The sequence below is a fragment of the Limnohabitans sp. genome, from assembly GCF_023910625.1.
Taxonomy (GTDB): Bacteria; Pseudomonadota; Gammaproteobacteria; order Burkholderiales; family Burkholderiaceae_C; genus Limnohabitans_A.
The window spans coordinates 335,879-446,475 of the sequence record NZ_JAAVVW010000003.1 but is presented as its reverse complement, the minus strand read 5'-3'; the positions used below and the strand labels follow the sequence as shown (position 1 = coordinate 446,475).

Below are 110,597 nucleotides of genomic sequence, written 5' to 3'. Positions count from 1 at the left end.
CAAATTCTCTCGCAATTGCAGGCCATGATGGCGCAAATGACGCAAAACAGCGAGCAATGGCAGCAAAGCCTGTTGGCCAACCAGGCGCGTTTTCACACCGATGTACAAGCGGCCTACACTGGCTTGGCACAATCGGTGGACCAGTCACTGCGCACCAGCTTGAGCCAAAGTTTGCAGTTGGCCAGCGAGGGCATTCGCCCTGTCGTGCAGGACACCCTGGCACAAATGGCCGCACAAGCGAAAAACATCAACGCGCAGCTGCTGGACCATACCCAGGCACACCTGGGCGAGCTGAACAGCCAAATGGCCACCGTCGCCGCTGCAGTGGCACAAACGAGCGCGGACAGCCTCGCCCACCACGAACAAACCAACACCCGCATGACCGATCAAGTGGGCCAAACTTTGCACAACTTCAGCCAAAACGCTGAGCGCAGTGCACAAGCCTTGATAGCGCAGTTGCAAGCCGCGCAAACAGAGCACCAAGCCCAGCAAGACAGCGCCGAACAAGCGCGCCAACAAGCCTGGCAGGCCGCACTTTCAAGACTGGCCAATGAACTGCACAGCCAGTGGCAAAGCGTGGGCGACAAGACCCTGGCGCAGCAACAGTCCATTTGCGATACGCTGACCCAAACGGCACACCAGATCACCACCCACAGCCAGACCCAGGCCACCCAAACGCTGGCCGAAGTCACCCGCCTGATGGCCAGCAGTGAGGCGCTGGTGCAAGCGCGCATGGCCTCAGAAGTCGAATGGACCCGCCTGCACAGCCAACGCGCCAACGAACTGGCGCAAGTGCTACAAACAGAACTGTCTGCCCTGCGCGAAACCGAGGAGACACGTGGCCAAGCCGCCGTGGCACGCTTGGATCAATTGCAGGCGCAGGTCAGCAAGCACCTGAGCTCACTGGGCCAGGCGCTCGAAGAGCCCATCACCCGACTGATCGAAACCGCCAGCAAAGCGCCCAAAGCCGCTGCCGAAGTCATCGGACAAATGCGCGAGGAAATCTCTCAAAGCGCAGCGCGTGACAACGCCTTGCTCGATGAGCGCACCCGCATTCTGGAGACTTTGAGGACTTTGCTTGACACCATCCACCACGCCTCCACCGAACAACGTGGCGTGATCGACGCCCTGCTGGTGACGAGTCAAAACTCGCTGGCAAACACCAGCGAACAGTTCCAGGCGCATGTGTCAGCCGAGACGGGCAAGCTGGGCGATATCGCCGCCCAGGTCACGGCCAGCGCCGTTGACGTGGCCAGCCTGGGCCAAGCCATGGGCTTTGCCGTGCGCAGTTTCAGCGAGACCAACGACAAACTCATGTCTCAGTTGCAACACATCGAGCAAGCCATCGACAAATCGATGACCCGCAGCGACGAGCAACTGGCCTATTACGTGGCACAAGCCCGGGAGATCATCGACCTGAGCATCACCTCGCAACAAGATGTGCTGCAAGCACTGCATCACCCATCTGCCACAACCACCAAGGAGGCCGTTTGATGCGCGATCACGACGCAGACATCGACTCCATGTCGACCACCTGGATCTCGTTTGCCGACCTCATGACCGGCCTGCTGGGTGCGTTTGTTCTGCTTTTGGTGGCCGTGATGGCGGCACAACTGGACATGGCCTCACAACTCGAAAACGAGGTCGAAAAACGGCAGGTGGCAGAGCAAAAACGACTGTCGCTCGAGCAAGCCCTGGCGGCTCCTCTGGCCAGCGGTCGCATCACCTTGAACAATGGCCGCATCGGCATCAGCGGCAAACTGCTGTTTCGTTTTAACTCTGACCAACTCGAACCCGAAGGCCGTCAATTGCTCAAAAGTCTGGTGCCGCCGCTGCGCAGCTACCTCCAAACGCGCGAGGAAATGTTGATGGTCAGCGGCTTCACCGACGACAAGGCGGTCAGCAGCAGCAACCGCGAGTTTGCCGACAATTGGGAACTTTCAGCCCAGCGCGCCCTCTCAGTCACCCGCACCCTCATCGAAGAGGGCATGCCCTCGTCCTTCTTGTTCGCTGCCGCATTTGGCCAAGAGCAACCCCTGGTGGCCAACACCAGTGAACAAGCACGCGCCCAAAACCGTCGCGTCGAAATGGCGCCTGTGCCCAAAGCAAAAAACGCTCCTGATGCGTCACCAGGCGGCCGCACTCCATGACCCCCAAGGTGTTGGCTGTGCTGGACTCGATGCGTGCAATGGGTGCAGATCGCTTTGACCCGGTCGCCTGGCACCACATCGAAACACTGGCCCTGCGCACCATCGCACAAACACCTGCGGTGCAGTCTCTGCTGGAGCAAACGCTGCAGCAAGCCCTTGACCAACTTCTCTCGCGCATGTCCACCCGCCAAGCACAGAGCGATGCCACCGACGAACAAGCCCCAACAAAGCCCTCTGCCCTGGCCGCATTGCTGCAAGCCATGTCCAGCCGTGACTGCGGCGAGCGCTTGTCCCTGGTCAATGCCCCCGGCTCCGAAAACCCCCGCGTGCGCAAGTTTCGGCAACAACTGGGCAAAATCAGCACGCAAAAACAAGTCAGCCAGGCCATCGCCCAAGCCCCACAAAATGCCGGCCCCATCAACTCGCACATGCTGGTGCTTCGTTCCCTGGGCCTGATGCGCGATATTTCCCCGGACTACCTGAGCCGCTTCATGGTGTACGTAGACACCTTGCTCAGCCTGGAAGATGCCGGCAAAGCCAGAAACGCCACAGACCGGAGGTCAGACAGCAAGTGGTTGAAACCTGCCCCTGCGGCAACCCCCTCAAAGCGCTGAACGCCTGGGCCAACCGCAGTTCACCACCCACTGGCCGTCCAAGGGTCGGAGCGGATACGGATGCCGTGGTTGAACACGGCTTCAATGGCGTGGCGTGTGGCTGGGTCGGCGCATTGGAAGCCCTGCACAAAACTCACTGAGCTCAGCAGTCCAGCACCTGATGTCCTCCTTGGGCTGGTGCGTCTATCGGCCATTGGCCCACATCGGCAATTGTGATGCGCCCATAGGTTGCCAGAAAGTTGGCTGCGCGAATCACACCAGCATGTGTCACCCACACCGCCTCAGCCACCCGTTGATGCCTGAGTTCGTCGATCGCGTTAGCCACACGATCGATCACCCCCTGCGAGCTTTCGGAACCGCCAAAGCGGTGATGGGCGAAGTCGGCCATCCAGTCGTCAAAGGCAGAGCAAGGGATGGCATCCCAGCGTTGCAGTTCCCAGCAGCCGAAATCCATTTCGTTCAGGCGTGGATCGACGACCGGCGGCTGCAGATCGGGGCGCAATTGGTACAGCTCGCTTGCCAGCTGCTGCGCCCGGCCCATGCCCGACACCCACACCGGTAAACCCAGCGGCAGGAGCGTGGCAGCGGATTTAGCCGCTTGCCGGGTCAGGCCCACATCGGCCGGCACGTCGCTTGCGCCATAACACAGACCCGCATCGAGCGAGACACGCGCGTGGCGCAAAAGCCAAAGTTTCATGAGCGCCTCCTCAAAGGGCCAGTGCCAGGCCTAGGTAGAACAGCAGTTCGCTGAGCTGCTGAGTGGCACCCAAGCCGTCGCCGGTGAAGCCTTGCAGACGCCGCTGCAACAAACGCCACATCCAGGCCAGGCCGACCAAGGCACCCATCACCGCGGGCAGCCAAGGCATGCCCGGCGCCATCCAGCCTGCCAGTGCCATCGCGGCAGCCCACCAAGCCAGGCCAGCCAACAGCCCAGCGGTCGAGATGCTCTCGGCCAGCGGCTTGCTCTTGGACCGAGCAGTGTCGCCCACATGCGGCAGGGTGCGGATCACAAAAAGCGGCATCAGCCGCGAGCTGACATGCGCTGCGAACAGCGCCCAGGCCACCTGCTGCGCCCCACTAGCCTGCACCAGCAGGCCCAGCAGCAGCACTTTGGCGATCAGGGCCAACACCAGTGCGATGGCGCCATAGCTGCCAATGCGCGAGTCCTTCATGATGTCCAGCGCACGTTCCCGACTGACTGCACCACCCAGGCCGTCGGCCGTGTCGGCCAGACCATCCTCGTGAAAAGCACCTGTCAACCAAACGCTGAAAGCGGTGCTCAACACGGCCGCCACCCAAGATGCCGCAGGCTGAACAGGCAGCACATGAACCAGACCCCAGAACACCAGCGCCGTCAACCCACCAACCACCCAGCCCACACCGGGAAAGTGCGCTGCGCTGTCGCGCAGCATGGCCGGCGAAAAGCCAACCCAGTCTGCCAGCCGCCCATCGATTGGGATGCGGGTGAAGAACTGGATGGCAATCAAAAAGTGACGAATAAAGGACATGATCTCAACGTGCTGCGGCAGGGGCTTCGTTCTGCCGAGACACCCCGGCGGACTCGAAGCTGACCATTTCTCGCAGGATAGCGCAGGCACTCAAGAGCAGTGGCCATGCCAAAGCCGCACCCGAGCCCTCCCCCAAGCGCAGCCCCAGGTCCAGCAAGGGCTCGGCCTTGAGGTGGGACAGCAACAGTGCATGACCGCGTTCGCCTGAGCGGTGGGCGAACACGCAGCGCTGCAGCACGTTCGGCTTCAGCTTGCTGGCCACCAGCACGGCCGAACTGGTGATGAAGCCGTCCACCACGATCACTCGTCGCTCGGCCGCGGCTTGCAGCACCGCGCCAACCATGGTCGCGATCTCATAACCGCCGAAAGCTGCCAAGGCTGTTAGCGGTTCCGCCGCGTGCGGATGGCGTGCCAGCACCTGACCCAGAACACCGATCTTGCGCTGCACAGCCTCAGCATCCAACCCAGTGCCGGCCCCTGTGCAGTCCACAATGTCCAAACCCGTGAGACGACTCATCAGCAACGAGGCAGCCGAGGTGTTGCCAATGCCCATCTCTCCCAGCAGCAGCGCGTTGCCCTTCAGAACCCTCACCAGCTCAACACCGTTGGCCATAGCCTGGTCGCATTGCTCAGGCGTCATCGCCTGGCCCTCCAGCGCATCGGCTGTGCCGTGCGCCACTTTGGCGATCAACAGTCCAGCGCGGGGCGCGAAGTCGTGACGCACGCCGCAATCCACCACCTTGAGGCCAAGGCCGTGTTGCCGCGCCAGCACACTGACGGCCGCCCCGCCTGCCAAGAAGTTCTCGACCATCTGCCAGGTCACGTCGCTCGGGTAGGCCGAAATTCCGCGTGCGGCCAGGCCATGGTCTCCGGCGAACACCACCAGTTGCGGATGCGTCAGCGTGGGCGTCTCGCTGCCCAGTACCAGGCCGATGCGCTGCGCGAGCCGCTCGATCTGCCCGAGCGAGCCGACCGGCTTGGTCTTGTTGTCCAACAGGTTTTGCAGGCGCGCGGCGAGCGCGGGCTGGGTAATGTCGTCAATGGTGGGAATGGCGAAGATCATGGTTCAGTCCTTTTTGATCAGGGCGTCGAGCACACCGGGCTCGACATGTTGTTCAAGAAAATCGGCGAGCCCGTCAAACACAGTCTCCAGCGTAGGCACCGCCGCACCAAACAGGGCGCGCAACACCGCGGGTTCTTCAAACAGGCCGTGCAGGTAGCAGCCGAGCACGTTGCCAGCGGCGTTTTGCCAGGCCAGGCCGGGCATCACTTCGCGCGCCACATCGCCCCCTGCGGCCATGGCCGGGTGCTGCGCGGTCTGCCCGTGGTGAATTTCATAGCCGGACGCGGTGGTGCCCGAGAGCGCGGCCCAAGGGCCGGTGAGCCCGTCAAAGGTCGCCGTGGTGCGGCGCACGGTTTTATCGGCGTCGAAAGCGGTTACCAGCGGCAGCAGGCCCAAGCCAGGCGCATTGCCCAACGCCATGGGCTCGATGCCGTGGGTGTCGATCAGCGCCTCGCCGAGCATTTGCAACCCGCCGCAGATGCCCAGCACCGCCCCGCCGTGCGCGGCATGGTCGGCCACGGCACGGTCCAGGCCTTGCACACGCAACCAAGCCAGATCGGCGGCAGTGGCCTTGGAGCCGGGCAGGACGATCCAGTCGGCCCTGGCGCAGTCGGCCGGGGTACGCGCCCACACCAGGTGCACACCCGGCACGTTCTTGAGCGGCTGAAACTCGTCGAGGTTGCTGATGCGCGGGTAGGCAATAACAGCCACGCTCTTGGTCACCGCACCCGCTGCGCGGGTCTTGTCATCAAAAACACCGTCTTCTTCGGGTAAACCATGCTGCCACCACATCGGCAGGGTGGCGATCACCGGCACACCGGTCAGGTCTTGCAGCATCTGCGGGCCGGGCGCCAGCAGCGCAGCGTCACCGCGAAACTTGTTGAGCACAAAACCGTGGATCAGCGCGCGCTCGTCCGGTGGCAGCAGCGCCCAGGTGCCGTACAGGTGGGCAAACGCGCCGCCCCGGTCGATGTCGGTCACCAGCAGGCAGCGCGCCTGCGCGTGGCGTGCCACGCGCATGTTCACGATGTCGCTCGCGTGCAGGTTGATCTCGGCCGGCGAACCGGCACCCTCGATCACCACCACATCGTTTTCAGCCCGCAGGCCGTCCAGCGCGGCGGTGATGTGCGGCCAGACCTTTTCACTGCGTCCGCGCCACGGCATATCGCTGAGCTCGGGGCTGACTTCGCCCATCAGCACCACCTGGCTGCGCGTGTCGGCCTCGGGTTTGAGCAACACCGGGTTCATACGCACATTCGGTTCGGCCCTGGCTGCGAGGGACTGGAAGTACTGCGCGCTTCCGATTTCACCCTGTTCACCCGATACTCCGGCCACCACTCGCGCGTTGTTGCTCATGTTTTGCGCTTTGAACGGTGCCACCTTCAGGCCCTGGCGGGCGTAGTGGCGGCACAGCGAAGTGGTGAGCCAGCTTTTGCCAGCGCCGCTGGTGGTGCCGAGCACCATGACGCAAACGGCCGTCATGCGGTGGTCACCTGTTGACTGTGAAGGGCTTGCGCCAGAGCAGCCTGCGCAGCAGGCGGCTGCACGCTAAGGCGCCAGTGGCCCGGAAGGCCCATGGAAGTGGTGTCGCGCAGCTTGATGCCCTGCGCGCGCAAAACGGACACGTTCAACGGCCCGGGTGCCTGCACGCACAAATAGTTGGAATCGCTGGGCAGGCAAACCCAGCCCAAGCTTCGCAACAGAGCCAGTTGCTGCGTTTTCCAGCCGCGCAATTGCGCCCGGCTCTGCGCCAGCCAAGCCTGCGTTTCGGGCTGCATCCAGGCGCTGAGCATGGCTGCGGCGTGGGCACCCAGCGGCCAGGAAGGTGCCAAGCTTTCCAGTGTTGCTTGCAGTGCGCTGGCTCCCAGCGGCGCAATGGCATACGCCCCGCGCACGCCGGTGAGGGCCAGCGCTTTGTTGGGAGACCAGAGTTGCCAAACGGTATTCAGGGCGGCAGCGTCCAGACTACAACGGCCTGCCAGGCGCAGAGGCTCGTAAGCACGGTCCAGCACCACCACGCCGCCCTGATTGGCCACGGCCTGCGCCCGGTGTTCGACCGCGCCTTGCGGGCTCGATGGCTCACACAGCCACAGCAAATCGGCTGCGGCCGGATCTGCCACACCCTGCAAGCCCCAGGCTGCTGCGGCCCGCGCATAGTCACCATAAGCCTGCGCGGGTTGCCACACGGTTTTCCCACCCGCGCGCACCACCGCTGCGGTGATGCGGGCAATGAACTCGCTGGCGCTTCCAGCCATCACAATTCGTTCAACGGCCACCCCATGAAAATCGGCGAGCACTGCACTCAAGTGGGTGTAAGCTGGGTCGGGGTAATGCTGCGCGTCGGCCAGCGCCAGCGCGGCCAGCGCCATGGGGCACGGACCGCACGCGTTGGCGTTGGTGGAGAAGTCCCATGGCGGGACGCCTTGGGCATCTGGCCCGCCGTGCAATGGCTGCGTTGCCGTGTTCATACGACTGGCCCCAACAGTCCTGCCACCCATACGATAAGCGCCAGCCCCGCCAGCGCGCCCACCACACGACCCGCCAGCTTCAGTGCCTGTGCGGTGTCTGCCGCTTGCGGGCTGCGCCCTGCGGGATGCAGCGTGTACACGCCAGGCTTGGCCAAGTGCACGTCCAAAGCCAGCGCCATGGCGGCCATGGGCCAACCGCTATTGGGTGACGGTGTTGATCGCGCGTGAGAACTCAAATGCCGCAAAAGCCCCAACTTACCCTGCCCCAAGATCAGCACCGACGAGATGCGCGCGGGCACCCAGGACAACACATCGTCAGCCCGCGCCGCCCACTTGCCTGCCCAAGTCCAGTCACGGCCATGCCGTTCCCCAAGGTAGCCCCACATGGCATCAGCCGTGTTGGCAAAGCGATACAACGCAGCGCCCGGCAAGCCGGCCACGGCAAACCAGAACAGCGGGGCCACCACCGAGTCGTTGAGGTTTTCGGCCAGAGTTTCAATGGCGCTTTCGCGCACCTGGGCAGCGTCCAAGGTGGTCACATCGCGGCTCACCAGCCAGGCCAAGCGTGCGCGTCCGTCAGCCAGTGACGCATCCAACGCCGTTTCGACAGCTTGCACCTCATCGCGCAACATGCGCCAGGCCAGCAAGGGTTTGAGCAGCAAGCCCAGCAAAAAAATTTGAATCCAAAGTAAAGGTATTTGCACTGCAACCCAATTCAAAAAAAAGGCGCAAGTGGTCACCAATATGGCACCTAAACTCCAAGCCAGCAGGCCAGACAATAACTCGCGTGTCGGCCAAAGCTGAGTACCGGACAAAGGTGCGATAAGTGCACCGACAATGCCCAAATAATGACCCATCCACACGACTGGGTGCCAACGCTCACGTGGCTCGCCCAGCCACCAATCTAGCCCTAAAGCGATAACCGTAGCACCTGCCAAAACCGACCAAGAAGGCTGCGTCAGCAGGGTCTGAGCGATGAGTTGCAAGGTCATAACGAATGGCTACAACGCTGGGGGCAAACGGGCAAGCATGCCGCCAACCAAGGCCGAGGGACGACTTTCTCGCGGCAAGGCACCATCTGGTGCTAGTTGATGCAGGGCTGCGCAGTCGAGCAATTGCTGCGCCACATCATCTGTAGCGGCCAAATCACCAAAAAGATAGCTGTGCTTGCCTTGGGCCTGAAAAGCGGCGGTACAAGAACGCGAACAGCCACCGAGGCAGGCCATGGCACGCACGGTGACCATCGCCCATTTCGGCTGTTCTCCAAAAGCCTGTGCAGCCTGCACAGCCTCCAGCAAGATGTCTCCCGCTGCACGGTGCTCTCTTGGTGTGTCGGTGGTGCGACAAGTGGTGCAAATAATGAGTTCAGTCATTCGCTTGTGTATGCATGTTGTGCGGTCGGGGTTTATAAAGTAAGTGGAATAGGGCTGGCATGATCGTCAGTCTTCAATGCCGCGCTGTGCCGGAATACCCGCTTTGAAGGCATGTTTGACCACCTTAATTTCTGACACGGTATCGGCCAACTCAATGATCTCTTCGGGGCAGCGTCGACCCGTGATCACAACATGGGTATGTTTTGGCCGATCACGCAAGGTTTGCAAAACACCCTCCAGGGGCAACCAGCCGTAGATCAGCGGGTAGGTAAGCTCATCAAGGGTCACCATGAAGTAGTCGCCGCTCATGATGGCTGCACGGGCTTTTTCCCAACCGTCACGCGCCAACTGGGCGGAATGCTCCAAGTCTTGGCTTTTCCAACTGAACCCATCGCCCAGGCCTTCAATCGGAATACCGAGCTGCTCGAACATGCGGTGCTCGCCGAAGCGCGCTGAGGGCACCTTCATGAACTGAAAAATTTTCACCAGCTTGCCGTGCACGTGTGTGCGGCCAAATGCGCGCAAGGCCAGGCCAAAGGCAGCCGTGCTTTTGCCCTTACCGTCGCCCGTGTTCACGATCAATAAACCACGACGTTCGCCTTCGGGCTTCTCATAGCGCTTTTCAGTGGGTGCGGATTCAATTTCCATGGTTTGATGTCCAATCAAAGTTACAAACGAATTCAATTGGGCAAAGCCACCCAGCGCTGACCCAAGGCGTGTATGGAGATCCGGTGTTCAAACACTGCCTCTAAAGCCCGATGCGCCGCTTTTTCGTGGGTAGAACCGGCGTGGACAATGCAGCCCTGCTGCATTACCACCACCTCGTCGGCCATGAGCGCCAGCGTGATTTCGTGCAGCACGCTGACCACGGTTTTGCCCTGCGCCACCAGGCTGCGCACCCGCGCGATCCAGTCGGCCTGGTGCGGCGGATCTAGGTTGGCCAGCGGTTCATCCATCAGCAATACGTCGGCTTCCACCGCCAGCAGCCGCGCCAGCAGCACGCGCTGGCGCTCGCCGCCTGACAGCGCGCCCAAAGGGCGGCACTGCCAGTCCCAGGCCTGGGTCTGGCGCAACGCGCGCTCCACCGCAGCGTGGTCGGCTGGGCCGGGTGGGGCCAGCCAAGCTTGATGCGGCAGGCGCCCGAGTAAGGCCACGTCGTACACCGTGAGGTCGTCGGCACTGGCTTCACCGGCTCCGCTTTGCGCCAGCCAGGCCAGAGCCCGGGCACGTTCGCGCGGTGCCATGCTCGCCATGGGCTGGCCGTGCAACAACACATCGCCCTGGCAAGGCAACACCCCCGCCAGCGCACGCAGCAAGGTGGACTTGCCAGCGCCATTGGGACCGACGATGCTGGTCCAGCGGGCAGCGCTCAGGGCCAAGTTCACACCCTGCAGAACATGGCGCTCGTTGTAGCCGACACCCAGCGTGGCATGCAGGTTCACCGCTTGCAATGCGGCAACGGGTTGTGGCTGTGCGGTGATGGCTGTGTTCAGCATGGCATCACCCCACCCGTTTGCGCATGAGCCACAGCAAATAACCCCCGCCCAGCACCGCCGTGAGCACGCCCACAGGCAGCTCTTGGGGGGCCAGCAGGCCACGTGCCAGGGTGTCGGCCAGCATCAGCAGCACGCCGCCCATCAAGCTTGCCAGCAGCACCAACCAGCCGTGGGTGGTTTTCACCACCGCGCGCACCAGGTGCGGCGCGGCCAGGCCCACAAAGGCAATCAGCCCAGTTTGCGCCACGGCGGTGCCGGTGGCCAGGGCCAGCACACCCACCAACGCCGCGCGCAGCGGACCCAGCGGCAGACCCAGGCTGAGCGCGGTGGACTCGCCCAGCGCCAGCCCGTCGAGTACGCGCGACAAGCCCCAGGACAACAACAGGCACACGAAACCAATGCCAGCCATCAACGCGCAAGACGCCCAGCCCACAAACCCGGTAGAGCCCAACATGAAAGCCTGCATGGCCTGCAAAATATCGGGCGTGGTGAGCGTGACCAGCGAGGTGAGCGCACCCAGCACCACCCCCACCACCACTCCGGCCAGCAGCAGCCGCAGCGTGTGCTGCACCCCACGCGCAAGCGCCAGCGTGAGCAGCACCGCCATCACCGCCCCCACAAAAGCCGCGCCGGTGAGCCCCATGCGCACCACCCAACCGGTGGCAAAAGGCGACACGCCCAGCCCCGCCAGGGCCAGCGCCACACCCAGCGAGGCACCCGAGGCACTGCCCAGCAAAAACGGATCGGCCAAGGGGTTGCGAAACAAGCCCTGAGCGACCGCGCCCGCCAGCCCCAGCAAGGCGCCGGCGGCAAACGCGCCCACGGTTCGTGGCGCGCGAATCTCCCACACAATCTGCGCCGCCACCGGGTCGGCCAGCATGTTCCACACGGACTCCAGCCCCGTGCTGCCCACGCCCAGGCCCAGCACCGCCAGCACGCCGCCGCACAACACCAGGCCCACAGCCAGCCACAGCGGGCGCGCAGAAGTTGCCCGAGCATCTGTCAATGGCGGGTGCAAGGTGGCGGTGTTCACGGCGCTTTTTCCTGCAGACAGCGTGCCATCAGGCGGGCGGCCTCGGCCATGCGCGGGCCGGGGCGCACCAACACGTCGGATTCGTCGTTGGCAAACACGCACAGCCGCTCTTCCCGCACGGCACGGATGCTGCGCCAACCTGGGCGTTGCGTCATGCCCTCAAAGTTGCGGTCGCCCACCATGATCACGTCGGGGTTGGCGCGCACCACAAACTCCGGGTTGAGCTTGGGAAACGGCCCCAGGCTGGCGGGCACGATGTTTTGCACACCCAGCCGGGTCAGCGTCTCGCCAATGAAAGACGATGTGCCCGCGCCATAGGGTGCCCGGTTCACCTCAAAGTACACGCGGGTGTTTTTCACGCGCGCCGGCAGCGACTGCGCAGCCGCCGACACCGCCGCGTCAATGTTCCGCCAGATGCGCTGGGTGGCCTGCGCGTCCACGCCCACCACTTGCGCCACCTTGCCCAGCACGCGCTGCACATCGGCATGGCTCTTGGGCTCCAGGGCCACCACCTTGAGCCCCAGCGACTCCAACCGCTGTACCACCCGCGAGGACTGCGCCAGCAACACCACGTCGGGCCGCAATGCCACGATGGCTTCCACGTTCGGGTCCATCCCGCCACCCACACGCGGCAGCGCGGCGATGGCCGCTGGCCAGTTCGAGTAACGGTCCACCCCCACAAGGCGGTGGCACTGGCCCAGCTCACACACCGTCTCGGTCAGCGAGGGCAACAGCGAAACAATGCGCTGTGGTGGCGCGTCCCAGCGCACGGTCACACCCCGGTCGTCCGTCACCTGCAGCCCAGCCGCGTGCACGCTGTCCAACAACAATGCCCAGCCCGCCAAGAACACCCACAGCACACTCCAACACTTGCTTGTGTTCATGCTGCACCTTTCAGTACCAGCGGCAGGCCCGCCACCATCAGCGTGACCCGGTCGCATGCAGCGGCCACCGCCTGGTTCAGCTGACCCAAAGCGTCTACAAAGGCCCGCACATCGCGCCCCATCGGAATCACGCCTAGCCCAATTTCGTTACCCACGAGCACCACAGGGCCGCGTGCCGCAGCAACGGCACCGCACAGGGCGTGGCAGGCCGTCTGCCAGCCGTCCGCGCTGGCCGACTGGATGGGGTCGGCTGGCATGAGCTGGTTGGTCAGCCACAGCGTGAGGCAGTCCACCACCACCATCGTGTGCGGTGCGCTGTGCTGGCGCAAAGCCGCACCCAGCGCCAAGGGTTCCTCCACAGTGGCCATGCCCGGCACGCGCCGCGCTCGGTCCAGTTGGTGGCGCACGATGCGTTCACGCATTTCATCGTCCCAGGGCTGCGCCGTGGCGATCAGCACCGCCCGATGGCTGGGTGCAGCGCTTAGCCAGTCGCTGGTCAGCATTTCAGCGCGGCGCGACTTGCCGCTTTTCTGGCCGCCCAACACGAATTCGCTGTGTGTAATGTTCATCGCGCCATCCAGTTCTTCACGATGCGGTGCATCTGCGCCACACCGTCGGTAAGCGCCGCCGGGCCGGGCTGCAAAATATCGGCTGACTTGATCTCGAACAACTGCCCGGTCTGTACCGCCGCCACGTCTTGCCAGCCCGCACGGGCCGCCACCTTTTCTGGCCGAAACTTCTTGCCGCACCACGAACCGATGATGATGTCCGGGTTGCGGCGCACGATATCGGCACCGTCGGCAATGATGCGGTTTTTACCCAACGACTCGCAGGCCAGCTCGGGAAACACATCGTCGCCACCTGCCACACCGAGCAGCTCAGACACCCAACGAATAGCGCTGATGTGCGGCTCGTCCCACTCTTCAAAAAACACCTTCGGGCGGCGCTTGCCTGTGGCTTCCAGCGCGGCCACTTCAGCACGGATCACCTCCAGTCGCTGGCGCATCACCACGATACGCGCCAGCCCGTCGTCAGCACAGCCCACCGTCGCCGCCACCTGGTAGAGCATGGAAAAAATCTCGTCCACGCTGCGCTGGTTGAACACCGTGACCTGCACGCCTGCGCGTATCAGCGACGCCGCAATGTCGGCTTGCAGGTCAGAAAATCCAAACACACAGTCGGGCTGCAGGGCCAAGATTTTGTCCACCTTGGCGGTCAGAAACGCGCTCACTTTGGGCTTTTCTTCACGCGCTCGGCGCGGGCGCACGGTGTAACCGCTGATGCCCACAATGCGGTGCTCTTGCCCCAGCAGGTAAAGCCACTCGGTGGTTTCTTCAGTCAGGCAGACGATGCGTTGTGGGCCGAGGTTCACGACAAATCCTCCAGTAAAAACAAGGCGGCTGCAGCCGCCGGGCTGGAGGCCATCCAGGCGTGGAAGTAGCTGGCGCGAAGGGCACCGCGCTGGTACACCGCCTCGCCCAGACCCACCGCGCCACCGCTCGCTGATGCCGTGTGCAGCACAGGCTCCAGCACCGTTTCGCAGCGCGAATAATGAAAAGTGTGGCCGCGCAGTTCGCCCGAACCCAAGCTGAGCTTTTGCGGACCCAGCGCAGCCAACCGGGGCTGCATGCGCACCACGCCGGGCAGCAAACCCCACACCGCGTGGCTTTGGCCCTGCTGGTCCACGATGGCGTCAAACAACACCATCATGCCGCCACATTCGGCCCACACCGGGCGCCCTGCGCCCACATGGGCTACCAGGCTGTCGCGGCTGGTGTGCGCTGTCGACAAGGTGTTGGCGTGCAGCTCAGGGTAGCCACCGGGCAACCACACCGCGTCGCAAAAGGGCACGGGCTCGTTGCCCAGCGGCGAAAAAAACACCACCAGCGCACCCAGCGCGCGCAAGGTGTCAAGGTTGGCGGCATAGATGAAGCAAAAAGCTGCGTCACGCGCCACGGCCACCGTTTTGCCGGCCAGCAACGGCGCCACGGGCGGTCCCTCTCGCGGCGGTTCAAATTCGACCGCCCAGCGCCCGAGCGCCGCCCGATCCATCTGGCCCAGCGGCGTGCCCAGCAAAGCGTCGGCTGCGGCATCCAGCCGGGCCAGCGCATCGGGCAGCTCGCTGGCCATCGTCAGGCCCAAGTGGCGCTCAGGCAGCTTGAAGGCCGGGTCACGCATCACGGCGCCCAGCCAGGTGGACGGTGCATGCGCGTCGCCGACGGGCAATGCCGCCTGCAGCATCTGCGCATGCCGCTCGCTGGCCACGCGGTTGGCCAACACACCGGCCCAGGGCAAGCCTGGGCGGTAGTGCTGCAAGCCAAACGCCAGTGCGCCAAACGTGCCCGCCATGGCAGACGCATCGATTACCGCCAACACGGGCAACCCAAACCGCCCCGCCAGATCCGCCGCACTGGGCTCGCCATCGAACAGACCCATGACCCCTTCTACGATGATCAGGTCTGCATCTCGCGCAGCTTCATGAAGGCGAGTCCGCACATCGTCTTCACCTGTCATCCACAAATCTATGTTGTGCACCGGCTGGCCCGTGGCCAGCTCAAGCCACATCGGATCCAAAAAATCCGGCCCACACTTAAAAGCCCGCACCCGCATGCCGGCGCGCGCATGCAGACGCGCCAATGCAGCGGTGATCGTGGACTTACCCTGGCCGGAGGCAGGTGCGGCAACGAGGACAGCGGGCGTTTGCATTTTTGAAGTCAATCGGTCCATTGCAGTGAGACAAACAAATTTCGTCCTGGCGTCGTGAAGCCGTTAGCCAGTGAATAAGTTTTGTCACCTAAATTGTTTAAACGCCCAACGATCCGCCAATTTTTATCCCACCGGTAACTGGAGCCCAGGTTAAAGACGCCATACCCAGGTAAAGTCAAGTTGCTCGCTGAGTCAAAACGATCACCAGAAAGTCTTAATTCTGCAAAAGGTGTCCAAGGGCCAACGCGATGATTCACTTGGGCTCGAACCATGTTGCGCGCTACCCTGGATACCCGTGCATTGGTCGGTTTTAAACGCGGATCGGCGTAGTCGTAAGAGGTTGACAGGCGGGTGTCCGACCACGACCGTTCCCAGTTGAACGTTGCACCTTCCAAGACTGCCAGGCTAGATTGAACATTGGTCGCAGTGTTGATGAAACCTTGGACGTCGTTCTGGTAAATAACCATGCCGGCTCGTTGAGATCCAGCGCTGTATCGAATTCCGATTTCATGAGACTTGCCTTCCTGCGGTTTAAGCGCAGTGTTACCAAATCCGGGGAAATACAACTGGTTGAATGAAGGCGCCTGAAACGTAGTGCCGACATTGCCGACCAACCGCCAATCGCTGTTGAGCTTGTATCCGCCGGAAACTGACCAAGTATTGAAATTACCGAATTGTGAGTTTTGGTCATGGCGTGCTGTTAGCAATGCGTCCCATCCATCGGCACGTTTGGAGTAGGACGCTACAAAACCACGCATCGTACGTTCACGAACTGTGTAGGCGGTAGAGCTGTCCACTTCGTCAAGGCGATGTTCAGCTATCAGAGAAAGACTGTCATTGCCGATCCGTAAGTTGTTTTGCCATGAGAACTGCTGTCGGTGGGTGTTGAAACGGCTTTCCCCAGCTAAAGTGTTATCGGATTCCAGCAAATAACGGCTGGGTGAAAGATCTTTGGATTGACCTATTTTCAGGATGGATGACCAGGATGGTGTCCATTTTGCGGCCCAATCCAAGGATAACTGGCGCATGGAAGGGACATTTACAGCCCGGAGATTGCCTGCATTGGTGCCAACAGGCGTGGGGGATGGTGCCCCGTCAAAGTCGTACTCGCCTTGACTGTGCAATAGGTTTAAATTTAGCTCGTGCAATTCGCTGAGTTTCCACTGAAGGCTACCGTCCACACTGGTAAAGACGTAACCATCTTTGTCTTTGTTGAATCCTGAAGCGTTTTGTGTTTTCACATTGATGCCGTCAGCACGTTCACGCGATGCACCCAGACTGTAGCCCCAGGCTCCGCTGCGACCTGAAAGGCTGACGCCAAGCTGGCCTTGCCCGTCGCTACCCAAACCAGCCGTTACGGACCTTTGTAATCCGTCTACAGGTTCACGAGTAAAAATTTGAATGACTCCGCCAACGGCATCAGGTCCGTACAGAGCGGCTGCAGCCCCACGCAGCACTTCCACTCGCTCGATGCGCCCTAGTGGCAAGTTTTCAAGTGAAAATGAACCCAAGGTGGCCGAACCCACCCGGACACCGTTGACCAACAAAATGGCTTGCGAAGCAGAGGCACCTCTAAGCGACACACTGGTAGAAGAACGATAACTACCATTGGTTACGAGTTGAACCCCAGACAAACTTGCCAACACGTCACCTAAAGATTGAAGTCCAGCGTTTTGTAGTGTCTCGCGGTCGATGATCGAGACATCCGCCAGAACGTCGGACAAGGATTGGGGCATTCGACTGGCAGTGATCACCACAGGATTTACATCGGAAACTTGTGCGTTTGCGGAGGACGCCAAAATGACATGAAGGACAGATAAAAAAGTCACGGCAACGGCCGCTCGAATGGAACGATTTTTCATTTGAAACTAACAAGTCAAACGCCCTCACCGCCTTCCCCGACAGTGCATGGGCTTTACAACCTGTCTTGCGACAGGTCACCTTGTTGGCCGGTATCCGGGCTGGCAGAGCGACCTTCATCACCTTCCCAGCCGCCTGTTTCAGGGCGACCAGTGGTTTGAGATGAAAGCGGGGTTTTCAAATGATTGAAAACCCGTCTGCTTACCGTTGCGGGGGCAGCGCAGGTTAGGTGGGCCATGATGGCTTGTCCCTCCTGCTTCCCGTTTAACTGCGGGCCGTGAACCGGCATCGCGAGCACCAACAAACAGTGATTCTAGTTGCAAAGCTGTCATCCAACCTACAAATTCCTTGAGCGGCAAGGCGCACGTTCTACAATGAGGGCCTTACCTTCAGAGTCTGCCATGGCCCACTCCAACACCATCGATCAAATTGCCGAACGCGTGGATCACCTGTTGCTGCGTCACGAAGAGCTTCAGAGAACCAATGCTTTGTTGACTCAGCAAGTGCAGTCCCTGACTTCAGAGCGCGATCAACTCAAATCCCGCTTGTCGGCGGCCAGGGCCCGGGTCGACGCCCTGATCGAACGCCTGCCTGCCTCTGCCACCACCTCGCCACAGGCCTCCACATGAGCAACAAACAATTGGATGTCCAGATCATGGGCCAAAGCTACATCCTGGGTTGCCCCGTGGGGGGCGAGGAAGGGTTGCTGTCTGCGGTACGCAAAGTCGATGCGGCGATGTGCAAAATTCGTGATGCCGGAAAAATCAAGGCGCGCGATCGCATTGCGGTTCTGGCTGCCCTGAACCTGGCTTTCGAACAACTGGATACCCCCCCTGACACTGCAGGCAGTGCCAGCTCTGCTCCTGCTCCCGGCAATGATCTCTCGCCGGACTCGCAGGCACGTTTGCAAGGACTGCTTGAGCGCCTGGACCGGGTCATCAAGCAGGATGGCCAACTGCTTTGAGCGATGCGCCCTGGCCAGGCGGACCATCTGCCTGTCAACCCCTGGCTCAAAGTCCTACAATGGGGTCGTCTGCAGTGCATGCCGGGCTTTATATTTCCTTGAACCAATGCTCCTAGAGCCCGGGCTTGGTACATTGGCTGGTGAGCGTGATCATCTCGCGTCAGATGAACCCAACGCCAGTCTGCCCTCGCCCACCTGAACCCCGGTTCAGGATGCCGGTCCGGTGGCACTTGCAGACACCTTTTCCAGATACCCCCTCTTTTCTGATTTCCCATGAACTTTGAACCCCTGTTGCTGGTCGAGTTGGCTGTTCTGGGCCTTTTCACAGGCTTTTTGGCGGGCCTGCTGGGCATTGGGGGGGGCATGATCATGGTGCCATTTCTCACGTACTTTTTGGGCGCACGCGGTGTCAGTGCTGATCTGGCGGTAAAAATGGCCATTGCCACCTCCATGGCCACCATCATCTTTACCTCGGTGTCCAGCGTGCGTGCCCATCACCAGAAAAAGGCTGTGCGATGGGATTTGGTCAAAGGTTTGGCACCGGGCATCGTCATCGGCAGTTTGCTGGGCAGTTTGACGATTTTTTCCTTTGTCAAAGGCAGCTACCTTGCCTTGTTCTTCGCTTTGTTTGTGGGGTTTTCGGCGACACAAATGTTTCTCGACAAAAAACCTGCCCCTTCACGTCAGGTGCCAGGCTTGCAAGGCCTGATGGGAGCTGGTGGCCTGATTGGTCTGCTTTCGGGCTTGGTCGGTGCTGGTGGGGGCTTCATCAGTGTGCCCTTCATGACTTGGTGCAACGTGGCCATTCATCATGCGGTGGCCACGAGTGCGGCCTTGGGCTTTCCGATTGCCCTGGCCAACGTCGTCGGTTACATCTTCAGTGGTCAGGGCGTGCAAAACCTGCCCGCTGACAGCTTTGGCTACTTGTGGCTTCCTGCTTTGGTGGTGATTGCCATTTGCAGTGTTTTGATGGCTCCGGTCGGCGCCGCAACTGCACACAAACTGCCGGTCAAACAACTCAAGCGCATTTTCGCCAGTGTGCTCTACTTGTTGGCTGCTTATATGTTTTACAAAGGCTTTTCCGCTTGAGTCATCCAGCCACTGCAGGTGCCAGCGCCACCTGAATGGGCAGTCAGACCACAGAATTTGACAGGGGCGTGATGCACCATGGGGCCTGATCATGCACCAGACCCCTCCACAAAGCCCAGCCCGATACGGCCGCCAGGGCCAGGCCTGCGACACGCATGCCCCAGGAGCCATCGCCCACCGACTGTAAGCGCAAAAACAACCACGGACCCGCCCACAAACTGAGGCTGCTGCCCAGCGCAAATAAGGCCATGGTGCCTGCACCTGCCAAGGGCTGACTGGTCAATGCCGCCACCATCAAAGCAGAATACAACAGACCACAAGGCATCAAGGCCCACAAACCGCCCACCATCCAGGGAGCCGCGCGGCCCCAACGGGTATTGAAACGGCGCACACGGGTCCACAGGCTGCGTGCCCCCTCGTCTAGCCAAAGCGGCTGACGAGCCTGCACCATCAGCAACAAGCCCAGCACCAGGGCAGCCACATGCAACAGTGTCCAGACGGGTCGAATGGCCGCTGACTGCGTCGTCAACCAACCCAAACCCTGGACGCTGGCGGCAGTTAAAGCACCCAACAACGAGTAGCCGCCCAAGCGTCCCAGGTGGAAGGCCAGCAACGCCTGACCCCGGCGCTCACCGGCCACCTGGCCCAGGCCCGCACAGGCTGCTCCACACATGGCCACGCAGTGTGGGCCGCCCAGCAGCCCCATCATCAAGGCCGTGATGGCCAAAGAGCTTTGCATCGCGTATCTGCTTCCAGGTCCTACAGCCTCATTGACTGCGAAGCAGAAGAGGCAGGCAAACCGCTTTGGTTCTTGCAGCAAAAGTGGCCACGGTCGGCCTGGGGACTTCGGTCAGTGTCAGGGCAAGAAGTGTCATGAGGTCATGGCACGTCGACATGCACCCACCATTCAGGTTTGAAGAAGGACATGTATCAACCTTGGATAAAAAAAATGTTCCAAACAATGACACCACTTTGACCGATTGTTTTTTTCCATGCATTGACTGAGGTCAAAATTTTTACCTGTTTTTGATGAATTCGAGCATCAAAAGGGTATCGCCGCCACTCCATTGGAATTTTGGGTTTAAGCTCAAGGCTTGATCTAAGGCAAATCCATCGCCCAACCATGAGATAAACCATGAATCCCCAAGCCATCAAAGTCGCCTGCTCCAATTGCAACTTGCGGGAGTTGTGCATGCCCATGGGCTTGAACGACCAGGACCTGAACCGCCTGGACGACCTGGTGGCCGTGCGTCGCAAAGTCAAGCGGGGCACTGCATTGTTCACCAACGGCGAAAAGTTCACCTCTCTGTATGCCATCCGTACCGGCTTTTTCAAGACTTGCCTGGCGACCGAAGACGGGCGCGACCAGGTCACAGGCTTTCAGATGGCAGGCGAGATCATTGGCCTGGACGGCATCGTGAACGACCAACACAGCTGCGATGCGGTGGCCCTGGAAGATGCCGAAGTGTGTGTCATGCCTTTTGACCGAATTGAGGAAATCTCACGCGAAGTCACTGCTTTACAACACCACGTGCACAAAATCATGAGCCGCGAGATCGTGCGCGAGCACGGCGTGATGCTGCTGCTGGGCAGCATGCGGGCCGAAGAGCGTCTGGCCGCCTTTTTGCTGAACCTGGTGCAGCGCCTGCATGCGCGCGGGTTTTCGCAGTCCGAGCTGGTCTTGCGCATGACGCGCGAGGAGATCGGCAGTTACCTGGGCCTCAAGCTCGAAACCGTCAGCCGAACCTTTTCCAAATTCGTGGAAGAGGGCACCGTGGAAGTCAAACAGCGGCATGTTCGCATCCTGGATGCCGAGGCCTTGCAGCGTATGGTGAACAACAACCAATGCCATTGATGCCACGCCGGGCATCTGAGGCCATCCGCCCTGTCAACGTCCTGACTTCTCCGAACACACCTCACCCAGCCCATTCACCTGCGCACAATCGACCGGCCGACCACTGCCCGTGATGGGGTGCATCTGGGTTGCGCCGGGCAACTCGCCGGTAGCGGCATGGTTTCGCCCCTGCATGGCTGGCGCATGGGTGATGCCCTGTCTCTCTTGCACGGCGGTGCGCGGCGTCACTTGCAGCACAGGGTCAGGGTTGGCCAAGGCAATGTAGAACGTGATGAAACCCGCCACCACCACTACAGCAGGACCGGCCAGCACCATCCACACCAAACCAAAGCGCCACCAGGCTTGTTCTGTCGAAGCAGGTTTCATGGCTTTGTTCATGGAAATCTTTCTGCAAGGAGATGCCTCAACGGGGCATCAGGAATATGGTTTTTTCTGTCAACTGCCCCAAGGACCGACCCGAAGGATCGGCAGCATCGATTTTGAAATCGATCGGGTGCGAGCCTGCGGTGACAGCATCGTACGGCACCTGCAACTGCACGGATACCCAACGCGACTCGGTGGCAGCCACCTGCACCTCGGACTCTCCCGCCAGTCGCAGGCCGGGTAAGCCATGTGCCTGCAACTTGAATGTCAAAACTTGTTCAGCTGCGTTCATGATTTGCAGTCGGTACACGTTTTCAATCTGGCCACCCGCCACGATGCGGGCCAAAGTGGCTCGGTCACGCTCAATGTCCACCTTGAAAGGCGTGCGCAGCCACAAAGAGACACCGACACCCAAAATGATGGTCGACAGCACTGCGGTGTAGATCAGCACACGGGGTCGGAAAATTCGTCGCAAGGTTTGAGCCCTTGTCCAGCCATTGTCTAAGGCATTTTGCGTTGAGAACTTGACCAGCCCCCGCGCATAACCGACCTTGTCCATCACCGTATCGCACACATCGGCGCAGGCCCCGCAACCAATGCACTCGTATTGCAGGCCCCGGCGGATGTCGATGCCCGTGGGGCAGACCTGTACGCACAAGGTGCAGTCCACGCAAGCCCCAAGACCCAAGGCTTGGGGGTCAGCTTTTTTGGAGCGGGCACCTCTGGGCTCTCCTCGCGCCTCGTCGTAGGTGACGATCAGCGTGTCCTTGTCGAACATGGCGCTTTGAAAGCGCGCATAGGGACACATGTATTTGCACACCTGCTCGCGCATGAAACCCGCGTTGCCATAAGTAGCCAAGCTGTAGAACAGGATCCAGAACACCTCCCACGGGCCAAAACCGAGTGACAGGATCGACGCCGTCAGCTCGCGGATGGGGGTGAAGTAGCCCACAAAGCTGAAACCCGTCCACAGAGAAAGCACGATCCAGGCCAATTGCTTGCCGGTTTTGCGTGCGAACTTGTTCAGGCTCGGGGGGGCGGCATCCAGCCGCAAACGGGACGATCGGTCACCCTCAAATTGGCGCTCGATCCAGATGAAAATTTCACTGTAAACCGTTTGAGGGCAAGCAAAACCACACCACAACCGCCCCGCCACCGCCGTGAACAAAAAAAGGGATAAGGCCGAGATGACCAGCAAACCCGTCAGGTAAATGAAGTCTTGCGGGTACAGCACCAGACCGAAAATATAAAAACGCCGCGCACCCAAATCAAACAACACCGCCTGGCGCTGCCCCCATTCGACCCATGGCAGGCCATAAAAGACCAGTTGCGTGATGGCTACCATGAACCAACGCCATTGGGCAAACACGCCCTGCACACTGCGTGGATAGACTTTCTGGTGCGCTTGGTAAAGTGACACCATCTCCCCTTCGCCCTCGGCGGGCACAGGGGTGATCGGAATCACTGGATGGGGGGGCTGCTGTTGCGGAGTCGACATCACTTGGCTGCGCTGACCACTGCCCTGTTGGACAGACCCCAGACATAGGAAGCGAGCACGTGGATTTGCGCTGCAGTCAGCTTGTCGCCTTGCGCGGGCATCTGGTTAACCTTGCCATTGTTGATGATGCTGACAATGGCACTCTCCCCCCAGCCGTGCAACCAAATGTCGTCGGTCAGGTTGGGGGCACCCATCGCATGGTTGCCCTTGGCATCCATGCCGTGACAGGCAGCGCAGGTGCCGTACTTCGATTTACCAAGGGCAGCACGCACAGAGTCGTGCGGGCTCTTGGACAAGCTCAACACATAGTGCGCTAAGTTGCGCACATCTTCAGGCGTGCCAACCGCTGCAGCCATGGGGGGCATATTGCCCGCACGCCCTTGCACCAAACTGGTTTTGATCGCGTCGGGTGTGCCGCCATAGAGCCAATCGGCGTCGGCCAGGTTGGGAAAACCTTTGCTGCCGCGCGCGTCAGAGCCATGGCACTGTGCACAGTTGTTCATGAACAAGCGATCACCAATGACCAAAGCCTGAGGATCTTTGGACACGTCTTCCGGCGGCATACCCTGAAACTTGGCATACAAAGGGGCCACTTCGGCGTTGCCTTTGGCCACTTCGGTTTCGTACTGACTCGCCGAGGACCAGCCAAACTTTCCTGCCAGGCTGCCGGCACCCGGGTACATCGCCAGGTAAATCAAGCCAAAAAGGATGGTGATGACGAACAATCCTACCCACCAGCGGGGCAGCGGGTTGTTCATTTCCCGCAGATCACCGTCCCAGACATGGCCGGTGGTGTGGTCGTTGGCGGTCATAGCCCTGGCCTTGCCGCTGAACCAGAGCAAAAGCAGGCAGGCGATGATGCTGACCAGCGTCAGGCCTGCCACGTACCAGTGCCAGAAATTGCTGATGAAGTCACTCATGGGGGTTCCTTGGTATCTCTTTCGGTTGCACAGGACAGCTCAATCGTCCTGACTGAAGGGCAAGTTCGCCGCTTCGTCGAAGCTGGCCTGATTTCGCCGAGACCAGGCCCACACCACGATGCCGATGAAGGCGGCAAAGGCGAGCAAGGTCACGATGGAGCGCAATGTGTTGATGTCCATGACCGTTCCTTATTTGCGATGGGTGCCCAGCACCTGGAGGTAGGCGACTACAGCATCCAGCTCGGTCTTGTCTTTCAGCTCGCCAGGTGCCCTGGCGATTTCTTCATTGCTGTAAGGAGCGCCCAAAGTGCGCAAGCCTTTCATGTGCGCTTGGATGGAGGCCGCGTTGGCGGGTGTTTTTTCCAGCCAGGGGTAAGCGGGCATGTTGGACTCGGGCACCAAATCACGCGGGTTGATCAGGTGGATGCGGTGCCACTCGTCGCTGTAGCGGCCACCCACGCGGGCCAAATCGGGGCCGGTGCGCTTGGAGCCCCACTGGAAAGGGCGGTCATAGACAAACTCACCAGCCAGTGAATAGGAACCGTAACGCAGGGTTTCGGCACGAAACGGTCGGATCATTTGCGAGTGACAGTTGTAGCACCCCTCACGCAGATACACATCCCGCCCTGCCACTTGCAGTGCGGTGTAGGGCTTGAGGCCAGGCACCGGCTCGGTGGTGGACTTCTGAAAGAACAAAGGCAGGATTTCGACCATGCCGCCGACCAGAAGCACCACCAGGATCAATACGATCATCAGGAAGTTGTTGGTCTCGACCTTTTCGTGTGACAAACCGCCTGTTTTTGGGTTTTCAGCCATTTTTTCTCCTCAGGCGTGGGCTGCTGCAAGTGTGGGGATTCGGACTTCAACCGAACGGCCTTGGGTCACGGTCTTGATGGTGTTCCAAAGCATGATGAGCATGCCCCCGAAGTACAGCAAACCACCCAGCAAACGCAGCACATAGAACGGGTAAGTGGCTTTGACCGATTCCACAAAGGTGTAGGTCAAGGTGCCGTCGGCGTTGATGGCGCGCCACATCAACCCCTGCATCACCCCGGCAATCCACATGGCGGCGATGTAGATCACGATGCCGATGGTGGCGATCCAGAAGTGAACCTCAATGGCTTTGACGCTGTACATCTGCTTTTGGCCAAACAGGCGGGGAATCAGGTAGTACATGGAACCCATGGTCACCAGCCCCACCCAGCCCAAAGCACCCGAGTGCACATGGCCCACGGTCCAGTCGGTGTAGTGGCTCAGAGCGTTGACAGTCTTGATGGACATCATCGGCCCCTCAAAAGTCGACATGCCGTAAAAGGAAAGTGACACGATCAAAAAGCGCAGGATCGGGTCGTCGCGCAATTTGTGCCAAGCGCCCGACAAGGTCATGATGCCGTTGATCATGCCGCCCCAACTTGGCGCCAACAAGATCAAGGAAAAGACCATGCCAATCGACTGGGTCCAGTCTGGCAAGGCGGTGTAGTGCAGGTGGTGAGGACCGGCCCACATGTAGGTGAAGATCAGCGCCCAAAAGTGCACGATCGACAGGCGGTACGAATACACAGGGCGCTCGGCCTGTTTGGGGATGAAGTAATACATCATGCCCAGAAAACCTGCCGTCAAAAAGAAACCCACCGCGTTGTGGCCATACCACCACTGCACCATGGCGTCCTGCACTCCGGCATAGGCAGAATAGGACTTCATCAGTCCAACGGGCAAGGCTGCGCTGTTGACGACATGCAGCAAGGCCACAGCAATGATGAAGGCGCCAAAAAACCAGTTGGCCACATAAATGTGACGGACCTTGCGGGTGCCTACGGTGCCAAAAAACACCACGGCAAATGCCACCCAGACCAAGGTGATCAGGATGTCTATCGGCCACTCGAGTTCGGCGTACTCCTTGCCGCTGGTGTAACCCAAAGGCAAGGAGATGGCCGCCAGCAAGATGACCAACTGCCAACCCCAAAAGGTGAAAGCAGCCAATTTGTCGTTGAACAAACGCACGTTGCAGGTGCGCTGCACGACGTAATAAGCGGCAGCGAACAAACCGCAACCCCCGAACGCAAAAATCACCGTGTTGGTGTGCAAGGGCCGCAAGCGGCCATAGCTGAGCCAGGAAACGCCGAAGTTCAACGCTGGCCATGCCAACTGGGCAGCAATGATCACCCCCACCAGCATGCCCACCACACCCCAAACCACCGTCATGATGGCGAACTGTCTGACAACCTTGTCGTTGTAGGACGTCGCCTGCAAATTGGCAAACTTCATTCTCACCTCTGTTTTCTTAAATATCCACTTTTGAAGTGTGCAACGGCGCACACCCGCAAGACTTGATCAAAATCAATCGTCACGCAGAATTCGCTCACCCTCGGCCTCAATATCTTCAAATTGCCCTCTGTAGATCGCCCACCACAGCCCCCCCAAGATGCAAAACACCAAAATGACCGACAAGGGAATCAACAGGAAAAGGATGTCCATGGGAGACCTCAAACAGCTTGCACGCTCGTCGCGCGACCACCTTGCATGGGTGCCAGGGGCTGCGCCAGGCGCAGGGCATTGAGCACCACCAGCAAGGAGCTGAGCGCCATGCCCAAGCCTGCCGCCCAAGCGGGCAAGTAGCCGAGCAGCGCCAAGGGCACGCAAGAGGCGTTGTAAAGCGCGGCCCAGACCAGGTTTTGCCGGACGATCTGCAGGGTCTGGCGACTGCGCTCCAGCGTGCTGACCAGCGTCTGCAGTTGTCCGCTCATGAGCACAAAATCGGCTTTGGACTGGGCCAGCGGTACCGCCTGGCCCAAGGCAAAAGACACATCGGCCCCGGCCAGCACCGGACCATCGTTCAGGCCATCGCCCACCATGGCCACGCGGTGGCCTTGGGCCTGCAAGGCCTTGAGTACCCGCCATTTTTCTTGGGGACCGCAAACACCTTGCGCATCGGTCACGCCCAGGTTCTGCGCCACCAGGGCCACGGCAGCCTGGCCGTCGCCCGACAAGATTTTCAACTGCAGGCCCATCTGCTGAAGTTGGGCCACCACGCCTGCCGCCTCCGGGCGAACTTCTTCGGCCAGCTCAAAGGTGGCTAGCCAGCCCACCTCGTCGGCCAGACTCACCTGCAAATGTTGCCCCGCAAATACGGGGGCCTGGCAAAACCGGGCCGAGCCAAGGCGCACAGCCCGCATCTGACCGCCCTGTGTGGGCAAAAGGCCTTGCACACCCTCCCCGGCGTGTTCGGCCACTTCAAGGGCGCTCTGGGCTTCCAGGGCAGGCAGCGCCTGCGCGGCTTCGGCTTGTCGGCGGGCTTCGGACCAGAGCGCTCGTGAGACCGGGTGCAAGGAGTGCCGCGCCAGACTGCCCGCCCAGGACAATACGAGGTCAGCGGCCACGCCTTCGCGCGTATGGATGCGAACCACCTCCAGCGCATCGCGGGTCAGCGTACCGGTTTTGTCAAAAATGACTGTGTCAACGATGGCCAGGTTTTGTAAAGCCGACAATCGCCGCACCAACACACCGCTGCGCGCCAAGGCCCCGGCCGTGGCCAACATGGCGGCGGGTGTGGCCAAAGACAAGGCGCAAGGGCAGGTCACGATCAGAACCGCCACGGCCACCATCACGGCATGCGCCGGATCGGTGGGCCACCAGTAAAGGGCCGAGGCCAGCGAAGCCAGCAACACCGCGAGCAAAAATGGCTTGGCCCAACGGTCCACCAACAGCGCCATGGCAGGCTTGGACACCGATGCGCTTTCCATCAAGGCCACGATCTGGGCATAGCGCGTGGCCGCGCCCACTTGCTCGATTTGCACTTGCAGCGTCCCGCTCAGGTTGTGACTGCCTGCAATCACCCGGTCTCCGACCTGGCGCTTGAGCGGCAGCGACTCGCCGGTCAACAAGGCCTCGTCCACCTGAGTCTGGCCCAGCACAATGCGGCCATCACCAGCAAAAGCCTCTCCCGGCAAGACCTCGATCACATCGCCCACGGCCAAACGGCGAATCGACTGGCGTGTCCAACTGCCATCGGCTTGTCGTTTGCTCACGCTGTCGGGCAAGCGGTTGAGCACGGCCTCCAGAGCGCCGGCCGTGCGGTCACGCAGACGCAACTCCAGCCAGCGACCGGTCAGCAAAAAGAAGACGAACATGGTGAAAGAGTCAAAAAAGACTTCTGCACCAAAGACGCCATCCGGCTCGAATGTGCCCAGCGTGCTGACCACAAAGGTCACCACCATGCCCAAGGCCACCGGAAAATCCATGCTGATCTGACGCTCACGCAGATCACGCCAGGCATTGATCAAAAATGGCGTACAAGAGAAAAACATCACCGGCAAAGACAAAACCCAGCAAGCCCAGCGCAGCAGGTACAGGGATTGGGCAGAAATATCACCCGGCTCGCTCAGGTACGTCGGCGTGGCGTACATCATGACCTGCATCATGCAAAGGGCCGCCACGGACCAGCGCCAGACCATGCGGCGTGCCTCGTCCCGGCGACGCTGGTGGGCATGGGCATCGTTGGCAGGCAGGGCCTTGTAACCATGACGCTCAACAGATCGCATCCACTCAGAGGGCCGCGTTTGCTCGGGCGACCAGACAATTTGCCCCCGATGGCTGGCCCCACTGATTTGCACCGAAGTCACACCCGGCATGCTGCGCAAGGCGTGTTCCAGGGTGATGGCGCAAGCTGCACAGTGCATGCCTTCAAACACCACACTGGAGCGCCACTGGCCCGGAGCATCTTTTTCGGGCTGGCTGAAGGCTGCCCACTCCTCGGGCTCGTCGAGCAATCGCAAGCCCTGGGCGTCCAGGCCTGGACGAGCCCGGGTCTTTAGCACATCAGACGGCTGCGATAGGGCTGGCAAAACATTGACTTGGGTCATGTTCTGAAGATACGCGTGACGAACCACCGAAAGCTTGACCTGCATCAATTGATGGCGTTAACAGGCCTTTTATGCTGGGTTTTTATCACTTCAAACCGGAGCGCAACATGTACCAACGCATTCTCGTGGCCACCGATGGTTCCACCCTCTCCAAAAAAGCCGTGAACAGTGCCATTGCACTGGCGGCCACTTGCACCGCTGAACTCATTGCCCTGAAGGTGGTGCCGCGCTACCCTCAAGCTTATTTTGAGGGCAGCATTCCACTGTCGGCCCAAGAGATCGCACGGGTCGAAAAGCAATGGACCGAATCGGCCCAGGCCCAGTTGGCTTCGGTCGTCAAGCAGGCCAAGGCCAAATCGGTCAGAACTCAGGCCATCACCGTCAAATCCGATGTGGTCTCAGACGCCATCATGGCCACGGCCAAAAAACACAAAGCCGACCTGATCGTCATGGCTTCGCATGGCCGCAAAGGCATCAAGCGCCTGCTTTTGGGCAGCGAAACCCAGCAAGTGCTGACGCATTCGCATATACCCGTGCTGGTATTGCGATAAAAACCGATATCTCGCCACCCTGGCCCCAAGCCAGGCTTCAGACTGAAAAAAGACCCTTGTATTGCTCGCGCAACAGGTTTTTTTGGACTTTCCCCATGGTGTTGCGCGGCAGCTCAGGCACCACAAAGCAGCGCTTGGGGATCTTGAAATTGGCGAGCTTGGCCTTGAGCTCAGCCAGGATGTCGTCAGGCCTGAGCTGGGATGCGGGGCAGGCAACCACGACTGCCACCCCCACTTCACCAAAGTCCGGATGAGCAACCCCCACCACTGCACTTTCGGCGACCCCCGGCATCTCGTTGATCTCACCCTCAATCTCGGCGGGATAGACGTTGTACCCGCCACTGATGATCAGGTCTTTGCTGCGACCCACGATGGTCACGTAACCGCGCTCATCGATCTTGCCCACGTCGCCAGTCTTGAAAAAACCATCGACCGTGAACTCTTCTGCGGTTTTTTCGGGCATGCGCCAGTAACCCTTGAACACATTCGGGCCACGGACCTGAATGCCACCGACCTCGCCCACTGGCAAGTCTTGCCCATCGTCACCACGAACACGCAAGGAGACTCCGGGCAAGGGAAAACCAACCGTACCACCGCGCCGCTCGGTCTGGTGTGCAAAACGCGGGTCAGCAGCATAGGGGTTGGAGGTCAGCATGGCGGTTTCACTCATGCCATAACGCTCCAAAATCGTGTGCCCCGTGCGCTCTTGCCATTGGCCAAAGGTTTCAATCAACAAGGGGGCAGAGCCCGCGATGAACAAGCGCATGTTTCGAACAGCGGCTTTGTCCAAACCGGGTTCGCTCAACATTCGCACATACAGAGTGGGCACGCCCATGAACACGGTGGCCTGCTTCATGCAGGCGATGGCCCGCTTAGGTTCGAACTTGGCCATCCAGATCATCTTGCTGCCATTGATCAAGGCACCGTGGATGGCAACAAACAGTCCGTGCACATGGAAAATTGGCAAAGCGTGGATGAGCACATCCCCCTTTTTCCAGCCCCAATAGTCCTTGAGTGTCCGTGCGTTGCTGAGCATGTTGCCGTGAGTCAGCATCGCACCCTTGCTGCGACCGGTGGTTCCACTGGTGTACAAAATAGCCGCCAGGTCATCTGAACGGCGCTTGACAATGGCGTGCTGGTCGCTGTGATGTCTCGCGCGGTCGAGCAAACTGCCAGTGCGATCGTCATTGAGGGTCAACACATGCGTCGTACCTGCCTTGAAAGCAATCTTGCTCACCCAGCCAAAATGGACGCCACTGCAAACCACCACAGCGGGCTCTGCATTGCGAATGAAATACTCGACCTCAGCGCTTTGGTATGCGGTGTTCAAGGGCAAAAAAACATGGCCGGCACGCAAAGTGGCCAAGTACAACATCAAGGCCTCAACGGATTTTTCGACCTGTACCGCCACCCGACTGCCCTCAGGCAAATCGAGTGAAGCCAGTAAATTGGCCATCATGGCCGTGGCGCGGTCTAGGTCTTGCCAGCTGTACTCCTGGCCCTCATCGGTTTGAACCGCCACCGAATTCAAGTCGGCAGGGAAAGCAGCCCGGAGGGCCGAAAACAGGTTGTCCTGGGTCATGATGCGAATCAAAAATGAAGAAAGGGCCTGCTGGCGGGTACCGATCAATCGAGCTTGGCTCCGGAAACCCTGACCACCTGCGACCACTTGGCCAGTTCTTTCTTGATGAAAGCTTCAAACTGGGTGGTGGTGAGGTTGGGGAATTCAGCACCCTGATTGGCCCAGACGGCTTTGGCATCGTCGGTCTGGCAAGCTCGGCGAATCTCTTCGATGGCTCGGGCCTGGGCGTCGGCAGGTGTCCCTTTGGGAGCCCAAACGCCATACCAGGTTGAGACGGTGTAATCGGACAAACCAAGCTCGGCAGAACACGGCACATCAGGAAAAGCCGCATTTCGTCTGGCACCTGAAACCATCAGGGCCTTGATACGCCCCCCTTTGATGTGCGCTGCCGAGGAACCCAGACCATCGAACATCATGTCCACGTTGCCGGCAATCAGGTCTTGCAGGGCCGGGCCAGCACCCCGGTAGGGGATGTGGGTGATGAAGGTTTGGGTCTGCAGCTTGAACAACTCTCCAGCCAAGTGATGTGAAGTGCCCCCGCCCGCAGAGCCGTAATTCAGGCGTCCGGGGTTTTTCTTGAGCATTTGCAAGAAAGCCTTGAAGTCGGCCGACTGGACTTTCCGGGGGTTGACCACCAGTACCTGGGGCACATTGGCCACCAGGATCAAGGGCACCAAGTCGCGTTCAAGGTCATAGTCGAGGCGGGGGTACATGCTGGGCGCAATCGTGTGGTGAACCGCCCCCATGAACAGGTTGTAGCCATCGGGCGTCGACTTGGCGGCCACGGCAGCACCTAAAGTGCCGCCCGCGCCGCCCCGGTTGTCAATGATAAGTTGCTTACCAGTCAGCTTGGCAAACTGGGCCGAGATGGGCCGGGCAAAGGCATCGGTGCCACCGCCGGCCGGAAAAGGAACGACCATGGTCACCGGTTTGGAGGGCCATGGGCTTTGAGCCTGGGACCAATATGGAACCGGACTGGCCGCTGCACAGAGGACCTTCAGGAAGTTGCGGCGTTGACCCCATTGAATGCGCTCATACATGTTTCGTCTCCTCATTTGGGATGGGTCACCGCATCATAAAGTCTTTGCATGCCAAACATCCGGGGCCGGACGATCTAAAGACAGGGGTTTCGCCAGGCCCGGCACCGACCCCGCTCTCGTGCGTGACAGCTGCAACAGCCAGAACCACCACCGCTGACGCCGGATCAAAGAGACATCAGCAATCGCATGGCCTCGGAAAAACCCGCACCTGGACGGCAGACATCGAGCTGCACGACCTGCAAGCCACACCTGCGGGCGCCATCCACATTGCGCTTTTGGTCATCCACAAATACCGCCAGCTCAGGCCGTACGCCCAAAGCCTGCAAGCAATCGTCGTAAGCGCGAGGGTCCGGTTTTAGGATCGCGGTGTAGGTGGCGTCCACGATCACATCAAACTGCTGGAGCAAGGGCAAACGCTCGCGAAAATCCGCGCCATAAAAAAGATCAAGTTCGTTCGACAAAATGCCCAGCTTGTAGCCCAGCGCCTTGGCCTGCTGGATGGCCGCCACCGCCTCAGGCCGGATCACAGCCTGCACATCAGCCCCTCGCGCACGCTGCACAAAGGTTTGCATCTCGGTCCAGTCTTCACCCAGCAAACGCCCGACCTCGCGGGTGCGCTGCATCCAGTAATCGCGTTCACTGATCTGATCGGCCTGCATGGCTTGCCACAACGCATCGGTTTCGGGGGCAAACGGGCCTTGCCAGGTGAGCGTGCCGGCAGCCAGGCCCAAAGCGGTTTCGCTCAGGGCATGGGTTTCAAACAATGTGCGGCTGATGACGCCACCAAAGTCCAAAATCAAGGCCTTGTCTTCGGGTTTCACGGCATCAGACATGGGCCGCTTTCTTGCCCACAGCGGGCAACACCAAACCTCGCGCCAGCCAATCGTCAAACACCACCAGCACCTGCTGCACAAACGCCGCATCGTTGATGTGGGCGTCGATGCGCGAGACCTGTGCCAAGCCCCAATCGCATTGCGCCATTTCGTCCATCATCGCCGCCAGACCTTCTGGATCGTGCAGTGGTGCACCGGCCCGGTCCCACTCTTGAATGCCTTGCAGGGGCAGCACCAGGTGCACCGGGCCTTGGGCCTGACGCACGCGATGGGCCAATTCGCGGGCAAATTCACGGCGCATCTCGGCGTCAACGCCCACCGAGGCGATCAATCGGTTGTGGTCGTGTGAGGGACGCCCTGCAAAGCGCGCGGGCATCTGCCCCCAAGCCGGGTAGTCCACCAGATCGGTGGCTCCGGGGGCCACAATCATCGGCACACCCTGGCGACCCGCCCCCATCAGGCGGTCCGGGCCAGCACTGACCACTGAGCCGCCCATCTGGTTGACCATTTCCTGCAGACTGAAGTCCATCACGCAGGCGAACTGGCCTTGCGCGGCCAGCGATTCAAACGCCCTGCCCCCCATGCCTGTGGTGTGGAACACCGCCAGGTCAAACCCCCGCTTGTCCAGCTCGGGCTTGAGTTGAACCATGTACTTCAGGCAGCTCGACCCCAGCGAGGTCATGCCCACCACGGGCCGCGTAAAACGCGGCGCTCGCGCCACAAGGCAAGCCCCCACCACCGCACCAGCGGCTTGCGCCAATGCCGACTGGCACAGGCTATTGAGGCCATACAGGCCCCCGGCCCACAGCACCATCATCAAATCAGGCGGCATGCGCTCGGGTGGCAACAAGGGCGAAAACGCCACCGTGGACAGCACCACCTTGGGCACGCCCAGCGGCAAGCTGCTGGCCACGTCAAGCGCCAGATCGGTGCCCATGGTGCCGCCCAGCACCAGCAGGCCGTTGATGCGGCCCTCGCGCTGCAGTTGAACTGCCAGGGCTGATGCGCCTTGGGCCATCAGGGCCATGGCGCTGTTTTCGTCGCCGCTGTCCATGACTTGCTGCAGCGTCACGCCCGCCGCCTGCGCGACCTCGGTGTTGGCAAAATGCGGGACCACCTGCCCTTTGGCCAGCACGCCCACGTCCATGATCAGGGCCTGCCCGCCAGCGGCCTGCACCTGCTCGCGCATGAAGCCGATCTCGTCGCTCTTGGTGTCGACCGTGCCGACGATCAGGATGACGGGGCTCTTCATGCGCGACCCTCCTGCACAGCGGCAAATGCGCCTTCGAGCACGTCGCACATCAAGTCCACCTGCTCGCGGGTGATGATCAGCGGGGGCGACAAAATCAGGTTGGGGCCCGAAATGCGCACCATCAGACCCGCCTTGTAAGCGGCTTTGGCCACCCGCGCCGGAATGTCGCTGGTGCGGGGCATGGGAATGCGTTTGGCTTTGTCGCTCACCATCTCGATGCCCAACATCAGGCCCACGCCACGCACATCACCCACAAAGCTGCAGGTGTCCACCAGCTTGCGCAAGCGCGTCTGCAGGTGCGCGCCCAAGCGCGCAGCATTGCCCGGAATGTCCAGCGCCGCGATCTGGTCGAGCGTGGCCAGCGCCGCCGCAGCCGCGATCGGGTGGGCACTGTAGGTGTAGCCATGCGAGACCGAAGCGGTACCCGTGGTGTCGGCGTCAAACACGTCTGCGATGCGGTGGTTGATGGCGGTGGCCCCCAGCGGGATGTAACCCGAGGAAATGCCCTTGGCCAGGCACCACATGTCGGCATTCACGCCCCACAGGCGCGTGCCAAACATTTCACCACTGCGGCCAAAGCCGGTCACCACTTCGTCGGCGATCAAGAGGACACCGTACTTGTCACAAATCTGGCGCACCAGCGGCCAGTAGTTGGGCGGCGGCACGATCACGCCACCCGCGCCCTGTACCGGCTCCGCAATGAAGGCCGCCACCGTATCCGGCCCCTGGAACACGATTTCGCGCTCGAGCATTTCGGCACAAATTTCGCCCAAACGGATCGGGTCATCGGTGTAGGGGTTGTGATAAAGCCAGGGCGTGTCGACGTGGAAGCATCCAGGCAGCAGTGGCTCGTAAGCGCGGCGGAAGTTGGTGTTGCCGTTCACGCTCATGCCGCCAAAGTGCACGCCGTGGTAGCCCTGGCGCAGGCTGATGAACTTGTAGCGGTCGGCCTGGCCCTTGAGCTTCCAGTACTGACGCGCCACTTTGAGCGCGCCCTCGACCGCGTCCGAGCCGCCGGTAGAAAACATCACCGTGGCCACACCCTCGGGCTGCATCAATTGGACCAGCCGTTTGGACAACTCGATCGCCCGCACATGGGTGGTGCCGCGAAACACGTTGTAAAACGGCAGCTCGTCCATCTGCGCCACGATTGCGTCGCGCACCGGCTTGTTGCTGTGGCCCAGGTTGCAGGCCCATAGGCCTCCCACGCCGTCCAGCATCTTGTGGCCGTCCACGTCCCAGATCCAACAGCCCTCGCCTTTGGCAATGATGTCGGGCGTGGATTTTTTCATCGCCCCCGGGTGGGCCATGGGGTGCCACAGGTATTGGGCGTTGTCGGCCTTGAGTTGGTCGGTGTTCATCGTTTTCCTTGTGTGATTTTTAAAGCTGTATCCAAGCGGTTTTGAGGTCCAGGTATTTGTCCAGCGCGTGCATCGATTTGTCGTGCCCGTTGCCCGACTGCCGCACTCCGCCCAGCGGCACGGTGATGTCCGGGCCGCCATAGGTGTTGACATGCACCAACCCGGCCTTGATGGCGCGCACCATGCGGTGGGCGCGCGAGAGGCTGCCGGTCCACACCCCTGCCGCCAAGCCATATTCGGTGCCGTTGGCCAAGCGCACAGCATGGGACTCATCGTCAAAAGGCATGACGGCCAGCACCGGGCCAAAGACTTCCTGACGGGCAATCTCCATCTCGGGCTGAACGCCATCGAGCACGGCGGGGCTCATGTATTGGCCACCGGGCACGGGCGCGATCACCTGACCGCCGGTGCGCAGACGCGCGCCCTGCGCCAGCGCACGCGCCAGCATGCTCTGGTTGCGGGCCAACTGGCGGGCGCTGCTGACCGCGCCGACGTCGGTCGTCACATCCAGCGGGTCCCCCACGCGCAAACTGGCGGCGATGTTTTGCAGGCGCTCCACAAACTCGTCGTGCACCGAGCGCTGCACCAAAAGGCGCGAGCCCGCCACACACACCTGCCCACTGTTGCGGAAGATGCCCATGGCCGACACCTTGGCAGCCTGCGCCAGATCGACTGCATCGTCAAAAACAATGTTGGGGGACTTGCCGCCCAGCTCCAAATACACCCGCTTGAGGTTGGACTCTGCCGAAGCTTTGAGCAGCAAGCGCCCCACTGGGCCGGAGCCCGTGAAAGTCAGGATGTCCACATCCATGTGCCGCGCCAGCGCCTCGCCCGCCTCTGCGCCTGTGCCGGTGACCACGTTGAGCACGCCCGGGGGCAAGCCTGCGTCCAGACACAGCTGCGCCAAGCGCAGCAAAGAGAGCGACGCATCTTCGGAAGGTTTGAGCACCACCGAGTTGCCTGCGGCCAGCGCGGGCGCGATCTTCCAGGCACCGATCATGAGTGGAAAGTTCCACGGCACGATGGCCGCAACCACGCCGACCGCCTCCTTGTGGATCAGCCCCAAGGTGCCCTCGGGCGTGGGCGCGATCTCGCCGTTGATCTTGTCCACACACTCGGCGTAGTAGCGGAAGGTGCCCGCCGCGCTGCCCGGCTCGGCCTTCCAGGCCATGGCAATTTCGGTGCCGTTGTCGCGCACACCCAGCACCGCCAGCTCGGCGTGGTGGGCTTCGATGCAGTCGGCAATGCGGTGCAAAATTTTCTTACGCTCGGCTGGCGCCATGCGCGACCACACCCCCTGCTCAAACGTGCGGCGCGCCGCCTGCACGGCGCGGTCGACATCCTGAGCCCCAGCGGCAGCAATGCTGCACAAGGTCTGCCCGTCGATGGGCGAGACCACCGGCATCGTCTGCCCCGATGCCGCAGCAGCCCACTGGCCGTCGATCAACAAGCCCTGATCAGCAATAGTTTGGTGTCGCAGCGCGTCGATTTTTTCTTTTTGCATGGATGACCTTGATGCTTCAGGAAAGGATGTCTTTGAGCAATTGATTGCTGCCCAATGGCTGCAAATGCGCCATGGCCCAGCCCACAACCCCGACCATAGCGGGCAACAAGGCCAGCAGCCAGCCCAGGGGGCTCAGACCCCATGCTGTGGCGGCAGGGTCCACCCCTGCCATCACCAAGCCGGTCAGCAAGCCAAAACGCGACAACAGCAAATACAAACCCAGACTCAACAGCACGGCCGATGCCAAAGGTGCAATGGTGCTGGACCAGGCCCCCACCTTTTCAAGCGAGCGCCTGAAATAGGCCCACACGCCCACCGAAACCAAGACCTCGATCATCAAAATGGCGACCACCGCCACACCACTGCACCAAGCGAACAGCTGAACAATGGGATCCAAATCAGACACTGCAAAGGCCGCCATGACCAAAGCCGTGAGCACGCTGACCCAAGCCGACGCATGGACCGGCGCACCTTGGCGATTGACCCTGGCCAGCGCAGCAGGCAATGCACCGCCGCGAGACAATGCAAACAGGTAGCGCGCCGCCGAATTTTGAAAAGCCAGCAATCCTGCAAACAAGCTGGAGATCACCAAAATCGCCATGGCACTGGCCATCCCAGGGCCGACGAATTCACGGGCCAAGGAAAACAACACTGCAGCAGGGTCGGCCAAAGCCTGACCGTCCACCGTGGAGCGTTTGACCACCTCATCCACCACATGGGATGCACCCAGGCCGGTGACGATGGCAAACGAGGTCAGCGCGAAAAACACGGTGATCAAGGCAACCGCCCAGTAAGTCGCGCGAGGCACCGTGGTTTTGGGGTCAATCGATTCCTCGCCATAAATCGCCGTGGCTTCAAACCCAATGAACGAAGCCAGGGCAAAAGCCAGAGACACCCCCGCGGAGCCCGACAAGCCCCCCACCAATACATTTTCAGGCGCAAAAGCCGCGCCCCAAGACAAGCCCTCAGGGCCACCGTGCAGCAAGATGGCCACAGCGGTGACGAGCAGACAGACCATCTCTAACAGCAGCAAGACGCCCAACAAGCGGGCGCCCACCTCAACTTGGCGCATGGACAAAACCGTCACCAAGCCCCAGGCCAAACCAGACCAACCCCACCAAGGCAGCAAGCCCCATTGCAAAGCCAAGAGCCCCCCAAAAAATCCGTAAATGGCCAATTGAATGCTCACATAGGCCAAGACCGACACGAGGGCCGCCCCCAAGCCGACCGGCAGACCCAAGCCGCTGCCAATGTAGGCAAAAAATGCCCCCGAATTGGTCACGCGCCGACTCATCGCGCAGTACCCCACGCTGAACAACACCAAGGTCAACCCCACCAGCAAATACGCCCCGGGCACACCGGCCCCAGTGCCCAACACAATGGCCATGGGCGCAGCACCGGTCATCCCCAAAAGCGGGGCTGCAGCTGCGACCACAAAAAAAACAATGGAAGCTACACCGAGTTGGTTGCGTTTGAGTTGTTGATCAGACATGACTGAGCTCATTGAGGAACATGGAGCACGATGCCATCGAGGACGGTCGATGCGCTCAATTGGCAGCTCAAGCGGCTGCCACTTTGGCGCGGGGAGCTGACGATGTCCAGCATGGCGTTTTCCACCTCGCCCATGGGGGGGCACAGGGCCAGCCAAGCGTCATCCACCACCACATGGCAAGTGGCACAAGACAAGCAACCGCCGCATTCGCCATCGATGCCGGCAATGCCGTTCATCTGGGCCGCATCCATCAGGTTGCTGTTTTCGTTGACATCGTCGCTGACGCGTTCACCATTGGGCAAAATCCAGTGCACTTTAGGCATGGTGTGCTCTCTTTCAAAGTTTAAAAACATGGGGCTTGCTTGAGCCCATAAGAAAAAATGGCTTGTAGCGCTCAATCACCATCATGACGCTACACCGCTGAGTGCTTGAGGCACCCAGTCCTTTAAGTTGTGGTCCTGATTGGCCAACCATTCGGAAGGAGGATATTGGCCGGTTTCCAGCCATTTCTTGCCCAAGACATAGGCCCCAGGGGCTTGCCACGCATCGACCGCAACCAACCGAGGCCCTTGGTATGACCAAATGCTGCGCCCCTGCGCACCCTCTTGGCGCTCCACCCAACGGTCAGCGGGTTGCCACAAGCCGGCAATTTGCAAACGCCCACCGTATTGGTCGGACCAGAACCAGGGCACTAAAGGCAGTGGTTCAGGTCGGGCCATCAATGCCGCAGCCACCAAGGCAGCCTGGTGATTGGCGTTGCCCACCGACTCGATGCGGATCGATTGGTCCCGGTGTCTGGCCACATCCCCCAAGGCCCAAATCGCAGGATCCTCGGTTTGGCCGTGGGCATTGACCACAATGCCATTGCCCACCTCCAAGCCGCAGGCTTTGGCCAAAGCGTCACGGGGCACCGCGCCAATACCGGCCAACAGCAAGTCGGCCTGAAGTTCGCGCAGAGGGCCCTCGGCGGTTTGGATGCGTACGCTGCTGATTCTTTTCCCTTCGCGCTGCAATACCACGACCTGGGCACCTTCGAAAATCTGCACGCCATGCGATTGGTGCAACTGACGCAGCAAGCGGGCGGTGGCCTCAGGCGCTACGCGCTGCAAAATGCGCGGCGCCAGCTCCACAATGCACACCTCACAGCCCAAGGCCCTGGCCGTGGCTGCCACCTCCAGACCGATGTAGCCGCCACCGACGATGACCAGATGGCCACACGCCAGCAAGGCAGCGCGCAAGGCTACCGCGTCGTCGAAATCGCGCAGCACATGAACGCCATCGGCCAGGCCTAAAGCGTCGCCGCCTGTGACCGGATCGGTCCATGCTCGAGGCGCAGAGCCGGTGGCCAATATGAGTGCGTCATAGGTCATGGACTCGGGGGCTGATGCCGATTGCAAGTGCACACGACGGGCCGCGCGGTCAATGCCGGTGACCGTGGCACAGACATGGCGGGTCACCCGGTGGGTCACGTACCAGGACTCGGGCCGCAGGCTCATCGATGCCATGTCTGCCCCCTCCAGCAAGGCCTTTTTAGACAAGGGCGGCCGATGATAAGGCAAGCCATTTTCGGCAGAAATGAGCACCAGCTCCCCAGCAAAGCCTTGACTGCGCAACTGCGCCACCACAGCCGCACCGGCATGCCCTCCCCCGACCACCACCACTTCGGCGTCTGGACCCAAGGCCTGCCTGGACCCTGCGCTTGATGCGGTCGTTGCGTTCATCGCCAGCTACCCCTTGCCCATAGGCGGAGCAGACACCATGGCTGCGAACGGTCGCCAGGTGAGCCAAGATCGCCCACGTTCGGTATGCCAAAGAGCGTTGACTCTGCGCCTTGTCCAATGCCGACCCAAACTTGCACGTGCTGTCCTTCAGATGAACCGGATGTAGTGGTCGCGCAGGGCATCGCCCTCCAGGCGTGCCGTGCGTTCGATCTCGTGGCGCTTGTTGCCCACATGGTTGGCCACCAGGCCTTCGCCCAGCGCCTGGGTGAGGGCCGAGTCGGCTTCCAGTGCATCCAAGGCACCGGCCAAGGTTTCTGCCACGCTCTGGGTAGCATCCTTGTTTTCGAGGCAATCACCCGTTTCGATGGGTTGCAGTGGGTAAGCATGGGCCACACCCAGGCGCGCTGCTTGCAGCACCGCAGCCGTGTGGATGTAGGGATTGGCCGACGCATCGCCCATGCGGTGCTCGATCCGGGCACCCGGACCTGATTCGGCCGACAGGCGCACCGTCACACCCCGGTGGTCGACCGCCCAGTTTTGCCAAAAGCCCGAGAGGCTGGCCGGTTGCAGACGTTGGTAGGAATTGGTGCTGGGGGCCAGCAAACCGGCCAGCGCCTGGTGGTGGTGCATCAGCCCGGCGGTGCAGCCCAGTGTGAGGGCGTTGAACTGGCTGGCATCGTGTCCGCCCGAAATCGCGTTATGGCCTTGGCCATCACGCAGGCTGAAGTTGATGTGCACGCCGCTGCCACCCACCGTGAGGATGGGTTTGGGCATGAAGGTCAGCACGATACCGTGCTGGAAAGCGACTTCACGGGCGAGCAAGCGGAACAAGAAAATGTCATCCACCGCCTTGACGGCGCGGTCGTAGGTGAGCGTGAACTCGAACTGGGGCGCGTCGTATTCGGTGTTCATGCTGTCGATGCGAAAGCCCGCCGCCGTGGCTTTTTCCCACAGGGTGTCGGTGAAGCCCCTCGGATCGGAAAAGGGGCCTGTGGAATACACATGGGCCGCAGGTGTGTCATAGGGCTTGAGCGAACCATCGGGCTCGATCTGGAAAGCAAAAGCTTCGAGCTCGATGCCCACCATCGGGTCGAAGCCCATGGCCTGCCAGTCGGCCACGGCGCGCTTCAATGCACTGCGCCCGCACATGGGCAGCGGCGTGCCGTCGTTGGCTTTCAGATCACCAATCGCCACATGGGTAAAAGGCTGCCAGCCGGGGCGGATGTCCTCGGGGGTGTAGACAGCCTCCATGTCAGGCAGGCCCTCCATGACCATCGCGCCGGGCACGGGGTTGAGCGCTTTTTCGTAGCTCACGCCAAAGGTGCCCCGGCAAAAACGGGCACCACCGCCCTGGCCGGGCTTGAGCGTGACGTATTTGCCTCGCGCAATCGCCAGGTGATCGCAATACAGCACCCGCAGGCGTTCTTGAACATTTGACATGGTGGTTCCTTTCAGATCAGGTGCATGCGCACGGGCAAACGTTTGATGCCCGAGACAAAGTTGGACCGCAAAAACGCGTGCTCACCCGTTTGCTCGATGCGGTCGACCCGCTTAATCAGCTCCTGCAGGAGCACGCGCAATTCCAGCCGGGCCAGCCACATGCCCAAACAGGCATGCGCACCGCCCTGCCCGAACGCCAGATGGCGGTTCACGCCCCGGCTCAGGTCGACGGTGAATGGCCGGTCAAAGGCCCGCTCGTCGCGGTTACCGGAGATGAACCAAAGCAGCACCTTGTCGCCCGCCTTGACCTGTTTGCCGTGGTATTCAAAGTCCTCGGTCGCGGTGCGGCGAAAGTGCGTGGCGGGCGAGGCCCAGCGGATGAACTCGTCAGACACCCCCTCCCAAGCGACTTCGCCTTGCACCGCCTTGAGCTGCGCCATCAGTCCGGGCTGGTGGGCCAGCGCGTGCAAAGCGGCAGCGATCGAATAGCGTGTGGTGTCGTTGCCCGCAGCCACCAGCAGGCAAAAAAAGTTGCGAAATTCGGTGTCGCTGATCACATTGCCCTGCGCGTCGGGTTGGGTGATCAGGTGCAGCACGCCACTGGTGTCGCCCGCTGCGCGCTTGCGTTCCATCATCTGGGCCGCGTAGTCGAACAGGTCAGCCCCGGCGGGCGAGCGAAACGGCATGAAGCGGTAGGCCTCGGTGTCCATCTTGTCGACCACATGGCTGGTGAAATCACTGTCGGTGTTGGCCATGAGCGCGTCGCCCTTGTCCACCAACCAATCCAGGTCTTCTTCGGGCAGGCCCGCAATGCGCCCGAGCATGCGCATCGGCAGCTGACGGGCAATCTGGTGTGTGGCGTCAAACTCGCCCAGCGCCAGTGCCTGGTCAAGGATGCCCACACACAGTTCGCGAATCTGCTCTTCGTACAACGCCATCATGGGCTTGGAAAAGGCCTTGGCCACCAACATGCGGGTGCGGGTGTGCTCGGGCGGGTCGGTCTCCTGAAAGGTCCGCCGCGCCATGTACTCCTCGTGCGACTGGTCTTCCATGCGGATGCCCTGCGCCGAAGACAAGCGCTGGTGGTTGCGGTTGAGCTCCAAAATATCGGCATGCCGCGTGACCGACCAGAAGCCCTTGCCATCGGCCCAGTTGCACCAGGCCATCGGGTCTTCGTCGCGCAGGCGCTTGAAGGTGTTGTGCGGTGTGCCGTTCACATAGCTGTCGTGGTCCGACAGGTCGGCGTGGCCATCGTCGGTGGGGTTCCAAACCGTCATTGCGCTCTTTCAAAACAATCATCAAAAAACTGCACCATCCATTGCCCAAACAGCGGCACATCGGCGGCGTTGGCCAGACTGGCGTGGGCACGGGCCATGGTGTCGGCATCGAGCTTGTCGGCCAGGTAGCCCAGCAAAGCCTGCATGAACACCAGTGGCATCTCGGGGTGGAACTGGGTGGTCCAGATGTGCTGGCCGATCTGCATCGAGCCGATGGGACAAAAGTCACTGCCGCCCAAACACACTGCGCCTTCGGGCATGCGGGTGACCTGCTCGTTGTGCGCGGCCATCAAGGTGGTGGTGGTCTTGAGCGGTGACATCCAGGGCCGCGTTGCATGCCAGTGCGTGGGCGCAGTGCCAAGGCCCCAGCCAGCCGCGTTGCGCGCCACCTGCCCGCCCAGCGCCCGGGCCACCGCTTGGTGGCCAAAACACAAGCCGATCAGGGGCTGCCGTGTCGCATGAACGGCCCCAATGAAAGCCAGTAATTGCCCCACCCAGGGCAGACTCTCGTCGTTGACCGAAGCCGGGCTGCCGGTGATGACGTAACCGTCATAGTCCTCGGGGCTGGCGGGCAGTACCCCATCCTTGACAGGCACCACCTCAAACTGCCAGTGGGGGCGCAAGGGTTGTAACAGCTGCACCACTTTTTGCCCATCGTTCGGAAATTTCGCGGCAAATGCCGACGTATCGTCATTGGTCAGTAAAACAGCAATTCGCAGGTTCATCGGGTCTCTTTCAGGCTGGTGCCCATGCTATGCACAAGGCGAACAAGGCGCTATCAAGTTTGGGCACCGTGCACTCCGGGTTTTCACCCGGCTGCACCGTCCGCACTCAACCAAGCGATGCACCCTGATTCAACCCGTCACCACATTCAGCAAACCCGAATGGGCCTGCACGCGCTCGCTGACGCTGCATGGATCATTTTTGCGCATCCACCGTGTCGGGTTAAACTGAAATGGCGGGTTTGAAGCTGCCGTGCAGAATCTAAAATTGACCTTCTTTTGAAACCCTTCTCGCTTTGTCATCCCCACATCAAGCTGCCACCCCCGATTCGCCTTGGGTCCAGGTACTGGACACCCAGGACATGGACCAACACGCCCTGGCTCAGCACGGCTGGGCGCTGCAGTATGAGCAGCTCTCGCCCGGCCAATTCAAGGGGCGCATCCACCAGGTGCAACTGCCCGAAGTGACGCTGTTGCACGAATACACCAACATCGCCTTGCGCCAGCGGGGGCGGCTGCATGAGAGCGTGTACGGCTTTGCCATGGCGCTGCAGGACTCGCCGGACCTGTTTTTCAACGCCCAGCGGGTACCGGCCCACGCCATCATGTGCGGCAAGGGCGATGAGGTGGACCTGACCACCCCGCCCCACTTCACCTTGATTGCAGTGGTCGTCAACCGCAGCCTGCTCAACCCGCTGTGGGAGCGCATGTACCAAAAGCCCCTGGCCCATTGGCTCGAAAAGCAGTTGGTGCTGCCCACCACCGACATCAAGGCACAAAACCTGCGCGACCTGCAGCTCACCGTGCTGGACCAGGCCAGCGCCCTGGCGCAGCGCCAGCAAGACCCACAGGCCCTGCGCCAGTTGCGCGACGAGATCCTGATGGAATGGCTGGAAGCTTTGCCTGCGAAGGTCGACACCTCCGAGCTGCCCAACTTGGAGCGGCGCAAAAAACTGGTGAACCGTGCTTGTGAGCTGATGATGGGCCACGCCGACGAGCCACTGTCCATCCTCGAGGTCTGCAGCCGCCTGGGCACGAGCCGGCGCAAGCTCAATTACTGCTTTCAGGACGTGCTGGGCACCACGCCCATCAAGTACCTGCGCTCACTGCGCCTGAACAGCGTGCGCCGCGCCCTGCGTCAGGCTGCGCCCGGTGACACCATCCAGGACATCGCCTCGCACTGGGGCTTTTGGCACCTGAGCCAGTTCGCCCAGGACTACCGTCACCTGTTTGGCGAGCTGCCCTCGGACACGCTGCACAAGCGATGAGCACCGCCCGCCAAACCCAGTTGGCTGCCATCTTGACCATGGTCGCGGCCATGGCCTGCCTGTCGACACAAGACACCCTGAGCAAAAAACTGATGCTCAGCGTGGCGCCCGTCATCATCATCTGGACGCGTTACACCCTGCAAACCGCGCTGGTCAGCGCCACGATCTGGCGCAGGCAATCGCCCGAACTCTGGCGCACACGGCAGTGGCGGCTGCAACTGCTGCGCGGCGCGCTGGTCGTGGGCGGCAGCGTGTTTGGCTTTGGCGCTTTGCAGCGCATGCCCGTGGCCGAGTTCACCGCCATTTATTGCCTGGTGCCCCTGGCAGTGACCGTGGTGGCCCGGTTTGTGATGAAAGAAAGCGTGTCATTGCTAGGCTGGCTGTGTGTGGCAGGTGGCATGACCGGTGCCTTGTTGGTGGTGCGCCCAGGCGGTGATGTGGACCCGGTGGGCGCCGGCCTGGCGCTGATGGGGGTGGTCTGTTACACCGGCTTTCAGACCCTCACGGGCTACCTGGCGCGGCAGGACTCACCGCTCACCATCCAACTGTGCACCAGCGCGCTGGGCTTTGCGCTCATGTCGGCGGCAGTGCCTTTCTTCTGGCCAGACCAGATGTCCTGGCCTGACCTGGCCCTGCTGGGGTTGGTGGCGCTGGCGGGCTCTTACGGTCAGTATTTCACGGTGCTGGCGTTTTCCAAAGCGCCCGCCTCGGTCTTGTCGCCTTACTTGTACACGGCCATTGGTTTTTCTGCCCTGGGCGGCTGGTGGATGTTTGACCACCTGCCCGACGCCCTGGCCCTGTGCGGCATGGGGATGATCGCGGGGTTTGGCTTGGCCGCTGGCTGGCTGAACCAACGCATGGCCAAAGCATGAACACGCCACTTTTCAGCCCCAGCTACCGGGAGGCCCGAGCACGATTTATCCAGGCCAGCCAAGCCTGTGGCGCACGGTTGCACAGAGACACCTTGCCCTTGCTCGGCACGAAAGGCGAAGAACTGGCCATGGACGTGGCCGTTCACGGCCCGGCCGATGCCGCCCAAGTGCTGATGACCACCAGCGCGGTGCATGGCATCGAGGGGTTTTGCGGCTCGGCCATCCAGACGGGCTTGCTGCAAAGCCTGTCGCTGCCGCCCGGTGTGGCCGTGGTGCATGTGCACGCGGTCAACCCGCATGGCTTTTCGCATGCGCGGCGGGTCAACGAAGACAATGTGGACCTCAACCGCAACTTCATCGACTTTGCCCAGCCCCTGCCGGTCAATGCCGACTACGCCCATGTCCACGAGTTGCTGCTGCCCCAACACTGGCCACCCGACCCCAAAGCCGTGGCAACCTTGCACGCGCTGACCAATGTTTGGGGCGAGCGCCGCATGCAGCGGGCCATCACCAGCGGGCAATACCAGTTTCCACAAGGCGTCTGGTTTGGGGGCCTGGCCCCCACCTGGAGCCACCGCACTTTCAGGCAGGTGCTGCAAAACCACCTCAGACAAGCGCGCCAGATCGCCTGGATCGACCTGCACACAGGCCTGGGGCCGCACGGGCACGGCGAGCGCATCTTTGCCTGCACCGACAACGGCGAAACACTTCAACGCGCCCGCCAATGGTGGGGGCCTCAAATCACCTCTGTGGACACCGGTACTTCCCAAAGCGTGCCGCTGTCAGGGCCGATCCAGATGGCCATTTACGAAGAGTGCCCTGCGGCTCAATACACGGGCATTTGCCTGGAATTTGGCACTTTGCCGCTGGCGCAGATGGTCCTGGCCATGCGGGCCGATCACTGGGTGGCCCTGCACCCCGAGGCCCCGCCCGAGCAGCAAAGCACCATCCGCGCCGACATGTTGCAGGCATTCAACCCACCGTCGCCCGCATGGCAAGAACAGGTCTGGCAGCAAGGACTGCAAGCGGCCAACCAGGCTTTGCAAGGCTTGGCCACCTCCGGCTGAGCCGAACTTTTCCCGGGAAAACCCGGCACTGATTTTGCGATTTTCCGATACCTTAAAAACCGTTGCTTCGTCAAACTGCGATTTTCACCGGGAGGGTCATGCTCCCCTTCAACAGATCCAACAAGGAAAACCCCATGATTTCATGCCGTACGATATCTCGCCTGCTCACGGGCCTGCTGGGCAGCCTGATGGTGCTCAGCGCCTCTGCACAGGGCTTCCCCAACAAGATGGTCACCGTGATGGTGCCCTACCCTGCGGGCGGCCCTTCGGATGCCGTGGCCCGCCTGGTGCAGGTCGAGTACGAAAAGCAATTGGGCCAAAAAATGATGGTCGAAAACCTGGGCGGTGTGAGCGGCGCTTTGGGCATCCAGAAAGTGCTGGCAGCACCGGCCGATGGCTACTACCAGTTGCTTGGCACCCCCATGGAACTGGTGATGGCGCCGCTGGCCCTGTCTGCCGTCAAATTCAAACCCGAAGAAGTCCGCCTGGCCAGTTTGTTGGGCCGGACCTCGATCGGCCTGGCCGTGCGCAAGGACCTGCCCGTCAACAACCTGCCGGAATTTCTGGCCTGGGCCAAAGGCAAAAAGGTCAGCTACGCGAGCATAGGTCAGGGCTCGCTGTACCACATCATGGGTGAGCGCTTCAAGACGCTGACGGGCCTGGACCTGCTGCACGTGCCCTACAAAGCAGCCGTGCAGATCTACACCGATCTGGGCGGCAACAACGTGGACATGGCCTTCGTGCCGGTCGCAGGCCCCATCATCGGCATGGTCAAGGACAACCGCTTCAAGATCATCGGCATCACTTCCACCGCGCCCCACCCACAACTGCCGGAAGCCGCTCCGATCAGCGCGCAGCGTGGCATGTCCGACTTTGTCTTTGACATCTGGATCGGTCTGCAGGTATCGAAAAACACACCCGACGCCGTGGTCCAGAAACTCAACCAGTCCATGAACGAAGCCATCAAGTCCGAGACCTTCGTCAAAGGCATGAACACCACCGGCAGCCAGGTGCCCGCGGGCATGAGCCTGGCCGATCTGGACAAGTTCTACACCCAAGAAGTCGTGCGCTACCGCGCGCTGTTCAAGGCCGCCAACGTCGAGCCACAGTGAAACCCTGAATTCGCTGCGCTGACGCTCGCGCCACCCGGGACATGCTCACTACCCGTGACATGCCCGGGTTTTTTTATTCCAGACCCCTTTGTCCCGCATGACCGATTTCACGTACAACACCGCCACCCAACTGATGGCCCGCCTGCGCGCAGGTGAAGTGACCAGCACCCAATTGCTGGCGCAGCACATCGCCCGTGTGGCGCAGCATGATGGCCCCATCAACGCGGTGGTGGTGCGCAACTTTGAAGCCGCGCGCGAACGCGCTGCCCAAGCCGACGCGGCGCGTGCCCGTGGCGAAGACTGGGGGCCGCTGCACGGTCTGCCCATGACCATCAAGGAATCGTTTGATTTGCCGGGCACGCCCACCTGCTGGGGCTTTCCTCAGTACAAGGACAACATAGCGCAGCAGCCTGCCGTAGCGGTCCAGCGCCTGCTGGACGCCGGGGCCGTGGTGTTTGGCAAAACCAATGTGCCAGTGGCTTTGGGCGACTGGCAGTCGTTCAACCCGGTCTATGGCACCACCCACAACCCCTGGGATCTGAGCCGCACGCCGGGCGGATCGTCCGGCGGGGCCAGCGCAGCGCTGGCTGCGGGCATGACACCGCTGGAGCTGGGCAGCGACATTGGCGCATCCATCCGCAACCCGGCGCATTACTGCGGGGTCTACGGGCACAAGCCCAGCTGGGGGGTTGTGCCCATGCAAGGCCACCAGCTGCCGGGTGTGCGCTGCATCGACAGCCTGGACATTGCCGTGGCCGGGCCACTGGCGCGCAGCGCTCAAGACCTGCAACTGGCCATGCAGGTGCTGACCACGCCGCTGCAGCAGTTTGGCCCACTGGGCTGGACGCCAGCGCAGTGGCGCCACAACGACAAGCCGTTGCGGGAATGCCGTGTGGCCATCGTCTACGACGACCCCGAAGCGCGGGTGGACCAGAGCATCCAGGACCGACTGCACGCGCTGGCCGACTTTTTGCGCGCCCAGGGCGTGACCGTGCTGGACAACCACCGTCCGGTGGACAGCGCGCAGTCGCACCGCGTGTACTCATACCTGTTGCGCGCGGCCACAGGGGCCTGGCTCGACGACGCAACATTTGCCCGCTTTCAGGATCTGGCCCAGCAAAGCGCCCCGGCGCTGGACACCATGCGCGAACGGGTCTGGCGCGGCAGTACCCTGACACACCGCGACTGGGTTGAGTTTGACCAGCAACGCGCCGTATTGCGAACGCAATGGCAAAGCTATTTCGAAGCGGTGGACTTGCTCATCACCCCGGTGGCCACATCGCCCGCCTTTTTGCACAACCAGCAAGGCGAGCGCTGGGAGCGCATGCTCCAGGTCAACGGCCAGAACCAGCCGCACACCGACAGCCTGTTCTGGGCGGGTTACCCCGGCGTGGTGGGCTTGCCTGCCACCGCTGTCCCCATTGGGCAAAGCCCTGGTGGCTTGCCGGTCGGGGCGCAAATCATCGGCAACAGTTTTGCCGACCCGCTGTGCCTGAACATGGCCCGCTGGCTTGAAACCGAGTGGTGCGGCTTTGTGCCGCCACCGCACCTGGCTTGAACCTCTGAAATCCCCCCATGTCCGACCTCACTGACATTACCGACTTCAACGCCAGCGAGCTGTCCGAGCGCATCCACCAAAGGCAAGTGTCCTGCACCGAAGTGATGTTGGCATACCTCGCGCGCATCGAACGGATGAACCCGCGCTTCAATGCCATCGTCAACCTGGCCCCAACCGACATGCTGCTGGCGCAAGCACGCCAGTGCGACGCCGAGCTGGCAAGTGGACAATCCCGTGGTTGGCTGCACGGCATCCCGCAAGCCATCAAGGACACCGGGCACGCAGTGGGCTTTCCGACCACTTTGGGCAGCACCCTGCTGAAAGCGGCCATGCCCACCAAAGACAGCATCATGACCGAACGCATGAAGGCTGCGGGCGCCCTCGTGATCGGCAAGACCAACATGCCCGAGCTGGGCCTGGGCTCGCACACCTTCAACACCCTGTTTGGGGCTACGGCCAACGCCTGGGACACAGCGGTGAGTGCAGGCGGCAGCAGCGGCGGTGCGGCGGTGGCGCTGGCCCAGCGCCTGTTGCCCGTGGCCGACGGATCGGATTTCATGGGCAGCCTGCGCAACCCGGCGGGCTGGAACCATATTTTCGGCATGCGCCCCTCGCAAGGCCGGGTGCCCTTTGGGCCCGGGGCCGATGTGTGGGTGGACCAACTGGGCACCGAAGGCCCCATGGCCCGCAGCGTGCGCGACCTGGCGCGCCTGCTGGCCACGCAGTCAGGGCACGACGCACGCCAGCCTTTGTCGATCAAGGGCTGCGTCGATGTGTCCGGCTTGCAGTACAGCCACCATGCACTGCGCGGTCTGCGCGTGGGCTGGCTGGGCGATTTGAATGGCCACCTGGCCATGGAAGATGGCATCCTGCCCGTGTGCGAAGAAGCGCTGCGGCAAATGCAAGGCGCTGGTGCCGTGGTCGAGCCCCGCGCTCTAGGCTTTGACGCGCAAGCCCTTTGGGACTGCTGGCTGGTCTGGCGTCGGGCGCTGGTGGGCCCCAAGGTTGCAGCCTTGCTGCACATGCCTGACGCCCAAGCGCAACTCAAACCTGAGGCCCTGTGGGAGCACGAGAACTCGGTCAAGCTGTCCTACATGGACTTCATGCAGGCCAGCCAGATGCGCAGCGCTTTTTATCAGCACCTGTTGGACGTATTCAAAGAGGTGGACGTGCTGGCCCTGCCGGTGGCGCAAACCTGGCCGTTTGCGCTGCAAGAGCGCTGGCCACAACACATTGGCGCACGCACCATGGACACGTACCACCGCTGGATGGAATGCACCCTCTACGCCACGTTGGCTGGCCTGCCTGCGATCAGTCTGCCAGCGGGCTTTCACCCGACACATGGCTGGCCCATGGGCTTGCAACTGATCGGCAAGCCGCAAGGCGATGTGGCTTTGCTGCAGGTGGCGGCGGCCTATGAGGCCGTGCGCGGCGACTGGCTGCAAAAGCGGCCAGCACAAGCCTGAGCGCTTCTCAGACCGCCGCCAGCCGACCCGGCCGGCTTGTAGTCACCCGTGCGCCATAGCGGCCCATGTCGAAACCTTCGGCGCGGATGGCAGGCGGCTGACCCGAAATCACATCGGCCAACAACTGGGCACTGCCGCAGGCCATGGTCCAGCCCAGTGTGCCGTGCCCGGTGTTGAGGTAAAGCCCAGTCAACGGCGTCGCACCCACCAGTGGAGTGCCGTCAGGCGTCATGGGGCGCAAGCCAGTCCAGAACTGCGCCTTCGACAAGTCACCCCCGGGAAAGAGTTCGCATGTCACTTTTTCGAGCGTGGCGCGGCGACGTGGGTTCAAGCGCAAATCAAAACCGGCCAACTCGGCCATGCCACCCACGCGCAGGCGGTCGCCCAGGCGGGTCAGTGCGACCTTGTAAGTCTCATCCAGCACGGTCGACTGGGGGGCCAGCGAGGCATCACTCAGCGGCATGGTGAGCGAATAGCCTTTGACCGGGTAAACCGGGATGTCAAGCCCCAGCGGCAACAACAAGTCACGCGAGTAGCTGCCTGCAGCGAGCACCACAACATCAGCTTGCAAGCGCTCGCCCGCAAGTCCGGCCACATCGCTCAATTGCAGCCCAGTGACGCGATGACCATCGCGCATCAACGATTGCACTGTACAAGACAGTCGCAGCTTCATGCCCAAAGCGCAGGCGCGCTGCGCCAACTGGCGGGTGAACAGATGGCAGTCTCCGGTTTCGTCGTTGGGCAGTCGTAAACCGCCACTGATCGGAACACGGACCTTGCCCAATGCAGGCTCTGCACGACTGACCCCGGCAGCATCCAGCAGCTCAAAAGGCACGCCGCAGTCCTGCAGCACGGCCACATCGCGCGCGGCAGCATCCAGCTGGGCTTGGCTGCGAAACAGCTGCAAAGTGCCCTGGCTGCGCGCGTCATAGGCCACGCCGGTCTCTGCACGCCAGACGCGCAAGCAGTCACGGCTGTACTCGGAAAGGCGCATCATTCGCTCTTTGTTGACGGCATAGCGGTCGGCTGAGCAGTTGGCCAGCATGGCCGCCATCCAGCGCCACTGAAACAGACTGCCGTCCAGGCGAATTGCCAACGGCGCATGGGCCTGAAACGCCCATTTCAGGGCTTTGAGCGGTATTCCAGGGGCCGCCCAGGGCGTCGAATAACCCGGCGAGACCTGACCTGCATTGGCAAAACTGGTTTCCAGCGCCACATCAGGCTGCCTGTCCACCAAAGTCACATCGGCACCTTGGCGCAAGAGCGCCCAGGCTGTGCTGACCCCGATCACCCCACCACCCAGCACCACCACTTTCATGTCAGACTCACTTTTGACTAGAGATTGAGCGATGTTATGGATTTATTGCAGAATATTTTTTTGAATTGATGTCTAATAACAGCAAATTCAACTGAACCCAGGGCCATTTTTCGGCCTTGGCCGCAAAATGTCCGATCCTGACCGCATTGACCTGAAGATTCTCGATCTGCTGCAGCGCAATGGCCGCATGTCGGTCACCGAGGTGGGTGAACAAGTGGGCCTGTCCACCTCGCCGTGTTCAGAGCGCATCAAAAGGCTCGAACGCCAGGGCCTGATCACCGGCTACCACGCCCGAGTCGATGCCACAGCTTTGGGCAAACCCCTGTTGGTCTTCATCGAAATCACACTGTCCCAGAAATCGCCTCAGGTGTTCGAGACCGTGCGGCTCGAAGTGGGCTTGATGCCCGACGTCCTGGAATGTCACCTGGTTTCCGGCAGCTTTGATTACCTGGTCAAGGCCCGCTTACGCGCCATGAGCGACTACCGAGAACTGCTCGGCGCCATCCTCGACAAGATCCCGGTGTCCGCACAATCCAACAGCTATGTGGTCATGGAAGAAATCAAGGAAAGCACGGTCCTGACCTTGAACCACTGATCTCCCAATGACACTCAGGCCCTAACGGCTCGGCGAGCACTCCACACCCATAGCACGGAGCCGCCCAACATCATCGGCACACACAACCACTGGCCCATGCTCATCCCCAGACTCAAAAGGCCCAAATGGGCATCAGGTTCGCGGAAAAATTCGGCCACAAAGCGGAAGAAGCCATAGCCCAGCAAAAATGCGCCTGAGACTTGGCCCGTGGGGCGGCCATTGCGGGCAAACCACCAGAGCAACACAAACAGCAGCAAACCTTCCAGCGCAATTTGGTAAAGCTGCGACGGATGGCGCGGCAAATCGCCCGCCCCCCGGAACACCATGCCCCAGGGCAATGCAGGATCAGCCACGCGGCCCCACAGTTCGCCATTCAGGAAATTGCCCACCCGCCCTGCCGCCAGACCCGTGGGCACACAGGGCGCCACAAAGTCCATGACCTGCAAAAACGGCCGCTGACGGGTGCGGGCAAACCAGACCATGGCCAGCATCACACCCAACAATCCGCCATGAAAACTCATCCCCCCTTGCCAGATGGCCAAAATTTCGAACGGGTTAGACAGGTAATAAGCCGGTTTGTAAAACAGGCAATAACCCACGCGCCCGCCCAAAATGACGCCGAGCACGCCCAAAAACAGGATGTCTTCCACATCGCGTTTTTGCCATTGCGGCAAGTGTTTGAAGGGCGCATGGCCCAGACGCCGCACGCCCAGCCAAAAAAACAGGCCAAAAGCAGCCAAATAGGTCAGGCCATACCAGTGGATGGCCAAGGGGCCCAACTGCAGGGCGACTGGGTCAATTTGAGGATGGATCAGCATGCCCTGATTGTGCACCGGAGATGCCTCGCACTGGACACTATGGCCTGACGAGCGCCCGTTAGAATGAGGCGACCTTCTTTTGGGCTTCTACTGAGACACGACCATGAGCGACAAAATCATCCCGATCACCCCCATCAACAGCCGCAGCGCCAACATCACCGAGGGCAAATCGCGCGCGCCCAACCGGTCGATGTACTACGCCATGGGCTATGAACAGAGCGATTTCGTCAAACCGATGGTGGGCGTGGCCAACGGGCACAGCACCATCACCCCCTGCAACAGCGGTCTGCAGAAGTTGGCCGACGCGGCCATCGAGGGCATCGAAGAAGCCGGTGGCAACGCCCAAGTCTTTGGCACGCCCACCATCTCGGACGGCATGGCCATGGGCACCGAGGGCATGAAGTACTCGCTGGTCTCCCGCGAGGTGATTGCCGACTGCGTGGAAACCTGCGTGCAAGGACAGTGGATGGACGGCGTGCTGGTGGTGGGCGGCTGCGACAAGAACATGCCCGGCGGCCTGATGGGCATGCTGCGCGCCAACGTTCCGGCCATTTACGTTTATGGCGGCACCATTTTGCCGGGCCGCTACCAAGGCAAAGACCTGAACATCGTGAGCGTGTTTGAAGCCGTGGGCGAAAATGCAGCAGGCAAGTTGAGCGACGAAGACCTGCTCGAAATCGAAAAGCGCGCCATCCCCGGCACCGGTTCGTGCGGTGGCATGTACACCGCCAACACCATGTCGTCTGCTTTCGAGGCCCTGGGCATTTCCTTGCCCTACTCCTCCACCATGGCCAACGTGCACGACGAAAAAGTCGAATCGGCCAAAGAGTCGGCCCGTGTTTTGGTGGAAGCCATCCGCAAAGGCATCAAGCCGCGCGACATCGTGACCCGCAAGTCCATTGAAAACGCGGTTGCCGTGATCATGGCCACCGGTGGTTCCACCAATGCGGTGCTGCACTTTTTGGCCATTGCGCATTGCGCAGGCGTGGAGTGGACCATCGACGACTTCGAACGCATCCGCCAACGCACCCCCGTTTTGTGCGACCTCAAGCCCAGCGGCAAAGCTTTGGCCGTTGACCTGCATGTGGCCGGCGGGATTCCGCAAGTCATGAAGATTTTGCTCAACGCCGGTTTGCTGCACGGCGATTGCATCACCATCACCGGCCAGACCATTGCCGAGGTGCTCAAGGATGTGCCCGACGCGCCGCCCGAGCAAAGCGTGATCCACACCATCGACAACGCCATGTACAAGCAAGGCCACCTGGCCATCCTCAAGGGCAACTTGTCACCCGAAGGCGCTGTGGCCAAGATCACCGGTCTGAAAAACCCGGTCATCACCGGCCCAGCCCGTGTGTTCGACGACGAGCAATCGGCGCTCGAAGCCATTTTGGCGGGCAAGATCAAAGCCGGTGACGTGATGGTTTTGCGCTACCTCGGCCCCAAAGGCGGCCCCGGCATGCCCGAAATGCTGGCACCCACGGGCGCGCTGATCGGTGCTGGCTTGGGCGAAAGCGTGGGCCTGATCACCGACGGCCGTTTCTCCGGTGGCACTTGGGGCATGGTGGTGGGCCACGTCGCCCCCGAAGCGGCAGCCGGCGGCAACATCGCGTTTGTGCATGAAGGCGACAGCATCACCATCGATGCGCACAAATTGGTGCTTGAGCTGAACGTGCCCGAAGCCGAACTGGCTAAACGCCGCGAAGGCTGGACCGCACCTGCGCCGCGCTACACCCGCGGCGTGCAAGCCAAGTTTGCTTTCAATGCGTCCAGTGCCAGCAAGGGCGCCGTTTTGGACATGTTCTGACCCATCACCCCCACCATCGGCACAGGGCCTGAGTTTGTCCACCACCTGTGACATGCTGCGCCCACCCGAGTGGCGTGTGAGTTGCCGGATGCGAGCCTTGAAGTTGTCCAGTGCCTTGTGTCACAGAACGCACCTCTGCAAGGAAGGTATGTCGTCAGCCATTCAATTCCCCGACAACCTCAACTAAAACCGCGCTCCAATGCCACGTTGAAGCGCTCTCAGAACGCCGCTAACATTACTTGTGGACGGTGTTGATCGCGCGCATTGACGAGGTTTTTGGCGAAACCCCAAGTCCGCCGCTGCTGTGCCCGCTGTGAGATGGGCAAATGCGCCTGATCGCATTTGTCACCGAGGGCACGCAGATCAGAAAGATCCTTGATCACATCGGGGTGGACTGCGTGCCCCCGCACATTGCCCCGGCGCGCGGTCCACCGTTTTAGGATAACTGCGATGCGCATGTCGGTGAGGATGGTGCGCTCGAAGTCGAGCCGGAGTGGGATCTGGCAGCGCAACCGGCCCCGACTTTGAGGTCGATCAGCGCGTTAGCTGGTGAGTTGAGTTGGTCAGGGACGGCAACAGCGGTTTTGCCAACGCTGCGGGGAATGGCTGTGCCTGGCACTGCCCAAAACGGGTCATGGCGACAAATCTCGGAAAACCTCGGGCAACTGGCCCAGAGCAAGCACCCAAACGGCCCCCCATATTCAGGCTTGTGATGCCCCAACCCGATGCCATACTTGTGCTCATGCGGTTGGATTTCCTAGCCGCCGCGAAAGTGACAAGACCATGGGCTTCAACGCATCAACCGATGTGTATGAAAAACACGTGGCCTCGGGCGTTATCGGCCCACCCAAAGTCGTTCGTACTGCATTGCAAGATGCGGCATCGGTTGCTGGTCTGTTGATCACCACTGAAGCATCTATCTCCGACGCACCAGAAGATAAGGCCAGTGGCGCTGGCGGCATGCCAGGCGGCATGGGCGGTATGAACTTCTAATCGTCCAACGCTTTTTAATGCACACAAAAAGGGCCGGAGGGGAAACCTTCCGGCCTTTTTTTTATGCCGCAACCCAATTGCCGTGAAAGCCGGGCGGGATGCGGTGCGGGATGTGGATGATGGCTTGAGGAGCGGCTTCGAAATTGGCTGCGTTCAGGATCACCAGATCGGTCGTCTGCGCCGCAATGTTCACAACATAGCCCATCAGCCAACCATCATCCTCCGCCTTCGCCGCTTGCTTTGGCACGAAAACAAACTCGCCGGGGATATGGCCCGAACCGAAATCATGGACTTGGCGTACGCCAGCCTCAAGGTCATGCTTGAACAGCTTTGACTCGTTCGGCGAGGCCACGCCATCGGGCAGCGACACCGTATAGGCAAACCGATACGGCTTACCGATGCGTGTCTCATTGGGGCGAGGAAATTCTTGGGAATCTGGGTCAATTACCATGCGCGCGGTGCTGCGCGCGGCTGGATCTATCGTCCAGCGTTCAAACGGCACGCGCGCTGAATCCGGGCCGATTTTGCTTTCGGCAAACATCGTATCGTGCGCGCAGACATCCATGATGACTGTGCCGTCTTCGGCCTCAAAAGCGTTGCAAGGGTGGAACACATAACACGACGCGACGTCGCACCAGATGACATCGTCGCTGCGGCCCTCCTTTGGAAGCAGACCGATGCGCGCCTTGTGAGCGGGGTTCCATGTATAAGGAAAAGGGTGGCCTGCGAGAAATGTCTTCATCGAGAAGGTCACAGGTAAATCAAGGATGATCACATAGTTTTTGGTGATCATACAACCGTGGATCGACGGGCCATCCTGTACGCGGATGGGTTCCTCGCGGCGGACCTTGCCTTTGGCATCGACGACTACATGCCAGATCGTGTCGGCGATATCGGCGTTATAGGTAATCGCATGCATTTCCCCGCTGTCATGGTCGAGATTCGGATGTGCAGAGAAAGCATTTTTGAGCGTCCCGCCAAAGGGATCAGAGGCGATGGTTTCGAGTTCCTCGTTAATCCGCACAGGATAGCCACCTGCCTCGACAATCGCCCATGTCTCGCCAGCATGGCCCAGGACATTGGTGTTGACTGTATCAATCGCGCCGTTGCGTGGCCCCGGCGCATCGGGAAGGCCGAGCGCCTCAGTGACTTTCCGGCTCTTGATCCAGCGGTTGCGGTACCACAACGCTTTGCCGCCATGCAGCCGCACGCCATGCACCATGCCGTCGCCGAGGAACCAGTGATAGGCGGCGGGATTTTCGGGAGCCACCTGATTGGGGCCGTTGCGAATATAGCGGCCGTCCAGTTCGCTCGGAATGCTGCCGGTTACTTTCAAACTATCGAGCGTCAGTTCCGCATCCATTGGCGCGTGAATACCGGTCAGATAGGGATTGGGTTTAACCGCTTTCATCCGGCCACGATTAAAAACGGAAATCTTGGCCACAGCTTTGCTAACAACGCCGCGGATCAATGTTTCGACTGCACTTGCCATATCAACTCCTTTGCTTGAACTTTGACTCATTAAAATTTATCTTGCGATCTTCATCATGCGTCCCATGTCACACCTCGGCCAAACGATTGGCGGCGTCTTTCACAGCGCCACGAATACGAGGATAGGTGCCACAGCGGTACAGGTTGCCGGACATGGCCTCGTCAATCTCGGCATCGGTGGGGTTCGGGTTGGCAATCAACAAGGCGGCGGTTTGCATGATCTGGCCTGACTGGCAATAACCGCATTGCGCTGCCTGCGCATCGAACCATGCCCCCTGTACTGCGTGCATCGCGTCTGGCGTACCCAGGCCCTCGATGGTTGTGACGGCCTGTCCGGCGATATCAGCCAAGGGGTTCTGGCAGGACCGGATCGCCTGACCATCGAAAAGGACAGTGCACGCCCCACAGGCGGCATCCCCGCAGCCATATTTCGTGCCGGTCATATCGAGCACATCGCGGAGCACCCACAAAAGCGGTATGTCCGCTGACAAGTCGACGGCTCGAGTGGTGCCGTTCAGGTTAAAGGAAATGGACATAGAACACCTATTCTGTTTACTTTGACAAATTGGTGGCAAATCGTCAGCCCCTGCCATACTTGTGATCATGCGGTTGGATTTCCTATCCGTTCTTCTGAGGCCAGTTGGCGGTGGTGGGTGAAATCCTTGAACACCTGGATGACGGTGGACAGTGCAAGGATCAGCGCGGCTGCGGGCTGGTAGTGGTGGATCGCCAATTAAATCGTGGCGGCCAGGCGGGTGCCCTGGTTGATGGCGCGCTTGGCGTCCAGCTCGGCGGCCACATCAGCGCCGCCAATCAGGTGGACCGAGCAGCCCTCGGCTTGAAGCGCGCCATACAGCTCGCGCTGCGGCTCCTGCCCGGCGCACAGGATGATGTTGTCGACGGCGACAACCTGCTCCGTGTCACCCACACGAATGTGCAGGCCCGCATCGTCAATCTTCTGGTACTGCACGCCAGGCGTCATAACCACATGCTTGGCCTTCAGCGAGGTGCGGTGGATCCAGCCCGTGGTCTTGCCCAATTGGTCGCCCACTTTGCTTTCTTTGCGCTGCAGCAGGTGCACCTTGCGTGGCGAGATTTCGGCATGGGCTGGCTTGATGCCGCCAGCATGGGCATAGCCCGTATCGATGCCCCACTCGGCATAAAACTTGGGCGCATCCACACTGGGGCTGGTGCCCGAGTGGGTCAGGTACTCGGACACATCAAAACCAATGCCGCCCGCCCCAATGACAGCCACGTTCTTGCCCACGGCCTTGCCGTCGCGCAGCACGTCCAGATAACCCATGACCTTGGGGTGGTCCACGCCTTGGATGGCGGGCGTGCGCGGCGTCACGCCGGTGGCCAGCACCACCTCGTCAAAACCACCGGCCTTCAAGGCATCTGCCGTCACGCGGGTGTTCAAAGACACCTTGACACCGCGCAGTTTCAACTGCCGGTCAAAGTAGCGCAGCGTCTCGTAAAACTCTTCCTTGCCCGGTACCTTCTTGGCGATGTTGAACTGGCCACCAATCTCGGTGGCAGCGTCAAACAGCTCAACGCTGTGGCCACGCTCTGCTGCGGTAACGGCAAAGCTCAGGCCCGCAGGGCCAGCGCCCACCACTGCAATGCGCTTGGTCTGGGTTGCAGGTGTTATCACCAGCTCAGTCTCGTGGCAGGCACGCGGGTTGACCAGGCAAGACGTGATCTTGCCGCCAAAGGTATGGTCCAGACAGGCCTGGTTGCAGCCTATGCAGGTATTGATCTCGTCCGCTCGGCCCTCTGCGGCTTTGCGCACAAATTCCGGGTCGGCCAGGAAAGGCCGGGCCATGGATACCATGTCGCAGAACCCATCGGCCAGCAGTTGATCGGCCACCTCGGGCGTGTTGATTCGGTTGGTGGCCACCAGCGGTATGCCCACAAGGCCCTTGAGCCGCTGGGTCACCCAGGCAAAGGCGGCGCGCGGCACCTTGGTGGCGATGGTGGGAATGCGTGCCTCGTGCCAGCCAATGCCGGTGTTGATGATGGTGGCGCCCGCTGCTTCAATCGCTTTCGCCAGCTGGATAACTTCATCCAGCGTGGAGCCACCCTCCACCAGGTCCAGCGCCGACAGGCGGTAAATGATGATGAAGTTGGTCCCCACGCGCTCGCGCACGCGGCGCACGATCTCGACCGGAAAACGTATGCGGTTCTCGTAACTACCGCCCCATTCGTCGTCGCGGTGGTTGGTGCGGGCAGCGATGAATTCGTTGATCAGATAACCCTCAGAGCCCATGATCTCCACGCCGTCGTAACCGGCGTGTTGTGCCAGTGCGGCGCAGCGCACAAAGTCTTCCACGGTTTGCTCCACCTCGTCGGTGCTTAGCCCGTGCGGAGTGTACGGGTTGATGGGTGCTTGCAAAGCGCTGGGAGCCACCAGGTCTTTCTGGTACGAGTAGCGGCCAAAGTGCAGTATCTGCATTGCGACTTTGCCGCCTTCTTTGTGTACGGCATCTGTCACCACGCGGTGGTGTTCGGCTTCTGCCTCGGTGGTCAGCATGGCGCCGCCCTTCATGGGGCGGCCGCGTTCGTTGGGGGCAATGCCGCCGGTCACGATCAGGCCAACGCCACCGCGGGCGCGTTCTGCATAAAAGACAGCCATGCGCTCGAACCCGTTGGGCACCTCTTCCAGGCCCACGTGCATGGAGCCCATCAGGACACGGTTTTTCAGGGTGGTAAAGCCCAGATCGAGCGGCTTCAACATATGGGGATAAGCGGCCATGGCGGTCCTTTATGCAACTGGTTGCACAATTCTAAATAGAATCCCGCCAACCTTGCAACTGGTTGCATAAAATAGAGTTTTCGCCCAAAACGCACGCCCATGTCCCTGCCGCACGCCTTACTCACCGCCCTGATGGAGCAACCCAGCTCCGGGTCCGACTTGGCGGGTCGGTTTGACCGCTCAATTGGTTACTTTTGGCAGGCCACGCACCAGCAGATTTACCGGGAGCTGGGTCGCCTGAAAGTAGCGGGCTGGGTGGAATCCCTGGCGCCCGAGGCGGGTCGGGGTCGCAAAAAGGTCTACCAGGTCTTGCCCGCAGGCCGTGCCGAACTGGAGCGCTGGGTCGCCGAAGACCAAGACCCCAAACCCTTGCGCGACGAGTTCATGGTGCGCCTGCGGGCCGAGGCAGTGGTGGGTCCCACCGGCCTGGCAAACGACATACGCCGCCGACTGGAACTGCACCGGCAAAAGCTGGCTGTTTACCGCGCCATCGAAGAACGAGACTTTGCCCGTGAAGACCTCTTACGCAAGGCGCAGTTACAGCACCTGGTGTTGGGTGCGGGCATCTTGCAGGAAACCATGTGGATCGAGTTTTCTGAAAGGGCGCTGGCACTACTGGACCATTCAAACCAATAAATGCTATGGTTTTGGTGGCACCCTATTGAATACTCTCTTGGGCTAGCACCCGTTTTTGCCAAAAAACCCCATTCAAGACGGTAACTGCAGATAGTGCAGGGCCAGTGTCTCAAAAGCAGACACCTCCGGGCCCAGCCCGGTTTCCTGTTGCAGAATCGCGCCCACTTTGTGGACCGGCGTACTGGCCAAATGGGCATCCAAAAGCAGCAGGCGCGAGCGTCGGGCCAGCATGTCCTCAATACTGCCGGGTTTCTACATGGAGTGAGGACTCCACCAGGGGGAGATACCTGGCCTCATGCGGTTGAAATTCCTGTCCGTTACTGCGGTTGCAAACCAATGTCTTTGGCGACTTTTTGCCAGCGCTCGGTCTCAGAGCGCATGAAGGACCGCAGTTCATCTCGCGTCGAACCCTTGAGTTCCACCCCCAATGTGGAGAGACGCTCTCGTACAGCTGGATGGGATAGCGCGGCAGTGGCTTCAGTGCGAAGTCGCTCAATGACCTCGATTGGCGTTGTGGCTGGCGCAACCAAGGCCCACCATTGGTTGATTTCCATGCCTTTGATACCAGCTTCAGCCAAGGTGGGCGTGTCCTTCAAGGCCGGCAAAGTCAATCGCTGGCTGCTGGTTACTGCCAACGGACGGATTTTGTTCGCCGACAACAGGCTGGCGCCGCTGGCCAGCGTGGCAATGTGCCCCGAAACGATGCCAGCCGCCACGTCGGTCAAGGCCGGCGCCGAGCCTCGGTAAGGCACCAGATTAAATTTGATCTTGCTTTGAATGGACAACATTTCGGCTGCAAGGTGGCTGACCGAACCCGACCCACTGTGTGCGATGGCAGGAGGCGCACTCTTGCTTGAAGAGGTTTTCATATACGTTTTGAAGTCCTTGCTGTCAGCGTCCATTCCTGCAAAGAGAATCAAAGGAGAAGTGCCGATCATCGTGACAGGCGAAAAGTCGCGCAGCAAGTCATAGGGCACCTTGGCTACAACTGCTGGGGCAATGGCGTGCGGCAGTTCAATGACCGTGATGGTATAGCCATCTGGCGCTGATTTGGCAGCCGCATCGGTGCCGATCTGGCCTGCAGCACCCGGGCGATTGTCTACCAAAACAGGCACTCCCAGAGTTTCACTCATGCGCTGAGCCATGGCGCGGGCGATGGCATCCGTGCTTCCGCCTGGTGCCCATGGCACGATCAGCTTGATCGGTTTGTCGGGGTAAGCGGCTTGGGATGGGGTGGGTACCCAAACCAGAGTCAGCGCGACGGCGAAGGCCGATGCGAGCGTAGAAAATCGAGACATAAACACACTCCTTTTTTCAAGAACTTGACCATGTGGGATCGCGCGATGCATTGGCGGTGAGCATGACCACCACATGGTCCTGCGCCGCAATTTGCTCTGATTGCCGCAAAGGCAAGACGGCACCCAGTGCAGCGGCGGCACACAATTCAGCATACGACCCGAGCAGGTGACGAGCTGCATAAGCCGCGCTATCGTTCACCACAACGGCTCCGCCTTGTGTGCCCCGGGTGGCCTGCCACTGAAGATAGGTGAGCGTGGCGCCGGCTACTGAGAATTGATCGGTCTGGCCCGGATAGCTCAGGCCAAGGTCCTGCTCGGTTTGTGCCTGGCTGAGTCTTGCAAAAGGCTCGACGACCCATATGCGCGGGAGACGGTCAATTTGCCGAGCCTGCAAAAAAAGCTCCAGGAAGCCAGCGTAAATACCCCAGGCCAAGTCGCCGCGCGCAGTGGGGACCACCACATGGTCGGGCAGGCCGCCTTGTTCCAAACACTCTTGAGCAATGGGCTTGTAGCCTTCAACCGCCAGGGGCGCGCTGCCCAAGGCGTGCAAGTGAAAGTTGGTCAGTGCCAGATAGCCGGGTTTATTGGCTTGCTCGGCGACAAAATTCCAGCGCCCCGAGTTGTCATCAAAGCTGTGCCGATGCGCTCCAAACGCGTCTAGTGCCTGAGCGTATACCTGCGGCATGTCATTGTAGGTGGCCACTTCACATCGAAGACCCGCCGCCTGCGCGTAACAGGCCGCTGAAATAGCGGCATTCCCCGAGGATGCCAGCACCAGTGTGTGAACGCCAAAGCACAGCCGCTCAGCAGTTGCTGCAACTCAGTGGCGTGGGCGAGACCACTACCTGACCTGCTTGCAGTATCAAAGCAGCTTAAGTCCGGAGTTTCGCCGCATGCTCAGCAAGGTATGCGACTCTTGGCGGCAACATAGCTTGCTGGCGCGAACAGGCGAACCAGCCATGCAAGTTGATCCCAGCAACGAAAAGGCGCGACATTGGCATGCCGCACCCAACACAGTTCAATGATCTATTTTTTAGCCAAAGGCGGGAAAGATTCCGTGGACTTGAAAACCGGATGACCGTTAAAGAAGGGCATTTTCTCTGCCTCATGACAAGCCATGCAGACAGTTCGCGCCGTTTGAAACGCTTCTCTCGCTTTCACAGGGTCTTTGGTTTTCAGGCCATCGTCCACCACTTGCCACGTTGCATCTAATAGAAACGCTTCCATGTTGGCAGTGCGATTGGGGCGCTTCATGAGTGCGCTGGTGGCGCGTTGCTTGATTTTGTCCCAGTTAAAGCGAGCGTAATCATAATTTTCGATCACCAGCGCGTCATACATATTTTGATAGCGGAAAGTGATTTCCCACATGGCCATTTCGGTGCCAGCGAGCAAGATTTCTAAGCGGCGAAAGCGCTCTGTGTCCGTATCCGCATCGCGTAACCATTGTTGCGAGGGTGGCTTGCCTTTTTGGCCATCCGCCAAACCCGGAATGCCCTTGGGAAACCGCACTGAATTCACAGTCTGCACCACCGAATTCGGGTTGGCGGCCGACGAATTGGGCATCGGAGCGTTTTGTGCGCTGAGGTTCTGAGTAAAGGCAAGCCCAAGCACAGCCAAGCAAGCAGATAAATTTATCTTCATAAAAAACTCCACATTTTTAAAAGAAACCAAAATTTATTAGTCGTACATCGAGAGAATTTCATTTCTGAACAAAAATTCAGAAATTCAGCGCTCGCCGGCGATTGAGTGCAAGCCCATAATGGAGCGATGAATTGCCCGATCTTGCTCGTTGAAGACGAACCGCTGATTGCCAGCAGCTTGGTCAGCGCCATGCAAGCCGACGGCTACAGCGTGACGTATGCGGCGAATTGCGCGAGTGCGTTGCGTCAGCTAGTTCACACCCAGCCACAGTTGCTCGTCTTGGACTGGATGCTTCCCGATGGTGATGGTTTGCAGGTGCTGGAGCGGGCACGCTCCAAAGACGCGGATGTGCGAGCAATCATCTTGACTGCTCGCTCTGACATCTCGGAACGCGTACACGCGCTGCGCTGCGGAGCCGATGATTATTTGGTCAAGCCGTTTGCGTACGCCGAGTTGAGCGCGCGCATCGCTGCTTTATTACGCCGAGGTGCTGTGGCATCCGACAATTTGAGCTATGCGAGCCTGCGTTTGCACTTGGTCGCACGGCATGCTTATCTCAGTGATCAGATGATGGATTTAACGCAACGCGAGTTTGATCTTCTGGCCTACCTCGTGCGCCACGCGCAGCGCAGCGTTTCACGCAGCATGCTCGCACGCGATGTTTGGAAGCAAACCCAACGCGCCACTGCGCTGGACAACGTGATAGATGTGCATATCGCCCGGCTACGTCGTAAGCTCGAATCGATTCACCCCAACCGCTTGATCCATACGCAGCGCGGTATTGGCTTTTGTTTGAGCGTGGACGAGCCTCTATGACTTCACCCCACTTGGATGCCCCACACAAGCAGCCTGTGCATTGGTGGGCCAAGCAATCACTGCATCAGCAACTGTCCTGGATTCATGGCTTTCTGATTTTTTTGCTGTTGATGATTTTCTCCCTCGTGCTTTATCTCACAGCACGAAATTTGCTGTATTCCGACCTTGACCATGAACTGCACCGGGATGCAGAGGCAGCGCAGCAGGCTTTGAGCTTGACGGGGCGAGGCTGGCAAGAACGTCTGGTGAGTCATCCGCACGGCGATCCGTTCGATACTGATCCGTTTTTTGAAGTGTGGAGCCCAGAGGGTGTTTTGGAATTCACGAGTAAGACGCAAACCGCTCTCGCCCGCAAAGTGCAGAGTTTGCGGCTTGGTAGGCCGGGCACGCAGCGGGAGTACTTCAGCATGCAAGCGCTTGACCCGCCCAGCGCATCGGCTTTGCGCATTGGCGTGGAGCCGATGCGAGTGGCGCAGCGTGATATGGTGCTGCGCGTGTACCGCTCAGAGCGCACTTTGAAGTTGCAATTGAGTCGTTTGGCCCAGGGCTTGGTTGTGGCTTTGGTGGTGATTGCGACTCTTACGGCCTGGTTGTCTTGGTTTTTTACGCGGCGCGCACTGATGCCGCTGCGAGCCTTGGTGCAGTCTTTGGAGCAAACCCAATCGCCCGCGCATTGGCTGGCCTTCGACATGCGTCAGCGCCCCAGCAGCAGCGAGGTACAAGCCTTGCTTCGCAGCATTGAGGGCTTGGGCGAACGCCTCAAAGAATCCTATTCTCAGCTCGATGGCTTTGCAGCGCAATGTGCACATGAGTTGCGCACGCCACTTTCCGTCCTGCAAACGCGCTGCGAATGGCTGCTCCGCTCAGGTCAGCCGCCCAAGCACGATGAACTGGGCGCTTTACTGGAGCAAATTGATCGCATGGCTTTGCTGGTGGACAGGCTCCTTAGCCTTGCCCACACCCCCGCTCAAATTGCCGCTGAGCGAATGAGCCGCGTGGATCTGGCGCAGCTTGCTGAGCGCGTGGTGGCCAACATGTGCCCAGTGATGGAAGAGCGCGATCAGACATTAACGCTGATAAGTGTTCCCGCTTGGACTCACACCGACGAGATATTGGTCGAGCAAATGTTGATGGATTTGCTCCACAACACAAGCCTTTATGCACCCGCTAGCTCTGTGGTGACATTAAGAGTGGCTGCTAATAAGGGAAATTCAGAGCTGGCCAGCACTGGTGAGCTGCTTTCAAATTCATCTACAAGCATTTCCATCAGTGACGCAGGATCAGGCCCTGACCGCATGTGGCTTGAACGGGCGGGAGTTAAGTGGCAAGGCCAAGCGCCAGTCAACCTACTGGCAGAGTCTCAAGTGGCACACGGCACTGGGCTGGGTCTACGCTTCGTTGCCCGTTCGATGCAACTGCTGGGTGGCAGTATTCACGCTGAATACCTGAATAACGAGAAGGTAAATCAAGGCTTTTCTATCATTTTGAAATGGAGTGTCGAGGTTGAGCCTGATTGAGACGAGGCGGCCCAAGTGGCACCGCACTTCGATGCCGATCAGCGCGTCAGTTGGTAAGAGGAAGGCAACAGCGGTTTTGCCAACGCTGCGGGGCAGGGCTGCGTCTGTCACTGCCAAAAAATGCGCATACCGAAAAATCTCGAGCGACTGGCCCTTTACAAGCGTTCAGGCAGCCCCAGCCTGAAGGCCTGTGATGCCCAAAACCTGAGCCATAGTCGTCCTCATGCGGTTGGATTTCCTATCCGTCCATAAAAAACTACCTCAATTGGTGGCCCCGCTCCCCCAAACCGCTGACCTGTAGCAGGCGCAAAAAAAGACTGATGCCCTTTTTCACGATCATGTGCAGCAGCCACCGAGTGTTGTAACCGTCTGCGCACAGCACCGCGTGCAAACTGTCGCCCGTGACCACTTCAGGTGGCACCGGTTCATTCGGTGATCTGCCTTCAAGTGGCCGATGATCGGCTCGATGGCTTGTCGGCGCTTGAGATCTTTTTTGTCTTCATCCGTCAGACTCTTGAATTTGCCACGGTGCTTGATGTCGATGTCGGGGTTGGCCTTGTCCACCCCCCGGTAGCCCAGGTCAACGATGGCCTTGTGCGGTTTGGTGTCCATGGCTTGCATGAGGACGCTGGCTTGTTCCGCTTGCTCACTGAGCGTGTGCCCCTCGACAAGGGAATGGAGGCCTTTTTCAATAGGGAACAAAGACCGGCATCCAGGTGGTGTATGCGGCTAGGCTGGCGAGGCAATTGGCGCAGTTGAACCGGGCTCAGGCGCCACGGGACATGAATTTGCCAGGCTGGCGGCTTCATCCGCTGTCTGGAGGGCTTGCTGGGCGCTGGGCGGTAATGGTCAGCGGCAATTGGCGCTTGACGTTCCGGATTGAGGATGGCGATGCGATCCTGGTCGATTACCAGGATTACCACTGAGGTACACGAGATGAGCAGGATGCACAACCTACCCTACCCCACCCCACCCCACCCCACCCAAGGTTAACGCTGCGAGATGATATTTTGCCCGCCGTGGGAATGAAATGCGGTTCTTGTTCATCGGCTCGCGATTTATGCTCCACGCTTCCTTCCCGCGCTCGCTCACCCTCACGCAGTTGCGCTTCACTTTGCTCAATATGACCAGCTCGCAGCAGGACTTGCACCCGCAGGTGTGCGCCCATGCTGGGCGCACCATGAAAAAAACCCGCCAAGGCGGGTTTTTCATTCGCGGCCTTGACCAACAGGTCAGGGCTTCAAGAGACAGATCACAAGCCAACGGCCGCAATACCCGCTTTGGCGATTTGTGCGTCTTCGGTCGACTTGACGCCGCTGACACCCACTGCGCCCAAGCAAAAGCCGTCCTTCATGATTGGCACGCCGCCTTCGAGCATGCCCTGAATGCTCGGGGCCGACAGGAAGGACATGCGGCCACCGTTGATGACGTCTTCGTAGACTTTGGATTCACGGCGACCCAGGGCGGCCGTGTGGGCTTTGGCGGGTGCGATATGGGATGAAATCGGGGGCGCGCCGTCCAGACGGGCGAAATGCAGCAAATGGCCGCCGCCATCGACGATGGCGATGCTCACTGCCCAGTTGTTTTTCAGGGCTTCGGCTTCGGCCGCAGCGGCGATGGCTTTCACATCGGACAGTTCCAAAGTGGCTTGTGTTTTCATGTTGATTTACAGGACTTGGGTTAAAAACATCAAGCATACACGGGCGCTGACCCGTCTATTGCACACCCCAAGGCAAAACTGAATCACCCGGATAACCCCATGGCCTGACGGAAATCCCGAAAACCATCGACCTTGCAGAGCGGGGCCTTTAAAATGACGTTCAGCCTTGATCCAAGGCGTGTTAAGGAGATACACCATGAGCGACTTACGCACCCTCAATTCTGCCGACTGGGGCCACGTGGACCTGGCGGCCCGCAACCGCGTTCTGCGCAACACCTATTGGTTGCTCGCCCTGAGCATGCTGCCCACCGTGCTGGGCGCATGGGTCGGCGTGAGCACAGGCATCACCCAATCCCTGACAGGCTTTATGGGCCTGATCGTTTTCCTGGGTGGCGCATTCGGTTTCATGTACGCCATCGAGAAAACCAAAAACTCGGCTGCTGGCGTGCCTGTTTTGTTGGCCTTCACCTTCTTCATGGGCTTGATGCTCTCGCGCATGATCGCCATGGTGCTGGGCTTCAAGAACGGCTCAGAATTGGTGATGACCGCTTTTGCGGGCACCGCCGGCGTGTTCTTTGTCATGGCCAGCCTGGCCAGCGTCATCAAGCGTGATCTGTCGGGCATGGGCAAATGGCTGTTCGTTGGGGCCATGGTCCTGATGGTGGGCGGCATCATCAACGTGTTTGTGGGCTCCACAGCCGGCATGATGGTGATTTCAACCTTGGCCATCGGCATCTTCAGCGCCTTCTTGCTGTATGACATCAAGCGCATCCTGGACGGTGGCGAGACCAACTACATCAGCGCCACCTTGGCCCTGTACCTGAGCGTGTTCAACATCTTCCAAAGCCTGTTGGCCTTGCTGGGCATCATGGGCGGCGAACGCGACTGATCTGCGTTGCACACACCTCAAAAAGGCTCCCTCGGGAGCCTTTTTTGTGCGTGCGGGGCCAATGGCCCGCTTCCAATTGAGTATCTTCAGGCCAACTCGAACACCGCCATGCTCTCCACATGCGCCGTGTGCGCAAACATGTTGATGACCCCTGCGGCCACACAGCGGTAACCCGCACGGTGAACCAAAATGCCGGCATCCCGGGCCAGCGTGGCGGGGTTGCAGCTCACATAGACAATGCGCTGCGGGGGTTTCCATCCTTGACGCAAATCCTGGTTTTCGTGCAGTTCGGCCAGTGCCTTGCTCAGGGCAAATGCACCCTCGCGGGGTGGGTCCACCAGCCATTTGTCGGCGGTGCCATCGGCCACCAGCATCTCGGGCGTCATCTCGAACAAATTGCGCGCCACAAATTGCGTGGGGGCCAAGGTCTGGCCCTCGGGCCGAGCGGCCTGGTTGCGTGCGTAGTTGTCGCGTGAACGCGCGACCAGTGTCTCTGCCCCTTCGATGCCCAGCACCTCGGCCGCTTGCGTTGCGATGGGCAAGGTGAAGTTGCCCAAACCGCAAAACCAGTCGATCACCCGCTCGGTCTTTTGCGCTTGCAACAAGCGCAGCGCACGGGCCACCAGCACGCGGTTGATGAAGGGGTTGACCTGGGTGAAGTCGGTGGGCCTGAAGGGCATGGTGATGCCAAAGTCGGGCAGGCCATAACTCAGCTGAGCCCCGCCTTCGTCCAGCAAATGCACTGTGTCGGGCCCCTTGGGTTGCAGCCACCACTGCACCTGGTGCTCGGCCGCAAAGGCGCGCAGCAAGGCTTTATCGCCTTCGCTCAGGGGTTCCATGTGCCGCAGCACCAAGGCCGTGACTTCGTCGCCACAGGCCAGCTCCAGCTGGGGCAAAGTCTCACGGGCGTCCATCTGGCCAATCAGCGCACGCAAAGGCAGCAGCATGCGACTGACATGGGGCGGCAAGACCGGACAAACTTTCATGTCGGCGACGTAACGGCTTTTGCGCTCGTGAAAACCAATGAGCACTTGTCCCTTTTTGATCACATAGCGCACCGACAGCCGGGCGCGGTAGCGGTAACCCCAGGTCGGCCCCTCGATGGGGCGCAGCATGGTTTCGGCTTTGACTTTGCACAAGTGCCAGAGGTTGTCCTCCAGCACCCTTTGCTTGATGGCCACTTGGGCGGAAGCCTCCAGGTGCTGCATCTTGCACCCGCCGCAGGCGCCGGCATGCAGGCCAAAATTTGGGCAGCCTGGCCGCACGCGTTGCGACGACTCGTGGTGAATTTGGGTGACAGTGCCCTGCTCCCAGTTGTTCTTTTTGCGGTGCACGTTGACCGACACCAGCTCGAAAGGCAAAGCGCCTTCGATGAACACAACTTTGCCGTCAGGTCGGCGGGCGATGCCTTGTGCATCCATGTCCAAAGACCCCACAAGCAAAAAGCCTGCGGGCAGGTTTTCACTGAAGTGACTGATCTCCTCGGCGTGGGCTTGGGCTAGGGATAGGGAAATGTCTGGTTCGCTCATCCCCCGATTGTCTCAGGATGAACGACAGAAAAATCGTGGGGCTCAGTCGCAGACAAATGGATTTTTATAAACCCACCCAAAACCAGTTCTGCTGTGACGGATCAAGTTCAACGGACTGGCAAAAACTTGGCTGGATCAACCGGCTTACCTTGACGACGAATCTCAAAGTGCAACTTGACCCGCTCGGCATCGGTTTTCCCCATCTCGGCTATCTTTTGCCCTCTTCGCACTTGCTGGTCTTCCTTGACCAGCAAGCTCTGATTGTGGGCATATGCGGTCAAAAACGTGTTGTTGTGTTTGAGAATGATCAAGTTTCCATAACCGCGCAAACCTGCACCCGCATAGACAACTTGGCCATCTGCGGCCGCCAGGACAGGATCACCAGCTTGCCCGGCAATGTCCAGCCCTTTGTTTTTGACTTCGTCAAATGCACCAATCACAGCTCCGGTAGCTGGCCAGGCAAAAGCCAGACCTGGATCATTAACGGCGGGAACAGAAGGCGTCGCTGCAGGGGGTGATGTAGGGCTTGCTGCAGATGTGACTTTGGGCTCTGAGGCAGCGCTGGGGCTGATCGGCTGCACCACCACGCCGCTGGTCTGAAGCGTTGCACCTGGGGGCGACACTCGCAAAACCTGCCCCACTTCGATCAAGTGGGCATTGGATAAATTGTTCCAAGAGGCCAAATCACGCCAGGACTGCCCATGGTCAAGCGCGATGCGCGTCAGGGTATCGCCACGCTGCACAGTATAAAAACCGGGCTTTCCCGCATTCTCGGAACCCGGCATCACCCTGGATGATGGGCTGGCCGCAGACAGGTCAGGGGCAGGGGCTGTGACGGGAGTTCGACCCATCACACTGCGCGTTTCAACCGGCGCAGGAGAACGGGGTGGGGAATTGCAGCCCGCCAATAGGACCAGAGCAATACCAACCAAGCCAAAACGGGAAACATGACAAGCCATCATCCGGGTTCTATCCTTTAAGCAATCCCAGATTTTAGAGGTACAAAATGAACTGGCTCCAGAACCTGCCGATCAAACCCTTGGCCGGTTTTGTGAATCACCACCAAGGCTTGATGTCCAGCCGATGTGACCGTGGGCGCGACCAAGCGCCCCCCCTCAGCCAATTGATCCAGCCAAGCCTCAGGAACCTCGGCGCCACCGGCCGCTGAAATGATGCCGGCATAGGGTGCCCCTTTGACAAAACCCAGCATGCCATCCCCAAAAATCAGATGGACGTTGGGCAAGCGAAATGGCAACAGATTTTTTTTGGCCTTCTCATGCAGAGCACGCAAGCGCTCAATGCTGTACACCTCGGTCGCGACATGGCTGAGCACCGCTGCCTGGTAACCGCTGCCCGTCCCAATTTCGAGAATTCGACCCAACTTGCCCTGAACGCCTTGACGCAGCAACTCGATGATCCGCGCCACCACATTCGGTTTGGAAATGGTTTGCGCAAAACCAATCGGCAAACTCGTGTCTTCATAAGCTTGTCCAACCAAGGCGGATTCGACAAAACAATGCCGTTGAACCAGCCCCATCGCCTTCAGCACCAGCTCATCCTGAACCCCTTGAGCAGCCAGTTTGGCCACCATTTTTGCTCTGACAGCGCTCGAATCCAGACCCAGTCCAATTGGGCCAGGCAAGCCCAGCGTCTGATGAGCCTTGAGCTCGTCCGCTCGCGATGCTGGCTGAGGTTTTACCGCATGAACCGGGCGACCCGCGGCCACCTCTGTCACGCTCAATCTGACTGGAAAACTTGGCCTTGACTTCATGGCACGTCCTGGTGCCAAAGGCGGGCACAGGTCTGACCCCAAGCCTCCAGGTGATCATGTTCGGTCAAATCAACTTTCAAGGGTGTCACCACCACATGACTCAGATCAGCCGCATGGAAATCGGTGCCCGAACTGTCATCCATGGCGGCCCCCGCTTTGCCAATCCAGTACATGGTTTGGCCTCTTGGATCGATCTGGGTGATCACAGGCTCGGCGGCATGACGACGCCCCAATCGACAAACCTTGGGGTGCTTGATCTGCTCCAAGGGCAAGTTGGGAATGTTCACATTCAACAACCAAGGGCTCACGCCCACCAGTTGTTGGGTGATCATTTGCTGAACCATCTGTTTGACGGTCTGGGCCGCAGCATCCAGATGCGCCCAACCCTTGTCAATTTGTGAAACTGCAATGGCCGGAATCCCAAATAAATAGCCTTCCATTGCAGCCCCTACGGTGCCCGAATACAAAGTGTCATCTCCCATATTGGCGCCGTTGTTGATGCCCGAAATCACCAAATCGGGTCGGTAACCCAACAAGCCTGTCAAGGCAATGTGGACGCAATCTGCCGGGGTGCCATTGACATAGCGAAAACCATTGTCGGCCCGATTCACATACAACGGCGTGTGCAGAGTCAAAGCGTTGGATTTGGCACTGTTGTTGTGTTCTGGCGCCACCACCTCAACCTCGGCTATGGCCTGCAGCGCGTCATACAAGGCAACGATCCCTTCGGCACGAAAGCCATCGTCATTACAAATCAGTATTTTCATAGCTTTTTTTATCATTGACGAATTGTAAAGCGCTGCCCAGCGTAACGCGCAACCGGGATCACACAACACATCCAACCAGCACTTGGTCGCTAGCGAGACATGGTGAGTGAAGGAGCTCTGTCTAAGATGAACCATCCACTAGATTGCATTTACTTGGAGAAACAGCATGCAAGCTTGGCTTTGCGAGAACCCCACGGGCGTCGAAGCCCTCTCATGGCGAGAAGTCTCCACACCCAAACCAGGTCCCGGCGAGGTTCTGATCGAGATTCAAGCGGCCAGTTTGAATTTTCCAGATCTGTTGATCGTGCAAAACAAATACCAGATGAAACCTCCATTGCCCTTTGTTCCAGGCTCAGAGTATGCAGGCACGGTTCAATGCGTTGGGGATGGCGTGACACACTTGAAAATCGGGCAAAAAGTCGCCTGCCTCTCGGGAACAGGTGGTTTTGGCACCCACACCTTGGCACCAGCTAAATTGTGCCTGCCATTGCCTGAACATTTCCCGGCCACTGATGCAGCGGCCTTCATCATGACTTACGCCACTTCATATCACGCACTGCTTGACCGGGCCGCCTTGAAAGCGGGAGAAACAGTCTTGGTTTTGGGCGCTGCTGGCGGGGTGGGTACAGCAGCCATACAAATTGCCAAAGCCACGGGTGCCAAAGTGATTGCAGCAACCTCCACAGACGAGAAATGTGCGCTGTGCAAATCATTAGGGGCCGATGAGGTCATCAATTACAGCAAGTTGAATTTGCGAGAAACACTGAAAACACAGACTGCAGGCCAAGGGCCAGATGTGATCTACGACCCCGTTGGCGGCGACATCGCTGAACCTGCATTTCGCTCCATCGCTTGGCGCGGTCGTTATTTGGTCGTCGGTTTTGCAGGTGGGCCGATCCCTTGCCTGCCCTTAAACCTGCCATTGCTCAAAGGTGCATCCTTGGTTGGTGTGTTTTGGGGGGAGTTTGCCAAACGTGAACCTCAAGCCAACACAAGCATGATGGAGACGCTGGCCAAGTGGTATGCCTTAGGAAAGATCAAACCCGTGATCGACAGGACCCTGCCGATGAGCGAACTCAAAACAGCCTACGCCTTGATGGGTACACGCAGCGTCAAGGGCAAATTGGTCATGGTGAACTGATCCGCCTGCAGTCTTTACATACCCGCTGGATAGATCACTGACCAGGGCAAAAAAAGGAAGCGTATGCTTCTTTTTTGTCGAAAAGTCGTTGGCACTGCTTTTCGGATTTGGAGCGGGAAACGAGGCTCGAACTCGCGACCTCAACCTTGGCAAGGTTGCGCTCTACCAACTGAGCTATTCCCGCAAACTGGTTGAAATTATACATTGAAAAGCAAGCTGAAAGCCTTGGAACAGGCTTCAAATCACTTGTCAAAAAAACAACCCCCAATCAAAAAAATGGGTTTTGTTGAAGACATTTGGGGTGGCTGATGGGGCTCGAACCCACGACAACAGGAATCACAAGGTGGCTACATGGTGGCTACATGGTGGCTACATGGTGGCTACATGGTGGCTACATGGTGGCTACATGGTGGCTACATGAAAGGTTTCGAGCATGGCACGACCGAGCAAATCCGCACCGCTGGACCTGACCCAAGCGCATGACCTGACCCAAGCGCATGACCTGACCGCTGGCGTAATTGACCGCCTGAGCTGCCCAACTGACAAAGCGCAAATATTTTTGCGCGATGGCAAAGCGCCTGGCCTGCGGGTACGCGTAACCGCTGCTGGTGCCAAGTCGTTTGTTTTCGAGGCAAAGCTGCACCGCCAGACCGTGCGCCGCACCATTGGGGATGTGCGAAGCTGGAGCATTGAACAAGCCCGCACCGAAGCCCGCCGCATGGCCGTTATCCTGGACAACGGACAAGACCCCCGAGAAATCGAGCGCCAGCGCCAGCAAAAACAGGCCCAAGCCCAAAGCGCCGCTGCTGCGCAAACCCTGACACTGGCCGAGGTATGGGCCGATTACATCGAACAGCGCCGCCCGTTTTGGGGTGCCCTGCACTACCGCGACCATGTGGACAAGGCCAAGGCCGGGGGCTTGCCAAGTGGCCGCCGTGGTGGAGGCAAAGAACCCACCCAGCCGGGGCCGCTGGCCAGCCTGATGGCCTGCCGAATGGTGGACCTGACACCTGAGCGCATCGAAGCATGGGCCGCGCTGGAGGGGCAAACCCGCGCATCCTCTGCCCGGCTGGCATGGCGACTGCTGACCGTCTTTTTAACGTGGTGCAGTCAACAGCCCGCCTATGCAGGACTGGTGCCCGACAAAAACCCCGCCAAGACACAAAAAGCCCGCGAAGCATTGGGCAAAGCTGGCGTGAAAAAAGACGTGTTGCAACGTGGCCAGCTACCCGCATGGTTTGCCGCCGTGCAGCAACTGCAAAACCCCACCATTGCCGCCTGCCTGCAAGTGATGCTGCTGACAGGGGCAAGGCCGGGCGAGGTGCTGGCGCTGCGCTGGGAGGACGTGAACACGCAATGGAAGGGAATCCATATCCGCGACAAGGTGGAGGGAGCCCGAGAAATTCCACTGACCCCCTACATTGAACACCTGCTAACCGCCCTGCCCCGCCGTAATGAATGGGTTTTCTCAAGCCCCACCAGCGCCAGCGGGTGCCTGACCGAACCCAACACGCCGCACACCCGCGCCTGCAAAGCCGCTGGGCTGGAGGGACTGACCCTGCACGGCCTGCGCCGTTCATTCAAAAGCCTGACCTAGTGGCTGGAGGTGCCCGTGGGCGTGGTGGCGCAAATCCAAGGCCACAAACCCAGCGCCACCGCTGAAAAGCACTACACCGTGCGCCCGCTGGAGCTGCTGGCGCTGCAGCACGGCCGCATTGAGGCGTGGATATTGGAACAAGCCGGGATTGTGTTTAATGCCCAAGCCGTGCCGGGCAAGCTGCGCGTGGTGGTTTGATAGATTGCAAAGCGTAACGCCACACGATACAATCGACCATGATTAAGTCATTCGCCCATAAAGGGCTGCAAGCCTTTTTTGAGCGAGGCATAAAAGCGGGTATCCGGCCAGACCATGCTGCAAAGCTGGGCCGTTTGCTGGCGCGGTTAGACGTGGCCACCTGCGACCGCGATATGAACGTGCCCGGCTGGGGCTTGCACGCGCTGAGTGGCCACTTAAAAGACCATTGGGCAGTTTCGGTCAACGGCAACTGGCGAATGACTTTCACCTTTGAAGGCACAGACGCTGTGCTGGTTGATTACATGGACTACCACTAGGAGCAAAGCAATGACCCGCATGAATAACCCACCCCACCCCGGCCTGACGCTGCGCGATGACGTGCTGCCCACATTGGGGCTGGGCGTAACCCAAGCCGCCGAACAGTTGGGCGTGTCGCGTGTCGCGTTATCGCGTGTGTTGAATGGCCGCGCCGCCATATCGCCCGACATGGCCCTTCGCATCGAGGCATGGCTGGGCGTGGCGCGTGGAGGCGATGCCCGCGTGTGGCTAGCCGAACAATGCGCCTATGACGTGTGGCAGGCGCAACAGCGCTTCAAGACCGCCCCCATGCGCGTTAAGCCAGCGCCAGCGATGACCGCCTGAACAGTTTTTGCCCCAGCCGTGTCGGACTAATTACCCGGCATGAAAGCCAGTACCCCGCTGGCCTGCTGGTGGAATTTTTTCAACGGGGAGAGGGGGATTTATGGACTACGAACAATGGCTTGAATTTCAAAGCTTTGCCCGAGCGGTGATGGAGCCAAGGCATAAAGTGCTATTGGAAGAGCTGGATAAACAAATTTGCGCGCCATTCTCTAGCACGATAGCTGACCCACTAAGCGCATTTTCAGCAGCCGGGAGATGGGCAGAAAAATACATGTTTCATCACCATACGAATACCGGCGAAAAATTGGCACTGGAGATGCTGCACAACGTAAGTTTCTTTGCATTGTGTACCGCCAACAATGAAGCCAACATTGAAGGCTTCAAATTGAACGATGAGCTTAAAGGGGATATGTGGCAAGAAACACGCCGTATTTGCGCCCAGCTTGCACCTTACCTGCCCGACCCCGACCGCGACGCCCTGCTGGCGATGCTGCCCCCCGTTGAAGATGCTGCGCCCGTGGTGGTGACACCGCAAAAAGAAACAATAGAACAGCGACAAGACCACCGTTTGCAGGCTTGCATTGATGCTGGCCTAAACATGAACATCACTGCCGTCGGACGCATGCCTGATGGCGTGGGCGAAGTCGCAAAGAGGCTAGGCATAACAAGGCAGTCACTTACTAGCGATGTGAAGCCCGCATTAACGCGCCGTGCAAGCGCACAAAGGGAAGGCACGACAGTTCACCGCGCCTAATGCAACGCCTGCATTTGACTGCATTTGACTGCATTTGACTGCATTTGAAGATGGGTTTTCATTGGTGAAATGAAGTTGCAGGCAAGTTGCAGTTTGCCTGCATGAATATGCAAGGTAAGTAATCCATATCGCTGCAACTTTGCAGTGATATTGGAATACCAACATGCAAACCACTGGACTACTGAGCAACCAAGCGAAGCGCGAGGCAAGAGCCCTGCAACAATGCCCCCCGCTGCCGCATGAGACCCGAAGCCATATCCCCACCGCTGACGCTGCACATCATTTAATTCGCCGCCCGCAAACCCTGCGAGCATGGGCCTGCCTAGAGAACGGCCCACTGCGCCCAATCCGCATCAATGGCCGCTTGGCATGGCCCGTGGCTGAAATCAAAGCACTGATGGGGGTGGCGTAATGAAGGCCCGCATCGATGCAATTGCGTGGGGCATTGCCCGTGCTGTGCCTTATGCCTATGCCTTTGTGCTTGGCATGATTGTTCAGCAGGTTATCGGGGGTGGCAAATGAAAACGCCCGACCCCACAAAAGCAGAATCGAGCGCCGCGAACAGCGTGAAGTTTACAGGCACCGACAACCCGCGCCAACTGCGAGCCATTGCCGTGCTGCTGAATCGACCTGTACCGCGTGAATCACTAGACCGCGTATCTGGTGCCAGCAACAGCCCTGAACTGGTGGCAGACCTTCGCCGCCGTGGCCTTGAGGTGCCCTGCGAGCGCATCCAGTTTACTGACCGCGATGGCTACCCCTGCCGCCCTGGTGTTTACTCGCTGACCCTTGCTGACCGCCGCAAGATTTACGCATGGATGGCGAAGCGCCAACAAGGGGGCAAGCATGGATAAGAGTGCAGACCTGCACCCAACCGCTGAGCAGATACGCGCTGCTACCGGCATATCGCGCCGCATGTTCTTTAACGCCGTGAAGGTTCGCCGTAATGGGTGCCCTGAACTGGTGGCACTTGTTGCCTCTGGTGGTGCCAGCATGAACCTAGCCTTGGCAGTCGCACGCTTTGACATCCAAAGCCAGCGCCTGATTTTGGAGGCATTCAAAGACATGAAGCCGAGAGCCCGCTTAGGCTTTGTTGAGCTACTGGCCGCAGCCCATACGGGGGGTGACCATGGGGCGTGACCGCAAACGCAAAGGGCACGACACCAGCCGCGACAGTGGCCCATTTGTGGCCATGCCGTATGTGGTGCTGGACAGCGCCGCATATTTGAATCTGAGCCACCCAGCCAAGGCCCTGCTGATGGAAATTGCACGGCAGTGCAACAGTGACAACAACGGTCGCTTACTGGCCAGCCGGGCTTATTTGTCCAAGCGTGGCTGGAATTCTGCCGACACCATTACCCGCGCCCTCAAAGAATTGATAGCCGCTAAGCTGGTACACCAGACAGTGCAAGGGCACCGGCCAAACAAGGCCAGTTGGTATGCCTTGACATGGCGAACACTGGACCGCCTGCCCGGTTATGACGCTGGCGCTGCTGAATGCTTCGACCGTGGCAGTTATGCAAAACGCCCACTAAAAAACGCAAGTCTTAAACCGCCAGACGGACTAGAGAGGTCAAAAATAGGACCGCCAGACGGACCAGAGAGGGTGTTGCCTAGTCCGCCAGACGGACCTATAAAGGCCATTTTGAGCACTTCGCCTAGTCCGCCAGACGGACACCATCTAGATAAACCATCTCCTGGCACTGGGTTAAGGGTGTTCACTGAACCCGGCAACTACAAACGACTGTCTCAGCCCAACGATGGCCGGGGCTGGTTACCTGCCGGGTTGTTTGAACGTGAAGCAGCGCCCGCGAGTTTGACGCGCAAAGCCACCAAGCAACTGGGCAAAGTGGCCCGGGGTGTAAACGATGTTCACGCCATTCAAGCCGGGCGAGCCGCTGGCCTGACCTTGGAGCAATTAACAGGGTGGGCTGAACCCGAAAAAGTCGCCCAAGCGTTAGCCGCTGGCCGTCGCCCGTGGCTGGACCTTTGGACCTTACCGACTACCCCCCAGCGCCAGCAACTTGATAAAGCAAGGATTTAACAACATGGCAACCGAAAAGAAACGACCGCCCGGGCGATGGAAACCCGGACAAAGTGGCAACCCCGCTGGCCGACCACAGGGTAAGGGGGATGTGGCCAAACTTCGCGCCGATATTGCCGACAGGGTGCCCCAACTGCTAGGCCAATTGTTCACGCAAGCCATGGCGGGTGATGTGGGAGCCGCACGCCTGCTGCTGGAGCGTTCTATAGCCCCGCTAAAGGCCATAGAGGCACCCCAAGCCCTGCACCTGCCCGATGGCACGCTAACAGAGCAAGGTCGCGCCGTGCTGGGTGCCGTGGCCGCTGGCGAACTTGCACCCGGCCAAGGTGCCGCGCTGCTGGGTGCCATTGGTACGCTGGCACGTGTGACCGAGGTGGACGAGCTAACCCGCCGCATTGAAAAATTGGAGGCCGAACATGGCAACACTTGAAAATCGATTGATGGCGCTGGAAGCCGCACGGTCCACCATGCCCTGGGCTGTTATGGATGTTGACGGCAAACCCACCCCCAACCAACAGACAGAGATAGACCACTGCACCCGAACAGGCCGCATGCTGGTGGTTTTTTATGAGCCGGGAAACACCGCATGGGTGCCCGGCCTTGGCAAGCCTGCACCATGGGAGTGTGAACATGGCCAGCCTTGAATCACGCCTGCAAACTTTGGAGCAAAAGCCCGACACCCAAGCGCTGCTGCCCACCATCGTGGCCGATGACACCACCGATGCTGAATTGGAAGCGATGCGAGCGCGTGGAATCGATGCCCACCGCATGCGCGATGCTGTGGAGTTCTTTGTGTGAGTAGCCCAATAAATTCAAGACACCCAGCCACTGCGCTGGGTTTTTTGATGCGCAAGACTCAAAAGAGAACAAACCCAGCCGCATCACCAACGACGCCAACGACTGGGCCATCGAGACCATGGGCAACCCGCGCAACCCGCGCAACCCGCTAGACTTGCTATTGCGCGTCATTACCGTGAGTGTGGAGACTTTGAAAGTGGTCAAGGGCTTGCCTGCGCTGGTGGTGTAAGCTCAATAAACATTCCCGAAACATTCTTAACACCGAAAGAGGAAATCCAAAATGACCGAAGAAAACCTTGGCGAATACAAAGACGCACATGGGAACATTTACATTGTGCTGAAGCGAACAGCGACCAACCTATTCACGCCAGTGAGTGGCACTCCTATTAAGAGACCGGGAAAAATTGAGTTACTCACAGAATGCGGGCAAGCATTGAACTGGACCGATAAAAGCCCGCAAGAATTCGAGCTGCTCAACAGAGCTCCAATCTACAAAGCAAGTTGAACACAACCCAGCCATCGCGCTGGGTTTTTTGTTTGGCGCGAAAGTGCGCGGGAAATTTGCCCTGCACCTGCGAAGTTTTGCGAGGGTATCTACCCAATGGAAACCCCTAGGGTCACCCAAAGGAATAATTCGGCACCCGGTGCCCAACTAAAACCACCAGTAAGCACGCGTAACCAAGGCGCAAACCCGAGGGCTGCATGGGGAGGTTACGGCAAGGGTCCAAGCAGCCCGCATGGTGCAAAACCCCGGGAAAGTGGCTACATGGTGGCTACATGAACTCGGAAAAGAAAAAGGACTTAGAGCATTTCTGCGCTAAGTCCTTGATTTTATTGGGGTGGCTGATGGGGCTCGAACCCACGACAACAGGAATCACAATCCTGGACTCTACCAACTGAGCTACAGCCACCGCAAGGCTGCAATTATATCCTGAAGGAGCCGATCATTTTCTGGACTGAACAGATTTATGAGGCCGCCAAAGCCGTGGGCTTGGGCTTGGGTGCCAAAATCTGCACTTTGAACTGCGCCCTCAAGTGCGCCATGTAGGCCGCCGATTCAGCACCCACCAACAACCGTTGGAACTGATTGAGGGTTTGCGCTTTTTGTTGTGGGCTCGAAAGCTCGCGAGGCACCACCTTGTTCACCCTCACCAGGGCATAGCCCATTGCCCCAAAGTCCACCCCTACCAGTGAAGGCATGGACGATGGGTCGGTACGCAATACCGCATCGACCAGCTTTTGGGCTTGCCCTTGGGTTTGGTCACGGGACACGATCAAAGCGGGCCCCACCCGTGCCAAGTCAGGCTGTTTTTGCCACTCGGCCAAACGTGCTTGCCCCTCGGCTTTGGCCAGTACCATGGCCTGCTCAAGCACGAACTCGGTGCGCACTTGATCCTTGACATCTGCAAAAGGCCGCAAAGCTGATGGCTTGTAACTGATCAGTCGCGCCGACACGAGAGTGTTGTTTCCCAGCTCAATGGCTGCCGTGTTGCGACGCTTGCTGATGGACTCTTCCGAGAACAAGGCCTCCAGAATTTTGGGATTCGCCAAAACACCTTGAATGCTCGCAGATGGGATTCGGCTCACACCTTTGACCTGCTGCACCTGCAATCGAAGTTTTTCGGCTATGGGCGTCAAAGTGTCAGCTTGCTCATAAACACTGTTGCTGAATGTTTCAGCAAACTCAGCGAACTGGCGCTTGGATTGCTGCTGCCTCAAATCGGCTTCCAATTGAGGTCGCATGGCCTCCAGACTTGGAGTCATCGGTGCCTTGATGTCTGTGAGTTGAATGATATGAAAACCAAATTCAGACTCGACGACAGCGCTGATTTCGCCCTTTTTGAGGGCAAACGCAGCATCTTCAAACGCTTTGACCATGGCACCTTTGGCAAAAAACTCCAGGTCTCCCCCATTTCGGGCAGAACCGGGATCGTCGGAATTCTTTCGTGCCAAATCGGCAAAGCTTTTGGGCTCTTTGCGCACACTGGCCAACAAGCCTTCGACCTTGTTTCGCGCTTTGTCTCTTTCGGCGGCAGGCGCATCCTTCGGCGCATTGATCAGGATATGGCTTGCACGGCGCTGCTCTTGGCCGGACAAACGCTGGATGTTTTGCTCATAGTAGCTTTTGATGTCTTGTTCAGGCAGGTGAATGTTTTTGGCCAAAGTTGCGGCATCCAACACCAGAAACTCCACATCGGCAGACTCTGTCGACCTGAAGCGCTCAGAACGGGATTGGTAGAACTGCTCCAGCTCGGCGTCCTGTGGCTGAACTTTGGAAACAAAATCGGCAGGAGAAAAACGCTGAATTTGAATCTCGCGGCGTTGCAAAAACGCCTGCAAGGCCAAATCACTCTGAAGCTGTGAAGCCATTGCCGAAGCCTGAAGTGCAGACATGACCTGTTTGCCAGTCAAGTCACGTCGCACTTGGGCTTCCAACATTTCAGGAGTCATCCCCTGGCTGGCCGCCAACTGACGGTACCTGTCCATGTCCAGCTTGCCATCCGGGCCACGCAGACTGGCGATGGAGGGGTCCTGTTTGAGGTAATTCGCAAGACGCTGGTCACTGGTCACCAACAACTGCTTTTCTGAGGCGACAGCCACCAAACGTTCATCGACCATCCGCTCCAGGCTGGCGTAACGCGCCTCGTCTGAGCCCAACATCTTGGGGTCAAGGTTGGGCATGGACGCACGAATCCTGTCAACTTCTTGCTGGTGACGGGCATCCCACTGCTGTTGGGTGATTTCAAAGTCAGCAATTTTGGCCACCACTGCCCCTCGTTCGGCCCTGTTGTTGTAGCCATCCACACCAAACAAAACAAACGAAGGAATGATCAAAACAACCAGCACGCCCATCAATATCCTGGATTTGTTACGAATGGCGTCAAACATTTTTGAAGTCTCGGTTGATCAATAAAAAAGGCGAACCACGGGTTCGCCTTTGTTGATGAGGTGGTGGGTGCTGACGGTCTCGAACCGCCGACCTACTCCGTGTAAAGGAGCCGCTCTACCAACTGAGCTAAGCACCCTCCTCAAAAGTCCATCAGTTCAAAGCGTCCTTGAGGCCCTTGCCTGGACGGAACTTTGGCACATTGGCTTTCTTGATTTTAATGGCAGCACCCGTGCGTGGATTGCGACCCGTGCGAGCGGCACGTTTGCCCACTGCAAAAGTACCAAATCCCACCAAGGAAACCGTGCCACCTTTTTTCAAGGTCGTACGAACTGCGCCGATGGTGGCTTCCAAAGCACGGCCAGCAGCAGCTTTGGACAGATCAGCGTGTTTGGCAATGTGTTCAATCAATTCAGTTTTGTTCACAAAAAACCTCTGTTTGTTAATGCCGTTCAAGACAGCATGAGGACAGTTGACATATCAACAGGCAAACCATGTTGATGCAAAGGGTTAGGGCAAGCAATGCCCTGAGCCATTAAAACCATACCTTGTGGGTATGTCAATTGGTGTAAGGCAATACCAATCGAGCGGTGGATTCTAGCCTTGAAAACCCGGCAAGAGAGCAGGTTAGAAAAAAATTTTGACAAGCCGGCGCTGCGGCCTCGATCGCGGATCACAATGCTGCTGAAATAGCTCTACCCACAACAGAAGTACTTGCTTTCCCTCCCAAATCCGGTGTACGCGGCGCATCGTTGCCTGCTGCCAGCACTTTTTCGATGGCCGCCAACACGGCGTCGTGCGCAGCCTTGTGGCCCAAGAACTCCAGCATCATGGCCCCGCACCAAATTTGACCTATCGGGTTGGCACGCCCCAAGCCCGCGATGTCCGGAGCCGAACCATGCACCGGCTCAAAGAGCGATGGAAATTTGAGGTCAGGGTTCAGGTTGGCACTGGGCGCGATGCCGATGGTCCCGGTGCAAGCTGGCCCCAGATCGCTCAGGATGTCACCAAACAAATTGCTGGCCACCACCACATCAAAAAAGTCGGGGCGCTGCACAAAATGCGCCGTGAGGATGTCGATGTGGAACTTATCCACGTTCACGCTAGGATAGCTCCTGGCCATCTCGGCTACGCGCTCGTCCCAATACGGCATGGTGATGGCAATGCCATTGGATTTGGTAGCGCTGGTCAAGTGCTTTTTGGGGCGCGACTGCGCCAACTCGAATGCGAATTTGAGCACACGGTCAACACCCACGCGACTCATGATGGTTTCCTGCATCACGATCTCGCGCTCGGTGCCGGGAAACATGCGGCCCCCCACCGCTGAGTACTCGCCCTCGGTGTTTTCTCGCACGATGTACATGTCGATCTCACCGGGCTGGCGCGCAGAGCCATCTGGCCGCACCACCGGGGCGACGATGCCGGGCATCAAGCGCGCCGGACGCAAGTTGATGTACTGGTCAAACTCGCGGCGAAACAGCAGCAAAGAGCCCCACAAAGACACATGGTCAGCGATTTTTTCAGGCCAGCCCACCGCTCCAAAATAAATCGCATCGTGCCCGCCAATCTGGTCTTTCCAGTCATCAGGCAGCATCTTGCCGTGCTTTTCACAATAGTCCCAGCTCGAAAAATCAAAATGGTCAAACTGCAAATCGATGCCGAACTTGCGGGCTACAGCGTCCATCACGCGCAGGCCCTCGGGCATGACTTCTTTGCCAATGCCATCTCCGGGAATGACAGCGATGCGGTGCTTGCTCATGCGTAGAGCTTTCTAAATCTAAATCAATGGGTGGACTGCAAAATCAAGAGCTTAGCAACAAAGAGGCGGACCGGTGTCGCCCTGACCCAGACGTCGGGCTCAGCCCCCCGCTCACTTAACGCGGGCTCGGATTTCAGGCAAGGCCTTTTTCATGTAGTACACCATGGACCAGATGGTCAAAATGGCTGCGATCAGGATCAGCACCGCCCCCCAGTCGCGGGTGTCGATCGCGCCGAACAAAATCCCGTCGTACAACAAGAAAGGAATGGCCACCATCTGCACCGTGGTCTTGAGCTTGCCCACCATGTGCACCGCCACGCTCTTGCCCGCGCCAATTTGCGCCATCCACTCGCGCAGGGAAGAAATGGCGATCTCGCGACCAATGATGACCAGGGCAATCAACACATGCACCCGGTTCATGTGCACCAAAATCAGCAAAGCCGCACAGACCAGAATCTTGTCTGCCACCGGGTCCAAAAAAGCCCCGAAGGCTGAAGTCTGGTTGAGTTTGCGGGCCAAAAAACCATCCAGCCAATCGGTCCAAGCAAACAAGACAAACATGACCGTGGCGATCAGGTTTTGCGTCTCGACCTTCAGGCCGTCCAAGTAATACACGCCAACGATCAATGGAATCGCGACAATGCGCGTCCAGGTCATGATGGTGGGGATTGTGAAAAACATGGCCGTGATTGTGGCACGCTCGGACAAACACCCGATAACAAAAACTCCAGACTCAGCGCAAGGCGTTGTAAATGGTCTCGGCCAACTCGCGAGAGACGCCCTCCACCCCCAACAAATCCTCTACACTGGCCGCCTCGACCCCGCGCACACCGCCAAAGCGCTGCAGCAATTTGGCCCGCTTGCGCGGCCCAATGCCCGGGATTTCTTCGATTTTGCTGCCGCCCATGCGCACTTTGGCACGCTGCGCCCGCATACCGGTGATGGCAAAGCGGTGGGCCTCGTCTCGGATTTGAGCGACCAGCATGAGCGCGGCCGAGTCCTTGCCCAGATACACCTTCTCGCGGCCATCGGCAAACACCAGCTCTTCCAGGCCCACTTTGCGGCCCTCGCCTTTTTCCACACCCACAATGCGTGACAGGTCCAGCCCCAGGTCGGAGAACACATTCCGGGCCATGCTGACCTGACCCTTGCCGCCATCGATCAGCACCAGGTCGGGCAGCCGGGCTGTGCCCTCGCCAGAGCGCAAGGCCTCGGCCAATTTGCCATAGCGGCGCATCAGCACCTGGCGCGTGGCGGCGTAATCGTCGCCCGGCGTGATGCCCTCGATGTTGTAGCGGCGGTATTCGCTGCTTTGCATCTTGTGCTGACGAAACACCACGCAAGAAGCTTGGGTGTTTTCACCCGCCGTGTGCGAGATGTCAAAACACTCGATGTGAACTGTGTCCAAATCGTCCGGGGCCAAATCGAGCGCATCTGCCAATGCACGGGTGCGGGCCTGCTGCGAACCCTCTTCGGCCAACAGTCGCGCCAGTTGCAGTTCGGCATTTTTTTCGGCCATCTCCAGCCACACGCGGCGATGCTCGCGCGGCTGCGTCACAGTGTTGATCTTCACACCCGACTGCGCCGACAAGGCCGCGATCAAGGTCTTGGTCACAGGAGCACTCAAAATCAGCAGTGGCGGCACAGGCACGCCGATGTAATGCTGGGCCAAAAACGCATCCAGAACCTGCACCTCGACCGGGCGCTGCACATCACCCTCATCTTCCCCCGGCTCCAGACCCATCAAATCCTGGGCATCCTGGACATGCACCGGAAAATAAGGACGGTCGCCCAAATGCCGCCCACCCCGCACCATGGCCAAGTTGACACAAGCGCGCCCACCCTGCACCCGCACCACCAGGATGTCGGCATCGGTGTCCACCGCCGTGTCGACCGACTGTTGGTGCAAGACTCGTGACAGCGCAGTCATCTGGTTACGCACCTCGGCCGCCCGCTCAAACTCCATGAGATCGGCGTGCGCCATCATCCGCAGCTCCATCTCGCGCATCAAGGCCTGGGTCTCACCACTCAAAAACTGCACGGCATGCTGCACATCGGCCTGGTAAGCCTCGGGGCTTATCAGGTTCACGCAAGGTCCCGAGCAGCGTTTGATCTGAAAAAGAAGACAAGGCCGCGTTCGGTTGGCAAACACGGTGTCCTCGCAGGTACGCAGCTTGAACACCTTCTGAATAAGCTGAATCGACTCCTTGACCGCCCAAGCGCTGGGGAAGGGGCCAAAGTAACGGTGCTTCTTTTCCACGCCACCACGGTAATACGCCACTCGCGGGTAATGTTGCGCCTCGGGCGTGGCGACCACTGCGGGCAGCGCCACCCGACCGTTGCCCGTGAGCTTAAGGTAAGGGTAGCTCTTGTCGTCCCGAAACAGAATGTTGAAACGCGGGCTGAGTGACTTGATGAGGTTGTTTTCGAGCAGCAGCGCCTCGGCCTCGGAGCGCACCACCGTGGTCTCTAGGCGGGCGATCTTGCTGACCATGTGGCCAATCCGCGTGCCGCCGTGGTCCTTCTGGAAATAGCTCGACACCCGCTTTTTGAGCTGCTTGGCCTTGCCCACATACAGCACATTGCCCTGCGCATCGAAATAGCGATACACCCCCGGCAAAGCCGGGAGCGCGGCCACTTGGGCCAGCAAGGATTCGTCGTGAGCCGCTGTCATGGCGCGTATTGTGACGGGGAATGAACCCACCCTGCTGTCTTGACACGGTCATACCCAATTTGGACAGTGTCATACCCGACTTGATCGGGTATCCACCGCAACCGAAGCCATGGACCCCCGGTCAAGTCGGGGGTGACAAAGCCAACTTGTCATGCCCGCGAACGCGGGTATCCAGTCCGACGAAGGCAAAAAGCCAAGCGACAATCGCCTTCCATGAACTCAAACCGCCTCTGGGACATTTTTTGCACCGTCATCGACAACCACGGCGACTTGGGCGTGTGTTGGCGGCTGGCGAGACAACTGGCCGAGGCGGGGCAATCGGTTCGGCTCTGGGTGGACGAGACCGCGGCGCTGAGCTGGATGGCCCCGGACAATTGGCGTACCCAGTGGCCGAACATTCAGGTGATCCCCTGGGAACAGGCCAACGACACCACACGGCTGCAGGCTCTGCCACAAGCCGATGTCTGGATTGAAGCCTTTGGCTGCAAATTGCCCGAGATTTTTGTAGCACACGGTGTGAACACACGATCACGGCAACCGTCATGGATCAACCTCGAATACCTGAGCGCGGAGGACTGGGTGCCTAGGATGCACGGCTTGCCCTCGCCTGTGATGAACGGACCTGCCAAAGGCTGGACCAAACACTTTTTTTACCCGGGGTTCACCCATGACACAGGTGGATTGCTGCGTGAACACGATCTCCAGACCCGTCAGCAAGCTTTTCAAAGGACTGGACAACGCGCTGGATGGCGGCAACGACACGCACCGAAATTGGCACCAGATGGCCTTTTGATCAGCTTGTTTTGCTATGAACCCGCAGCACTCCATGCCTTGCTCATGCAGCTGGCTGGAACGCCCCACCACCTGTTGGTCACTCCGGGGCGGCCAATGGCGGCTGTGCAACAAGCGCTCGCCACATTCACCGACACGTCCGCTCTACCCAGCTGGAGCGCCTTGCCTTACACAGACCAACAAGGCTTTGACGAGATGCTGTGGTCATGCGATCTCAACTTCGTGCGCGGAGAGGATTCTCTGGTGCGTGCCTTGTGGGCGGGCCAAGCTTTCATTTGGCAAATCTACCCCCAAGACGACCATGCCCACCACGCCAAACTGGAAGCCTTTTTGGATTGGCTCCAAGCACCACAGAGCTTACGTCAAGCGCACCGGGTATGGAACGGCTTGGAGATCGCCCAATGGCCAGCGCTGGATCAAGCGATATCAACATCATGGGCAGAATGCGCCAACAAGGCTCGCCAACGCCAAAATGAGCAGCCCCACTTGACACAAAATTTGATGCGGTGGGCAGACGAAAACCTTTCTGCTTGACGCACTGACTTGAGATGACAGCCGCTTGCCCAGCGGGCAAAGAGCACACAGCAGCAGGGTTTGTACGAATGTTCAACTAAATTGAACGAGCGTTAAATAAATCCGATGAACACGGGCATACAAACTTCTGCCAAATCCGGTCTGCGCAAAAATTCTGCAGCCATGCGCACCGATCGCAAGGGGCAAATTTTGTTGGCAGCAGAACGGTTGTTCGCAAAATACGGATTCCATGCTGTGTCGATCCGTCAAATCGCACAAGAAGCGCAAGTACCACTGGCTTTGGTCGGTTACCACTTCGGGCAGAAGCAAGCGCTTTTTCATGCGATCTTTGAGCATTGGTCCGGCACGATTGATGAGCGATTGGCTGGTTTGCAAGTTCTGCAGGAACAAGCCCACACTCGCCACAAGTTGCAGCGCATTGTGGAGGCCTTCATTTCCCCAGTGATTCGCCTGCGCTCGAGCCCCGAAGGCGAGTCTTACGCCATGCTGATCACCAAAGGCCTGAGTCCACAAAGTGATGAGGCTGATGCGGTGCTGCGCGATTTTTTTGATCCCATGGCAGAAGCATTCATCACCGCCTTGCACGACACATTGGCGGCTGAAAACCCTGATCGACAAATGACACGCGGTACAGCCGCTTGGTGCTACCAGTTCAGCTTGGGCGTGTTGCTCCATCACCTGAGTGATGCGCGCGTGGCCCGACTGTCTTATGGTGAATGCATACCCTTCGACCCCAATGCCCAAGTGCATTTGGTCCAGTTCATCGTGCATGGCATTCGGGGGGCCGTGCAATCGTTTCATCCCCGCATCACCAAAAGGAGACTTTCATGACCCAAGATCAAGGTTTTTCTCGACGCCAAATTCTCAGCGCAGCAGCAGCGGCCGTCAGCGCTTCGGCCTGGCCATCGCATGCACAGTCCAACACCAAAATCGTTTTTGGATTCACGGCGGTCAATGATTTCGCGTCGGTTTTTGTCGCCAAAGAAGAAGGCTATTTCACGAAAAGAAACCTTGACGTCGAGCCCAAATTCATTCCTTTGAACCCGTCCATTCCCGCGGCCATCCAATCTGACTCCCTGCAAATGGGCGGCCCCACACCTTCGGTCTACCTGCAAGCGGTCGATGGTGGACTTGACCACGTGGTGGTCGGTGGTGGCGGCATGACCAGCAAAAGTGTCACCGGCGTTGGCTTTGTGGCACGGGCAGGCAGTGGCATTCGAACAGCCCAAGACTGCGTGGGCAAAAAGATCGGCGTACCGGGCCTTGGCGCCTACTTGCATGTCACGTTTCGCGCTTGGCTCAAACTCAACGGTGTGGACCCCACCAAGGTCAATTTCATTGAAGCATCCTTCCCGCAGCACAGCGACTTACTGCGTTCGGGCTCCCTCGATGGCGTGGTGACCGGCGACCCGTTCATGGCGCGCATTCTGGCCAGCGGTACGGGCTATGTGGCGTCTTACTACACCACCTTCCAACCCGATGGCATGCCCAGCATCGTTTACACCGCACGGCGCGACTGGGTGGCCAAAAACGCGGGCGCTGTCAAAGCATTCCAGGAAGCCATCATCGAGGCGGCCAACTTCATTCGAAAACCCGCCAACGATGCCGCCGTGCGCGGGCACATTGGCAAGTACATCAAGCTGCCCCCTGAGGTGCTGGCCAGCATGCAATTGAACCCGCCCACCCCGGTGATCAGCGAAAAGCAGCTCCATTACTGGGTGGACATGATGAACGACCAAAAGATGCTCAAGGCATCCCCCAAAGTGCCATCCCTCATCGTCAAATAAATAACGATGACCTTGTTGTCCTTTGAAGGCCTGGGGATTCACCTGGGCGGCCGGGAAATCCTCTCGCCCACTTCTTTCGAAGTGGCGCGGGGCGAATTTGTTTGCATCATTGGCCCGTCGGGGTGCGGTAAAACCACTTTGCTGCGCGCGGCCGCCGGCTTTGTGCAGCCCAGCGTGGGGCAAATTCGCAGAAGCGGGCAGCTTGTCCAGCGGCCCTCGCGCGAGGTGGCGTTCGTCTTTCAGGACTACACCCGCGCCTTGTTGCCCTGGCGCACGGTGGAAGGCAACGTCATGCTGGCGCTCGAAGCGGCCAATGTGCCCATGGCCGAAAGGGCGGAACGTGTCCAGCGGGTGCTGGAGACAGTTAACCTGCAAACGCACATCCACAAGTTTCCAGCGCAGTTATCGGGCGGCATGCAACAACGCTTGCAAATTGCCCGATGCTTGGCACAGTCGCCCGATGTGCTGATGATGGACGAGCCCTTTGGTGCACTGGACGCCATGACCCGCGAAGCGTTGCAAGACGAACTGTCACGCCTGGTGCGCGAACAAGGCCTGACCGTGCTGTTTGTGACACATGACCTGGAAGAGGCCATCTACTTGGGCGATCGGGTGGTGGCCTTGCGCACCAACCCCACACCCGAGCAACCCAGCCTGGCGGCCATGATCGATGTGCCGATCGCGCATCCGCGCGATCAACTGAGCGTCAAAGAGCATCCAGAGTTCCTGCGCCTGCGTCGCGAGCTTTACCACTACCTGGGACACACCTGAGATGTGGACACGCTTGCGTCCCTGGGTGTTTCCTCTGCTCTTGCTGGCCGCGCTGGAGCTGTATGTGCGCAGCGTGGCAGGCAGCAGCGACGCCCTGGCCACACCCACCCAAGCCCTCAAGGCTTGGTGGCAGCTGCTGTGGCTCACGAGCGATGAAGGGCTGTGGCGGGTCACCGGCTTCACTTTGGGCACCGCCGCATTGGGCCTATTGCTGGGTGCGTTCCTCGGTTTGCTGCTGGGCCTGATTTTGGGACTGTCTCGGCGCGCTGGCCACATGAGCTTCTTGACGGTCGAAGTGCTGCGACCCATTCCCTCTGTGGCCTTGATTCCACTGGCCATGCTGGTGTTTGGCTTTGGCATTCGCATGGAACTGAGCGTCGTGGCTTTTGCCACCTTTTGGCCCATGCTCATCTTGACCCAAGCCGCAGCGCGGCAAGTTGAACCGCGGCTGCTGGAGGTCTCAGCAGCACTGGGCCTGAGCGCCTGGCAACGCACCAAATGGATTGTTTTCCCCGCCATGATCCCGCGCCTGTTTGTGGCCTTGAGACTGGGCGTGGCCGTGGCACTGGTGGTGGCGGTCACCGTCGAGATCGCGGCCAACCCGCATGGCATGGGTTACGCCATGATGATCGCGCAACAAAGCATGGAACCTGACCGCATGCTGGCCTGGCTTTTCTGGATCGGCGTGGTGGGCATGCTCATCAATGTGCTGACCTTGCGCGCCCAGCATTGGGTGCATGTTCGCATGGGCGGCACCGTGCTTCAAACCTCGCAGGCCAGCACATGAAATCCACAGCTCACGCCGCCTGGATCAAATGGCTCGAGCCAATGGTGGTGCTGATGGCACTGCTTGCATTGTGGTGGATTGCCAGCCATGGCGAATGGGTCAGCCGCGTTTTCATGCCCACGCCTGAAGCCACGTGGGAAAGCCTGCGCAAAGGTTTTTCCAACGAAGCGGGCGCGGACGCGTCAGACTTGCGCGTGGCCAGCTGGCAGACCTTCATGCGCATGTTGCTGGGCTGGGGTCTGGCCTCACTCATCGGGGTGGCTTTGGGCACTTTGATTGGCATGTCCGTGATCGCACGCCAATGGATCGCCCCGACGCTGGAATTTTTGCGCCCTCTGCCCGCATCGGCCGTTCTTCCCCTGGCCATTTCGATCTTTGGACTGAGCCCGGGCATGGTGCTCTTTGTGGTGTCTTTTGGTGCGATGTGGCCGGTGCTGCTGGCCACCGTGCAAGGCTTGGCCAATGTAGAACCCCGATTGCGCGAAGTGGCCGCCGGTTTGCAAATGTCGCGCACAGCCTTCGCCTGGAAGATCGGACTGCCTGCCACATTGCCCGACATTCTGGCGGGCATGCGCTTGTCCATGACGGTCTCCCTCATCGTGGCCGTGGTCGGCGAAATGATCGCCTCACAAGCCGGCCTGGGACAAGCCATCTTGCTGGCCGCCCGTTCATTCCGTGCCAGTGAACTGTTCGCAGGCATCGTGCTGTTAGGTGCCCTGGGCTTTGTCAGCAACGCCTTGCTGGCAGGCCTTGAGCACCGATTGCTGCGTTGGCAGCGGCCTTGATTTCAACCTCAAACCAGGAGATCTTTATGACCCGGAAATTCGTGGACCTGTCGATTTTTCTCGAAAACGATGTGCTGAGCGATCCCCCCGCATTCGCGCCCAAGATCGAATACTTCACGCACGAAAATACCTATGAGCAGATCGAGCCCTTTTTCCCGGGCCTCAAAAAAGAAGACCTGCCCGATGGTGAAGGTTGGGCGGTGGAAATGGTGCACCTGTCTACCCACAATGGCACGCACCTGGATGCGCCCTACCACTTCCACTCGACCATGGACAAGGCCCTGGGCGAGAAAAAGCCCGCCATCGCCATCCACGATGTACCGCTCGAGTGGTGTTTTCAGCCGGGTGTGAAACTCGACTTTCGACATTTTCCCGATGGCTACGTGGTGACCGCGGCCGATGTCGAAGCCGAACTCCAACGCATAGGACATACGCTCAAGCCGCTGGAAATCGTGATCGTCAACACGGCCGCCGGCAAGCGTTACGGTCAACCCAACTACGTGGCCAGTGGCTGCGGCATGGGCTATGAAGCCACCATGTATTTGCTCGAACGCGGCGTGCGGCTGACCGGCACCGACGCCTGGAGCTGGGACGCTCCCTTTGTGCACACCGCACAAAAATACGGCGAAACCCAAGACGCTTCATTGATTTGGGAAGGCCACAAGGCCGGGCGCGACATTGGTTATTGCCACATTGAAAAACTGCACAACCTCGAAGTGTTGCCGCCCACCGGTTTTTACATCAGCTGCTTTCCGCACAAGATCCGTGGCGCATCGGCCGGCTGGACACGCGCTGTGGCCATTTTTGACGATGCTTTGATGGCTTCGTCCTGAAAGGCTGACAACCATGGCCACGCTCAGCTTGAACCTGACCCACGACGCGCAAGCCCGCAGCTGGTTGGCCAGCGCCAATGGCAGTGACTTTCCAATTCAGAACTTGCCATATGGCCGCTTTAGACGCACGAACAGCCAAGAGGCATGGCGGTGCGGCGTGGCCATCGGTGACCAAGTGCTGGACCTTGCACACTTGGCCACACAAACATCATGGCTGGGTGCGCCCGGAGTCAACACGGCCCTGGCAAAGCCCGCTGCACAAGCCGCTAGCCGCGATCTGCGCGAGTTGATGCGCATGGGCACCGATGCCTGGCACGCTTTGCGTGTGGCAATGTTTCTAGCACTGCGTGAAGACGCCTCACCAGCTGTACAGCAGGTGGTGCAATCGGCCTTGATCCCGCAGGCGTCTGCGGACATGACCACGCCTGTCCAAGTGGGTGAATACACCGATTTCTACACCTCCTTGCACCATGCCCGCAATGTAGGTTTGGCCATTGGCAATGGTGGCTTGGTCACACCCAATTTTTTCTGGATGCCCATTGCTTACCACGGCCGCGCCTCCAGTCTGGGGGTCAATCAACGCTTGCACCGACCGCTCGGCCAAGCCATGGCCCCCGGCCAAGATCGGCCCATTTATGGTCCGAGCCAGCGCTTGGACTACGAACTCGAAATGGCCATTTACGTGGGCCAAGACAACGACTGGGGCAGGCCCGTTTCCATGGAACATGCCGAATCTCACATCTTTGGCATGGGCTTGCTCAACGACTGGTCGGCGCGGGATATTCAGTTTTGGGAGATGTCACCGCTAGGTCCCTTCCAAGGCAAAAATTTCGCCACATCTTTGTCCCCATGGGTTGTGACGATGGAGGCGCTGGCCCCGTTTCGGCTGCCCTTCACGCGCGCAGACGAACACCCGCAACCACTGGCCTACCTGGACGGGCAAGCCCTGCGCGCGCATGGCGGTCTGGACATCCACTTGTCGGTCTCTTTGCAAACGGCCAAGATGCGCGAACACGCAAGCCCGGCTCAGGAAATTTCTAAAACCAACTTCAAACACCAGCATTGGTGTGTCTCTCAAATGTTGGTGCAACACACCGCTGGCGGGTGCAATCTGCACGCAGGCGATGTGCTGGGCACAGGCACTGTGTCGGGCCCCACCGCACAAGAAGCGGGCGCCATCATCGAACTGGCCAAGGCAGGTCGAGAACCCATCACGCTTGCCAACGGCGAACAACGCAGCTTTTTACTCGATGGAGATGCCATCGTGTTGCGTGGTGCGTGCGAACGCGCAGGTTTCGTACGCATCGGATTTGGCGCATGTTGTGGCGAAGTACTGCCCGCGATGCCGCACTGAAGGACCGTCCTGATTTACTTTTTGGAGACCCACCATGCCGCTCTCACGCCGAACGCTTCTTTGTACTTTGGGCGCCCTGGCCGCCACACCCAGCTGGGCTTAGTCCTCGGGCTTTCCCAATCGCCCGATCAAGATCGTGCCTTTTGGCACGGCGGGGGGGCCCATCGATAGCCTGGCCCGCATTTATGGTGAAAAACTTCAGCAGCGCTGGGGGCAAGCCATCGTGGTCGAAACCAAACCCGGCGCCAGCGGCATCATCGCGGCCGACTTTGTGGCCAAAGCGCCCGCGGACGGCTACACGGTCATGATGACGCTGCCCCTGACGCATGTGAACAATGCCATCTTGCAAGCCAAGCTGCCCTATGACCCCATCAAAAGCTTCAGCCCCTTGAGCATGCTGGCCGTCGGCGGCCCCATGCTGGTGGTGCGCGCCAACGCGCCCTTCAACACCCTCAAAGACTTGGTCGATCACGCCCGAAAAAAAGGCAGTCTCAGTTACGGCACATGGGGCAATGGTTCTTCGGCACATCTCTTTGGTGAATTGCTCGCGCAGCAATCGGGTACCCAATTGGTCCACGCAGCCTACAAATCCGAAGCGGCCGCGCACATCGATTTGTTTGGCGAGTTGCTCGACTTTGCGTGGGCCAACCCCGCAACGGCACGCGCACAAACACAAGGCGGCAAAATGAAAGTGTTGGGGGTTGCGGGTACACGTCGGGTTTCCACCATGCCTCAGATCAGCACATTTTCCGAGCAAGGTTTCAAGGGCTTCGATCTGGACAGCTGGATCGGCATGTACGCCCCGGCCAATCTGCCGGTGGACCTTCAAAACACCTGGGTCACGGCACTGCGCGAAATCACCGCCATGCCTGATGTGCAGGCCAAGCTGATCAGCTTTGGCTTTGAACCCTTGGGCAACACACCGCAGCAGTTCATGGAGGTCTTCAAGGCCGACTTTCCTCGCGTCTCCGAACTGATCAAAGCCGCAGGCGTTTAAATTGCATGAAAGCACGCACATGAGCGAGACACCGCAGCGAACCATACCGATCCATGTTGACACCGGAACCGCTTACAACAAGCGCCCAGCCACCTCTAACCTGGAGATGACACAGGTTGGCCGTGGCACGCCCATGGGCGAATTACTGCGCCGCTACTGGCACCCCATCGGGGTGAGCAGCGATGCCAACACCACACCACGCAAAGTGCGCATCCTGGGTGAAGACCTGATCTTGTTTCGGGACAAAAAAGGACGTCCTGGCTTGGTCTACCCCCACTGCGCGCACCGAGGCACGTCCTTGTTTTACGGCAAAGTGGAGGATGAAGGCATCCGGTGCTGCTACCACGGATGGCTGTTCGATGTGGAGGGTCACTGCAAACAACGCCCCTGCGAACCTGCCAACGATGTGCATCGCCACAAAGTCCGCCAGCCTTGGTACCCGGTGCAAGAGTTTTATGGACTGATTTGGACCTACATGGGGCCACCTGAAAAGAAACCCGTGCTGCCGCGCTACGAATGTCTGGAAACTCTGGAAGAAGGCGAGTTCCTCGAAGTCAACGACAACAGCATCGGTGGCGGTGGCCCGCAAATCATCCCGTGCAACTGGTTGCAGCACTACGAAAACCTGGTCGATCCCTTCCACGTCGTGATCTTGCACTCTTCGTTCAGCGGCACACAGTTCGTCGAGCAAATGGCACTGATGCCCCAAGTCTCATGGGAAACCCAGGAACACAGTGTGCGCACCATCTCCTTGCGCAAGCTGCCCGATGGTCAAACGCTGCGTCGCATCAGCGAAGCTGGGCTGCCCACACTGCGCGTCATCCCCAGCCCCCGCATTGGCCGGTATGGCATGGTCGAATCCTTGGGCTGGGTCTTGCCCATCGACGACCACTCTTTCCGGATTTATGTGGTGGGTCGCGTCAAAGAAGAAGGCGAGCTCGTCAAAATGCGCTCGCGCCTGAACGGCAAATTGTGGGAAGAGCTGTCTGAAGAAGAACACCAACAATTTCCCGGCGACTACGAAGCCATGGTCAGCCAAGGCCTCATCGCACACCACTCAGAAGAGCATCTGGCCACATCCGATGTGGGCATCGTGAAGTTGCGCCGTTTACTGCAACTTCAGTTACAACGCATTCAGGACGGTTTGGACCCTGCTGGGGTGAGTTTTGACCCCAACAGTGCGCCCGTTCAATTCACGGCTGGGAATTTTCTGGTCCCTTTTCAGGGCACGGATAATCCTCATCTATGACCCTCATCAACACCCTCTTCCCCCTGGGCTGGCAGCACTACCTGCTGGGCGGCCTGACGATTGGTGCTGGCGTAGCGCTCTTGTATGCGTTCAATGGTTGGGTGGGGGGCATGAGCTCTGTTTTCTCCAGCAGCTGGTCCTTCGTGTCCACGCGGGCTTTTTTTCAGCAAGCCCGATTCATCGATACCCGAAACTGGCGTTTGGTCTACGCCTTTGGCGTGATCCTCGGAGCGCTGGCTTGGCGCTTCACGTTGGCGGGTGGTGAGGCGCAGCACACCAGCGTGCCTGCGTGGCAGCTGCTGGTGGGCGGCTTTTTGGTGGGTTATGGCGCACGGCTGGGCAACGGTTGCACATCGGGGCACGGCATTTGCGGGCTGGGCTCGCTTCAGTTGCCCTCGCTCGGCGCGGTGCTCACGTTCATGGCCACCGCCTTCATGACGGCCAACCTGATGGCCATGGCGACGAAAGGTCTGGCATGAATCCGCACACCCTCACATTCCCCAAAGCGCTGGTCACTTTGCTGGCGGGCGCATTGTTTGGCTTTGGCCTGTCGCTGGCCACCATGGTGCAACCCGAAGTCGTCATCGGCTTTTTGCAGTTCAAGGACTGGGGCCTGATGCTGGTGATGGGTGGCGCTGCGGGCTTGGCCATGTTGGCTTACAAGGGCTTTCCGCGCTGGTTCGGTCGCCCTCTTTTGGGTGGTCAGTTCCTCACCCAGCCTGCCAGCTGGAACCGCCAGACGGTCATCGGCTCGGCCATTTTTGGTATCGGCTGGGGCCTGAGCGGCGTTTGCCCCGGCCCGGCCATTGCGGCTTTGGGCACGGGCAACACCGACATCCTGTGGGCCTTGGGTGGCATCGTGCTGGGCGGGTTGGCCCATGGCCTCACGGCTCGGGATTGACGGCAGCGCTTGCTTTCAGACCCAAACCGGGCCCTCGCAGGTTAGAATAGCGGGCTTGACCTCAGGTCACCCTCCTTTCATTTCAGACCCAATTCCTATGAAAACCGCTCAAGAAATCCGCGTCGGCAACGTCATCATGCACGGCAAAGACCCCATGGTTGTTCTGCGCACCGAATACCAACGCGGCGGCCGCGGCTCGTCCACCGTGCGCATGAAGCTCAAAAGCCTGATCGCCAACTTCGGCACCGAAGTCGTGTTCCGCGCTGACGACAAGATGGACCAGGTCATTCTGGACAAGAAAGACTGCACCTACTCTTACTTCGCTGACCCGATGTACGTTTGCATGGACACCGATTTCAACCAGTACGAAGTCGAAGCCACCAACATGGGCGACGCCCTGAACTACCTCGAAGACGGCATGGAACTCGAAGTGGTGTTCTACAACGACAAGGCCATCTCGGTCGAATTGCCCACCAGCGTGGTGCGCGAGATCACCTGGACCGAGCCCGCCGTCAAAGGCGACACCTCGGGCAAAGTGCTCAAGCCCGCCAAGATCGCCACCGGCTTGGAAGTGCCTGTGCCTTTGTTCGTGAGCCAAGGCGACAAGATCGAAATCGACACCCGCACAGGCGAATACCGCAAGCGCGTCTGATCTTTGGATCATTCCCCGATGAAAGCCCCGCGAGGGGCTTTTTTTTGAGCCCTGCTGATCGGCTCTCTGTGCGGATGTGGTCTCGCGTGGCCTTCAAGCGTGCACAATACTTGAATGTCATCCACTCCAGACCTCAAAGCCCCTTCCATACCCCACGCTTGGGCCGACTTGCAAGCCGATGTCCAAGGCACCGACTGGCTCAGACCTGAAGCCCATCGCCTGGCCTTTGCCGACCCCGAATTTTTGCTGCGCCGCGAAACCCGGGGTATCCGCTTTCAACTGGAGATGCTCAAACCCGATTTGGCCCAGGTGGAGGCCGGTATCGAACACACCGTGGTTGTCTTCGGCAGTGCCAGGTTTGTGGACAGGGCTGGTGCCCAAGCCAAATTGGTTGTGGCCGAACAAAGCGGTCATGCCCCGGACATTTTGAAAGCTCAGGCAGCTTTGCGCAACGCCGAATACTACGAAAAGGCCCGCACTTTTGCACAGTTGGTGGCCAAGTCTTCCTCTTGTTTGCCAGCGGATGAGAAGTTGTTCATTTGCACTGGTGGAGGCCCCGGCATCATGGAGGCAGCCAACCGGGGCGCACAAGAGTCGGGTGCGCCCTCGGTGGCGCTGAACATCGCTTTGCCGCACGAACAACACCCCAACCCCTATGTCACGCCGGACCTGAGTTTCAAGTTTCATTACTTTGCCTTGCGCAAAATGCATTTCATGATGCGGGCCAAGGCCTTGGTCGCTTTTCCAGGCGGTTTTGGCACCCTGGACGAGTTGTTCGAGGTGATGACACTGGTGCAAACCCACAAAGCACGGCCTGTCCCCATCTTGCTGTTTGGCACCGAGTTTTGGCAACGCTTGGTCAATATGAATGTGCTGGTTCAAGAGGGAACGATTTCGCCCGAGGACCTCAGTTTGTTTCATTATGTGGACACTCCAGAGGCCGCTTGGCAAGTGATTTGTGATTTCTATGCATTGAGTCTGCCCAAGTGACAGCTGCGGCCTTGTGGATTGGTTACAGTCTACTTATGCAAACCAAACCCCTCTCCTTGACCCAAGTGCTGATCTGCGGCGCGGCCATTGTGACCCTGTCTATGGGGATTCGTCACGGTTTTGGTTTGTGGCTTCAGCCCATTACGCAAGCCCAAGGATGGGGCCGTCAGGAATTCGCTTTTGCCATGGCCATCCAGAATCTAGCCTGGGGGTTCATGGGTATCTTTGCCGGGATGGTGGCCGACAAGTTCGGAGCCTTCCGTGTGATTGCAATGGGTTCAGTGGTTTACAGCGTGGGTCTGTTGGGCATGGCCTGGGCTACTGACCCTTGGGTGTTCGCGCTGTTTACCGGGGTGATCATTGGCACCGCCCAAGCCGGGACTACCTATGCCGTGATTTATGGTGTGATCGGCCGCAATGTACCCGCTGAGCGCCGCTCTTGGGCCATGGGCATTGCAGCAGCCGCCGGCAGTTTTGGTCAGTTTTTGATGGTGCCTGTCGAGGGCTTGCTGATCAGCCAAATGGGCTGGCAAACCGCTTTGGTCATTTTGGCTGCGGCAGCGATGCTGATCATCCCGCTGGCTTGGGGTCTGCGCGAACCTGCACTGAACGGCCCCGGCCAAGTCAAGCGAGACCAAACCATTGGCCAGGCTTTGAAGGAAGCCTTCAAGTACCCCAGTTTTCAGCTGCTGATGGCGGGCTATTTCGTGTGCGGATTTCAGGTGGTGTTCATTGGCGTGCACATGCCCAGCTACCTCAAAGACCACGGCCTGGCCCCGCAGGTGGCCAGTTATGCGCTGGCCCTGATCGGCCTGTTCAACGTGTTTGGCACTTACATCGCAGGCACCATGGGCCCCCAAATAGCCAAGAAAAATATCCTGGTTTCCATCTACATTGGCCGCTCAGTGGCCATCACTTTGTTTTTGCTGGCGCCGCTCACGCCCACCAGTGTTTACATTTTCTCGGCCTTCATAGGCTTGTTGTGGCTGTCTACTGTACCGCCCACCAACGCGGCTGTGGCTCAAATTTTTGGCGTCTCACACTTGTCCATGCTCAGCGGCTTCATCTTTTTCGGCCACCAAATTGGCTCGTTCATGGGCGTGTGGCTGGGCGGGTATTTATACGACAAAACCGGCAGTTACGATGTCGTTTGGTACTTGGCCATTGCCTTGGGCATTTTTGCAGCCCTGGTCAATCTCCCGGTACGCGAAAGCCCGATCATCCGTAACCCCCCTCAAACCACATGAGCACCCGGCAAACCTGGCTGTTGCTGGGGGCTGCAGCCCTGGGCCTGACGTTCTGGCTGTATGGCCAGTCAGACGTGGTCATCATGCTGTCCGAACAACTGTGGTCCTGCTTTTAGCCCCACCGCCTTGAAAGCGCCGACGACATGCATGGCACCGAAAACCCCTCCGCCTGGCTGCAACGCTGGGCCCACCTGATGGCCCCGGGCAGCACCGTGCTCGATGTGGCTTGCGGCGCAGGCCGTCACATGCGTTATTTGGCCACTCTTGGTCACCGTGTCACGGGTGTTGACCGCAACCCTGAAGCCGTGGCGCTGGCCCAAAGCAGCGGTTCGGTCATTTGCGCCGACATTGAAACCGGCCCTTGGCCCTTTGCCGGGCAAACATTTGGCTGCGTGGTGGTGACCCATTACCTCTGGCGCCCGCTGCTGCCCACCCTCGTGGGCAGCGTGGCTCCGGGTGGCGTGCTGATCTACGAAACCTTTGCAGCAGGCAACGAAAGCGTGGGCAAGCCCTCGCGGCCTGACTTTTTGTTGCAGCCCGGTGAGCTGCTCAGGGTCACCGAAGGCTTGCGCACGGTGGCTTACGAAGACGGCTTTGAGGCCTCGCCGGACCGCTTTGTGCAGCGGATAGTGGCCGTGAGATCCGGGGCAACCGAGGCCTTGGAACGCAGGCCATTGCAACCGGCCTGAAACTGCGCCAACTTCAGGCTGTTGCATGGCTTTGCCCCCTTGCAAGGTGTGCCGATCGCCCGGTGACTTGCACTCGTTAGAATGGTCTTTTTTCTTGCTCAGAAACACCTGACATGACCACCGAATTTCGCCCCATCCGTGGCAGCATCCCTGCCATGATCACCCCCATGCTCACAGACGGCAAAGTGGATTACCCGACTTTGCGAAAACTGATCGACTGGCATGTGGCCGAAGGCACCGATGCCATCGTGGTGGTGGGCACATCGGGCGAATCGCCCACTGTGACGGTGGAAGAACACTGTGAAATCATCCGTGTCTCGGTTGAACAAGCGGCCAAACGCATCCCCATCATTGCTGGTTGTGGCGCGAACTCCACCGCAGAAGCGATCAATCTGGCCAAATTTGCACAAAAAGTTGGCGCCGACGCGCAACTGCAAGTGGTGCCTTACTACAACAAGCCCACCCAAGAAGGCCTTTACCAGCACTTCAAAGCCATTGCCGAGGCCGTGCCGACGCTGCCCGTGATTCTTTACAACGTGCCAGGCCGAACCGTGGCCGATTTGCAGCACGACACGGTGCTGCGCCTGGCCCAAGTGCCCGGCATCATCGGCATCAAGGAAGCGACCAGCAACATCGAGCGTGCCCAGTGGCTCATCCGTGACGTCCCCAAAGAATTTGCGGTGTTTTCAGGCGACGACGCCACCGCAGTGGCCCTGATGCTGTGCGGCGGCGCTGGCAACATCAGCGTGACGGCCAACGTGGCCCCTCGCCTGATGCATGAACTGTGCATGGCAGCGACCCATGGCGACATCAAAGAAGCCATGCGCATACAGTTTCAACTGCTGCCTGTGCACAAGAACCTGTTTGTCGAGGCCAACCCTATACCCGTGAAATGGGCCATGCAGCGCATGGGCCTGTGCGGCCCCACATTGCGCTTGCCCATGACCGAATTGTCTGCCTCTCAGCAACCTTTGGTTGAAGCAGCCCTCAAGGCCAGCAAACTCATTTAAACCCGACTATTTATGTTTGTGAACAACCCACCCAACGCAGCCATGACCATCATCACCTGCCAACGCACAGCCACGATATTGGCCATTTCGGTTTTACTGAGTGCTTGCTCGGTCTTGAAAGAGGACAAGATTGACTACAAAGCCGCAGTCAAAGCGCCGAGTCTTGAAATTCCACCCGACCTCACTCAATTGCGCAGAGATTCCCGTTACGTCCTTGAAAGCTCATCGGTCACGGCAACCGGTTTTCGACAGGCAAATACCCGGGTCATCGATGCCGGGACTGCGGCGAACACATTGGGCAAGGTCATGTTGCAACGTCAAGGTGACCAGCGGTGGCTGCTTGTCGCCATGCCTGCGGATCAAGTCTGGGCTTCGCTGCGGGATTTTTGGAAAGACAATGGCTTTCCCTTGACCACGGACTCGCCCGAGTTGGGCATCATGGAAACCGATTGGGCCGAAAATCGTGCCAAATTGCCTCAGGATTTCATTCGCAAAGCATTAGGCAGAGTTCTCGACCCCCTTTACTCCACGGGCGAACGAGACAGATACAGGACGCGTATTGAGCGAAATACCAAAGGTGAAGTCGAGATTTACATCTCCCACAGAGGCCTGATCGAGAACTACGCCACGGTTCAAAAGGACCGCACCGTTTGGCAGCCTCGCCCCAGCGAGCCCGAACTTGAAATCGAATTTTTGCGCCGTCTGATGCTCAAACTGGGCTCTTCGCCAGAAGATGCTCAAATTGCGGCCGCCTCCCTAAAAGGACAAACTGTCAGCATCCCCGTTGACTTGGTCAACGGTCAACCCACCCTCTCCATCAATGAAGGTATGGACAGGGCTTGGCGTCGCGTTGGGGTGGCACTCGATCGAAGTGGCTTCACCGTTGAAGACCGTGACATGGCCGCAGGACGCTACTTCGTGCGTTACGTGGCAGCACAGACTGCCAAGGCTGAGTCTGGCTTTTTAACCCGTCTTTTTGGCGGCAAGAAAGAACAAAGCATGGTGGCCAAGTACGGCATCAGCTTGGTGAATGGGCCTCCAGGGCAAGTCTTGGTCAGGGTTTTGAATGCCAATGGTCAACCAGAGCAGTCCAAGGATGCCGACAAAATACTCCGCTTGATTGCTGCCGAGCTGCGCTGACCTGTTCAAAACAATAAAAAACCCCGCAAAGCGGGGTTTTTTATTGGCCATCCCGGTTAACCCGGGACGAAACAGCATCACTTGCCAGTAGCAGGCGCAGCGGCAGGAGCGCCAGCAGGTGCAGGTGCTGCAGCAGGTGCGGCATCGGCAGGAGCAGGTGCTGCAGCAGGTGCAGGAGCGGCAGCGGGTGCGGGTGCAGCGGCTTCTTTTTTGCCACAAGCAGCCAAGGCAGCAGCAGCGATGATGGCGGCCAGAACGAGGGATTTGTTCATTTTGATTTTCCTGATGTAAAAATGAGAAAACAATTTCCGGAGATTGCTCACACGGCCAAAACGCCATGCAAACCGGGACAAAAGGACTCGAGCTCTTTTTGTTCCCCGACGGTATTATAGCGTTTTCCCTAGGTTTTCCTGTGCACTTGCTGCTTCATTGAGCGGACAGGCAATATGAAACACACACCAAACTTCAGGGCCTTGTGTGAGCGTGCAACCATCCCGCACAGGCCCACTCCAACAAAGCCGCCTTGGCATCAGGACCCAAGGAGCGCCACGACAATGCAGACACAATGCGTTCGTCAGCCAATTCACGCAAGAGTCGGGCATCTTTGCCAGCCACGCGGAAACTTTCGCCATTGATGAATATATGCCGCTCGTCGTACATCATTTTGGTGCGCCGATCAAGTTGGATGCCCCCTGACAAACCGGGAACAGTTGCCGCCGTTTCAAACCACACATTGGGTTTCGGCTCTGTCAGGTATTCGCCCAGCAAGCAGGCCAGCAGATCCGGATTTTGGAGTGCTTGATCGACCACTTGCCGAGCGAAATCACCCAAAGCTTGCGGAATGGAGGCAGCCGACGATACAGCCTGCTGTTTGGGGTCGCGATAAAGCGCATCGCCCAGCCCGTCAGAAGCCTCCTCGGCCATGCCCAGCAACAGCTCTCGTGCCAGCTCGCCTTTTTGAGGTGCCCGAAAGCCGATAGACCAAGTCATGCATTCACCCACAGCCACGCCATCGTGCGCGTATTCAGGCGGCAAATACAACATGTCACCGGGATGGAGCACGAACTCGTCTTCGGCCTCAAAATTTTGCAAAAGCTTGTGCGGGACACCCGGCTGCAGAGTCAAGTCCCTGTTACGACCAATGCGCCAGCGGCGTTGCCCCTGGGCTTGCAGCAAAAACACGTCGTAGCTGTCAAAATGTGGCCCCACGCCACCGCCATCGGTAGCGTAGCTGATCATCACATCGTCCAGCCGGGCATCGGGCACAAAGCGAAACTGCTCCATCAAGGCATGTACGCCGTCGTGGTGCAAGTCCACCCCTTGCACCAGAAAGGTCCACTTTTTCTGACTGAAGGGCGGCAAGCTGCGTTTGCGCAGCGGGCCGTGCTTCATCTTCCAACCTTTGTCCGAATCGATGATCAAACGCGATTCCACCCCTTCTGTGCCGGCCAATGCCACCAATTCAGCACGGCCCACGCAGGGCACAAAATCAGGGAAGGCATGGCGCACCAACAATGGCTTCTTTTGCCAGTGACGTTTCATGAACTGGCTGGGCGTCAAGCCGCCCAGCAGGACCAAGGCTTGTTCTGTGTTCATCTCGGGGTCTCACCTCTCAAAACCAAAGCGGCCCAAAAGTGGCTGCCAAACTGCGACAATTGTCCTATGGAAATCAAGACACCTTCCGTGGTCGCTCTGACCTGGACACTCAAAGACACGCTGGGCGAAGTTCTGGACACGCTGGACGAGCCTGTGGAATTTTTCATTGGCGGGCAAGACCTGCTGCCCAAGATCGAGGAAGCCTTGCAGGGTCTTGAACCTGGCGCCAGGGTTGACCTGCATCTGGAGCCCAAAGACGCCTTTGGCGACTTCAACGAGAATCTGCTGTTTCTCGAACCGCTGGCCTTGTTTGCGGAGGGGCTCGAACCAGGGCTGACCATCGAAGGCACTGCCCTGCCCAAGGGCTGCAACCCGGATGCACCGCGCAACGCCCTTTACACCGTGACCGAGATTTACCCCGAACACGTCGTCCTGGACGCCAACCACCCCCTGTCAGGCATCGCGTTGCGTTTGCATCTGAGCGTGCTATCGGTGCGCGAACCCACCGAGGTCGAAGTGGGCCACGGCAGTTGCGGCACGGGCTTCTTCAAAATCGAAGTGGGCGACGAAGGGGTCTGAACCGGACCAACACTTCTGCGGCCAAGGCAGATTGGCCAATTCAACTCTAACAAGTGCCCACAAGACAGGCCATTCGGTTAGCTCAAGCTGCGATGTTGGGAACAGGTTTATTTGTTGCCAGTCGATCCGTATCCGCCCTGGCCGCGCTCGCTGAGTGCGTCAAATTCATCCACGACATTGAACGAGGCCTGAAGCACGGGCACGATCACCATTTGTGCAATGCGCTCCATGGGCTCGATGGTGAAAGCCACATCACTGCGGTTCCAGGCACTGACCATCAGTTGGCCCTGGTAATCGCTGTCAATCAAGCCGACCAAGTTACCCAACACGATTCCGTGTTTATGCCCCATACCAGAGCGCGGCAGCAAGAGGGCAGCATAAGCCGGGTCTTTCAGGTGCATCGCAATACCCGTGGGCACCAGTTGCCAGGCGTTGGGCTGCAAGGTCAAAGGAGCGTGCAGACACGCGCGCAAATCCAGGCCGGCGCTGCCGGGGGTAGCATAAGCGGGCAATTGTTCAGCCAAGCGGGCATCGATGATTTTGAGGTCGATTTTCATGAAAAGTCCTGAAAGCGGGAATGCAGCTCAAGGCGGCACATTCGCCGCTGCAGATGAGGGCGAATTATTGCAAGCGCTGCGCAAGATCAGCGATCAGTTGCTCTGCCAGTGCCTGCTTGTGCCCATGCGGCAGCTCGCGGGCACCAGACTCGTCAACCAAGAGCAGGGTATTGTCGTCTTGACCAAAGGTGGCGGGGCCAATATTGCCCACCAAAAGCGGCACCCCCTTGCGGATCCGCTTGGAGGTGGCATGCGCCAGCAAGTCATGGCTTTCGGCTGCAAAGCCAACGCAAAACAACTCGCCCGATACGGCCCGAGGCGATTGCGTCACGGTGAGCAGTATGTCGGGGTTTTCCACAAAATTGAGCTGCGGGGTCTGAGTCGAGCCGTCTTTTTTGATTTTTTGATCGGCCATATTGGCGGGTCGCCAGTCTGCCACGGCGGCTGTCGCCATGAACACATCGGCCTCACCCACATGCTGCTGCACCGCATCAAGCATCTGCTGCGCAGAAAGCACGTCCACGCGCAGAACCCCCCGAGGTGTGGGCAAGTGGACCGGGCCTGCCACAAGGGTCACCACCGCACCGGCCATGCGGGCCGCTCGGGCGATGGCAAACCCCATCTTGCCACTGGACAAATTGGTGATGCCACGGACCGGATCTATGGCTTCATAAGTGGGCCCGGCAGTGACCAGCACCGATTTGCCCGCCAGACTTTTGTCGGCAAAAAATGCCTCCAGGTCTTGCATGATTTCTCCGGCTTCGAGCATGCGTCCATCGCCGTTTTCGCCGCAGGCCTGATCGCCCTGCCCCACTTCCAGAACATGGATGCCGTCGGCCTTGAGTTGCGCCACGTTGCGCTGGGTGGCAGGGTTGTGCCACATTTCGCGGTTCATGGCCGGGGCCACGATCAGGGGCACCTTGTCCAGTGGTCGGGCCAGGCACATGAGGCTGAGCAGTTCGTCGGCACCGCCATGCAGCAGCTTGGACAGAAAATCGGCACTGGCCGGGGCCACCACAATCGCATCGGCCTCGCGGCTGAGGTTGATGTGGGCCATGTTGTTGGCCTCTCGCGGGTCCCACTGCGAGGTGTAGACCGACCTGCCCGAGAGGGCCTGCATGGTCACCGCGGTGATGAATTGTTCGGCCGCCTGCGTCATGACCACCTGTACGGTGACGCCTGCCTTGACCAAGGCGCGGCAAAGTTCTGCCGCTTTGTAAGCCGCAATGCCGCCTGACAAACCCAGAACGATGTGTTTTCCAGCCAATGTGCTCATGGCTGGGAATGTAGCAGACCGAAGCGGTACAGAAAGACCAAAGACTCTGCAAGCAGGGCGCAAAACCCCGAACCCGACTGTCTATAATCACGATTTCCACCTACCGGGCGCTTCAAGCACCCGTTCTGGACATGACCAAATTTGTCTTCGTCACCGGCGGTGTGGTGTCTTCCCTAGGCAAGGGTATCGCCTCCGCGTCGCTCGCCGCCATCCTCGAATCACGCGGCCTGTCTGTCACCCTCATCAAGCTCGATCCCTACCTCAACGTCGACCCCGGCACCATGTCGCCCATTCAACATGGCGAGGTGTTCGTGACCGACGACGGTGCAGAAACCGACCTGGACCTGGGCCACTACGAGCGCTTCATCAACACCCGGATGAAGAAGGCCAACAACTTCACCACCGGTCAGATCTACAAAAGCGTGCTCGAAAAAGAGCGCCGTGGCGACTATCTGGGCAAGACGGTGCAGGTCATTCCCCACGTCACCAACGAAATCCAGGACTTCGTCAAGCGCGGCGCGGGCTATGGCACGCCAGAAGCGGTCGACGTGGCCATTGTCGAAATCGGCGGCACGGTGGGCGACATTGAATCGCTGCCCTTCCTGGAAGCGGTGCGCCAGCTCAGCCTGCGTTTGGGGCCCAACAACACTGCCTTTGTGCACCTGACTTACCTGCCCTGGATTGCCGCCGCAGGCGAGCTCAAAACCAAGCCGACTCAGCACACAGTCCAAAAACTGCGCGAAATCGGCATCCAGCCCGATGCGCTGCTGTGCCGCGCCGACCGCTATATCCCTGACGATGAGCGTGACAAAATCTCGCTTTTTACCAACGTGCAAGGCTGGGGCGTGATTTCCATGCCCGATGTGGACACCATCTACAAGGTACCCCGTATTCTTCATGAACAAGGTCTGGATGGCCTGATCTGCGACAAATTGCGTCTGAACACGCCTCCTGCCAACCTCAAGCGCTGGGACGATCTGGTGCACGACACAGAAAATCCCAAGGGTGAAGTCACCATTGCCATGGTGGGCAAGTATGTGGAACTGTCCGACAGCTACAAATCGGTCAACGAAGCGCTGCGCCATGCCGGCATGCGCAACCATGTGCGCGTGAAGATCGAGCACATCGATTCCGAAACCATGACCCCCGAAACCGTGGCCAGCTTGGCCCGCTTTGACGGCGTGCTGGTGCCCGGCGGCTTTGGCAAGCGCGGCGTGGAAGGCAAGATCGAAACCGCGCAATTCGCACGCACCCACAAATTGCCTTACCTGGGCATTTGCTTGGGGATGCAGGTCGCCACCATCGAATACGCCCGCCACATGGCTGGCATGGATAACGCCAACAGCACCGAGTTCGAACCTGATACGCCCTTCCCGGTGATCGCTTTGATCAACGAGTGGAAAGATGCCGACGGCACCATCCAGGTGCGTGATGCCAATTCGGACTTGGGCGGCACCATGCGCTTGGGCGCGCAAAGCTCGGACGTGGCCAAGGGCACACTGGCACACCAGATTTATGGCGACGTGGTCACCGAACGCCACCGCCACCGGTATGAAGCCAACGTCAATTACCTGGACGACCTGCGCAAAGCGGGCTTGGTGATCTCGGCCTTGACCCAGCGCGAGCAACTGACCGAAATCGTTGAGCTGTCGCAAAACGTCCACCCCTGGTATGTGGGTGTGCAATTCCACCCTGAATTCAAGTCCACCCCGTGGGACGGTCACCCCCTGTTCAACGCCTTCATCAAGGCGGCCATTGCGCACCAGGCCAAGGCCTGATTCCCCTCACAGGACACCCCATGAAACTTTGCGGATTTGACGTTGGCCTGCACCAGCCCTTCTTTTTGATCGCGGGCACCTGCTCGATCGAAGGCCTGGAGATGTCCATTGAAGTGGCGGGCCGCCTCAAAGAGGCTTGCTCGGCGCTGGGCATTGCGCTCATCTACAAAGGCTCGTTCGACAAGGCCAACCGCTCCTCAGGGAATACCCAGCGTGGCGTGGGCATCGATGCGGGCCTGAAAATTCTCCAGGAGGTACGCCGTCAAATTGGCGTGTCCCATCCTCACCGATGTGCACGACGAATCGCAAGTCAAAACCGTGGCCAGCGTGGTCGATGTGTTGCAAACCCCCGCCTTCTTGTGCCGCCAGACCGATTTCATACGCGCCGTGGCGCAGTCGGGCAAGCCGGTCAACATCAAGAAAGGCCAGTTTTTGGCCCCTTGGGACATGAAAAACGTCATCGACAAGGCCCGTACTGCAGCACGCGAAGTCGGCATGCCCGAAGACAACTTTTTGGCCTGTGAGCGCGGCGTGAGCTTTGGCTACAACAACCTCGTGGCCGACATGACGAGCCTGGCCGAAATGCGCAAGACCGGCGCACCGGTGGTGTTTGACGTGACCCACTCGGTGCAAAAACCGGGGGGCCAAGGCACCAGCAGCGGCGGCGCCCGCGAGATGGT

117 protein-coding genes, 3 tRNA genes, 3 pseudogenes and 1 riboswitch (2 of these 124 running past the window's edge) are annotated in these 110,597 nt (G+C 59.4%); of the genes and pseudogenes, 58 read left to right on the top strand and 65 right to left on the bottom strand.

Annotated features, from left to right (window positions below; genetic code table 11):
• The 3 genes in view from HEQ17_RS05220 to HEQ17_RS05210 are tightly spaced (each overlapping or abutting the next) and all read left to right on the top strand, a layout consistent with a single transcriptional unit that may run on beyond the window.
• A protein-coding gene (locus tag HEQ17_RS05220) for a hypothetical protein (protein ID WP_296291760.1) crosses the window boundary here: on the top strand, positions 1 to 1,494 show its 3' portion. 666 nt of this gene lie to the left of the window's left edge; only the last 1,494 of its 2,160 coding nucleotides appear in the window; its start codon lies beyond the left edge, outside the window; the stop codon is at positions 1,492 to 1,494.
• Positions 1,494 to 2,150, top strand: coding sequence for an OmpA family protein (locus tag HEQ17_RS05215; RefSeq protein ID WP_296291759.1), 657 nt, complete (start codon positions 1,494 to 1,496; stop codon positions 2,148 to 2,150). The genes HEQ17_RS05220 and HEQ17_RS05215 overlap by 1 nt, the downstream gene beginning before the upstream one ends.
• Complete coding sequence (locus HEQ17_RS05210) at positions 2,147 to 2,764, top strand: DUF2894 domain-containing protein (protein ID WP_296291758.1); 618 nt, start codon at positions 2,147 to 2,149, stop codon at positions 2,762 to 2,764. The genes HEQ17_RS05215 and HEQ17_RS05210 overlap by 4 nt, the downstream gene beginning before the upstream one ends.
• A gap of 142 nt (positions 2,765 to 2,906) precedes the next feature.
• Here the strand turns inward: HEQ17_RS05210 and HEQ17_RS05205 are convergent, their stop codons facing one another.
• The 15 genes from HEQ17_RS05205 to HEQ17_RS05135 form a co-directional block, all read right to left on the bottom strand.
• Positions 2,907 to 3,461 (bottom strand): histidine phosphatase family protein, encoded by a 555-nt coding sequence (locus HEQ17_RS05205; protein ID WP_296291757.1) that lies wholly within the window; start codon positions 3,459 to 3,461, stop codon positions 2,907 to 2,909.
• Between the two features lie 10 nt (positions 3,462 to 3,471).
• Complete coding sequence (locus tag HEQ17_RS05200; RefSeq protein WP_296291756.1) at positions 3,472 to 4,272, bottom strand: adenosylcobinamide-GDP ribazoletransferase; 801 nt, start codon at positions 4,270 to 4,272, stop codon at positions 3,472 to 3,474.
• Positions 4,273 to 4,276: 4 nt separating this feature from the next.
• Entirely contained in the window at positions 4,277 to 5,335 is a 1,059-nt protein-coding gene (gene cobT / locus HEQ17_RS05195) for a nicotinate-nucleotide--dimethylbenzimidazole phosphoribosyltransferase (protein ID WP_296291755.1), read from the bottom strand.
• A gap of 3 nt (positions 5,336 to 5,338) precedes the next feature.
• Complete coding sequence (locus HEQ17_RS05190; protein ID WP_296291754.1) at positions 5,339 to 6,817, bottom strand: cobyric acid synthase; 1,479 nt, start codon at positions 6,815 to 6,817, stop codon at positions 5,339 to 5,341.
• On the bottom strand, positions 6,814 to 7,803 hold the full coding sequence (locus HEQ17_RS05185; RefSeq protein ID WP_296291753.1) for an aminotransferase class I/II-fold pyridoxal phosphate-dependent enzyme: 990 nt from the start codon (positions 7,801 to 7,803) through the stop codon (positions 6,814 to 6,816). Before HEQ17_RS05185 ends, HEQ17_RS05190 begins: the two co-directional genes overlap by 4 nt.
• Positions 7,800 to 8,795: an adenosylcobinamide-phosphate synthase CbiB gene (gene cbiB / locus HEQ17_RS05180; RefSeq protein WP_296291752.1), complete on the bottom strand. Its 996-nt coding sequence runs from the start codon at positions 8,793 to 8,795 to the stop codon at positions 7,800 to 7,802. The genes HEQ17_RS05185 and cbiB overlap by 4 nt, the downstream gene beginning before the upstream one ends.
• Positions 8,796 to 8,804: 9 nt before the next feature.
• On the bottom strand, positions 8,805 to 9,176 hold the full coding sequence (locus HEQ17_RS05175) for a DUF1636 domain-containing protein (RefSeq protein WP_296291751.1): 372 nt from the start codon (positions 9,174 to 9,176) through the stop codon (positions 8,805 to 8,807).
• Between the two features lie 66 nt (positions 9,177 to 9,242).
• Positions 9,243 to 9,824 (bottom strand): cob(I)yrinic acid a,c-diamide adenosyltransferase, encoded by a 582-nt coding sequence (cobO, locus tag HEQ17_RS05170; RefSeq protein ID WP_296291750.1) that lies wholly within the window; start codon positions 9,822 to 9,824, stop codon positions 9,243 to 9,245.
• Positions 9,825 to 9,856: 32 nt separating this feature from the next.
• Positions 9,857 to 10,672 carry an ABC transporter ATP-binding protein gene (locus tag HEQ17_RS05165; protein WP_296291749.1) on the bottom strand — a complete coding sequence of 272 codons (816 nt, stop codon included), beginning with the start codon at positions 10,670 to 10,672 and terminating at the stop codon, positions 9,857 to 9,859.
• Between the two features lie 4 nt (positions 10,673 to 10,676).
• Positions 10,677 to 11,645: an iron ABC transporter permease gene (locus tag HEQ17_RS05160; protein ID WP_296293678.1), complete on the bottom strand. Its 969-nt coding sequence runs from the start codon at positions 11,643 to 11,645 to the stop codon at positions 10,677 to 10,679.
• Positions 11,646 to 11,701: 56 nt separating this feature from the next.
• A complete protein-coding gene (locus HEQ17_RS05155; RefSeq protein ID WP_296291748.1) occupies positions 11,702 to 12,589 on the bottom strand; it encodes an ABC transporter substrate-binding protein in 888 nt (295 codons plus the stop codon).
• On the bottom strand, positions 12,586 to 13,158 hold the full coding sequence (locus HEQ17_RS05150; protein ID WP_296291747.1) for a bifunctional adenosylcobinamide kinase/adenosylcobinamide-phosphate guanylyltransferase: 573 nt from the start codon (positions 13,156 to 13,158) through the stop codon (positions 12,586 to 12,588). The genes HEQ17_RS05155 and HEQ17_RS05150 overlap by 4 nt, the downstream gene beginning before the upstream one ends.
• Positions 13,155 to 13,961, bottom strand: a complete 807-nt coding sequence (locus HEQ17_RS05145) for an ABC transporter substrate-binding protein (RefSeq protein ID WP_296291746.1) — start codon at positions 13,959 to 13,961, stop codon at positions 13,155 to 13,157. Before HEQ17_RS05145 ends, HEQ17_RS05150 begins: the two co-directional genes overlap by 4 nt.
• Positions 13,958 to 15,295: a cobyrinate a,c-diamide synthase gene (locus HEQ17_RS05140; protein ID WP_296291745.1), complete on the bottom strand. Its 1,338-nt coding sequence runs from the start codon at positions 15,293 to 15,295 to the stop codon at positions 13,958 to 13,960. The genes HEQ17_RS05145 and HEQ17_RS05140 overlap by 4 nt, the downstream gene beginning before the upstream one ends.
• Positions 15,296 to 15,303: 8 nt before the next feature.
• Entirely contained in the window at positions 15,304 to 17,157 is a 1,854-nt protein-coding gene (locus HEQ17_RS05135) for a TonB-dependent siderophore receptor (protein ID WP_296291744.1), read from the bottom strand.
• Between the two features lie 67 nt (positions 17,158 to 17,224).
• A riboswitch (cobalamin riboswitch) is annotated at positions 17,225 to 17,472 on the bottom strand.
• An 84-nt stretch (positions 17,473 to 17,556) separates the two neighbouring features.
• On the opposite strand from HEQ17_RS05135, the gene HEQ17_RS05130 reads away from it, so the two are divergent.
• The 3 genes from HEQ17_RS05130 to HEQ17_RS05120 all read left to right on the top strand — a co-directional run bounded on the left by HEQ17_RS05130 (position 17,557) and on the right by HEQ17_RS05120 (position 19,208).
• On the top strand, positions 17,557 to 17,784 hold the full coding sequence (locus HEQ17_RS05130) for a DUF904 domain-containing protein (protein WP_296291743.1): 228 nt from the start codon (positions 17,557 to 17,559) through the stop codon (positions 17,782 to 17,784).
• Positions 17,781 to 18,119 carry a cell division protein ZapA gene (locus HEQ17_RS05125; RefSeq protein ID WP_296291742.1) on the top strand — a complete coding sequence of 113 codons (339 nt, stop codon included), beginning with the start codon at positions 17,781 to 17,783 and terminating at the stop codon, positions 18,117 to 18,119. The genes HEQ17_RS05130 and HEQ17_RS05125 overlap by 4 nt, the downstream gene beginning before the upstream one ends.
• A gap of 273 nt (positions 18,120 to 18,392) precedes the next feature.
• On the top strand, positions 18,393 to 19,208 hold the full coding sequence (locus HEQ17_RS05120) for a sulfite exporter TauE/SafE family protein (protein ID WP_296291741.1): 816 nt from the start codon (positions 18,393 to 18,395) through the stop codon (positions 19,206 to 19,208).
• Positions 19,209 to 19,251: 43 nt separating this feature from the next.
• On the opposite strand, the gene HEQ17_RS05115 is transcribed toward HEQ17_RS05120, so the two are convergent.
• The gene (locus HEQ17_RS05115; protein ID WP_296291740.1) at positions 19,252 to 19,947 is read right to left on the bottom strand and encodes a sulfite exporter TauE/SafE family protein; all 696 of its coding nucleotides are present in this window, start codon (positions 19,945 to 19,947) and stop codon (positions 19,252 to 19,254) included.
• A gap of 396 nt (positions 19,948 to 20,343) precedes the next feature.
• Between HEQ17_RS05115 and fnr the strand changes: the two genes are divergently transcribed.
• Entirely contained in the window at positions 20,344 to 21,063 is a 720-nt protein-coding gene (gene fnr / locus HEQ17_RS05110; RefSeq protein ID WP_296291739.1) for a fumarate/nitrate reduction transcriptional regulator Fnr, read from the top strand.
• Between the two features lie 33 nt (positions 21,064 to 21,096).
• Here the strand turns inward: fnr and HEQ17_RS05105 are convergent, their stop codons facing one another.
• The 8 genes from HEQ17_RS05105 to HEQ17_RS05070 all read right to left on the bottom strand — a co-directional run bounded on the left by HEQ17_RS05105 (position 21,097) and on the right by HEQ17_RS05070 (position 28,703).
• On the bottom strand, positions 21,097 to 21,441 hold the full coding sequence (locus HEQ17_RS05105; RefSeq protein ID WP_366938031.1) for a nitrogen fixation protein FixH: 345 nt from the start codon (positions 21,439 to 21,441) through the stop codon (positions 21,097 to 21,099).
• 25 nt (positions 21,442 to 21,466) lie between these two features.
• A complete protein-coding gene (gene ccoG, locus HEQ17_RS05100; RefSeq protein WP_296291738.1) occupies positions 21,467 to 22,924 on the bottom strand; it encodes a cytochrome c oxidase accessory protein CcoG in 1,458 nt (485 codons plus the stop codon).
• A complete protein-coding gene (gene ccoP, locus HEQ17_RS05095) occupies positions 22,924 to 23,844 on the bottom strand; it encodes a cytochrome-c oxidase, cbb3-type subunit III (protein WP_296291737.1) in 921 nt (306 codons plus the stop codon). The genes ccoG and ccoP overlap by 1 nt, the downstream gene beginning before the upstream one ends.
• 39 nt (positions 23,845 to 23,883) lie before the next feature.
• Positions 23,884 to 24,024 (bottom strand): cbb3-type cytochrome c oxidase subunit 3, encoded by a 141-nt coding sequence (locus tag HEQ17_RS05090; protein ID WP_296291736.1) that lies wholly within the window; start codon positions 24,022 to 24,024, stop codon positions 23,884 to 23,886.
• A gap of 9 nt (positions 24,025 to 24,033) precedes the next feature.
• Positions 24,034 to 24,660, bottom strand: a complete 627-nt coding sequence (gene ccoO, locus HEQ17_RS05085; RefSeq protein WP_296291735.1) for a cytochrome-c oxidase, cbb3-type subunit II — start codon at positions 24,658 to 24,660, stop codon at positions 24,034 to 24,036.
• Positions 24,661 to 24,669: 9 nt separating this feature from the next.
• Positions 24,670 to 26,109 carry a cytochrome-c oxidase, cbb3-type subunit I gene (ccoN, locus tag HEQ17_RS05080; protein WP_296291734.1) on the bottom strand — a complete coding sequence of 480 codons (1,440 nt, stop codon included), beginning with the start codon at positions 26,107 to 26,109 and terminating at the stop codon, positions 24,670 to 24,672.
• Positions 26,110 to 26,181: 72 nt separating this feature from the next.
• Positions 26,182 to 26,319, bottom strand: coding sequence for a cbb3-type cytochrome oxidase assembly protein CcoS (gene ccoS, locus HEQ17_RS05075; protein WP_296291733.1), 138 nt, complete (start codon positions 26,317 to 26,319; stop codon positions 26,182 to 26,184).
• Between the two features lie 8 nt (positions 26,320 to 26,327).
• Positions 26,328 to 28,703, bottom strand: a complete 2,376-nt coding sequence (locus HEQ17_RS05070; protein ID WP_296291732.1) for a cation-translocating P-type ATPase — start codon at positions 28,701 to 28,703, stop codon at positions 26,328 to 26,330.
• Positions 28,704 to 28,810: 107 nt separating this feature from the next.
• Here HEQ17_RS05070 and HEQ17_RS05065 point away from each other — a divergent pair, with 107 nt between their 5' ends.
• Positions 28,811 to 29,254, top strand: a complete 444-nt coding sequence (locus tag HEQ17_RS05065; RefSeq protein WP_296291731.1) for a universal stress protein — start codon at positions 28,811 to 28,813, stop codon at positions 29,252 to 29,254.
• 37 nt (positions 29,255 to 29,291) lie between these two features.
• On the opposite strand, the gene HEQ17_RS05060 is transcribed toward HEQ17_RS05065, so the two are convergent.
• The 12 genes from HEQ17_RS05060 to HEQ17_RS05005 form a co-directional block, all read right to left on the bottom strand.
• Positions 29,292 to 30,836 (bottom strand): malonyl-CoA synthase, encoded by a 1,545-nt coding sequence (locus HEQ17_RS05060; RefSeq protein ID WP_296291730.1) that lies wholly within the window; start codon positions 30,834 to 30,836, stop codon positions 29,292 to 29,294.
• Between the two features lie 44 nt (positions 30,837 to 30,880).
• Positions 30,881 to 31,876: a tripartite tricarboxylate transporter substrate-binding protein gene (locus tag HEQ17_RS05055; RefSeq protein WP_296291728.1), complete on the bottom strand. Its 996-nt coding sequence runs from the start codon at positions 31,874 to 31,876 to the stop codon at positions 30,881 to 30,883.
• 164 nt (positions 31,877 to 32,040) lie between these two features.
• A complete protein-coding gene (locus tag HEQ17_RS05050) occupies positions 32,041 to 32,709 on the bottom strand; it encodes an HAD-IA family hydrolase (RefSeq protein WP_296291727.1) in 669 nt (222 codons plus the stop codon).
• The gene (locus tag HEQ17_RS05045) at positions 32,702 to 33,961 is read right to left on the bottom strand and encodes a Tm-1-like ATP-binding domain-containing protein (protein WP_296291726.1); all 1,260 of its coding nucleotides are present in this window, start codon (positions 33,959 to 33,961) and stop codon (positions 32,702 to 32,704) included. The genes HEQ17_RS05050 and HEQ17_RS05045 overlap by 8 nt, the downstream gene beginning before the upstream one ends.
• Positions 33,958 to 35,322 (bottom strand): aminotransferase class III-fold pyridoxal phosphate-dependent enzyme, encoded by a 1,365-nt coding sequence (locus HEQ17_RS05040; RefSeq protein ID WP_296291725.1) that lies wholly within the window; start codon positions 35,320 to 35,322, stop codon positions 33,958 to 33,960. The genes HEQ17_RS05045 and HEQ17_RS05040 overlap by 4 nt, the downstream gene beginning before the upstream one ends.
• Positions 35,323 to 35,341: 19 nt before the next feature.
• Positions 35,342 to 36,826 carry an aldehyde dehydrogenase gene (locus HEQ17_RS05035; RefSeq protein WP_296291724.1) on the bottom strand — a complete coding sequence of 495 codons (1,485 nt, stop codon included), beginning with the start codon at positions 36,824 to 36,826 and terminating at the stop codon, positions 35,342 to 35,344.
• A gap of 16 nt (positions 36,827 to 36,842) precedes the next feature.
• Positions 36,843 to 38,318 carry an APC family permease gene (locus tag HEQ17_RS05030; protein ID WP_296291723.1) on the bottom strand — a complete coding sequence of 492 codons (1,476 nt, stop codon included), beginning with the start codon at positions 38,316 to 38,318 and terminating at the stop codon, positions 36,843 to 36,845.
• Between the two features lie 8 nt (positions 38,319 to 38,326).
• Positions 38,327 to 38,641, bottom strand: a complete 315-nt coding sequence (locus HEQ17_RS05025; protein ID WP_296291722.1) for a 2Fe-2S iron-sulfur cluster-binding protein — start codon at positions 38,639 to 38,641, stop codon at positions 38,327 to 38,329.
• Positions 38,642 to 38,722: 81 nt separating this feature from the next.
• Entirely contained in the window at positions 38,723 to 40,039 is a 1,317-nt protein-coding gene (locus tag HEQ17_RS05020; protein WP_296291721.1) for an FAD-dependent oxidoreductase, read from the bottom strand.
• 147 nt (positions 40,040 to 40,186) lie between these two features.
• Positions 40,187 to 41,479: a glutamine synthetase family protein gene (locus HEQ17_RS05015; protein ID WP_296291719.1), complete on the bottom strand. Its 1,293-nt coding sequence runs from the start codon at positions 41,477 to 41,479 to the stop codon at positions 40,187 to 40,189.
• A gap of 11 nt (positions 41,480 to 41,490) precedes the next feature.
• Positions 41,491 to 42,756 carry a cytochrome P450 gene (locus HEQ17_RS05010; protein WP_296291718.1) on the bottom strand — a complete coding sequence of 422 codons (1,266 nt, stop codon included), beginning with the start codon at positions 42,754 to 42,756 and terminating at the stop codon, positions 41,491 to 41,493.
• Positions 42,753 to 43,481, bottom strand: coding sequence for a type 1 glutamine amidotransferase (locus HEQ17_RS05005; protein ID WP_296291716.1), 729 nt, complete (start codon positions 43,479 to 43,481; stop codon positions 42,753 to 42,755). The genes HEQ17_RS05010 and HEQ17_RS05005 overlap by 4 nt, the downstream gene beginning before the upstream one ends.
• Before the next feature lie 293 nt (positions 43,482 to 43,774).
• On the opposite strand from HEQ17_RS05005, the gene HEQ17_RS05000 reads away from it, so the two are divergent.
• The 6 genes from HEQ17_RS05000 to HEQ17_RS04975 all read left to right on the top strand — a co-directional run bounded on the left by HEQ17_RS05000 (position 43,775) and on the right by HEQ17_RS04975 (position 50,821).
• Positions 43,775 to 44,746 (top strand): helix-turn-helix domain-containing protein, encoded by a 972-nt coding sequence (locus tag HEQ17_RS05000; protein ID WP_296291714.1) that lies wholly within the window; start codon positions 43,775 to 43,777, stop codon positions 44,744 to 44,746.
• Entirely contained in the window at positions 44,743 to 45,618 is an 876-nt protein-coding gene (locus HEQ17_RS04995) for a DMT family transporter (RefSeq protein WP_296291713.1), read from the top strand. The genes HEQ17_RS05000 and HEQ17_RS04995 overlap by 4 nt, the downstream gene beginning before the upstream one ends.
• Positions 45,615 to 46,685, top strand: a complete 1,071-nt coding sequence (locus HEQ17_RS04990) for a M14 family metallopeptidase (protein WP_296291712.1) — start codon at positions 45,615 to 45,617, stop codon at positions 46,683 to 46,685. Before HEQ17_RS04995 ends, HEQ17_RS04990 begins: the two co-directional genes overlap by 4 nt.
• A gap of 134 nt (positions 46,686 to 46,819) precedes the next feature.
• On the top strand, positions 46,820 to 47,797 hold the full coding sequence (locus tag HEQ17_RS04985; protein WP_296291711.1) for a tripartite tricarboxylate transporter substrate binding protein: 978 nt from the start codon (positions 46,820 to 46,822) through the stop codon (positions 47,795 to 47,797).
• Between the two features lie 97 nt (positions 47,798 to 47,894).
• On the top strand, positions 47,895 to 49,355 hold the full coding sequence (locus HEQ17_RS04980) for an amidase (RefSeq protein ID WP_296291710.1): 1,461 nt from the start codon (positions 47,895 to 47,897) through the stop codon (positions 49,353 to 49,355).
• A gap of 17 nt (positions 49,356 to 49,372) precedes the next feature.
• A complete protein-coding gene (locus HEQ17_RS04975; RefSeq protein WP_296291708.1) occupies positions 49,373 to 50,821 on the top strand; it encodes an amidase in 1,449 nt (482 codons plus the stop codon).
• 7 nt (positions 50,822 to 50,828) lie between these two features.
• Here the strand turns inward: HEQ17_RS04975 and HEQ17_RS04970 are convergent, their stop codons facing one another.
• A complete protein-coding gene (locus tag HEQ17_RS04970; RefSeq protein ID WP_296291706.1) occupies positions 50,829 to 52,139 on the bottom strand; it encodes a D-amino acid dehydrogenase in 1,311 nt (436 codons plus the stop codon).
• A 127-nt stretch (positions 52,140 to 52,266) separates the two neighbouring features.
• Here HEQ17_RS04970 and HEQ17_RS04965 point away from each other — a divergent pair, with 127 nt between their 5' ends.
• A complete protein-coding gene (locus HEQ17_RS04965; RefSeq protein WP_296291703.1) occupies positions 52,267 to 52,734 on the top strand; it encodes a winged helix-turn-helix transcriptional regulator in 468 nt (155 codons plus the stop codon).
• Positions 52,735 to 52,748: 14 nt separating this feature from the next.
• On the opposite strand, the gene lgt is transcribed toward HEQ17_RS04965, so the two are convergent.
• Positions 52,749 to 53,552, bottom strand: coding sequence for a prolipoprotein diacylglyceryl transferase (gene lgt / locus HEQ17_RS04960; protein WP_296291702.1), 804 nt, complete (start codon positions 53,550 to 53,552; stop codon positions 52,749 to 52,751).
• A gap of 103 nt (positions 53,553 to 53,655) precedes the next feature.
• Between lgt and ilvD the strand changes: the two genes are divergently transcribed.
• From ilvD to groEL, 3 genes and pseudogenes are all read left to right on the top strand, one after another.
• The gene (gene ilvD, locus HEQ17_RS04955) at positions 53,656 to 55,356 is read left to right on the top strand and encodes a dihydroxy-acid dehydratase (RefSeq protein WP_296291700.1); all 1,701 of its coding nucleotides are present in this window, start codon (positions 53,656 to 53,658) and stop codon (positions 55,354 to 55,356) included.
• A 209-nt stretch (positions 55,357 to 55,565) separates the two neighbouring features.
• A pseudogene (locus HEQ17_RS04950) lies at positions 55,566 to 55,909 on the top strand (IS91 family transposase); the annotation flags it as partial.
• A 233-nt stretch (positions 55,910 to 56,142) separates the two neighbouring features.
• A pseudogene (groEL, locus tag HEQ17_RS04945) lies at positions 56,143 to 56,349 on the top strand (chaperonin GroEL); the annotation flags it as partial.
• Positions 56,350 to 56,410: 61 nt separating this feature from the next.
• Here the strand turns inward: groEL and HEQ17_RS04940 are convergent.
• The 4 genes from HEQ17_RS04940 to HEQ17_RS04925 all read right to left on the bottom strand — a co-directional run bounded on the left by HEQ17_RS04940 (position 56,411) and on the right by HEQ17_RS04925 (position 60,595).
• Complete coding sequence (locus tag HEQ17_RS04940) at positions 56,411 to 57,841, bottom strand: carotenoid oxygenase family protein (protein WP_296291698.1); 1,431 nt, start codon at positions 57,839 to 57,841, stop codon at positions 56,411 to 56,413.
• 67 nt (positions 57,842 to 57,908) lie between these two features.
• Positions 57,909 to 58,376 (bottom strand): (2Fe-2S)-binding protein, encoded by a 468-nt coding sequence (locus HEQ17_RS04935; protein WP_296291696.1) that lies wholly within the window; start codon positions 58,374 to 58,376, stop codon positions 57,909 to 57,911.
• 65 nt (positions 58,377 to 58,441) lie between these two features.
• Complete coding sequence (locus HEQ17_RS04930; RefSeq protein WP_296291693.1) at positions 58,442 to 58,573, bottom strand: hypothetical protein; 132 nt, start codon at positions 58,571 to 58,573, stop codon at positions 58,442 to 58,444.
• A complete protein-coding gene (locus HEQ17_RS04925; RefSeq protein WP_296291691.1) occupies positions 58,574 to 60,595 on the bottom strand; it encodes an NADPH-dependent 2,4-dienoyl-CoA reductase in 2,022 nt (673 codons plus the stop codon).
• A 99-nt stretch (positions 60,596 to 60,694) separates the two neighbouring features.
• Here HEQ17_RS04925 and HEQ17_RS04920 point away from each other — a divergent pair, with 99 nt between their 5' ends.
• A complete protein-coding gene (locus HEQ17_RS04920) occupies positions 60,695 to 61,231 on the top strand; it encodes a PadR family transcriptional regulator (RefSeq protein WP_296291689.1) in 537 nt (178 codons plus the stop codon).
• A gap of 72 nt (positions 61,232 to 61,303) precedes the next feature.
• Here the strand turns inward: HEQ17_RS04920 and HEQ17_RS04915 are convergent, their stop codons facing one another.
• The 4 genes from HEQ17_RS04915 to HEQ17_RS04900 all read right to left on the bottom strand — a co-directional run bounded on the left by HEQ17_RS04915 (position 61,304) and on the right by HEQ17_RS04900 (position 64,170).
• Positions 61,304 to 61,462, bottom strand: coding sequence for a hypothetical protein (locus HEQ17_RS04915; protein WP_296291687.1), 159 nt, complete (start codon positions 61,460 to 61,462; stop codon positions 61,304 to 61,306).
• An 86-nt stretch (positions 61,463 to 61,548) separates the two neighbouring features.
• Positions 61,549 to 62,529 carry a tripartite tricarboxylate transporter substrate-binding protein gene (locus tag HEQ17_RS04910; protein WP_296291685.1) on the bottom strand — a complete coding sequence of 327 codons (981 nt, stop codon included), beginning with the start codon at positions 62,527 to 62,529 and terminating at the stop codon, positions 61,549 to 61,551.
• A gap of 16 nt (positions 62,530 to 62,545) precedes the next feature.
• The gene (locus HEQ17_RS04905) at positions 62,546 to 63,307 is read right to left on the bottom strand and encodes a pyridoxal-phosphate dependent enzyme (protein ID WP_296293677.1); all 762 of its coding nucleotides are present in this window, start codon (positions 63,305 to 63,307) and stop codon (positions 62,546 to 62,548) included.
• A gap of 248 nt (positions 63,308 to 63,555) precedes the next feature.
• The gene (locus HEQ17_RS04900; protein ID WP_296291683.1) at positions 63,556 to 64,170 is read right to left on the bottom strand and encodes a hypothetical protein; all 615 of its coding nucleotides are present in this window, start codon (positions 64,168 to 64,170) and stop codon (positions 63,556 to 63,558) included.
• A 126-nt stretch (positions 64,171 to 64,296) separates the two neighbouring features.
• Here HEQ17_RS04900 and HEQ17_RS04895 point away from each other — a divergent pair, with 126 nt between their 5' ends.
• Positions 64,297 to 64,986, top strand: a complete 690-nt coding sequence (locus tag HEQ17_RS04895) for a response regulator transcription factor (protein WP_296291681.1) — start codon at positions 64,297 to 64,299, stop codon at positions 64,984 to 64,986.
• A gap of 56 nt (positions 64,987 to 65,042) precedes the next feature.
• Here the strand turns inward: HEQ17_RS04895 and HEQ17_RS04890 are convergent, their stop codons facing one another.
• Positions 65,043 to 65,399 (bottom strand): hypothetical protein, encoded by a 357-nt coding sequence (locus HEQ17_RS04890; protein ID WP_296291678.1) that lies wholly within the window; start codon positions 65,397 to 65,399, stop codon positions 65,043 to 65,045.
• Between HEQ17_RS04890 and HEQ17_RS04885 the strand changes: the two genes are divergently transcribed.
• The gene (locus HEQ17_RS04885) at positions 65,394 to 66,503 is read left to right on the top strand and encodes a histidine kinase dimerization/phospho-acceptor domain-containing protein (protein WP_296291675.1); all 1,110 of its coding nucleotides are present in this window, start codon (positions 65,394 to 65,396) and stop codon (positions 66,501 to 66,503) included. The two genes, HEQ17_RS04890 and HEQ17_RS04885, sit on opposite strands and share 6 nt — an antisense overlap.
• A gap of 336 nt (positions 66,504 to 66,839) precedes the next feature.
• Here HEQ17_RS04885 and HEQ17_RS04880 read toward each other — a convergent pair whose 3' ends face one another.
• Positions 66,840 to 67,205, bottom strand: a complete 366-nt coding sequence (locus HEQ17_RS04880) for a hypothetical protein (RefSeq protein ID WP_296291673.1) — start codon at positions 67,203 to 67,205, stop codon at positions 66,840 to 66,842.
• Positions 67,206 to 67,219: 14 nt separating this feature from the next.
• On the opposite strand from HEQ17_RS04880, the gene HEQ17_RS04875 reads away from it, so the two are divergent.
• A complete protein-coding gene (locus HEQ17_RS04875) occupies positions 67,220 to 67,429 on the top strand; it encodes a type II toxin-antitoxin system RelE/ParE family toxin (protein WP_366938030.1) in 210 nt (69 codons plus the stop codon).
• A gap of 326 nt (positions 67,430 to 67,755) precedes the next feature.
• On the opposite strand, the gene HEQ17_RS04870 is transcribed toward HEQ17_RS04875, so the two are convergent.
• The gene (locus tag HEQ17_RS04870) at positions 67,756 to 68,163 is read right to left on the bottom strand and encodes a heme-binding protein (protein ID WP_296291671.1); all 408 of its coding nucleotides are present in this window, start codon (positions 68,161 to 68,163) and stop codon (positions 67,756 to 67,758) included.
• Between the two features lie 196 nt (positions 68,164 to 68,359).
• On the opposite strand from HEQ17_RS04870, the gene HEQ17_RS04865 reads away from it, so the two are divergent.
• Entirely contained in the window at positions 68,360 to 69,052 is a 693-nt protein-coding gene (locus HEQ17_RS04865; RefSeq protein ID WP_296291670.1) for a Bax inhibitor-1/YccA family protein, read from the top strand.
• A gap of 86 nt (positions 69,053 to 69,138) precedes the next feature.
• Here HEQ17_RS04865 and rlmD read toward each other — a convergent pair whose 3' ends face one another.
• From rlmD to surE, 4 genes are all read right to left on the bottom strand, one after another.
• Positions 69,139 to 70,581, bottom strand: a complete 1,443-nt coding sequence (gene rlmD / locus HEQ17_RS04860) for a 23S rRNA (uracil(1939)-C(5))-methyltransferase RlmD (RefSeq protein WP_296291669.1) — start codon at positions 70,579 to 70,581, stop codon at positions 69,139 to 69,141.
• 107 nt (positions 70,582 to 70,688) lie between these two features.
• Entirely contained in the window at positions 70,689 to 71,543 is an 855-nt protein-coding gene (locus tag HEQ17_RS04855; RefSeq protein ID WP_296291667.1) for a peptidoglycan DD-metalloendopeptidase family protein, read from the bottom strand.
• Between the two features lie 14 nt (positions 71,544 to 71,557).
• Complete coding sequence (locus HEQ17_RS04850) at positions 71,558 to 72,352, bottom strand: protein-L-isoaspartate(D-aspartate) O-methyltransferase (protein WP_296291665.1); 795 nt, start codon at positions 72,350 to 72,352, stop codon at positions 71,558 to 71,560.
• Positions 72,349 to 73,119, bottom strand: coding sequence for a 5'/3'-nucleotidase SurE (gene surE, locus HEQ17_RS04845; protein WP_296291663.1), 771 nt, complete (start codon positions 73,117 to 73,119; stop codon positions 72,349 to 72,351). The genes HEQ17_RS04850 and surE overlap by 4 nt, the downstream gene beginning before the upstream one ends.
• Positions 73,120 to 73,285: 166 nt before the next feature.
• Between surE and HEQ17_RS04840 the strand changes: the two genes are divergently transcribed.
• On the top strand, positions 73,286 to 74,260 hold the full coding sequence (locus tag HEQ17_RS04840) for an NADPH:quinone oxidoreductase family protein (protein ID WP_296291662.1): 975 nt from the start codon (positions 73,286 to 73,288) through the stop codon (positions 74,258 to 74,260).
• Between the two features lie 108 nt (positions 74,261 to 74,368).
• Here the strand turns inward: HEQ17_RS04840 and HEQ17_RS04835 are convergent.
• Positions 74,369 to 74,444, bottom strand: a tRNA-Gly gene (locus HEQ17_RS04835).
• Between the two features lie 249 nt (positions 74,445 to 74,693).
• Here HEQ17_RS04835 and HEQ17_RS04830 point away from each other — a divergent pair.
• The 13 genes from HEQ17_RS04830 to HEQ17_RS04775 all read left to right on the top strand — a co-directional run bounded on the left by HEQ17_RS04830 (position 74,694) and on the right by HEQ17_RS04775 (position 80,798).
• The gene (locus tag HEQ17_RS04830) at positions 74,694 to 75,857 is read left to right on the top strand and encodes an integrase family protein (RefSeq protein WP_366938029.1); all 1,164 of its coding nucleotides are present in this window, start codon (positions 74,694 to 74,696) and stop codon (positions 75,855 to 75,857) included.
• Positions 75,858 to 75,872: 15 nt separating this feature from the next.
• Complete coding sequence (locus HEQ17_RS15975) at positions 75,873 to 76,055, top strand: hypothetical protein (RefSeq protein ID WP_366938028.1); 183 nt, start codon at positions 75,873 to 75,875, stop codon at positions 76,053 to 76,055.
• 38 nt (positions 76,056 to 76,093) lie between these two features.
• Complete coding sequence (locus HEQ17_RS04825; protein ID WP_296291660.1) at positions 76,094 to 76,372, top strand: type II toxin-antitoxin system RelE/ParE family toxin; 279 nt, start codon at positions 76,094 to 76,096, stop codon at positions 76,370 to 76,372.
• A gap of 10 nt (positions 76,373 to 76,382) precedes the next feature.
• Positions 76,383 to 76,697 carry a HigA family addiction module antitoxin gene (locus HEQ17_RS04820; protein WP_296291658.1) on the top strand — a complete coding sequence of 105 codons (315 nt, stop codon included), beginning with the start codon at positions 76,383 to 76,385 and terminating at the stop codon, positions 76,695 to 76,697.
• 100 nt (positions 76,698 to 76,797) lie between these two features.
• Positions 76,798 to 77,451 carry a hypothetical protein gene (locus HEQ17_RS04815; RefSeq protein WP_296291657.1) on the top strand — a complete coding sequence of 218 codons (654 nt, stop codon included), beginning with the start codon at positions 76,798 to 76,800 and terminating at the stop codon, positions 77,449 to 77,451.
• Between the two features lie 163 nt (positions 77,452 to 77,614).
• Positions 77,615 to 77,863: a hypothetical protein gene (locus tag HEQ17_RS04810; RefSeq protein WP_296291655.1), complete on the top strand. Its 249-nt coding sequence runs from the start codon at positions 77,615 to 77,617 to the stop codon at positions 77,861 to 77,863.
• Between the two features lie 106 nt (positions 77,864 to 77,969).
• Positions 77,970 to 78,305: a hypothetical protein gene (locus tag HEQ17_RS04805; protein WP_296291653.1), complete on the top strand. Its 336-nt coding sequence runs from the start codon at positions 77,970 to 77,972 to the stop codon at positions 78,303 to 78,305.
• Positions 78,298 to 78,591, top strand: coding sequence for a hypothetical protein (locus HEQ17_RS04800; protein ID WP_296291651.1), 294 nt, complete (start codon positions 78,298 to 78,300; stop codon positions 78,589 to 78,591). The genes HEQ17_RS04805 and HEQ17_RS04800 overlap by 8 nt, the downstream gene beginning before the upstream one ends.
• Positions 78,581 to 79,495, top strand: a complete 915-nt coding sequence (locus HEQ17_RS04795; protein ID WP_296291650.1) for a helix-turn-helix domain-containing protein — start codon at positions 78,581 to 78,583, stop codon at positions 79,493 to 79,495. The genes HEQ17_RS04800 and HEQ17_RS04795 overlap by 11 nt, the downstream gene beginning before the upstream one ends.
• A 4-nt stretch (positions 79,496 to 79,499) precedes the next feature.
• Positions 79,500 to 79,925, top strand: coding sequence for a DUF5681 domain-containing protein (locus HEQ17_RS04790; protein ID WP_296291648.1), 426 nt, complete (start codon positions 79,500 to 79,502; stop codon positions 79,923 to 79,925).
• Positions 79,912 to 80,139: a hypothetical protein gene (locus tag HEQ17_RS04785; RefSeq protein ID WP_296291647.1), complete on the top strand. Its 228-nt coding sequence runs from the start codon at positions 79,912 to 79,914 to the stop codon at positions 80,137 to 80,139. The genes HEQ17_RS04790 and HEQ17_RS04785 overlap by 14 nt, the downstream gene beginning before the upstream one ends.
• Positions 80,126 to 80,293 carry a hypothetical protein gene (locus HEQ17_RS04780; RefSeq protein ID WP_296291644.1) on the top strand — a complete coding sequence of 56 codons (168 nt, stop codon included), beginning with the start codon at positions 80,126 to 80,128 and terminating at the stop codon, positions 80,291 to 80,293. Before HEQ17_RS04785 ends, HEQ17_RS04780 begins: the two co-directional genes overlap by 14 nt.
• A gap of 280 nt (positions 80,294 to 80,573) precedes the next feature.
• Positions 80,574 to 80,798, top strand: coding sequence for a hypothetical protein (locus tag HEQ17_RS04775; RefSeq protein ID WP_296291642.1), 225 nt, complete (start codon positions 80,574 to 80,576; stop codon positions 80,796 to 80,798).
• Between the two features lie 330 nt (positions 80,799 to 81,128).
• Here the strand turns inward: HEQ17_RS04775 and HEQ17_RS04770 are convergent.
• The 7 genes from HEQ17_RS04770 to uvrC form a co-directional block, all read right to left on the bottom strand.
• A tRNA-His gene (locus tag HEQ17_RS04770) sits at positions 81,129 to 81,204 on the bottom strand.
• Between the two features lie 55 nt (positions 81,205 to 81,259).
• Positions 81,260 to 83,182 carry a SurA N-terminal domain-containing protein gene (locus tag HEQ17_RS04765; protein ID WP_296291640.1) on the bottom strand — a complete coding sequence of 641 codons (1,923 nt, stop codon included), beginning with the start codon at positions 83,180 to 83,182 and terminating at the stop codon, positions 81,260 to 81,262.
• A gap of 61 nt (positions 83,183 to 83,243) precedes the next feature.
• Positions 83,244 to 83,319 (bottom strand) — tRNA-Val (locus HEQ17_RS04760).
• A gap of 14 nt (positions 83,320 to 83,333) precedes the next feature.
• On the bottom strand, positions 83,334 to 83,606 hold the full coding sequence (locus HEQ17_RS04755; RefSeq protein ID WP_108363140.1) for an HU family DNA-binding protein: 273 nt from the start codon (positions 83,604 to 83,606) through the stop codon (positions 83,334 to 83,336).
• 247 nt (positions 83,607 to 83,853) lie between these two features.
• Positions 83,854 to 84,939, bottom strand: coding sequence for a tartrate dehydrogenase (locus tag HEQ17_RS04750; protein ID WP_296291636.1), 1,086 nt, complete (start codon positions 84,937 to 84,939; stop codon positions 83,854 to 83,856).
• 111 nt (positions 84,940 to 85,050) lie between these two features.
• Positions 85,051 to 85,620, bottom strand: a complete 570-nt coding sequence (gene pgsA / locus HEQ17_RS04745; protein WP_296291634.1) for a CDP-diacylglycerol--glycerol-3-phosphate 3-phosphatidyltransferase — start codon at positions 85,618 to 85,620, stop codon at positions 85,051 to 85,053.
• A 52-nt stretch (positions 85,621 to 85,672) separates the two neighbouring features.
• Positions 85,673 to 87,613, bottom strand: a complete 1,941-nt coding sequence (uvrC, locus tag HEQ17_RS04740) for an excinuclease ABC subunit UvrC (protein ID WP_296291632.1) — start codon at positions 87,611 to 87,613, stop codon at positions 85,673 to 85,675.
• 213 nt (positions 87,614 to 87,826) lie between these two features.
• Between uvrC and earP the strand changes: the two genes are divergently transcribed.
• The 18 genes from earP (at position 87,827) to bamC (ending at position 104,131) form a co-directional block, all read left to right on the top strand.
• Positions 87,827 to 88,939 (top strand): elongation factor P maturation arginine rhamnosyltransferase EarP, encoded by a 1,113-nt coding sequence (gene earP / locus HEQ17_RS04735; RefSeq protein WP_296291630.1) that lies wholly within the window; start codon positions 87,827 to 87,829, stop codon positions 88,937 to 88,939.
• 105 nt (positions 88,940 to 89,044) lie between these two features.
• On the top strand, positions 89,045 to 89,770 hold the full coding sequence (locus HEQ17_RS04730; protein ID WP_296291628.1) for a TetR/AcrR family transcriptional regulator: 726 nt from the start codon (positions 89,045 to 89,047) through the stop codon (positions 89,768 to 89,770).
• Positions 89,767 to 90,726, top strand: a complete 960-nt coding sequence (locus HEQ17_RS04725; RefSeq protein ID WP_296291625.1) for an ABC transporter substrate-binding protein — start codon at positions 89,767 to 89,769, stop codon at positions 90,724 to 90,726. The genes HEQ17_RS04730 and HEQ17_RS04725 overlap by 4 nt, the downstream gene beginning before the upstream one ends.
• A 6-nt stretch (positions 90,727 to 90,732) precedes the next feature.
• Positions 90,733 to 91,497, top strand: a complete 765-nt coding sequence (locus HEQ17_RS04720; RefSeq protein WP_296291623.1) for an ABC transporter ATP-binding protein — start codon at positions 90,733 to 90,735, stop codon at positions 91,495 to 91,497.
• 1 nt (position 91,498) lies between these two features.
• Complete coding sequence (locus tag HEQ17_RS04715) at positions 91,499 to 92,284, top strand: ABC transporter permease (RefSeq protein ID WP_296291620.1); 786 nt, start codon at positions 91,499 to 91,501, stop codon at positions 92,282 to 92,284.
• Complete coding sequence (locus tag HEQ17_RS04710) at positions 92,281 to 93,069, top strand: ABC transporter permease (protein ID WP_296291618.1); 789 nt, start codon at positions 92,281 to 92,283, stop codon at positions 93,067 to 93,069. The genes HEQ17_RS04715 and HEQ17_RS04710 overlap by 4 nt, the downstream gene beginning before the upstream one ends.
• A 26-nt stretch (positions 93,070 to 93,095) precedes the next feature.
• Positions 93,096 to 93,902, top strand: a complete 807-nt coding sequence (locus HEQ17_RS04705) for a cyclase family protein (protein ID WP_296291617.1) — start codon at positions 93,096 to 93,098, stop codon at positions 93,900 to 93,902.
• Positions 93,903 to 93,915: 13 nt separating this feature from the next.
• On the top strand, positions 93,916 to 95,256 hold the full coding sequence (gene fahA / locus HEQ17_RS04700; RefSeq protein ID WP_296291615.1) for a fumarylacetoacetase: 1,341 nt from the start codon (positions 93,916 to 93,918) through the stop codon (positions 95,254 to 95,256).
• Between the two features lie 136 nt (positions 95,257 to 95,392).
• On the top strand, positions 95,393 to 96,253 hold the full coding sequence (locus HEQ17_RS04695; protein ID WP_296291613.1) for a tripartite tricarboxylate transporter substrate-binding protein: 861 nt from the start codon (positions 95,393 to 95,395) through the stop codon (positions 96,251 to 96,253).
• Between the two features lie 19 nt (positions 96,254 to 96,272).
• Positions 96,273 to 97,502, top strand: coding sequence for a Rieske 2Fe-2S domain-containing protein (locus HEQ17_RS04690; protein ID WP_296291610.1), 1,230 nt, complete (start codon positions 96,273 to 96,275; stop codon positions 97,500 to 97,502).
• A complete protein-coding gene (locus HEQ17_RS04685; RefSeq protein WP_296291608.1) occupies positions 97,499 to 97,981 on the top strand; it encodes a YeeE/YedE thiosulfate transporter family protein in 483 nt (160 codons plus the stop codon). Before HEQ17_RS04690 ends, HEQ17_RS04685 begins: the two co-directional genes overlap by 4 nt.
• Positions 97,978 to 98,403: a DUF6691 family protein gene (locus HEQ17_RS04680; RefSeq protein WP_296291606.1), complete on the top strand. Its 426-nt coding sequence runs from the start codon at positions 97,978 to 97,980 to the stop codon at positions 98,401 to 98,403. The genes HEQ17_RS04685 and HEQ17_RS04680 overlap by 4 nt, the downstream gene beginning before the upstream one ends.
• Before the next feature lie 97 nt (positions 98,404 to 98,500).
• Complete coding sequence (gene efp, locus HEQ17_RS04675; protein ID WP_296291604.1) at positions 98,501 to 99,055, top strand: elongation factor P; 555 nt, start codon at positions 98,501 to 98,503, stop codon at positions 99,053 to 99,055.
• A gap of 114 nt (positions 99,056 to 99,169) precedes the next feature.
• A complete protein-coding gene (locus tag HEQ17_RS04670; RefSeq protein WP_296291602.1) occupies positions 99,170 to 100,045 on the top strand; it encodes a TIGR00730 family Rossman fold protein in 876 nt (291 codons plus the stop codon).
• A gap of 35 nt (positions 100,046 to 100,080) precedes the next feature.
• Entirely contained in the window at positions 100,081 to 101,292 is a 1,212-nt protein-coding gene (locus HEQ17_RS04665; RefSeq protein ID WP_296291601.1) for an MFS transporter, read from the top strand.
• 143 nt (positions 101,293 to 101,435) lie between these two features.
• Positions 101,436 to 101,981, top strand: coding sequence for a bifunctional 2-polyprenyl-6-hydroxyphenol methylase/3-demethylubiquinol 3-O-methyltransferase UbiG (locus tag HEQ17_RS04660; protein WP_296291599.1), 546 nt, complete (start codon positions 101,436 to 101,438; stop codon positions 101,979 to 101,981).
• A gap of 113 nt (positions 101,982 to 102,094) precedes the next feature.
• Positions 102,095 to 102,991: a 4-hydroxy-tetrahydrodipicolinate synthase gene (dapA, locus tag HEQ17_RS04655; protein WP_296291598.1), complete on the top strand. Its 897-nt coding sequence runs from the start codon at positions 102,095 to 102,097 to the stop codon at positions 102,989 to 102,991.
• Positions 102,992 to 103,033: 42 nt separating this feature from the next.
• Positions 103,034 to 104,131 (top strand): outer membrane protein assembly factor BamC, encoded by a 1,098-nt coding sequence (gene bamC / locus HEQ17_RS04650; protein WP_296291597.1) that lies wholly within the window; start codon positions 103,034 to 103,036, stop codon positions 104,129 to 104,131.
• Between the two features lie 77 nt (positions 104,132 to 104,208).
• Here the strand turns inward: bamC and HEQ17_RS04645 are convergent, their stop codons facing one another.
• Complete coding sequence (locus HEQ17_RS04645; RefSeq protein WP_296291594.1) at positions 104,209 to 104,403, bottom strand: hypothetical protein; 195 nt, start codon at positions 104,401 to 104,403, stop codon at positions 104,209 to 104,211.
• A gap of 193 nt (positions 104,404 to 104,596) precedes the next feature.
• Positions 104,597 to 105,727: a cupin domain-containing protein gene (locus HEQ17_RS04640; protein WP_296291592.1), complete on the bottom strand. Its 1,131-nt coding sequence runs from the start codon at positions 105,725 to 105,727 to the stop codon at positions 104,597 to 104,599.
• 66 nt (positions 105,728 to 105,793) lie between these two features.
• Here HEQ17_RS04640 and HEQ17_RS04635 point away from each other — a divergent pair, with 66 nt between their 5' ends.
• Positions 105,794 to 106,306, top strand: coding sequence for an FKBP-type peptidyl-prolyl cis-trans isomerase (locus HEQ17_RS04635; protein WP_296291590.1), 513 nt, complete (start codon positions 105,794 to 105,796; stop codon positions 106,304 to 106,306).
• 107 nt (positions 106,307 to 106,413) lie between these two features.
• Here the strand turns inward: HEQ17_RS04635 and dut are convergent, their stop codons facing one another.
• Positions 106,414 to 106,863: a dUTP diphosphatase gene (dut, locus tag HEQ17_RS04630; RefSeq protein ID WP_296291589.1), complete on the bottom strand. Its 450-nt coding sequence runs from the start codon at positions 106,861 to 106,863 to the stop codon at positions 106,414 to 106,416.
• Positions 106,864 to 106,927: 64 nt separating this feature from the next.
• Positions 106,928 to 108,139, bottom strand: coding sequence for a bifunctional phosphopantothenoylcysteine decarboxylase/phosphopantothenate--cysteine ligase CoaBC (gene coaBC, locus HEQ17_RS04625; RefSeq protein ID WP_296291585.1), 1,212 nt, complete (start codon positions 108,137 to 108,139; stop codon positions 106,928 to 106,930).
• 131 nt (positions 108,140 to 108,270) lie between these two features.
• Here coaBC and HEQ17_RS04620 point away from each other — a divergent pair, with 131 nt between their 5' ends.
• Together HEQ17_RS04620 and kdsA are read left to right on the top strand one after the other, a co-directional pair.
• The gene (locus HEQ17_RS04620; RefSeq protein WP_296291584.1) at positions 108,271 to 109,917 is read left to right on the top strand and encodes a CTP synthase; all 1,647 of its coding nucleotides are present in this window, start codon (positions 108,271 to 108,273) and stop codon (positions 109,915 to 109,917) included.
• Positions 109,918 to 109,937: 20 nt separating this feature from the next.
• Positions 109,938 to 110,597: pseudogene (gene kdsA, locus HEQ17_RS04615) on the top strand (3-deoxy-8-phosphooctulonate synthase) (it continues 196 nt past the right edge of the window).

Coding starts and splice junctions, on each gene's coding strand:
- HEQ17_RS04895 (WP_296291681.1), top strand. CDS start 64,297: ATGAATTGCCCGATCTTGCTCGTTGAAGACGAACCGCTGATTGCCAGC.
- HEQ17_RS04820 (WP_296291658.1), top strand. CDS start 76,383: ATGACCCGCATGAATAACCCACCCCACCCCGGCCTGACGCTGCGCGAT.
- HEQ17_RS05190 (WP_296291754.1), bottom strand. CDS start 6,817: ATGACGGCCGTTTGCGTCATGGTGCTCGGCACCACCAGCGGCGCTGGC.
- HEQ17_RS04720 (WP_296291623.1), top strand. CDS start 90,733: ATGACCTTGTTGTCCTTTGAAGGCCTGGGGATTCACCTGGGCGGCCGG.
- ccoP (WP_296291737.1), bottom strand. CDS start 23,844: ATGAGTGACTTCATCAGCAATTTCTGGCACTGGTACGTGGCAGGCCTG.
- HEQ17_RS04725 (WP_296291625.1), top strand. CDS start 89,767: ATGACCCAAGATCAAGGTTTTTCTCGACGCCAAATTCTCAGCGCAGCA.
- HEQ17_RS04885 (WP_296291675.1), top strand. CDS start 65,394: ATGCAAGCGCTTGACCCGCCCAGCGCATCGGCTTTGCGCATTGGCGTG.
- HEQ17_RS05210 (WP_296291758.1), top strand. CDS start 2,147: ATGACCCCCAAGGTGTTGGCTGTGCTGGACTCGATGCGTGCAATGGGT.
- HEQ17_RS04920 (WP_296291689.1), top strand. CDS start 60,695: ATGTCCCTGCCGCACGCCTTACTCACCGCCCTGATGGAGCAACCCAGC.
- bamC (WP_296291597.1), top strand. CDS start 103,034: ATGACCATCATCACCTGCCAACGCACAGCCACGATATTGGCCATTTCG.
- HEQ17_RS04800 (WP_296291651.1), top strand. CDS start 78,298: ATGGATAAGAGTGCAGACCTGCACCCAACCGCTGAGCAGATACGCGCT.
- ccoG (WP_296291738.1), bottom strand. CDS start 22,924: ATGTCGACTCCGCAACAGCAGCCCCCCCATCCAGTGATTCCGATCACC.
- HEQ17_RS04730 (WP_296291628.1), top strand. CDS start 89,045: ATGAACACGGGCATACAAACTTCTGCCAAATCCGGTCTGCGCAAAAAT.
- HEQ17_RS04985 (WP_296291711.1), top strand. CDS start 46,820: ATGATTTCATGCCGTACGATATCTCGCCTGCTCACGGGCCTGCTGGGC.
- HEQ17_RS05060 (WP_296291730.1), bottom strand. CDS start 30,836: ATGACCCAGGACAACCTGTTTTCGGCCCTCCGGGCTGCTTTCCCTGCC.
- HEQ17_RS04940 (WP_296291698.1), bottom strand. CDS start 57,841: ATGGCAAGTGCAGTCGAAACATTGATCCGCGGCGTTGTTAGCAAAGCT.
- HEQ17_RS05200 (WP_296291756.1), bottom strand. CDS start 4,272: ATGTCCTTTATTCGTCACTTTTTGATTGCCATCCAGTTCTTCACCCGC.
- HEQ17_RS04620 (WP_296291584.1), top strand. CDS start 108,271: ATGACCAAATTTGTCTTCGTCACCGGCGGTGTGGTGTCTTCCCTAGGC.
- dut (WP_296291589.1), bottom strand. CDS start 106,863: ATGAAAATCGACCTCAAAATCATCGATGCCCGCTTGGCTGAACAATTG.
- HEQ17_RS04865 (WP_296291670.1), top strand. CDS start 68,360: ATGAGCGACTTACGCACCCTCAATTCTGCCGACTGGGGCCACGTGGAC.
- HEQ17_RS04775 (WP_296291642.1), top strand. CDS start 80,574: ATGACCGAAGAAAACCTTGGCGAATACAAAGACGCACATGGGAACATT.
- coaBC (WP_296291585.1), bottom strand. CDS start 108,139: ATGAGCACATTGGCTGGAAAACACATCGTTCTGGGTTTGTCAGGCGGC.
- HEQ17_RS04670 (WP_296291602.1), top strand. CDS start 99,170: ATGTCATCCACTCCAGACCTCAAAGCCCCTTCCATACCCCACGCTTGG.
- HEQ17_RS04840 (WP_296291662.1), top strand. CDS start 73,286: ATGCAAGCTTGGCTTTGCGAGAACCCCACGGGCGTCGAAGCCCTCTCA.
- HEQ17_RS04975 (WP_296291708.1), top strand. CDS start 49,373: ATGTCCGACCTCACTGACATTACCGACTTCAACGCCAGCGAGCTGTCC.
- HEQ17_RS05150 (WP_296291747.1), bottom strand. CDS start 13,158: ATGAACATTACACACAGCGAATTCGTGTTGGGCGGCCAGAAAAGCGGC.
- fahA (WP_296291615.1), top strand. CDS start 93,916: ATGGCCACGCTCAGCTTGAACCTGACCCACGACGCGCAAGCCCGCAGC.
- HEQ17_RS04645 (WP_296291594.1), bottom strand. CDS start 104,403: ATGAACAAATCCCTCGTTCTGGCCGCCATCATCGCTGCTGCTGCCTTG.
- rlmD (WP_296291669.1), bottom strand. CDS start 70,581: ATGAGCGAACCAGACATTTCCCTATCCCTAGCCCAAGCCCACGCCGAG.
- HEQ17_RS04855 (WP_296291667.1), bottom strand. CDS start 71,543: ATGATGGCTTGTCATGTTTCCCGTTTTGGCTTGGTTGGTATTGCTCTG.
- HEQ17_RS05035 (WP_296291724.1), bottom strand. CDS start 36,826: ATGCAAAAAGAAAAAATCGACGCGCTGCGACACCAAACTATTGCTGAT.
- cobT (WP_296291755.1), bottom strand. CDS start 5,335: ATGATCTTCGCCATTCCCACCATTGACGACATTACCCAGCCCGCGCTC.
- surE (WP_296291663.1), bottom strand. CDS start 73,119: ATGAAAATACTGATTTGTAATGACGATGGCTTTCGTGCCGAAGGGATC.
- HEQ17_RS05185 (WP_296291753.1), bottom strand. CDS start 7,803: ATGAACACGGCAACGCAGCCATTGCACGGCGGGCCAGATGCCCAAGGC.
- dapA (WP_296291598.1), top strand. CDS start 102,095: ATGACCACCGAATTTCGCCCCATCCGTGGCAGCATCCCTGCCATGATC.
- HEQ17_RS04750 (WP_296291636.1), bottom strand. CDS start 84,939: ATGAGCAAGCACCGCATCGCTGTCATTCCCGGAGATGGCATTGGCAAA.
- HEQ17_RS05020 (WP_296291721.1), bottom strand. CDS start 40,039: ATGAACGCAACGACCGCATCAAGCGCAGGGTCCAGGCAGGCCTTGGGT.
- HEQ17_RS04915 (WP_296291687.1), bottom strand. CDS start 61,462: ATGCTGGCCCGACGCTCGCGCCTGCTGCTTTTGGATGCCCATTTGGCC.
- HEQ17_RS05130 (WP_296291743.1), top strand. CDS start 17,557: ATGGCCCACTCCAACACCATCGATCAAATTGCCGAACGCGTGGATCAC.
- HEQ17_RS04910 (WP_296291685.1), bottom strand. CDS start 62,529: ATGTCTCGATTTTCTACGCTCGCATCGGCCTTCGCCGTCGCGCTGACT.
- ccoN (WP_296291734.1), bottom strand. CDS start 26,109: ATGAAGTTTGCCAATTTGCAGGCGACGTCCTACAACGACAAGGTTGTC.
- earP (WP_296291630.1), top strand. CDS start 87,827: ATGAACTCAAACCGCCTCTGGGACATTTTTTGCACCGTCATCGACAAC.
- HEQ17_RS05025 (WP_296291722.1), bottom strand. CDS start 38,641: ATGCCTAAAGTGCACTGGATTTTGCCCAATGGTGAACGCGTCAGCGAC.
- lgt (WP_296291702.1), bottom strand. CDS start 53,552: ATGCTGATCCATCCTCAAATTGACCCAGTCGCCCTGCAGTTGGGCCCC.
- HEQ17_RS04925 (WP_296291691.1), bottom strand. CDS start 60,595: ATGGCCGCTTATCCCCATATGTTGAAGCCGCTCGATCTGGGCTTTACC.
- HEQ17_RS05005 (WP_296291716.1), bottom strand. CDS start 43,481: ATGAACCTGCGAATTGCTGTTTTACTGACCAATGACGATACGTCGGCA.
- cobO (WP_296291750.1), bottom strand. CDS start 9,824: ATGGAAATTGAATCCGCACCCACTGAAAAGCGCTATGAGAAGCCCGAA.
- ccoO (WP_296291735.1), bottom strand. CDS start 24,660: ATGGCTGAAAACCCAAAAACAGGCGGTTTGTCACACGAAAAGGTCGAG.
- HEQ17_RS04935 (WP_296291696.1), bottom strand. CDS start 58,376: ATGTCCATTTCCTTTAACCTGAACGGCACCACTCGAGCCGTCGACTTG.
- efp (WP_296291604.1), top strand. CDS start 98,501: ATGAAAACCGCTCAAGAAATCCGCGTCGGCAACGTCATCATGCACGGC.
- HEQ17_RS04965 (WP_296291703.1), top strand. CDS start 52,267: ATGTCCGATCCTGACCGCATTGACCTGAAGATTCTCGATCTGCTGCAG.
- HEQ17_RS05055 (WP_296291728.1), bottom strand. CDS start 31,876: ATGTATGAGCGCATTCAATGGGGTCAACGCCGCAACTTCCTGAAGGTC.
- HEQ17_RS05120 (WP_296291741.1), top strand. CDS start 18,393: ATGAACTTTGAACCCCTGTTGCTGGTCGAGTTGGCTGTTCTGGGCCTT.
- HEQ17_RS04990 (WP_296291712.1), top strand. CDS start 45,615: ATGAACACGCCACTTTTCAGCCCCAGCTACCGGGAGGCCCGAGCACGA.
- ilvD (WP_296291700.1), top strand. CDS start 53,656: ATGAGCGACAAAATCATCCCGATCACCCCCATCAACAGCCGCAGCGCC.
- HEQ17_RS04790 (WP_296291648.1), top strand. CDS start 79,500: ATGGCAACCGAAAAGAAACGACCGCCCGGGCGATGGAAACCCGGACAA.
- ccoS (WP_296291733.1), bottom strand. CDS start 26,319: ATGGACATCCTTTTCCTGTTGATTCCCTTGTCGGTCATTTTGGTGTTT.
- HEQ17_RS05165 (WP_296291749.1), bottom strand. CDS start 10,672: ATGCTGAACACAGCCATCACCGCACAGCCACAACCCGTTGCCGCATTG.
- HEQ17_RS04690 (WP_296291610.1), top strand. CDS start 96,273: ATGAGCGAGACACCGCAGCGAACCATACCGATCCATGTTGACACCGGA.
- HEQ17_RS04995 (WP_296291713.1), top strand. CDS start 44,743: ATGAGCACCGCCCGCCAAACCCAGTTGGCTGCCATCTTGACCATGGTC.
- HEQ17_RS04665 (WP_296291601.1), top strand. CDS start 100,081: ATGCAAACCAAACCCCTCTCCTTGACCCAAGTGCTGATCTGCGGCGCG.
- HEQ17_RS04900 (WP_296291683.1), bottom strand. CDS start 64,170: ATGAAGATAAATTTATCTGCTTGCTTGGCTGTGCTTGGGCTTGCCTTT.
- HEQ17_RS04685 (WP_296291608.1), top strand. CDS start 97,499: ATGACCCTCATCAACACCCTCTTCCCCCTGGGCTGGCAGCACTACCTG.
- HEQ17_RS04805 (WP_296291653.1), top strand. CDS start 77,970: ATGAAAACGCCCGACCCCACAAAAGCAGAATCGAGCGCCGCGAACAGC.
- HEQ17_RS04780 (WP_296291644.1), top strand. CDS start 80,126: ATGGCCAGCCTTGAATCACGCCTGCAAACTTTGGAGCAAAAGCCCGAC.
- HEQ17_RS04795 (WP_296291650.1), top strand. CDS start 78,581: ATGGGGCGTGACCGCAAACGCAAAGGGCACGACACCAGCCGCGACAGT.
- HEQ17_RS04980 (WP_296291710.1), top strand. CDS start 47,895: ATGACCGATTTCACGTACAACACCGCCACCCAACTGATGGCCCGCCTG.
- HEQ17_RS05155 (WP_296291748.1), bottom strand. CDS start 12,589: ATGAACACAAGCAAGTGTTGGAGTGTGCTGTGGGTGTTCTTGGCGGGC.
- fnr (WP_296291739.1), top strand. CDS start 20,344: ATGAATCCCCAAGCCATCAAAGTCGCCTGCTCCAATTGCAACTTGCGG.
- HEQ17_RS04815 (WP_296291657.1), top strand. CDS start 76,798: ATGGACTACGAACAATGGCTTGAATTTCAAAGCTTTGCCCGAGCGGTG.
- HEQ17_RS05105 (WP_366938031.1), bottom strand. CDS start 21,441: ATGAACAAAGCCATGAAACCTGCTTCGACAGAACAAGCCTGGTGGCGC.
- HEQ17_RS05115 (WP_296291740.1), bottom strand. CDS start 19,947: ATGCAAAGCTCTTTGGCCATCACGGCCTTGATGATGGGGCTGCTGGGC.
- HEQ17_RS04785 (WP_296291647.1), top strand. CDS start 79,912: ATGGCAACACTTGAAAATCGATTGATGGCGCTGGAAGCCGCACGGTCC.
- pgsA (WP_296291634.1), bottom strand. CDS start 85,620: ATGTTTTTCACAATCCCCACCATCATGACCTGGACGCGCATTGTCGCG.
- HEQ17_RS04870 (WP_296291671.1), bottom strand. CDS start 68,163: ATGAAAACACAAGCCACTTTGGAACTGTCCGATGTGAAAGCCATCGCC.
- HEQ17_RS04830 (WP_366938029.1), top strand. CDS start 74,694: ATGGCACGACCGAGCAAATCCGCACCGCTGGACCTGACCCAAGCGCAT.
- HEQ17_RS05140 (WP_296291745.1), bottom strand. CDS start 15,295: ATGCAAACGCCCGCTGTCCTCGTTGCCGCACCTGCCTCCGGCCAGGGT.
- HEQ17_RS05045 (WP_296291726.1), bottom strand. CDS start 33,961: ATGAAGAGCCCCGTCATCCTGATCGTCGGCACGGTCGACACCAAGAGC.
- HEQ17_RS05030 (WP_296291723.1), bottom strand. CDS start 38,318: ATGTCTGATCAACAACTCAAACGCAACCAACTCGGTGTAGCTTCCATT.
- HEQ17_RS05065 (WP_296291731.1), top strand. CDS start 28,811: ATGTACCAACGCATTCTCGTGGCCACCGATGGTTCCACCCTCTCCAAA.
- HEQ17_RS04825 (WP_296291660.1), top strand. CDS start 76,094: ATGATTAAGTCATTCGCCCATAAAGGGCTGCAAGCCTTTTTTGAGCGA.
- HEQ17_RS05050 (WP_296291727.1), bottom strand. CDS start 32,709: ATGTCTGATGCCGTGAAACCCGAAGACAAGGCCTTGATTTTGGACTTT.
- HEQ17_RS04680 (WP_296291606.1), top strand. CDS start 97,978: ATGAATCCGCACACCCTCACATTCCCCAAAGCGCTGGTCACTTTGCTG.
- HEQ17_RS04635 (WP_296291590.1), top strand. CDS start 105,794: ATGGAAATCAAGACACCTTCCGTGGTCGCTCTGACCTGGACACTCAAA.
- HEQ17_RS05125 (WP_296291742.1), top strand. CDS start 17,781: ATGAGCAACAAACAATTGGATGTCCAGATCATGGGCCAAAGCTACATC.
- HEQ17_RS04850 (WP_296291665.1), bottom strand. CDS start 72,352: ATGAAGTCAAGGCCAAGTTTTCCAGTCAGATTGAGCGTGACAGAGGTG.
- HEQ17_RS05040 (WP_296291725.1), bottom strand. CDS start 35,322: ATGAACACCGACCAACTCAAGGCCGACAACGCCCAATACCTGTGGCAC.
- HEQ17_RS05010 (WP_296291718.1), bottom strand. CDS start 42,756: ATGACGGTTTGGAACCCCACCGACGATGGCCACGCCGACCTGTCGGAC.
- HEQ17_RS05175 (WP_296291751.1), bottom strand. CDS start 9,176: ATGACTGAACTCATTATTTGCACCACTTGTCGCACCACCGACACACCA.
- HEQ17_RS05090 (WP_296291736.1), bottom strand. CDS start 24,024: ATGGACATCAACACATTGCGCTCCATCGTGACCTTGCTCGCCTTTGCC.
- HEQ17_RS04705 (WP_296291617.1), top strand. CDS start 93,096: ATGACCCGGAAATTCGTGGACCTGTCGATTTTTCTCGAAAACGATGTG.
- HEQ17_RS04810 (WP_296291655.1), top strand. CDS start 77,615: ATGCAAACCACTGGACTACTGAGCAACCAAGCGAAGCGCGAGGCAAGA.
- HEQ17_RS04970 (WP_296291706.1), bottom strand. CDS start 52,139: ATGAAAGTGGTGGTGCTGGGTGGTGGGGTGATCGGGGTCAGCACAGCC.
- uvrC (WP_296291632.1), bottom strand. CDS start 87,613: ATGACAGCGGCTCACGACGAATCCTTGCTGGCCCAAGTGGCCGCGCTC.
- HEQ17_RS05015 (WP_296291719.1), bottom strand. CDS start 41,479: ATGTCAAATGTTCAAGAACGCCTGCGGGTGCTGTATTGCGATCACCTG.
- HEQ17_RS04765 (WP_296291640.1), bottom strand. CDS start 83,182: ATGTTTGACGCCATTCGTAACAAATCCAGGATATTGATGGGCGTGCTG.
- HEQ17_RS04640 (WP_296291592.1), bottom strand. CDS start 105,727: ATGAACACAGAACAAGCCTTGGTCCTGCTGGGCGGCTTGACGCCCAGC.
- HEQ17_RS05070 (WP_296291732.1), bottom strand. CDS start 28,703: ATGACCCAAGTCAATGTTTTGCCAGCCCTATCGCAGCCGTCTGATGTG.
- HEQ17_RS04710 (WP_296291618.1), top strand. CDS start 92,281: ATGAAATCCACAGCTCACGCCGCCTGGATCAAATGGCTCGAGCCAATG.
- HEQ17_RS04715 (WP_296291620.1), top strand. CDS start 91,499: ATGTGGACACGCTTGCGTCCCTGGGTGTTTCCTCTGCTCTTGCTGGCC.
- cbiB (WP_296291752.1), bottom strand. CDS start 8,795: ATGACCTTGCAACTCATCGCTCAGACCCTGCTGACGCAGCCTTCTTGG.
- HEQ17_RS05135 (WP_296291744.1), bottom strand. CDS start 17,157: ATGAAAAATCGTTCCATTCGAGCGGCCGTTGCCGTGACTTTTTTATCT.
- HEQ17_RS04660 (WP_296291599.1), top strand. CDS start 101,436: ATGCATGGCACCGAAAACCCCTCCGCCTGGCTGCAACGCTGGGCCCAC.
- HEQ17_RS05205 (WP_296291757.1), bottom strand. CDS start 3,461: ATGAAACTTTGGCTTTTGCGCCACGCGCGTGTCTCGCTCGATGCGGGT.
- HEQ17_RS05215 (WP_296291759.1), top strand. CDS start 1,494: ATGCGCGATCACGACGCAGACATCGACTCCATGTCGACCACCTGGATC.